Below are 114124 nucleotides of genomic sequence, written 5' to 3' on the forward strand. Positions count from 1 at the left end.
ACCCACGGGTCGACGGTCCACGTGGTGGGCGGCGTCAGCAGGTTGCCGGTGCGCAACTGGTCGAGGTCCTTGAACGACGTCGACAGCATCACGTAGATCGGAAACAGGAAATACAGCGCGAACAGGATCAGTGCCGCATAGATCACTGCCCGGCTGATCGTCATCTTAGGCTGCATTGCGGGTGCTCCTCGATTCCATATACATCAGCGGCACCAGCACCGCGACCACGGTCGCGAGCATCATCACCGAGGACGCCGCGCCGAGCCCGAGCTGGCCGCGGTTGAACGAAAACGTGTACATGAACATGGCCGGCAGCGACGACGACGTGCCCGGGCCGCCCGCCGTCAGCGCGACGACGAGGTCGAAGGTCTTGATCGTGATGTGGCAGAGGATCAGCAGCACCGAGAAGAACACCGGGCGCATGCTCGGGATCACGATCTTGCGGTAGATGGTCGGCAGCGTCGCGCCGTCGACCTGCGCGGCCTTGAAGATCTCGCCGTCGACGCCGCGCAGCCCCGCGAGGAACAGCGCCATCACGAAGCCGGTCGACTGCCACACGGCCGCGATCACCACGCAGAAGATCGCCTTGTCCGGATCGTCGAGCCAGCCGAACGAGAAGCTCGTCCAGCCCCAGTCGTGCATCACCTTCTCGAGGCCGAGGCCGGGGTTCAGGATCCACTGCCACGCGGTGCCCGTGACGATGAACGACAGCGCCATCGGGTACAGGAAGATCGCGCGCAGCGCGCCTTCGTTGCGGATCCGCTGGTCGAGCAGGATCGCGAGGAACAGCCCGAGCGCGACGCAGATCGCGATGAACGGGATCCCGAACCAGCCGAGGTTCGCGGCGGAGGTCCACCACACGTCGTTCTGGAACAGGTCCGTGTAACGGCCGAAACCGTCGAATTCGTAGTTGGGCAACAGCCGCGAGTTGGTCAGCGACAGATAGCCGGTAATCAGGATGAAGCCGTAGATGAACACGACGGCGATCGCGACGCTCGGCGCGAGCACGAGCTTCGGGATCCAGCGATCGGCGAAGGCCGACATCGGCGACGTACGCCGTGCGGCGGCAGCGCCGGATCCGTTTCCGCTAAGAGGGGCAGCCACTTGATTCGACTCCTGGAACGAGGGCGACGCAGGCCTGGCCGGCGCCGGGTACGGCACGGGCTCGCGGGCGAGCCCGTTTGCTGCACATGCAAAAACGCCCGGCCGATGAAGCGTGTCCGGCCGGGCGCCTGGCGCGCGTTACTTGACCTTCGCGGCCTTCGCGAGCGCGGCGACCGCGCTCTTCGAATCCTGCTGCGAGTTCATGAACTTCGTCACGACGTCCGTGATCGCGCCGGCGGTCGCGTCGCCTTGCGCCATGCCGTGCGCGAGCGACGGCACGAAACCGCCCGACTTGATCGCGGTCTGCTCGTCGGCATACGACTTCTTCGCGCAGTCGTCGAACTTGTCCATCTTCACGCCGAGACGCACCGGCACCGAGCCCTTCAGCAGGCTGAACTGCTCCTGGAAGTCCGGCGTCATGATCGTCTTCGCGAGCGCGAGCTGGCCCGGCGTCGCGTTCTTCTCGCCCTTCTGCTGGAAGAACACGAACGAATCGACGTTGAACGTGTACGCGTTCGCCGTGCCCGGCACCGGTGCGCAGATGTAGTCCTTGCCCGACTTCTTGCCCGCGTTCTCGAACTCGCCCTTCGCCCAGTCGCCCATGAACTGCATGCCGGCCTTGCCGTTGATGACCATCGCGGTCGCGAGGTTCCAGTCGCGGCCGTTACGGCCGGTATCGAAGTAGCCCTGGATCTTGCGCACCGTGTCGAATACCGACACCATCTGCGGCGACGTCAGCGTCGCCTGGTCGAGGTCGACCAGCGCCTTCTTGTAGAACGCCGGGCCCTGCGACAGCACGACGTCCTCCCACAGCGTCAGGTCCTGCCACGGCTGGCCGCCCATCGCGATCGGCTGGATGCCCGCGGCCTTCAGCTTGTCGGCCACCGCGAAGAATTCAGGCCAGGTGGTCGGCACCTTCGCGCCGACCTTGTCGAGCGCGGCCTTGTTGATGTACAGCCAGTTGACGCGGTGCACCGAGAACGGCGCGGCGACGGTATGGCCCTTGTACCTGATGATCTTGTCGATTTCCGGCGGCAGGTTCTGCTTCCAGTCGCCGGCGGCCGAATCGATGTTGACGAGCACGCCCTGGTCGGCCCAGTCCTGGATCAGCGGGCCCTTGATCTGCGCGGCCGACGGAGAATCGCCGCTGATCACCTTGGTCTTCAGCGCGGTCATCGCCGCGGCACCGGCGCCGCCCGCGACCGCGAAATCCTTCCACACGTAGCCCTGCTTCTGCAGGTCGTCCTTCAGCACGCCGACGGCCTTCGACTCGCCGCCCGAGGTCCACCAGTGCAGCACGGTTACGTTCTCGGCTGCCTGCGCCGCCACGGCGCCAGCCATCAGGCCTGCGGCGCAGAGCGCGCCCATGATCGAGCGAACTTTCATTACTTATCTCCTCCAGACTGAATCAACTCGTGAGGTTCCCTGACCAGGAACCGGCTTCTTGATAACGACGGGGAAATCGAGCCGCGGGACGCATGCAGCGTACGGGGCCGATGACCGGCCGGGCTCTTACAGAAAGCGTGAATCGAGATTCAACGGCGTGTCTCCTCTTTGTGTTTCTGGCCCGCCGCGATGATGCGACGCGAGCCCGGGGCCGACGGCGCGCCGACGATGCGCACCGCCAATGTCCGATAACATTCGGCACAAGGCGCTCCCGAAGGCGAAGCTCGCGCAGTTCATCGACCGCACTTCTTTTTTTCTTCGCCCAGGTGCTACCCCTTGCGGCGGATTGTAGTTAAACTACAATTCAGTGTCAAAAATATTTTTATCGCACTACGGATCGCTTCCGGGCACCCCAACACGGCGGAGACACATGCATACCGATTCCAGCTTTACCTTCGTACTTTTCGGCGGCACCGGCGATTTGTCGATGCGCAAGATCCTGCCCGCGCTGTTCGAAGCGCACCGCGCGAACATGCTGGCGGCGAGCGGCCGGATCGTCGCCGTGGCGCGACACGAATCGGATCGGGCAGCCTATCTCGAATGGGTCGACACACACGTGAAGCCGCATGCGGCGAAGGCGGCCGGCAACGCGTTCGACGACGCCGCGTGGAAGTCCTTCCTCGATCGCATCGACTACGTGCACCTCGATCTCGGCCGCGCGGAAGACTACGGCGTGCTGCGCGACGCGGTGGCGTCGCTGCCCGGCATCCGCGTGTTCTATCTCGCGACGGGCCCGTCGCTGTTCGTGCCGATCTGCAAGGCGCTCGCGTCGGTCGGCCTGAACGAAGACTCGCGCATCGTGCTCGAGAAGCCGCTCGGCTACGACCTGAAATCGTCGAACGCGATCAACGACGCGGTCGGCGAGATCTTCGCGGAAGGCCAGATCTACCGGATCGACCATTACCTCGGCAAGGAGCCGGTACAGAACCTGCTCGCGCTGCGCTTCGGCAATGCGCTGTTCGAGCCGCTGTGGCGCCGCGAATGGGTCGAGAGCATCCAGATCACGATCGCCGAGGAGCTCGGCGTCGAGGCGCGCGGCGACTTCTACGACAATACCGGCGCGCTGCGCGACATGGTGCAGAACCACTTGCTGCAGTTGCTGTCGATCGTCGCGATGGAGCCGCCGCACTCGATGGATTCCGACTCGGTGCGCGACGAGAAGCTGCGCGTGCTGCGCGCGCTGAAGCCGATCGATCCGCGCGACATCGGCAAGGTTGCCGTGCGCGGCCAGTATCATGCGGGCGTGATCAAGGGCGCGCAGGTGCCGGCCTACGCGACCGAGCCGGGCGTGAAGCCCGACAGCCAGACCGAGACCTTCGTCGCGCTGAAGGTCGAGATCGAGAACTGGCGCTGGGCCGGCGTGCCGTTCTTCCTGCGCACCGGCAAGCGGCTGGCCGACCGCGTCGCGGAGATCGTCGTCAACTTCCGCCCGGTGCCGCATTCGGCGCTCGGGCCGACCGCGCTGCGCCCCGGTTCGAACCGCCTCGTGATCCGGCTGCAGCCGAACGAGACGATCCGCCTGTACTGCCTCGCGAAGCAGCCGGGCGAAGGGATGAACCTCGCGAGCGTGCACCTCGACCTCGCGTTCGACCAGTTCTTCAAGGAAGGGCAGATGGAGGCGTACCAGCGCCTGCTGCTCGACGTGATCAACGGCCGGCTCGCGCTGTTCGTGCGTCGCGACGAACAGGAAGCGGCATGGCAATGGGTCGAGCCGATCCTGAACGAATGGGCGCGCACGCTGAAGCCGCCGAAGCCGTACGCGGCGGGCACGTGGGGGCCGGCCGCGTCGAGCGCGATGCTCGCGCAGCACGATACCTGCTGGCTCGAAGAAGAAAACTGATGCAAACCGTTGCCGCGTACGCCACCGTACGCGGCAACGTGCCCCACGATTCGTACGATTTGAACAGACAAAGCAGTCCGGAGGAGATGTGATCGAGATCCACGCTTTCGACACCCAGGAAGCGCAAAGCGAAGCGCTCGCGCGCGCCGTCGGCGATGCGCTGCGCGCGGCGCTCGCCGGCCCCGCGCGCCCGTTGCTCGCGGTGTCCGGCGGCACCAGCCCGCGCCCGTTCCTGCACACGCTGTCGCACGCGGCGCTCGACTGGGCCGGCGTCGACGTCACGCTGGTCGACGACCGCTGGGTGCCGGACGATGACGCGGCCAGCAACGCGCAACTCGTGCGCGACACGCTGCTGCAGCACGCGGCGGCCCCTGCCCGCTTCCTGCCGCTCGTCGACACGCGCAGCACGCTCGACGCGCACGTCGCCGCGCTGAACGCAAACGCCGACTACCGCGTGCCGAGCGTCGCGGTGCTCGGCATGGGCGAGGACGGCCACACCGCGTCGATCTTCGCCGACGCACCCGAATGGGACCACGCGATCACGACGCCGGAACGCTTCGTCGCCGTGCATCCGGGCGCGGCGCCGCATGCACGCGTGAGCTATTCGCTCGATGCGCTCAAGCGCGTCGACCGGCTGTTCCTGCTGATCGCGGGCGAGCGCAAACGCGACGTGCTCGACGCCGCGGCCGCGTCGCTGCAGAAGAACGCGATTTCCCAACTGGCCAACGACAAGGGGACCCAGCTCGATGTCTACTGGTGTGCAAAGTAAGGCGGTCGTCGCGGGTCAGCATGCCGACGGCCCGCGCCTGCTCGCGGACGTCGGCGGCACCAACGCGCGCTTCGCGCTGGAAACCGGCCCCGGCGAGATCACGCAGATCCGCGTGTATCCCGGCGCCGACTATCCGACGATCACCGATGCGATCCGCAAATACCTGAAGGACGTGAAGATCAGCCGCGTGAACCACGCGGCGATCGCGATCGCGAACCCGGTCGACGGCGACCAGGTCACGATGACGAACCACGACTGGAGCTTCTCGATCGAGGCGACGCGCCGCGCGCTCGGCTTCGACACGCTGCTGGTCGTCAACGATTTCACCGCGCTCGCGATGGCGCTGCCGGGCCTGACCGATGCGCAACGCGTGCAGGTGGGCGGCGGCGCGCGGCGCCAGAACAGCGTGATCGGCCTGCTCGGGCCCGGCACCGGGCTCGGCGTGTCGGGGCTGATCCCCGCGGACGACCGCTGGATCGCGCTCGGCAGCGAGGGCGGCCACGCGTCGTTCGCGCCGCAGGACGAGCGCGAGGATCTGGTGCTGCAGTACGCGCGCAAGAAGTTTCCGCACGTGTCGTTCGAGCGCGTGTGCGCGGGCCCCGGCATGGAGATCATCTATCGCGCGCTCGCCGCGCGCGACAAGAAGCGCGTCGCGGCATCCGTCGACACGGTCGAGATCGTCGAGCGCGCGCATGCGGGCGATGCGCTCGCGCTCGAGACGGTCGAATGCTTCTGCGGGATTCTCGGCGCGTTCGCGGGCAGCGTCGCGCTCACGCTCGGCGCGCTCGGCGGCGTGTACATCGGCGGCGGCGTCGCGCTGAAGCTGGGCGAACTGTTCACGCGCTCGTCGTTCCGCGCGCGCTTCGAGGCGAAGGGCCGCTTCACGCACTACCTCGAGAACATCCCGACGTACCTGATCACCGCCGAATATCCGGCGTTCCTCGGTGTGTCGGCGATTCTCGCGGAACAGTTGTCGAACCGTTCCGGCGGCGCGTCGTCGGCGGTGTTCGAGCGAATCCGCCAGATGCGCGACGCGCTGACGCCGGCCGAGCGCCGCGTGGCCGATCTCGCGCTGAACCATCCGCGCTCGATCATCAACGATCCGATCGTCGACATCGCGCGCAAGGCCGACGTGAGCCAGCCGACCGTGATCCGCTTCTGCCGCTCGCTCGGCTGCCAGGGGCTGTCGGATTTCAAGCTGAAGCTCGCGACCGGCCTCACCGGCACGATCCCGATGAGCCACAGCCAGGTGCACCTCGGCGATACGGCCACCGACTTCGGCGCGAAGGTGCTCGACAACACGGTGTCCGCGATCCTGCAACTGCGCGAGCACCTGAATTTCGAGCACGTCGAGAACGCGATCGAGATCCTGAACGGCGCGCGGCGCATCGAGTTCTACGGGCTCGGCAACTCGAACATCGTCGCGCAGGACGCGCACTACAAGTTCTTCCGCTTCGGGATTCCGACGATCGCGTACGGCGACCTGTACATGCAGGCCGCATCGGCCGCGCTGCTCGGCAAGGGCGACGTGATCGTCGCGGTGTCGAAGTCGGGACGCGCGCCCGAGCTGCTGCGCGTGCTCGACGTCGCGATGCAGGCGGGCGCAAAGGTGATCGCGATCACGTCGAGCAACACGCCGCTCGCGAAGCGCGCGACCGTCGCGCTCGAGACCGACCACATCGAGATGCGCGAGTCGCAGTTGTCGATGATCTCGCGAATCCTGCATCTGCTGATGATCGACATCCTCGCGGTGGGCGTCGCGATCCGTCGCGCATCGACCAACGGCGAGCTGCCGGAGGCGGTCGCGCAGGCGCGGGCACGCGCCACCGACGACGAAACGGCCGACGTGCTCGACTGGTTGAGTCATGGGGCTTCGCCGGCGGCGAAGGACGTCGCGCGGGATTGATGCAGCGGTAAAAAAACGCCTCGGTGAACGACACCCCGAACGCTGGATTCAGGCCCGGCGTTCGGGGTGTTTTGCATTGGGGAGCCGCTTGGCGTTGGTGTGCCGCTGTGGGCGAATCGACGAATTAACACTGTGCAACAAGGCCACGTCTTTGCAATTCGAGCTGCATCGCCAATGGTGACAAGGCTGCCGTGCCCGTAACGTCGGTACGCGAATTACTGAACGAGAGCGCTTTGATCGAAAATCGAAGTATGGTCGGAAGCATCTTTTGCACCGTGCACGATTCTCAACGCAAGTCACGGGTCCGAACGTATCTCGATTAACCATCAACACCGCCATGTCCGACCCCAACGCCCCCGCATCCGGCAGCATCCCTTATTCGATAGGCATGGCGAGCGCCATCCGCATCCCAATACCCGGCACGCAAGGCCTGTGCATAGAATTGCGGCCGCGAGGCGCCATGCCCAAGCGAGGCTCGACCTCCACGCTTTTTTTCCAGGACGTATCGGGGCGCAAGCATCTCCGTCTGGATTACGGATACAACGTCCAGACGAAGACGGTCGATTATCATTGGAATCAACGAGGCACGTACGAAACGTTCGGTATCAGCGACCATACGCCAATCAAGCAATTAGGAGCGGTCGCGTATCGTTCGGCCAAATATTTTCGCCATGCTGGACGTGTGCTTGCGATTTTCGGCGTTGCGCTTGACATCGCATCCGTTGTCGTAGCCAGTCGCCCCATTCGTCGTGCATCCGAGGTCACTGCTGGATGGGCGCTCGCGTGGATCGGCTGCAAGACTGTAGGACCTGTGGGGGCGTCGATCGGCTCCCTGGGAACACCGCTTGGCACGGCAATCGGCGGTTTGGCTGGCTGCGTGATTGGCGGATACGCCGGATATCAGGCGGGCGCCACACTAGGCGGCACCATTTATGACTGGGGTGATGCTGTCTTCACGCCATTACCTCACGCAAAAACGCAATGAGCGCCCCCACGATTCTCGTCTGCGAGACGCCAACCCTTTCGCAGTGGCAACTCGGTCCATTGCCGCCGCCAGCCGCCGACGTCATCCTGATTGGCTGGCACGTCGAACCGCGCGCCGTCGACGCCGGTGTACCGCCCGGCGTCGCTGACGTACTCGCCCGCGCACTCACTTCCGTCGCGACCCTGACCTTTCCTGTCGTACCGCCCGCTAAACAAGCGATCGCACTGTCATCGAGCGACGATACGTCGCAGCCGTTGCATATTGCCGGCCTCGCGGCCCATGCACGCGCCGCGGTACATCGCGGGACTGCACGCACCGTGCTCGTTTCGACACATGCCGTCGACACAGCGAAGCTCCTGTTCGACGCACCCGGCTATGCGTGGGACAGTCAGGCACAAGTCGTGCTGATCTCGGAGCATCACGCGCCCGCCCCGATCGTTTCACGAGACACCCTGCAGGCGCTTGCCGGCGACAACTGGATACGGCACGCCGCAACCGAACAAAAAACACCGCGCGCGCATCACCTGGTCGGTGTCATGCGCCCCGGGGTCGATGGTGATATCGCCGGTATTCTGTCGCTCACTTCCGCGTTCACGCGCTCGCTGACCCGCGCTTTGCAAACCACCGCGCATCGCGCGGGCTTCGCATGGCAATCGCTATCTGAACAAGCATTCACGAATGCGCTGTAGTCGCTCTTCGCTGCTCTCGCGCATTCGGACCAGGACATCGCAAGAATCGCGTTCGCGCGCGACCGTCACGCTCGAAACCGATCACATCGGGATGCGCGAGTCGCAGCTGTCGATGATCTCGCGGGTCCTGCATCTGCTGATGATCGACATCCTCGCGGTCGGCGCCGCGATCCGTCGCGCGTCGACCAACGGCGAGCTGCCGGAGGCGGTCGCGCAGGCGCGGGCACGCGCCACCGACGACGAAACGGCCGACGTGCTCGACTGGTTGAGTCATGGGGCTTCGCCGGCGGCGAAGGACGTCGCGCGGGATTGATGCTTCGGCGAAACGCCGTCGATCCACGGCACCCCGAACGCTGGATTCAAGCCCGGCGTTCGGGGTGTTTCGCATGAGCGGCACCGGCGCGAACAACGGCGGCTCGGCAGGTATCGACGATGCCTTCTGCCTATGCCTACGCGAGACGTCCTACGTTCGTACATGCGCCCATTTTCGAACAAGTCCAATTGTCAGCAGTTGCCCAGGCTCGGTAACTTCCTTCACTGCATGTGATGTCTCCATGTCGATCCGACGCAAAAAATAGCGCGCTTCGCAAAAAGCAACGATACGCGTCTCGGGTATTGGCATCGGCAGCATCGCGTTCACCCAATATGCGGAGAAGAGAATGCCGAGACCACGTTTTTCTGCTGCATGGGCAGCAGCAATGCGAATTTATGCCCCGATAAACTCTGCGGAAAAAGTCGCTCTGATGATTGGCGGCAATGTGGCCACCAATATCAACAGCAGGGACCCGAAGTTACGTTGGGATAATACCTGTGCCGTGCGGCTGAGCTATATTCTCGGCCAAGCCGGCATGCCGATACCTTACATCCCGGGGCAAACTGTATCTGGCGCGGACAAGCGCTGGTACTTCTTCCGCGTCAAGAACCTCATCCACTTTCTCGAGCAGCGATGGGGCAAAGCGGAGGTGATCAGATTTCCGCCGCCCCGAGGAGGCAACGCCCTGACAAACCGGCAGGGGATCATTCTCTTCGAGGTATCGGGTTGGTCGAATGCCACCGGGCATGCAACCCTTTTCAATGGAAGTACCTGTTACGATCAGTGCTATTTCAACGAGCCGGGAGCCAATTACCGCACCGATCGCGCTCACTTCTGGAGCCTGCCATGAGAAGAAATCCGCTGTTATCGAGCGTGATGTTGTGGGCACTGACGCTAGGGGCGCAGTCGAGCCATGCGACGGATACCGCGTCGTCACCGCAAGCAAGCGCCCGTTCCTATGCGCAGAACTACAAAGACATGGTGCTCGCGGAATGTGTCGCAACCGCTTATCGGGATCAACCTTCTGCTGCGATGGATGCGGGAAGCAGCGCCAGCGCCCTGATGGACTGGACATACTTCGATCTGGAGCGGAACCCCGACGCGGGCAAATCGCTGGTCAATCGCTTTCTCGCACGCGACTATCGCAATCCGATCGTCGAATCCGAAGTCAAAGGCGTGAAATTCGATTTTTTGAAATGCCTGGATCTGTACCACAGCAAGGAACTCGACGCCCAAGCCAAGCGGTTCGTGATCAACCCAAAGCGCAGCTACGAACTCGACAATCGTTCGTCTGACCGTTCCAGGTGACGCGGGCTTGAAAAGACAAATGCATGGGCCGCATTGACGACACGCGCATCCGGACACCGCGAAATTGCTGTTCGACGCGACGGGGGTGCCTGCGAGGTGATCAGAAGCAAATCGCGGCCCAGGCTCGTTCACGCACCACGGTTCCCTCGCCCGCCTGTCCCGTCACGCCGCTCAGGCGCCCGCCTTCACCGGCCGTCCGTGCCAGCGCAGCACGAGATAGCGCCCAACGAAGCACAGCACGCCGGTGACGCCGATCGTCGCGCCCGCGTTGTGCGGATAACGGTGCATCAGGTCGGTCGTGCAGTTCGCGGACAGGATCCCGACCACGCTGACGACGAAGAACAGGCACACGACGATCGACCACACCCCGCCCAACCCCGTCAGCGCGACGAACGCGATACAGCCGCAGCAACCGAACAAAAAACATCGCACGCGCATCACCTGGTCGGCGTCATGCGCCCCGGCCGGTATTCTGTCGCTCACTCCCGCGTTCACGCGCTCGCTGACCCGCGCTTTGCAAACCACCGCGCATCACGCGGGCTTCGCATGGCAATCCCTATCTGAACAAGCATTCACGAATGCGCTGTAGTCGCTCTTCGCTGCTCTCGCGCATTCGGACCAGGACATCGCAAGAATCGCGTTCGCGCGCGACCGTCACGCTCGAAACCGATCACATCGGGATGCGTGAGTCGCAGTTGTCGATGATCTCGCGGGTCCTGCATCTGCTGATGATCGACATCCTCGCGGTCGGCGCCGCGATCCGTCGCGCGTCGACCAACGGCGAGTTGCCGGAGGCGGTCGCGCAGGCGCGGGCACGCGCCACCGACGACGAAACGGCCGACGTGCTCGACTGGTTGAGTCATGGGGCTTCGCCGGCGGCGAAGGACGTCGCGTGGGATTGACGCTTCGGCGAAACGCCGTCGATCCACCACACCCCGAACGCTGGATTCAAGCCCGGCGTTCGGGGTGTTTCGCATGAGCGGCACCGGCGCGAACAACAGGGGCTCGGCAGGTATCGACGACGCCTTCTGCCGAGGGCGCGCGTGACGTCATACGTTCGTACACGCTCCCATTTTCGAACAAGTCCAATTGTCAGCAGTCGCCCAGGCTCGGTAACTTCCTTCACTCCGCGTGATGCCGCCATCCCGGTCCGACGCGAGAAATGACGCGTTTCTCACGGAGCCCCGGTTGGCATCGACAGCATCACGTTCATCCAGTTTGCGGAGAGAGGTATGCCTTGAGCCAGTTTACATGGAACGAGTTCGAGGATTTTGTGAGAAGGGAGGCCGATGTTAGTCCCAAAAAAATTCTCACAAAAGGTCATGCCGTCGAGGGTGATTTGGATATCACTGGTGACGATGCGATCGAGTTTATGGAGAGCTTCTTCGATAAATTTCCGGTGCAGGTCGAAGATTTTGAGTTCAATCGCTACTTCTCAGGAGAGGGCTTTAGCTTGGTTGAAGTGGCGCGGATGGTTTTCTCCAGAAAACGCCGAGAAAAATATGACAAAGCACCACTGACTCTAGGCATGCTCTATCAGGCTATTTTGGATGGAGAGTGGAACAATCAGCGCTTGGAAAGCGCTGCCGCGCTGATTGCACCTCGACAAACAGACCAGTTTATTTTTTAGGCGATGTTTCCGCGACGAAAGAAATAAATCGATCAACCGACAGAAATTTCACACCCAATACATCACAACTACCACTCGAATTCAGCAGATTTCCCACCAACACGAGCGGGATTATTGCCCCCCTAAAACAAGCTCGACTATGAATTATTATATTCCTCGACGTCCCTCAACCTGGGAAAATCGACCGGATCCGTCGGAGCAGATCTATGGAAATTCGCAAAAGAGTATTACGGCCTGACCGGGGCAACGATTCTAGTCGGAGCAGGAGGAATCCCAATCAAAAAATCGTTGCTTGGAAATCCAGTGACAGGAAATTCAAGCAAGTACACAAATATCATCAGATCATCAGCGACATTGGAGTTAGGTTTTTCCCGAAGTTATTATTGCGGCTCGGTTCGATTGCAAACTGTGATTGATGCAGCCCTCACAGGAAAGTACGCGTATGATGCAAGACACGGAAACCAAACATCAAGCACCACCCTCGAAAGAAAAAATCATTGAAACCGTAATCGACATTTTTGTAAGGGAAATTGCATTCATCGACCGCGGCGAAGTGTCAAAAAACACGAACATACTTGACGATTTTAAAATATATCATGATGACATCTCCTTATTCTTGTTATCGGTGTTTCGCCACTTCAACATGCCAATAATAAACAACCCAGACTGTCCACCCACAATAGAAGGAATTTCGAATTTTGTGTTCGACTACCTTTCTTCCGACAAAAAGCGCGAAGAGCCCCCCAGTCAAAAGGGATTCTGGCGGAGGCGTTTAAAATCGATGCGAGCACATTGAGAAACCTGCTCTCCTTCGCCAACTTTGGCAACGCAAAGGCGGCGGGACGGGGCAGGAGTGACTATCGACGCATCGAACCCTGCCTGGAAACCCGCGGTTCAAGCCCATGACAGAGAAAAGTGTCGACTGGAAATTAGATGCGGTATTGGGGTTACCGCGAACCGTCATGGATATCTCGTGAACAAGCTACCGTACGCGACACACTGAGAAGCACCTAGCGACGCGGCTGCGTTCACGCATCCGAACACCTGCCCGCCCACCTATCCCGCCAAGCGAATCAAGCTCCCGCCTTCACCGGCCGTCCGTGCCAGCGCAGCACCAGATAACGCCCGACGAAACACAACACGCCGGTAACGCCGATCGTCACGCCCATCGCGAACGGCGTGCCGTCCGCGAGCGCGCCGATCGCGACGCTCGCCAGCGCACCGAGCGCGAGCTGCATCGCGCCGAACACGGCCGCCGACGCGCCCGCGTTGTGCGGATAGCGGTGCATCAGGTCGGTCGTGCAGTTCGCGGACAGGATCCCGACCACGCCGACGACGAAGAACAGGCACACGACGATCGACCACAGCCCGCCCAACCCCGTCAGCGCGACGAACGCGACCGCGAGCGACGCGATGCAGCTTACGAGCGATGCGGCCGAGATGATGCGCAGCGAGCCGATGCGGCCGACGAGCCGCGTGTTCGCGAAGTTGCCGATCATGATCCCGACGACGTTCAGGCCGAACAGCAGCCCGTAGTGCTGCGGCGACACGTGGAAATACTCGATGTACACGAACGGCGTCGCGGTGATGTACGAGAACATCGACGCGAACGCCATCCCGCCGCACAGCATGTGCCCCCATGCGACGGGATCGGACAGGATGCGCCCGTACGACGCGAACGACGCGAGCACGGCCGCGCTCTTGCGCCGCTCCTTCGGCCAGGTTTCGGGCACGCGCAGGTACGCGGTCGTCGCGCAGATCGCGCCGAACACGGCCAGCACGACGAACACGCCGCGCCAGCCGGAGAAACGCAGGATCTGGCCGCCGATCAGCGGCGCGAGCAGCGGCCCGACCGCGGTGACGATCGCGACCATCGACAGCACCTTCGCCGCATCGCTCGGCTCGTGCGCGTCGCGCGCGATCGCACGCGCGAGCACCGACGCGGCGCCGGCGCCGAGCGCCTGCAGGAAACGCACGACGATCAGCATGTCGATCGAACCCGACACGAAGCAGCCGATGCTCGCGAGCGTGAACAGCGCAATGCCGCCGAGCAACACGGGGCGGCGGCCCCACGTATCGGACAGCGGGCCGTACAGCAGCATGCCGATCGAGAAGCCGGCCATGAAGCTCGTCAGCGTGCGCTGCGCGGCGCCGGCGCTGACGGAGAAGCTGTCGGCGATCGACGGCAGGCTCGGCAGGTACATGTCGGTGGCGATCGGCCCGCAGGCCGCGAGCGCGCCGAGCAACAGGATCAGCCGGGCATCGGGCCGGCGCCGGACGACGTGAGACATGGGTATCCGGAATGGGAGCCCGCGCGCTTCGGGGCGCGCGTGGCGGTGAAGACGGGAAGCCGCGCCGCAAGCGACGCGTTCAGGCCCATGATTGTACGCGCAACTTTTTTGCGTGCCTTGGGCAGCGTGCGGCGGCACCCCGCGAAACACCCACGTTCGTCATGCGCCGAACGAACGCGCGGGCGGATTCGATTAAGCTTGCTGCTGCTTGCCTCTCTCGTCTGACCATTCGACGTACGACCCACCCGATGACCGCTTTCCTACTGATCTGGAGCCCCAAGAAATGGCCGTGGCCCGAGCTGCCCGACGTCGCCGCGCGCGTGAAGGCCGGCGAGGCCGTGCATGACGTGTGGGGCTGCGGCTTCGCGCGCGGCATCCTGCCGGGCGACCGCGTGTTCCTGCACCGCGTCGCGAAGGAACCGAAGGGCGTGTTCGGCTCCGGCTACGTGACGCGCGCGCCGTACGAGGTGCCCGATCCGTCGACGAAGCGCGGCTACCGGCTGTGCATTGACTTCGTGTACGACTGGCTGGTCGATGCGCATCAGGACGTCGTAATCGCGCGCGACGCGCTGCGCGTCCATCCGTATTCGGTCCAGACCTGGGATGCGCAGAGCTCCGGCACGTCGATCAAGCCGATGGTCGAAGGCCCGCTCGAAAAGCGCTGGGCCGAACTGACCGGCAAGCGCAAGCCGCCGCGATAAGCGGAAACCGGGGTCGCATCACGCGCGCCTTTCCGGCCGGCCGATGCCGCGCGCCGAAAGGCCGCAGACCGGCCGGCGGGCTTGCCGCGCGCGTCTCCGGTACAATCGGACGATCGTTCCGCCCAGGCGCCGCGGCCCGTGCACCGGCCCCCGCGCCCTTCTCTCGCAGGTTTCGCTCATGTCCAACAATCAGCTTCTCTTCGAACGCGCCCAGAAGACCATTCCGGGCGGCGTCAACTCGCCGGTGCGCGCGTTCCGGTCGGTCGGCGGCACGCCGCGCTTCGTCGCGCGCGCGCAAGGCCCGTATTTCTGGGATGCCGACGGCAAGCAGTACATCGACTACATCGGCTCGTGGGGCCCGATGATCGTCGGCCACGTCCATCCGGAAGTGCTGTCGGCCGTGCAGAACGTGCTCGCCGACGGCTTCTCGTTCGGCGCCCCGACCGAAGCGGAAATCGAGATCGCCGAGGAAATCTGCAAGCTCGTGCCGTCGATCGAGCAGGTACGCATGGTGTCGAGCGGCACCGAGGCCACGATGAGCGCGCTGCGTCTCGCGCGCGGCTTCACGGGCCGCAGCCGCATCGTCAAGTTCGAGGGCTGCTACCACGGCCACGCGGACAGCCTGCTCGTCAAGGCCGGCTCGGGCCTGCTGACGTTCGGCAACCCGACCTCGGCCGGCGTGCCCGCCGACATCGCGAAGCACACGACCGTCCTCGAATACAACAACGTCGCCGCGCTCGAGGAAGCCTTCGGCGCATTCGGCGACGAGATCGCCGCGGTGATCGTCGAGCCGGTCGCCGGAAACATGAATCTCGTGCGCGGCACGCCAGAATTCCTGGGCGCGCTGCGCGCGCTGTGCACGAAGCACGGCGCCGTGCTGATCTTCGACGAGGTGATGTGCGGGTTCCGCGTCGCGCTCGGCGGCGCGCAGGCGTACTACGGCATCGCGGCCGACCTCACCTGCCTCGGCAAGGTGATCGGCGGCGGGATGCCGGCCGCCGCGTTCGGCGGCCGCCGCGACATCATGGCCCACCTCGCGCCGCTCGGCGGCGTCTACCAGGCCGGCACGCTGTCGGGCAACCCGATCGCGGTCGCCGCGGGCCTGAAGACGCTGCAACTGATCCAGGCGCCGGGTTTCTACGACGCGCTCACCGCGCAGACGAAGCGGCTCGCCGACGGCCTCGCGGCGCAAGCGCGCGCGGCCGGCGTACCGTTCGCGGCCGACTCGATCGGCGCGATGTTCGGCCTGTACTTCGCCGAGCGCGTGCCGGGCAGCTTCGCGGAAGTCACGCAGAGCGACATCGCGCGCTTCAACCGCTTCTTCCACCTGATGCTCGACGAGGGCGTGTACTTCGCGCCGTCCGCATACGAAGCCGGCTTCGTGTCGAGCACACACGACGATGCGGTGATCGACGCGACGCTCGCGGCCGCGCGCCGCGCGTTCGCGGCACTCGCCGCCTGACCCGGGGCCGCGCGCATGTTCTCGGATACCGATTTCGCCCACATGCAGCGCGCGCTCGCGCTCGCCGCGCACGGCATGTACACGACCGCGCCGAATCCGCGCGTCGGCTGCGTGATCGTCAAGGACGGCGACGTGATCGGCGAAGGCTTCACGCAGCCGGCCGGCCAGGATCACGCGGAAGTGCAGGCGCTGAAGGACGCGCGCTCACGCGGCTACGACGTCGCGGGCTCGACCGTCTACGTGACGCTCGAACCGTGCAGCCATTTCGGCCGCACGCCGCCGTGCGCGAACGCGCTGATCGACGCGCGCGTCGCGAAAGTCGTCGCCGCGATGGAAGACCCGAACCCGCAGGTGTCGGGGCGCGGCCTCGGGATGCTGCGCGACGCGGGTATCGACGTGCGCTGCGGGCTGCTCGCGCACGAGGCCGGCGAGCTGAACATCGGCTTCGTGTCGCGGATGACGCGCGGCCGCCCGTGGGTGCGGATGAAGACGGCCGCGTCGCTCGACGGCCGCACCGCGCTGCCGTCCGGCGAAAGCCAGTGGATCACCGGCGAGGCAGCGCGCCTCGACGGGCACGCGTGGCGCGCACGCGCGTGCGCGATCCTCACCGGCATCGGCACGGTGCGCGAGGACAATCCGTTGCTGACCGTGCGCGGCATCGACACGCCGCGTCAGCCGCAACGCATCCTGGTGGACAGCCGCCTCGACCTGCCGCTCGACGCGCGGCTGCTCGAAGGCGCGCCGCTGCTGATTTTCTGCGGCCGGCTCGACGCCGCCGGCGAAGTCCGCGCGAACGTGCTGAGGTCGCGCGGCGCGGAAATCGTGCCGCTCGCGAATGCGCACGGCAAGGTCGACCTGCCCGCGATGCTGGCCGCGCTCGGCGCGCGCGGCGTGAACGAACTGCACGTGGAGGCCGGCCACAAGCTGAACGGTTCGCTGCTGCGCGAGCGGTGCGTCGACGAATTGCTGGTCTATCTGGCGCCGAGCCTGCTGGGCGCCGACGCGGCCGGCATGTTCGATCTCGCCGCGCCGGCCAGCCTCGATGCGCGCACCCGGCTGTCGTTCCACGGGTTCGAGCGGATCGGCGACGACCTGCGGATCCTCGCGCGGCTCACGCCGCCCGACGCCTCTCACTGAACGGGATCGTCACGATGTTTACCGGAATTGTCGCGGCCGTCGGCCGCATCGAATCGATCGCCGCGCTCGGCACGTCGGCCGAAGCCGGCGTGCGCCTGACCGTGCAGGCCGGCGGGCTCGACCTGGCGGATGTCGCGCTCGGCGACAGCATCGCGATCCAGGGTGCGTGCATGACGGTGATCGAGAAGACCGACACCACGTTCGACGTCGACGTGTCGCGCGAAAGCCTGAACCGGACGGTCGGTCTCGCGCAACCCGGCGAAGTGAACCTGGAGAAGGCGCTGCGCGCGCACGACCGCCTCGGCGGGCATATCGTGTCGGGCCATGTAGACGGCCTCGGCGCCGTCACGCGCTTCGCGCCGGTCGGCGAGTCGCACGAACTGCGAATCGTCGCGCCGCGCGAGCTCGGCCGCTATCTCGCGTACAAGGGCTCGATCACGGTGAACGGCGTGAGCCTGACCGTCAATACGGTCGACGATCGCGCGGACGGCTGCGAATTCTCGATCAACCTGATTCCGCATACGGTCGAAGTCACGACGCTGCGTCACGTGAAGGCCGGCGACAAGGTCAACCTCGAAGTCGACATGATCGCGCGGTATGTGGAGCGGATGCTGTCGGCGTCGCAGGGCGTCCAGCAGGACTGATCGGGCAGTTCGGTCCCATATATGATGTAACGACGGCTGACGGTTCGGCCCGGCATTGTCGGGGCGTCGCCGCAGCCCCGTCGCTCCACCGAGCGTTGCTCCGGCCCTACTTCATGCTGGGCCGCCCCGTCGGCCATCCCAAGCGACAGCATCGCGATCGCGTTCGCTCGTTGGCCGTCCGGCCAGCCGACACCTGGCCGAACGGCCAACGACGCGCACGGGTCATGCCGCCGCGCTAAGATGCGTCGACAGCGGTTCCCATGCCGCCACGTACGACGCGCCGCGTAGCGGCCGCCATTCTTCCCATTGGAGTCGTCCCCATGTCCATCTCGATGTACCAGGCTTCGCTGCCCGTCCTGATCCGCGGTCTCACCAACCTGCAGCACATCCTCGGCAAGGCGCAGGCGCATGCGGCCGAGAAGCAGATCGATCCGTCTGTGTTCATCGGTGCACGCCTTTATCCAGACATGCTGCCGCTCGTCCGCCAGGTCTACATCGCGACCGACACGGCCAAGGGCTGCGCCGCGCGGCTCGCCGGCGCCGAGATCCCGAGCTACCCGGATGTCGAGCAAACCTTCGACGAACTGCATGCGCGCATCCAGAAGACGATCGACTACCTGAAAAGCTTCGACGCCGCGCAGATCGACGGCAGCGAGGCGCGCCAGATCGTACTGAAGATGCGCGTCGGCCCGATCGAGTTCACCGGCCAGTCGTACCTGCTGAATTTCGTGCTGCCCAATTTCTTCTTCCACGTGACGACGGCGTACGACATCCTGCGCCACAGCGGCGTCGAACTCGGCAAGCTGGACTACCTCGGCGGCCGCAACGACCACGCGTGACGCGCGGCCGGGCCCGGAGCGCCCCATGGCCGCCCGCCAGCGCGGCAGGGGCAGTCCGGGCAGGCCTGCTTCACGGGCCGGCCGCACCGCTTTCCGGCAGGCTCGCCGGCCCCGCGCGGCCCGCGCCAGCCGAAACGCCGTCCGGCTGGCGTAAAATACGCACTTTCCTCTTTCTCGCCCCCTTATGACGCTCGCCTCCACGCTCGACATCATCGCCGAGCTGAAAGCCGGCCGGATGGTGATCCTGGTCGACGAAGAAGACCGCGAAAACGAGGGCGACCTCGTGATCGCCGCCGAATTCGTCACGCCGGAAGCGATCAACTTCATGGCCAAGTACGGCCGCGGCCTGATTTGTCTGACGTTGACGCAGGAACGCTGCAAGCAGTTGCACCTGCCGCTGATGACCTACCGCAACGGCACGCAGTACGGCACCGCGTTCACGGTCAGCATCGAAGCGGCCGAAGGCGTGACGACCGGCATCTCGGCCGCCGACCGCGCGCACACGATCGCCACGGCGGTCGCGCACGACGTGCGCCCCGAGCACATCGTGCAGCCGGGCCACGTGTTCCCGATCATGGCGCAACCGGGCGGCGTGCTCGTGCGCGCGGGCCACACCGAAGCCGGCTGCGACTTCACGGCGCTCGCGGGCCTCACACCGGCCGCGGTGATCTGCGAGGTGATCAAGGACGACGGCACGATGGCGCGCCTGCCCGACCTGATCGAATTCGCGAAGGAACACAACCTGAAGATCGGCACGATCGCCGATCTGATCCAGTACCGCAGCCGCACCGAGTCGATCATCGAGCGGATCGCCGAGCGCACGATGCAGACCGCGCACGGCACGTTCCGCGCGGTGCTGTACCGCGACCAGCCGAGCGGCTCGCCGCACATCGCGCTGGTGCGCGGCACGCCGTCGCCCGACGTCGACACGCCGGCGCGCGTGCACGAGCCGCTGTCGGTGCTCGATCTGCTCGAGACGGGCGTGTCGACCCACTCGTGGACGCTCGACGCGGCGATGCGCGAGATCGCCGCACGCGACCTCGGCGTGATCGTGCTGCTCAACTGCGGCGACACGAAGGAACACCTGATCGACGTCTTCAAGGCGTTCGACGAGGAAGAAAAGGCCGCTGCGCTCAAGCGCCGGCCGGTCGATTTCAAGACGTTCGGCATCGGCGCGCAGATCCTGCGCGATGTCGGCGTCGGCAAGATGCAGGTGCTGTCGAATCCGCGCAAGCTGGGCAGCATGTCCGGCTACGGCCTCGAAGTCACGGGCTTCATTCCGATGCCCGGCGGCGAAGCCACGTCCTGCCCGGCGTCCCACGCGTAACCCGCCACGGCGCTTTCGCCCTATAACCGTTCATCCACACCACGGACCAGATCATGGAAATCGGACAATACCAACCGAATCTCGAAGGCGACGGCCTGCGTATCGGCATCGTGCAATCGCGCTTCAACGAACCCGTGTGCAACGGCCTCGCCGACGCGTGCGTCGAAGAACTGGAGCGCCTCGGCGTCACCGGTGAAGACGTGCTTCTCGTGTCGGTGCCCGGCGCGCTGGAAATCCCGCTCGCGCTGCAGAAGCTCGCCGAAAGCGGCCAGTTCGACGCGCTGATCGCGCTCGGCGCGGTGATCCGCGGCGAGACCTACCACTTCGAACTCGTGTCGAACGAGAGCGGCGCGGGCATCACCCGCATCGGTCTCGATTTCAACCTGCCGATCGCGAACGCGGTCCTGACGACCGAAACCGACGAGCAGGCCGTCGCGCGCATGACCGAAAAGGGTCGTGACGCCGCACGCGTCGCCGTCGAGATGGCCAACCTGACGATGGCCCTCGACCAGCTCGGCGACGACGAGGACGAAGAGGAAGACGAAGACGACGAAGAGGAGCGCGCATGAAGAAGAGCGCCCGCCGACAATCGCGCGAGCTGGCGACGCAGGGGCTGTACCAGTGGCTGCTGTCGAACGCGCCCTCCGGCGAGATCGACGCGCAACTGCGCGGCGCGCTCGGTTACGACAAGGCTGACAAGGAACTGCTGGAAGCGATCCTGCACGGCGTGATCCGCGAGCATGCGACGCTCGTCGACGCGCTGGCGCCGTCGCTGGACCGTCCGATCGATCAGCTGTCGCCGGTCGAACGCGCGGTGCTGCTGATCGCGACGTTCGAGCTCACGCACCACGTCGAAACGCCGTACCGCGTGATCATCAACGAAGCCGTCGAACTCGCGAAGACGTTCGGCGGTTCCGACGGCTACAAGTACGTGAACGGCGTGCTCGACAAGCTGGCCGCGAAGCTGCGCCCCGCCGAAACGCAGGCGCGTCGCAACGGCTGATACCGTTGGTTGGTCCACGGGCGCGCAAGCGCCCGTTTTTCATTCTTTTCTCCCCGCCCTGCCCGCCGATGAATACCACCGCCGATTCGCTCGTCACGCTCGCCGCACGCGTCGACGCGATCCAGCCCTTCTACGTGATGGAACTGATGAAGGAGGCACAGCGGCTCGAGTCCTTGGGGCGCGATGTTATCCACATGGGCATCGGCGAGCCGGATTTCACCGCGCCGGAGCCGGTTGTCGAGGCCGCCGCGGCTGCGCTGCGCCGCGGCGTCACGCAGTACACGAGCGCGCTCGGCATTACGCCGCTGCGCGAGGCGATCGCCGCGCACTATGCACGTGCATACGGCCTCACGATCGGCCCGGAGCGGATCGTCGTGACGGCCGGCGCATCGGCCGCGCTGCTGCTCGCGTGCCTCGCGCTGGTCGGTCGCGACGACGAAGTGCTGATGCCCGACCCGTCATACCCGTGCAACCGGCACTTCGTCGCGGCGGCCGAAGGTCGCCCGGTGCTCGTGCCGAGCGGCCCGGACGCGCGCTTCCAGCTCACCGAAAACGACGTCCGCACGCACTGGAACGCGCGCACGCGCGGCGTGCTGCTCGCGTCGCCGTCGAACCCGACCGGCACGTCGCTCGAACCTGACGAACTCAAGCGAATCGTCGAAGCGGTACGCGCACGCGGCGGCTTCACGATCGTCGACGAGATCTACCAGGGGCTCAGCTACGACGCCGCGCCCGTGTCGGCGCTGTCGTTCGGCGACGACGTGATCACCGTGAACAGCTTCTCGAAGTATTTCAGCATGACGGGCTGGCGGCTCGGCTGGCTCGTCGTGCCGCCCGCGCTCGTCGGCACGTTCGAGAAGCTGTCGCAGAACCTGTTCATCTGCCCGTCCGCACTCGCGCAGCATGCGGCGCTCGCCTGCTTCGAACCCGCGACGCTCGACATCTACGAAACACGCCGGCTCGAATTCAAGCGCCGCCGCGATTTCATCGCACCGGCGCTCGAGCGGCTCGGCTTCACGGTGCCGGTGATGCCGGACGGCGCGTTCTACGTGTATGCGCATTGCGGCGGCGTCGCGCACCCGGCGGCCGGCGACAGCGCCGCGCTCACGCAGGCGATGCTGCACGACGCGGGCGTGGTGCTGGTGCCGGGCATGGACTTCGGTGTCCATGCGCCGCGCGACTATATCCGCCTGTCCTATGCGACTGCCTACTCGCGGCTCGAAGAGGCCGTCGACCGGCTCGCGACGCTGTTCGGTCGACACTGACGCCGCGGCCACTTCACCGTACCGCAAAACGAAAAGGCACCCGAATCGGGTGCCTTTTTCATGTCCTGCCGGCCGCAGCCGCACGGCGGACGTGACGCGTTACGCGCCGAGCTCCGAATGATCGCCGCGCGACTGCTTCGCGGTATCGACGCTCGCGTCGTCCTGCGAAGCCGCTTCCTTCGGCGCCGCCTTGACCGACGTCGTGCCGTCGAGCGTCGCATGTACGCGCTTCGCGCCGCCTGCCGCGGCCGTCACGGCAGCGGCGGTGACGATCGGCTTCGCGGGCTGCGCAGGCGCCTGCGGTGCATTGATCGGCACGTTGCGGCCACGCGCGACGTCGCGCAGCCGGGCGCGCTCGGCCATCACCTTCGAGCCGTAGCCATTGTCGTCGGGGTTCGTCGAGCCGTTGTACAGACGCAGGCCGTTCGCGAGCGAGCCGCCACGCGCGATGCAGTCCTTCAGCACCAGCGCGCCGACCTGCAGGTTCGCGAGCGGCTGCAGCGCGGTGTCGGTACCGCCGAAGTACTCGAATTTGTCGGAGTGGACCTTCGACATGACCTGCATCAGGCCCTTCGCGCCGACGCCGCTTTCGGCGTACGGGTTGAAGCCGGATTCGATCGCCATCACGGACAGCAGCAGCAGCGGATCGAGGCCGACGTCGCGGCCGGTCTGGAACGCCGCCTTGACGAGCTGACCGAGCGGCTCCTGCGCGACGCGGTAACGGCGCGACAGGTAGGTGGCGACGAGCGCCTGTTCGCGGTTCGACGCGAGCGCGCGATCGTCGCGCGCATCGGCCGCCACCCGCTGAATCGGAATCAGCTTGGCCAGCGCGACCGGCGACGGGCCGGTGCGGGCCGGATCGGACGCATCGCCCTGGGCGCCCTGCGCGGCAGCTTCCGGTGTGACATCGAGGCCGACCGCAAGCGTATCCGTTTCGGGATTGTCTTCCTGCTGCGGCTGCACACCGGCTGGCGCGAAGTTCGGCAGCGGATGGCCGGACAGCAGACGGGCCGGGCCGGCCTGCACGGCCGCGGATACGACCGGCATCAGCTTCGCGGCGAGCGTGCCGCGGACGGTTGGCAGCAGCCACAGTGCAAGCGCAACCGCGACGGCGAAACAGCCGACAACGCTGAATAGATGGTGACTGACACGCGTCCCGCGACGCAGCAAGTTGCGCACGATTTGCGCATGCTGCTCAGTGGGACGCCACGATAACCAAGCGTTCATTCAGATCATCTCCCATGAACATGACTCGTGCGGCTCGCTCAGCTCGAAGGCGAGACAGAAAACGCGCCGCGGAATCACGACGCCGCACGCCTTGGTTGGGACGCGCAAGCATCGGGGAAACGGTATAAGTACCGTTCGAGGCCACGGTGTAAGAAGGCCGGCGCCTTCGCACACACTGGGCGAGACGGGCATACGCGGTGGCACCCACGCAAAAAACCAGCGTCTGGTGGCGCTGGCTGGGACTACGACAAAGGCCGTCGAAGACGCCGTGCAGGATTCGGCGGACGGTGACGCGCTGCGTCAAAGATCGGTGATTGGCGGCTCGAAGCCTTTTACCCTGCAACCAATGTGAGCGGATTCTAGCAGGGTTTTATAGATCGTCAACACTATAAAAACTCAAATCTATAACAAAAAGTAATTTAAAACCCCTCTTCAGAACGCAAGTCCCGTGCCGTAAGGGGTTTGCGCGCGATCGACTTTTTCTCCGCCGGGGCGGCCGCACGGCTGCACGGGGTAAAATCGTCGCTCAATTCGGGGTCGCAGCCGGCCGCTGCCCCGCCCATCGCTGCCCACTCATGCGGGTGGCCCGGACCTTCTTCATGAAATACAAAGACTTACGCGATTTCATTCAGCGCCTCGAGGCGCTCGGCGAACTGCGGCGCGTCACGCAGCCCGTGTCGCCCGTGCTCGAAATGACCGAGCTGTGCGACCGCGTGCTGCGCGCCGGCGGCCCGGCGCTGCTGTTCAACGCGCCGCCCGGCAATGCATTCCCGGTGCTCGGCAACCTGTTCGGCACGCCGCGCCGCGTCGCGCTCGGGATGGGCGTCGATGCGGGCGACGATGCCGCGCTCGGTTCGTTGCGCGATCTCGGGCGCCTGCTGTCCGCGCTGAAGGAACCCGATCCGCCGAAGAGCCTGAAGGACGCCGGCAAGCTGCTGTCGCTCGCGAAGGCGGTGTGGGACATGGCGCCGAAGTCGGTGTCGTCGCCGCCGTGCCAGGAGATCGTCTGGGAAGGCGCCGACGTCGACCTGAACAAGCTGCCGATCCAGACCTGCTGGCCCGGCGATGCGGGGCCGCTCGTCACGTGGGGCCTGACGGTGACGCGCGGGCCGAACAAGGCGCGCCAGAACCTCGGCATCTACCGGCAGCAGCTGATCGGCCGCAACAAGCTGATCATGCGCTGGCTCGCGCATCGCGGCGGCGCGCTCGACTTCCGCGAGTTCGCGCTGCGCAATCCCGGCAAGCCGTATCCGGTCGCGGTCGTGCTCGGCGCCGATCCGGCCACGACGCTCGGCGCGGTGACGCCCGTGCCCGATTCGCTGTCCGAGTATCAGTTCGCCGGCCTGCTGCGCGGCAGCCGCACGGAGCTCGCGAAGTGCCTGACGCCGGGCGTCGACACGCTGCAGGTGCCGGCGCGCGCGGAGATCGTGCTCGAAGGCTTCATTCATCCGCAGGAAGGCGCCCCTGCCCCCGCTCCGGCCGGCGCACCGCCGCGGCCGGCCGGCAATGCGGCGACCGCGTACGAGCACGCGCTCGAAGGGCCGTACGGCGACCATACCGGCTATTACAACGAGCAGGAGTGGTTTCCGGTGTTCACCGTCGAGCGCATCACGATGCGTCGCGACGCGATCTACCACTCGACCTACACGGGCAAGCCGCCCGACGAGCCCGCGGTGCTCGGCGTCGCGCTCAACGAGGTGTTCGTGCCGCTGCTGCAGAAGCAGTTCACGGAAATCACCGACTTCTACCTGCCCCCCGAAGGCTGCAGCTACCGGATGGCCATCGTCCAGATGAAGAAGAGCTACGCGGGCCACGCGAAACGCGTGATGTTCGGCGTGTGGAGCTTCCTGCGGCAGTTCATGTATACGAAGTTCATCGTGGTCGTCGACGAGGACGTGAACATCCGCGACTGGAAGGAAGTGATCTGGGCGATCACGACGCGCGTCGACCCCGTACGCGACACGGTGATGGTGGACAGCACGCCGATCGACTATCTGGACTTCGCGTCGCCGGTGGCCGGACTCGGCTCGAAGATGGGGCTCGACGCGACCAACAAGTGGCCGGGCGAAACCAGCCGCGAATGGGGCCGCCCGATCGAGATGGATGCGGCCGTGAAGGCCCGCGTCGACCGGCTGTGGCAGGAGATCGGCCTCTGACGCCACGCGGCCGGCGCCCGCCGGCCCGCGCATCGCAATCGTCGCACGCACCCAGAAGATGAGCTTTCCACCCGCCTCCATGCTGTCCGACGGATTCTTTCTGTCGCTGTCGCTGTGTCTCGATATCGGCCTCGTCAATGTCGCGATGCTGTCGCTGACGCTGTCGCACGGCTTCCGGCCGGGCTTCTGGCTCGGCGTCGGATCGTGCGTCGGCGATCTCGTGTACGCGGCGCTCGCGCTCGCGGGAATGGCCGTGCTGCTGCAGTTCGAACCCGTGCGCTGGATCGTATGGATCGGCGGCGGCGCGGTGCTGCTGTTCCTCACGTGGAAGATGGCGCGCGAAGCGCTCGCGCCCGCCAAAGCGGCCGACGACGATGCGGACGCCCCGCTTCCGCCGCGGGCAAGCGCGCGGCGCAGTTTCATGCGCGGGATGCTGCTCGCGATGTCGTCGCCGAGCGCGATCCTGTGGTTCGCGGCGGTCGGCGGCGCGCTGATCGCGAAAGCCGGTGCGACCACTCCCGCCACCGCGTCGGTGTTCCTGACGGGCTTTTTCCTCGGCGGCCTCGCGTGGACGCTCTTCATGTGCACGCTCGCGAGCCAGGGCCGCAAGCGCGCGGGCGCCGGGCTGATGCGGGCCTGCCATGTCGCGTCGGCGCTACTGTTCGCGTACTTCTCGTACAGCGTGATCGTCGGCGGCTACCGCGACCTGATCGTGCACGCGGCGTAATCGCGGCCGCGCTGCGCGCAGCCACGCACGTAACGGCGGCCCCAATGAAAAACGGCGCAGCGCCCCTCGCGGGACGTTGCGCCGTTTTGCCATGCGCGGTCAGGCCGCGCGGGGCGAATCAGCGACGCCAGTAGCCGTGATGGCCCCAGCCGCCATAACCGTGGCGCCAGTACGGGCGACCGTAGTAGCCGCCGACGACCACGGCGGGCGGCGGCGCATAGTAGGCCGGCGCCGGCGCGTAGTAGACGGGCGGAGGCGGCGGCGCGTAATACACGGGCGGCGGCGGTGCATAGACGGGATAAGCGGGCGCGACCGGGACACCGATGCCGACCCCGATCGACACGTGAGCCTGCGCGGCGCTTGCGGCACCCAGGCCCAGCGCGGCGGCGGCGATGAACGGAATGAGCTTTTTCACTTCGATTCTCCTGCTGGAGCGGTATTTTAGGCGCTCCCTGTCGGCAACGGCGGGCATGCACGTCGCATGGAAGCAATGTAGCGAAAACCCGCCCCGCGCGTATCGGGCATTTGTTGCAAATTGCAATCGCACGCGGCCGGAGCCGCCGTGCGGCGCGATACCCGGCGCGGGCGGCGCCCCTTGCGGGTCGCGCGATTCCGTCCGAGGAGACGGGTCGCCACACAACGACCGGTCAGTCTTACCGGATCCGTCGCGGGCGCGGGGCGCGCGTACGTAATGAACGATTACAAATTAAAGACGAGATGCCGACATTTCAAGCGGGATACGGGCGCGCGGTGTTTCGGGGTCGGATTCCGCGATCCTGATGCGGTCGTCATCCCGAGCGTCGGCCGGCCCGAATCGCGCCGCCGTCGGTCATTCATACGTGCGGCGGCTCCGCAACCGACCTTTCACGGCACCGGCATCATTCCTGCGATACTGGCGGCTGCCTCGTTTTTGCTTACCGCCGCTGCCATGCCGCTTCCCGACACACCCCGCCTCGGCTTCATCGGCGCCGGCCGCCTCGCGCGCTGTATCGCGCAGCGCTTCGCGCAGGCCGGCTTCCCGGTCGTCGCGATCGCGAGCCGCACACCTGCGTCGGCCGCCGGCCTCGCCGCACGCATCGACGGCTGCCGCGCGGTCGACACGCCGCAGCAGGTGGCCGACGCCGCCGACCTGATCTTCGTGACGACACCCGACGATCATCTCGCGTCGAGCGCCGCGGCGCTGCGCTTCGACCCATCGCGCGCCGCCGGCCAGGCGGTCGTCCATTGCAGCGGCGCGTCGGCGGTCACGCTGCTCGATCCGGCGAAGCAGCAAGGCGCGGCCACCGGCGGCTTCCATCCGCTCTATCTGTTCGGCGGCACCGACGCCGACCTCGCGCGCATCGACGGCTGCTCGGTCACGATCGAAGCGGAAGGTGCGCTGCACGCGACGCTGCTGCGACTTGCCGCCGCACTCGGCTGCCATCCGCTGTCGATTCCGGCCGGCGGCCGGATGCTGTATCACGCGGCCGCCCACTACGCGGCGAGCTTCGCGCTGTGCGGGCTGTCGGAAGCGGTCGAGCTGTGGCGCGGCCTCGGTTTCGACGAGGACGCCGCGCTGCGCGCGCTGTTGCCGATGCTCGCCGGCACGATCGAGACCGCGCGCGACAAGGGGCTCGCGAATGCGCTGGCCGGCCCGGTATCGCGCGGCGACACGGGCATCGTCGAGCGCCAGCTCGCGCTGCTCGAGGCGCGCGGCGGCGATCACGCGGCGCTGTATGCGCTGCTCACGCGCCGCGCGATCGCGCTCGCCGCGAAGCGCGCGACGCCGCCGGCGTCGCTGCCGGCGCTGGCCGAAGCCGTCGAAACGTCGCTCGCGCGCGTGGCCGCGCACCCCTCCCCGCCGCGAGACGAGGCGTGATAAGGTGTCGGCCGATGCGCCGCCAACCGGCGTTGGCGGCCGCACGCTACTGACTGTAATAAAAAGGATGCCAACGATGTTCGGCGAGATCGCCCGTTTTCTGCTCAATACCGTCTTCACGCTATTCGGCGCCGCGCTGATTCTGCGCGTCTGGATGCAGGCCGTCCGCGTGCCGCCGTACAACCCCGTCACGCAAGCCGTGCTGCAGGCGACCAACTGGCTCGTGCTGCCGCTGCGCCGCGTGATCGCGGGCGTACGCGGCATCGACTGGGCCAGCGTCGTCGCCGCGCTGCTCACCGCGCTCGTCTACGTCGTGTTGATGGTCGTGATGGCCGGCTTCGATCCGGCCGCCGTGATCGCGACGCTCGTCGTGGTCGCGCTGCTCACCGTCGTGAAGTGGGCGCTCAACCTCGTGATCTGGATGACGATCCTGATGGCGCTGCTGTCGTGGCTCAACCCGCGCTCGCCGGCGATGCCGATCCTCTACCAGCTCACGGCGCCGTTCCTGAACCCGCTGCGCCGTGTGATCCCGAACCTCGGCGGCATCGACCTGTCGCCGATCCTGCTGTTCGTGATCGTGCAGGTGCTGCTGATGATCGTCACGCGCGCCGCCGTGTCGCTGACGATGTTCGGCATCTGATCAGGCGCGACACCTACGCCGCCGGCCCCCGCGCCGGCGGTACGCCGAGCGTGTCGATCACGCCGAACCGCGCGGGCATCATCGCGTAGCACACGCGCACTTTCTCGCGCGACAGCCGCTCGAGCAGCCGCTGCGCCTCGTCCTCGGTGACGACGAATTCGACCTCGATCGCAAGCGAACCCTGCAGTTCGAAGAAGCGATCCTCGTGCAGCACGCGATGCTGGCCGAAACCGGCCATCGCGCGAAACGCGGACCCGCCCGCGACACCCATCCGGTTCGCCTCTTCCAATAGCCACTCCCACAGCGGCTTCCAGTGCAGCCGATGCTGCTCGTGCACGTAGAAGCGCAACAAGACCCTGTCCATCGCTCCCTCCGATGGCGGCCCGCTCAGGCCGCCGCGAGCCACGCGCGCGCGGTCCACATGCCGAGCGCCGTCAGCGCGAACGATCCAGTCAAGTGTAGGGCAGCCACCGCCAACGCCCATCCGAATTCGCCCTCGAGCGCGTGCGTCATCACTTCGACCGAATAGGTCGAGAACGTCGTGAGGCCGCCGAGAAAACCGGTGATCACGAACAGCCGCCACTCGGGCGGCAACCCGACGCGGACCGTGAACACGACGGCGGCCACGCCGATCACGTAGCCGCCGATCAGGTTCGACGCGAGCGTGCCGAGCGGCACCGCGGGAAAACAGGCGTTGAGCGCGAGGCTCAGGAACCAGCGCAGCAACGCGCCGAGGCCGGCGCCGACGAAGATCGCGACGATCGAATAGAACAAGGGCACCCCTCAGTGACGGCGCCGCGCGGCGCACGCGGCCTACGCTGAACTGTATGCGTAATCGCGCCACACCGGCAATGCCGACGAACCGGGCCGACAGGCATCGGATCGCGTCGCGAGCGCATGATGCCTTTCACGATTTCCACCCGCGCGCCGCGGCGAACATTTACCAGGCAATTTCATCCGACATGACAAATCGATTCTGAATCGGCCGATTATTTATCAGATTTTTAAAAACCGATAAAACCGTTCGATCCGGCTCGGACCAACCCCGTGGAATTCCCGTCCTACGTGGGCTCCACGTACTTTCCCTTATCAGACATTCCCGTATCCGGCCGATATTCGATGCAATTACCGCCGTCGATTTCGTAAAATCGTTTCGCCACCCCACTCCATCGACATGGAGACTCGAAAAATGAACGATATCCGCCTGTCGTCCATGTTGATTCCGGCGCTGTGCGCGTCGCTGCTCGCGTCCGGCGGTGCGCTCGCCGACGGCAACGGGCCGCCATCCTACGTCGAAGGCCACCGCGCACCGAACGGATTTGCCCGCCCGCCGTTCCACACGAAGTCGCGCGCGAGCGCGGCCGCGATCGCCGGCCTCACGCCGGCACTCACGCGGCATGCATACGGATTCGACACGATCGCGAACCAGGGCGACGGGATGGTCGTCGCGATCGTCGACGCGTACGACCACCCGAAGATCGAATCCGATCTCGGCGTGTTCAGCAATGCGTTCTCGCTGCCGGCCTGCACGTCGTCGAACGGCTGTTTCACCAAGGTGTACGCACGCGGTGGGCGGCCCAGGACCGATTCAGGCTGGGCGCTCGAAATCTCGCTCGACGTCGAATGGGTCCACGCGATCGCGCCGAAGGCGAAGATCCTGCTCGTCGAAGCCGCGTCGGCCAGCTTCAACGACCTGCTGGCCGCGGTCGACGTCGCGGTCAAGCGCGGCGCGTCGGTCGTGTCGATGAGCTTCGGCGGCAATGAATTCAGCAGCGAGACCGGCTTCGACAGCCATTTCAACGCACCCGGCGTCACGTTCGTCGCGTCGTCCGGCGACAGCGGCACCGGCACCGAATACCCGGCCGCGTCGCCTTATGTGATGTCCGTCGGCGGCACGACGCTGTCGTCCGATACGGCCGGCAACTACATCGGCGAGGCGGCATGGAGCGGCAGCGGCGGCGGCGTGAGCGGCATCGAAGCCGAGCCGGCCGGCCAGACCGCATGGCCGGTTCCGGTGGCCGGCAAGCGCGGCGTGCCCGACGTCAGCTACGACGCGAATCCGTCCAGCGGTTTCGCGGTGTACGACTCGGTCGCCTATCAGGGGCAGGCCGGCTGGTTCCAGGTCGGCGGCACGAGCGCCGGTGCGCCGCAATGGGCGGCGCTCGTCGCGATCGCGAATTCGCTGCGCGCGGCGGCCGGCAAGAAAGCGTTGAGCGGCACCTACGACACGCTCTATACCGTCGGCAAAACCGCGTACGGCAGCGACTTTCACGACGTGACGACCGGGTCCAACGGCAATTGCGGCAGCATCTGCAACGCGGCGGGCGGCTACGACTACGTGACGGGCCTCGGTTCACCGATCGCGCCGGCGCTCGTGCAGGCGCTCGTCGCGCGGCCGTAGTCGCGCGGCCGCCATCACGCGGCTTCGGCGCCGGTCGGCGCGAAGCGCGGGGCTCAGCCGCCGCGCCATGCGCGGTCGAGCACGTTCAGCGTCGCCAGCGCACCGCCCTTCAGCCCGATCACGTCCGCCCGGCGCGCATGCGCCTCGCGCGCGTTGATGCGGATCACGTCGGCGCCGAGCCGTTCGCTCAGCAGACGCACGGTCGGAATCGCGGTGCCCGCGCCGATCTCGACCACGGCCACGCGCCCGGCCTGCGCGATCCAGTCTTCCAGTGCGCGCTCCTGCGCGTCGTAGCGCGCGCCGAGCCAGCCGGTGTCGCCGAACATCAGGATGTTCGGCCGCGCGAGACCGCCGCAGTGCGGGCAGCGCGGCATGTCGCCAACCAGGCGGCACGTCGCTTCGTCGACTTCCGGCACGAACGGCGCCGCGTCCCACGTCGCGTCCGTGCACGGGCGCAGGCATTGCATCGCGTGAATCGAGCCGTGGATCTCGACGATGCGTGCCGGCTCGAAGCCGGCTTTCTGGAACTGGCCGTCGACGTTGCTCGTCAGCACGAAGGCGCCGTTCGGCATCGCGTCGATCCAGCGGCGCAGGATCGCGAAGCCCGCGTGCGGCGTCGTCGCGCGATAGAGCGCGAGACGATGCCCGTAGAATCCCCATGCGAGCGGCGCACGCGCACGAAATGCGTGCGGCGACGCGATCTCGTGGAATTCGAAACGCTCGTGGCGCAGCGCCGGATACGCGCGCCAGAAGCCGTCCGTGCCGCGAAAATCGGGCAGCCCGGAATCGACGCCGATGCCGGCGCCGGCCGTGACGAGCAAGGCGTCGGCACGCGCGAGCGCGTCGACGGCGGACGCGACGAGATCGGCGGGAAGCGGCGCGATGGAATCGGCGGGATCAGCGGGATCGGAAGGCGGCATGATGGAGAAGCGGTGGCGTCGAACGTTGCGCGAGTGGCGTCGCGATCATACGCCGGTTCGGGCGTCGCGCCGCATCGGCAACGCAACTGCGTGGCGTATTGCGCGGCGCGTTCGTACGCGTCAAATCGGGCGCGGGTTGCACCGCCCTGCGCCGAACCCCGTGTCAGCGTGCTGACAGGCAGCGCTTGATAACATGGGCGATCGCCTGATCGCCCCGCGCCACCCGCCCGATGCCCTCGCCCTCCGCCATGACTCCCACTGCACCGCCCGCGGGCGACACACCGCCGCCGGGCGCCCTCGCGCTGTTCATCGCATTCGCGCAGATCGGCCTGACCAGCTTCGGCGGCGGGCTCAGCGGGCGGATGCTGCGCGACTTCGTGCACGAGCGGCGCTGGCTCGACGAAGACGCGTTCCTCAACGGTCTCGCGCTGTCGCAGGCGTTGCCGGGCGTCAACGTGAAGAACCTCGCGATCTGGATCGGCTACCGGCTCGCCGGATGGCGCGGCGCGGTGGCCGGCTTCACCGGCATCATCGCGCCGTCGGCCGTGCTGATCGTGCTGTTCGGCATCGCGTTCTCGACCCTCACGCGCTTCCCGCTCGCGCACGTCGCGCTCGCCGGCGCGGCGGCCGCGGCGATCGGGCTGTCGATCTCGATGGCGATCACCGCGGTGCGCCGGCTGCCGCGCCGCGTGCTGCCGTTCGCGGTGACGACGCTCACGTTCGTGTCGGTCGCCGTGCTGCACTGGCCGCTCGTATGGACCGTGCTGATCGGCGGCACGCTGAGCGTCGCGCTCGAATACCGCCGTGCGGCCGCCGCGCCGGTCGGGAGCGACGCACGATGAACGCATCGGCGCGCTACGCGGCCCTGTTCGGCGTATTCGCGCCGCTGTCGATCGCGACGATCGGCGGCGGGCAGGCGGTCATCGCGGACATCCAGCGGCAAGTCGTCGATGTCCATCACTGGATGAGCGCCACGCAATTCGTGAACGACTTCGCGATCGCGCGGATGGCGCCGGGCCCCGGCTCGTTGCTGGCGACGCTGATCGGCTGGCAGGTGGCCGGCTTCTGGGGCGCGGTGATCGCGACGCTCGCGCTGTTCGGCCCGACCGCGTTCCTGATCTACGGCGTCGCGCATCTATGGCGGCGACACCGGGGCGCGCGCTGGCAGATCGCGCTCGAAACCGGCCTGCGCCCCGTCGCGGCCGGCATGATCGTCGCGTCGGTATGGGTGCTGCTGCGGACGCTCGACGGCGGCTGGGCCGCCCGCGCGATCGCGGCGGCGTCGACGTTGTGCGTGATCTACACGCGTGTTCATGCGCTGCTGCTGATCGCGATCGGCGCGCTGCTGCTCGTCGGCGTGCATGCGCTCGGCGGCGTGTGACGCGGCGCTATCGCCTTTACATAGCGACATCACCCCGGGCGCCCACCCGTCCTGACGCCTGAACGGCGCGAAACACCGGCGCGCTCGGACAGCAGCCTGAGCGAGCAGGGAATGCCCGCGGTACGCGATCGACGCGCTGTAGGCGTCAGCGGCCCGCTATCGGCGCCGATTCCGATACCGCGCGAAGTACGTCGTGCGCGTGGGTATGCAACTCGAATCCGATACCCGGCGCCTGCGGCACGCGCGCGTATCCCGCATCGACGATTTCGCCATCGGCGAGCCCGCTGAACGGATGGAATGCGAACGGGCTGACTTCCGCACCGCCGAGCCCGAGCGCCGCGACGACGTGCAGCGAGAACAGATGGCCGCCGTGCGGCCAGAACGCATCGCGCCGCCAGCCGCGCGACACGAAGTGATCGACGATCTGCAGATAGCCCAGCAGCCCGTAGCTGTGCACGGGATCGAACACCAGCACGTCGCGGTCGTTGCGCAAGCCGCCGTAGCGGTCGAGCAGCTTCGCTTCCGCGAGCGAGAACAGCGCTTCGCCGGCCGCAATCGGCGATGCGTATCGCGTGGCGACGTCTGCTTGAAGCGGCAGATCGAGCGGGTCGCAGATATCCTCGAACCACCAAAGGTCGAACGGCGCGAGCATCTCGGCCGCGTCGTGGGCGGTCGTCGCGTCGTACGTGTTCATCGCGTCGACCGCGAGATGCGAAGGGCCTGCCAACTGCGCGGCAGCGGCGTCGATGCGGCGCCGGTCCTGATCGAAATCCACCCCGCCGATCTTGATCTTCGCGTGCGTGTAGCCGAGATCGGCGATCCGGCGCATCTCGTCCGACAGGCGCGCGAGGTCGTCGTGCGGATAGCGGTAGCCGCCGCCCGCGTACACGCGCACGCGTGGTGCTGCCGTGCGTTGTAGACGATCGGCGAGAAAGCGATGCAGCGGCAGCTCGGCGATCTTCGCGGCGGCGTCCCAGATCGCCATGTCGAGCGTGCCAACCGCGACGCAGCGTTCACCGTGCCCGCCCGGCTTCTCGCCGGCCATCATCGCGCGCCATGCGCGGAACGGGTCGAGGTTCGCACCAGCTTCGTCGGCGAGCGTATCGGCAGCAGCCAGCAGACGCGGCGCGAACCGTTCTCGGATCAGGCCGCTCTGCGCAAAACGGCCGATCGACGCGTAGCCGTAGCCCGTCACCGGTCGGCCGTCGCGCACGACGTCGGTGACGACCGCGACGATGCTCGTGGTCAGGCCGCCCGAAGGAATCGCCGGATCGGCATAGCGGGATACGGGAATCGCGCGTTCGTGGACCGCGGTGATGCGCATGGTCGGGGCTCCGGAGGGACGTCCGGCGCGGGCGCAAGCTTCGCGCGCAGCAGCGGAAATGATGGACGGATCGCTGCATCTTAGGGGTTTGCGTGACAGCGTGCAGGACGGGCGGCGAGCGTCATCGCGCCGTCATCAGACAACCGCGCGTCGCCTTCATCACGTGTTGCAGCCGGAAAGCAGAACGCCGAGCGTATAACCACGCTCGGCGCACTGTTTCCGAACCTGGGCGACGTTGATCGAGGCGGAATTCTCGTTCGCCACTCCTGGCTTCGGGGACCGGGACAAGATAAGGCGATGAGAATAGCCCGCGCCGGGAGAATCGACCGGCCCGCTCAGACAAACTCAGGCGAATACGAAGTACTTGCGCACCGTCTCGACCACTTCCCACGTCCCCTTCATGCCGGGTTCGATCACGAACACGTCGCCGGCTTTCAGGTGCACCGGCTCCTCGCCTTCCGGCGTGATGATGCAGTAGCCATCGAGGAAGTGGCAGTACTCCCATTTTTCGTAATTCACCTCGAACTTGCCCGGCGTGCAGATCCAGGTACCCATGATCTTGCTCCCGTCCTTCGAGACGTACGCGTTGAGGTTCACGGTGTGCGGATCGCCGCCGATGCGCTTCCACTTGGTCGCGTCAACGACAGGCGTCGGGCAGGTTTTGCGCAGAACGGTGATGAAATCGGACATGTCGGCTCCAGACTGACGATCGTATGAAAGACCTGTCACGTTAGTTCGAAAGCTTTACCCGGGCTTGTATGCTTCCGACGCCGACTCGTCTATTTTCGACATTGGCTGGCGGGCCGCCTCACGTTGCAGTCGACGTGCTCGCATAGCGCCATTCGTTCGCTGTCGAGATGCTGGGCTCGTACCCTCTACGCGTATGAACAGAAGCACGGCACATCGAAAACCACACAAACCATCTGCCCTGCTGCGTGGCTTGACGCCCGAGTTAGAGTTGCTGCGGCCAACGACGCAACACCCCTTCGTCGGGGCCGATCGACGTGCTCTTGTTCCAATCGCGATTCAATTGTTCGGCTGAGGGTCCGAGTAATGCCAAATGACCATTCCCCATGCCGTGCGTTGAGGTCCTGGCATAGGCGTTCCGGCCTCGACATAAACCGAATCTTTCACGGCAGGACTTTGCCAATAGCCGGCGCGCGGACAAGGCTCCCCGGGCAGGACACGTAGCCTTGGTTGCGCAGCAGGCTTGGGGAGGTAGGTCTCCTCCTCTGCCGGGATGCTGCCGTCCCGATAACGCTTGTCTTCCCACAATAGCCGCCAGCGCACCACATGTTCGTCGTTGGTACCTTCCAACAGGTACTTGTGGGCGATACTGCCCTTGAGGAAGTAACTCGGACATCCAACCTTGCCAGCCGGAAACCATGGTTCCCAGATACCCTCGACAGGAATCTCCTGATCGCTGCAAACCTCGCCGCTTGCGGATTCGTTCTTGGGCGGACAGGGAGGAAGCGATGCGGGATAGGTACGACCGGGTGGCCAATATCGCCAAGCAGGAAATAACGGATCCTGGAACAACGATTCATACGTCCAATGCTTGAACACACGAGTACCGCCGTCGGCACGCTTGCCATAGGTAAGGTATTCGGAAAAATCGAGCCCGACAGTACACTTGAGCGCCTGACAGCTCAACTCTTCAATCCACGCCCCTTCCGCATACCCCGTTGCATATTCGAAATCCGAAAACCTCGTATCCCTCACGCCAAGCGCGTGGAAAAACGGATCATATGTTCGACCGACCTCGTGCGCACTCCGCCCGAACAAAAGGTCCCCGCCCTTCTCGCTACCCGTTATGAGCGCATCGTAAGCCGAGCGCTTGTCGGCACCTTGCCGCAATGTCTCAATGCCTTGATCCATCCTCACCAACGCATTCAGGAAATCGCTGACATACGCTGCCTCCGATTCCTCCTGATTTGGGCTCGGCGTGTCCAATTGCTTGGCATACGCGTGAAGAAAGTCCCTGTACAGACTAACTGCATGGTCCAGGAACGTAACGCTTGTCCATTTCTTGAGCAGGTAAAATGCTTTGGCACGCGCATCCAGCTCCTGCTCAGGCGTCATGGTCAAAGTATTCAGCATCATTGGTTCTGTTCTTCCGTCGATTGTTTTCCGCCATTGGCGATGGCTCGCCGCGCATAGCCTTCCTGTCTGATCTTGTCCGATCGCTCACGCTCGGCCAGCATGAGCGCTCGCGCGGTTGCTTGATCGGGTAGCTTAACGTCGATCCAATGCGTCCGAAGTGCCTTGAGCTGCCCGTTCGCGAGCTACGCTTCTATCCATTTTTTCACGGGCGCATTAAACGAGTGCTCAAAGTCCACGAAGAATTGAAGATCGCCTCCGACCAGCAAACGCATGGTGGCAACTTCTTTTTCGTTGTCCCATTGCTCGGCAATCCGCCCCTTCCACCCGACACTGCCAGCGACGCCACCGCTCCAGCGTCGAGTGATGCCAGCCGCCAAATCCTTCCGCTTGCCATCCGCCAGCAAACCCCTGTAGAACTATCCGTTCTGCGGGCGTCGTATAATGGCCAACACCTCAGCTTCCCAAGCCCCGGCGCGTTAATCAGAGTCACTGTCTACGCGCATTCTCACGTCATAATTTCTCCCAGCTCCACGAAGAACCACTGTTCATGCGCGCTTCGCTGCGATGCCAGTTTTCACCCGGCGCCAACTGCAAGAAGCTGACGATATAGCCGCCGCTCCCTGATGACACTCCTCAGTTGAAGCATCGACAAAACTCGCATCGGTGGAGTCTGCGCACGCAAGGAATGCGGTACAGTTAGGTTCCAATCAGGGACCGAGCGATGAGAGAGATTCAGGCGAAAACGCGCAGCGTGCGCGAACTGCTGAGCGATACCAAATACGGCATCGACTATTACCAGCGTGAGTACAAGTGGCAGCCCAAGCAGATCGTCGAACTGGTCTCCGACCTCACCTCAGCATTCCTCGAAGAGTACCAACCACAGCACGAGCGCAAGGACGTAGCCTCTTACGGCCACTACTTCCTGGGCTCCATCGTCATCAGCCAGCCGGACGATAAAAAGCAGATCGTCGATGGTCAGCAGCGGCTGACCAGCCTCACGCTGCTGCTGATCTACCTACACAGCATCCAGAAAGACCGGACGGATGCAGTTTCGGTCGAGAAGATGATCTTCTCCGACGAGTACGGCGAGAAGTCTTTCAATCTCGATATTCCCGAACGCAACGAGTGCATGAACGCGCTGTTCGACGGCGAGCCATATGATTCCATCGATCAGGTCGAATCGATACGGAACCTGATCGGACGCTACAACGACATCGTTGACGCATTTCCCGACGAGATTGCTACCGGTAAGGCACTACCTTACTTCGTCGATTGGCTCCGTAACAAAACGCAATTGGTCGAGATCACGGCATACGCCGATGCTGACGCCTACACGATCTTCGAGACCATGAATGACCGAGGGCTGTCGCTATCGAATACGGACATGCTCAAGGGCTACCTGCTCGCAAGCATCACCGACACAGCAAAGCGCGCTGAGGCCAATAAGGAAATTAAGAACTGGTTGCTCGCCTTTGCCAAGCATGACAGCGACGGGGAAACTAAAGAAAGCGAAGCAGACTTCTTCAAGGCCTGGCTGCGAGCGAAGTATGCGCAGGGCATCCGTGAACGAAAGAAAGGCGCAAAACCGGAAGACTTCGACCTGATCGGCACGGAATATCATCGCTGGGTTCGCGACCGGGACGATCTAATCGGCCTCAATACCAGTGACGATTTCAGCCGCTGGGTGCGTCAGGACCTCCGATTCTTCGCTCGCATCTACCTGAATGTGTTGGAAGCATCCACGACTTTGACGCCGGGACTGGAATCCATCCGTTTCAACGCTGACCACGGCTTTACTCAGCAATTTCAAGTCCTGCTTGCCCCACTGCTACCGACCGATGACGAAGTCACGGTGAAGGCAAAGCTCAAACTGACGGCAGACTACCTTGATTGCTGGCTCAATCGCCGGCTTTGGAATTTTAAATCGATTGACTACTCGACCCTGCAATACGCCACCTTCTTGCTGACCAAGGATCTGCGCAATTTGCCGTTAGACGTGCTGCGCGACAAATTGATCACGAGATTGACCTTGGAAGAACTCGAACTGCCATTGGACGATCAACCTTACCTCAACAATTGGAATGCCAAGAGTCTGCATCGCCAGTTGGCTCGATTCACGCACTGGATAGAAGAGCAAAGCGGGCAGCCGGGGAGATACCATGAATACATCGTTCGCTCGGGCAAGAATGCCCACGAGATCGAACACCTGTGGGCCAACCATTTCGAGCGTCACACCGATGAATTCACTCATGCCCAAGACTTTTCCGCACATCGCAACAAGGTCGGAGGACTCGTGCTGCTGCCGAAGAAGATCAACGCGAGCCTGAACGACAAGCCGTATAGCGACAAGCTAGAGCATTACCGGAGCGAGAACCTACTCGCCAGATCGCTACACCCCTTGTGCTACGTTCACAACCCAGGATTCGTAAGGCTGAAGGCGGAGACCGGTTTGCCGTTCAATCCGTTCAACGAATTCAAGAAGGCAGACTTCGACAAGCGCTTCAGCCTCTACAAGGGGATTGCAGAACGGCTGTGGTCAACCAACCGATTGAAGGAGGGAGCCTGATAACGATCGAGACACCGCTCGATCATCAAGCCATGCCAGTTTCGATGCCAGCGGCCAAAACGCCCCGCTTGCCATCCCCACCCAACTCCCTGTAGAATTACGCGTTCTGCGGGCGTCGTATAATGGCCATTACCTCAGCTTCCCAAGCTGATGACGTGGGTTCGATTCCCATCGCCCGCTCCACTTTCCGGCTGCCCTGCAGCCTGCGCATGAGCCGCCTCTTCCCTCGTCGAAGGCGGCTTTTTTGTACCATGCGCTGAATCGCCCGGCAGCACTGCTGCGCAACGGGCTCTCGCCCGAACCGAGCCTTTCTCTGTACCGATGATGCACAACGATCCGAACGAAGCCGGCCTGCCGCCGCACGACGACGCCATTCCCGACGAGGCCGACCAAGCCGCCGAAGGCGCCGACGAAGCTAACCCGCTGCATCGCCGCCGCATCCGCAGCTTCGTGACGCGCGCCGGCCGCGTATCGACCGGCCAGCGCCGCGCGATCGAGGAGTTCGGCCCGCGCTTCGTCGTCCCGTATGCGCCGGCGCTGCCCGACTGGAACGCGATCTTCGGCCGCACTGCACCGCGCATCCTCGAGATCGGTTTCGGGATGGGCGCATCGACCGCGGAAATCGCCGCGCACCGCCCGGGCGACGATTTCCTCGGCGTCGAGGTGCACGAGCCGGGTGTCGGTGCGCTGCTGAAGCTGATCGGCGAGCAGGATCTGACGAACATCCGCATCATCCAGCACGACGCGGTCGAGGTGCTCGAGCACATGATCGCGCCGGAAAGCCTCGACGGCGTGCACATCTTCTTCCCCGATCCGTGGCACAAGGCGCGTCACCACAAGCGCCGGCTGATCCAGCCGCCGCTCGTCGCGCATCTCGCGTCGCGCCTGAAGCCCGGCGCGTACCTGCACTGCGCGACCGACTGGCAGAACTACGCGGAGCAGATGCTGGAAGTGCTCGGCGCGGAACCGACGCTCGAGAACACGGCCGCCGACTACGCGCCGCGCCCTGACTACCGCCCGGTGACGAAGTTCGAACGGCGCGGGCTGCGGCTCGGCCACGGCGTGTGGGACCTGGTGTTCCGCAAGCGCGCAGGCTGAGCGCCCCGCCCCGCGCAAAATAGAAAAAGCCCGACCGGCGTCTCGCGCCGGTCGGGCTTTTTTATCGAAGGCGCACCGGCCTTCGCATTCGCCTCACGACCAGTTCAGCCAGCCGCTGTAACCGACCAGCAGCACGAACAGCCCGAACGCGATCCGGTACCACGCGAACACCGTGAAATCGTGCGTCGCGACGTAGCGCAGCAGCCAGCGCACGCACACGAACGCGCTGACGAATGCCGACACGAGCCCGAGCGCGAACAGCCCGAGCGAATCGACGGTGAACGCCTGCCAGTCCTTCACGGTTTCATAGAGCGTCGCGCCGAAGATGATCGGAATCGCGAGGAAAAACGAGAATTCGGTGGCCACGCGGCGGTCGAGGCCGAACAGCATCCCGCCGATGATCGTCGAGCCCGAGCGCGACATGCCGGGCACCAGCGCGAAGCACTGCGCGAGTCCGACCTTGAATGCGTCGAGCGGCGTCAGCGCATCGACCGACATCACGCGCGGCGGCTGGCCGCGTTCGCGCTGCCGCGCCTCGGCCCACAGGATGATCGCACCGCCGACGACGAGCGCGAACGCGACGGGCACCGGCGAGAACAGCACGGCCTTGATCTTCTTCTCGAGCAGGAGGCCGAGCGCGATCGCGGGAATCGTCGCGATCACGACGTTCAGCGTGAAGCGCCGCGCGTCGGGCCGGCTCGGCAGCCCGGACACGACGGACACGATCCGCTGCCGGTATTCCCAGCAGACCGCGAGGATCGCGCCGAACTGGATCACGACGTCGAACGTCTTCGCGTGCGAATCGTTGAAATTCAGGAAGCTGCCCGCGACGATCAGGTGACCGGTACTCGACACCGGCAGGAATTCCGTCAGCCCCTCGACGACGCCGAGGATCAATGCCTTGCAGATCAGGATCCAGTCCATCCGTGGCCCAACTCCGAAATGGTCGAAAGAAAAGGCCACTCTTGCGCGCGCGGCCCGCCCGGCCGTGCGCGCCCCGTCGTCACTTTTCGACGATCGCCACGCGTATGCCGTTTGTAAGGATCGTAATTGTACCGGGTTCGTAGTTCACCCCGGCAAATTGCAATTGTTCCGGCTTGAACGTGTAGATCGGGTAGTTGGTCAGCAACTGCGTCGCAAGCAGCCCGGCGGCCGCGCCCACCTGCTGCGCGTACATCTGCGCGTCGCCGTCGAGCACGAGGCTGTCGACGGCCGGCGCCCTCAGCACCACCGAGCGGCTCGGCGCGTCGTACGCGAGCTGGCCCGACACGGTGAACTTGCCGCTGACGGGCGCGCGCAGGAACGGGCTCGCGAAATGGGCGTCGAGCTGCACGGCGATGCGGTTCTGGTCGGGCAGCAGGCTGACGGCCGGGTTCGCGAGCGACACGTCGACGACCTGCGCGACCGTCTTCTGGTAAGGAAACTTGCGCGCGACGGCCTTCTGCACGTCGCCGCGCGAAAACGTGTAGTGATCGGGGATGAACGGGAACGTCGACGCGCACGCGGCAAGCGATACGCACACGCCGACGGCGCCGATGGCGGCAGCGAGAAAACGGCGCCGGCCGGGCGCGCGAGGGACGGTCATGCTGAACTCTCTCCTGGATGCGCCGGCCGCGTCGCGGCCTCGAGGCGCGTAAGCCACGCGAGCGCGTCGTCGCGCGACGCGCCGCACATGTCGGCGGACGGCTGCAGCCCGGAGCAGCACGCGGGGCGCTCGGGCCGGCCGAAGATCATGCAGCGCAGGTCGTCGCCGAGCTGCACGCAGCGCACGCCGGCCGGCTTGCCGTCGGGCATGCCCGGAATCGGGCTGGAAATCGACGGCGCGATGCAGCACGCGCCGCAGCCCTCGCGGCACGCGTGCGGCGGCGGGACTTCGGCGGGCGCCGGGCGGACAGGCATTTCGACGGACACTCGGCTCTCTCGACGAACAACGAAAAACGGTGCGGCAACCGGACGCGGTATCCGGCAGCCCTACCCCGCATTGTGCCATCGCCGGCTGCGACGTTATTACACAATGCAGGCCGCGCGCGCGTTCATATACTCGAAAGCATCTAAAAAGCGCGAGACCGTCATGCATTCTGGTTCTGACGACACGATGTTCCGTCCCGATTTGCTCACGAAATACGGCGCGAACGGGCCGCGCTATACGTCGTACCCCACCGCGCTGCAATTCCGCGACGACTTCGATCCGGCCGACTACGTGCGCGCGGCCGGCGACCCCGGCGCGTCGTCGAGCGACCTGTCGCTGTACTTCCACATCCCGTTCTGCAACACCGCGTGCTTCTACTGCGGCTGCAACAAGATCGCGACCAACAACCGCCGCCGCGCGCGCCCGTATCTCGACCAGCTCAAGCGCGAAATGGCGCTGCAGGCCGCGCTGTTCGATCCGTCCCGCCCCGTCACGCAGCTGCACTGGGGCGGCGGTACGCCGACCTTCCTGTCCGACGACGAAACGGCCGAGCTGATGGCCGCCACGCGCGAGCATTTCGCGCTCGCGGCGGACGCCGACGCCGAGTTCTCGATCGAGATCGATCCGCGCACGGTCACGCCGGCCACGCTCGTCCACCTGCGCACGATCGGCTTCAACCGGCTGAGCCTCGGCGTGCAGGATTTCGACCCGGCCGTGCAGCAAGCGATCAACCGCGTCCAGCCGCGCGCGATGACGGCCGACCTGCTCGCCGCCGCGCGGGCGACGGGCTTCCATTCGGTGAGCGTCGACCTGATCTACGGGCTGCCGCACCAGACGGTCGCGGTGTTCGCACGCACGCTGGAGACGATCATCGAGCTCGCGCCCGATCGCCTGTCGGTGTTCGGCTACGCGCACATGCCGCACCTGTTCAAGATGCAGCGGCAGATCGACGATGCAACGCTGCCGCCGCCGGAGACGCGCATCGCGCTGCTCGGCCTCGCGATCGACATGCTGACGTCGGCCGGCTACGTGTACATCGGGATGGACCACTTCGCGCGGCCGTCCGACGAACTGGTGCGCGCGCAGCGCAACGGCACGCTGCAACGCAATTTCCAGGGCTACAGCACGCGCGCGGATACCGACCTGATCGGCTTCGGCGTGTCGTCGATCGGCAAGGTCGGCGACGTCTACGCGCAGAACGCGAAGGATCTGCCCGCGTACGGCGCCGCGCTCGACGCGGGCCGGCTGCCGATCGCGCGCGGCGTACGGCTCACGCCCGACGACCGGCTGCGCCGCGACGTGATCACGCAGCTGATGTGCAATCTGGAACTGCCGTTCTCGCATGTCGAGGCCGCGCACGGCATCCGCTTCGCCGATCATTTCGCGCGCGAGCTCGACGCGCTGCGCCCGTTCGAGCGCGACGGGCTGCTGACGATCGCGCGCGACCGGCTGACGATCCACCCGGCCGGCCGGATGGTCGTGCGCAACATCGCGATGGCGTTCGACGCGTATCTCGGCCAGACGCCGCGGCAGCGCTACTCGCGCACGGTTTAGGGCCGTTCGCGCGGGCCATGGGGCGGGCGCCGGCCGCACGCGAGCGGCCGGTTTGATAGAGTGTGAGGCTTACATCCGCTTCGCCAGCCCCCAAGATGCGCACCACCAAAGCGACCCACGCGGTCGAACGCCTGAAAACCCGCTCCGGCAACCCGCAATTCGCGGCCGTCGCGATGGCGGGCGGCCTGTTCTATCTCGTCGACCGCGCGGGCGGCACCGCCGAAAAGCGCTGCGAGCCGCTGCCGCTCGACGAATTCGTCAACTTCGTCGACGCATTTGGCCCCCAAAAGCCGCGCAAGGCGAGCAAGCTCGACCTCGCATTCGAGGCGCAGATCAAGAAGAGCAAGGGGTAAAGGTCTGTTGCAGGCCGCCTGAAGGCTTCGCGGCCGCGCCGTTTGGTACAATCACGAAGTTTCTCTATCCCCGCTGATAGCCGACCAGGCTGCGTGACCACACCATGAATATCGAAAACGCGCGTTTCAACATGATCGAACAGCAGATCCGTCCGTGGGACGTGCTGGATCTGGATGTCCTGGGCCTGCTGTCGATCGTCAAGCGTGAGAACTACGTTCCGGCCCAATACCGCGATCTCGCGTTCGCCGATCTCGAACTGCCGCTGCCGGGCGGCACCAGCAAGATGCTGTTCCCGCGCGTCGAAGCACGCGTGCTGCAGGAGCTGGCGGTCAAGAAGCACGAGAACGTGCTCGTGATCGGCGCGGGCTCGGGTTACCTGGCCGCGCTGTTCGCGCATCGCGCGCAGCACGTGACGGCCGTCGAGATCGATCCGGCGATCGCGAAGTTCGCGGCGGACAACCTGCGCAACGACGGCGTGACCAACGCCGAAGTGGTGCTTGGCGACGGTTCGCGCGGCTGGGCCGCGAAGGCGCCGTACGACGTGATCTGCGTCGCGGGCGGCCTGCCGGTCGTGCCGCAGGACATGCTCGAACAGCTGAAGATCGGCGGCCGCCTGTCGGCGTTCGTCGGCGGCCGTCCGGTGATGAAGGCGCAGATCATCACGCGCATCGACGACAAGCAGTACCGCGTCGCCGACGTGTTCGAAACCTACATCGACCACCTCGTCAACGCGATCGAGCCGTCGCGCTTCAAGTTCTGAGCGGCGGAGCCTCCATGCAGATCCTGACGCCCGCGATGCTCGCGGAATGGCTCGGCGACACGGCGCGCCCCGCGCCGGTCGTGCTCGACGTGCGCGAGCCGTGGGAAATCGCGACCGCGCAGATCGCCGGCAGCGTGTCGATTCCGATGCAGCAGATTCCCGCGCGCAGCGAGGAGCTCGACGACGAAGCGGAAATCGTCTGCGTGTGCCATCACGGGATGCGCAGCGCGCAGGTCGCGATGTTCCTCGAATCGCGCGGCTTCACGAAGCTGTACAACCTGCAAGGCGGAATCGACGCGTGGTCGCGCGACGTCGACCCGTCCGTGCCGCGCTACTGACCGATCCTTCCGGCCGCGCATCGCGCGCCGCCGCGCCGCCCGGCACCCTGCCGCCGGCCGCACCGATCCGCCGAACGGGCGCGCACCGCGCGCCCGTTTCTCATTCCCCTTCCGTTCCGACATTTCCCCGCGCCGCGACGCCGCGACACCTTCGTGCACCATTTGCGCCCGCGCGCCTGCACCGCAACGGACCGCGCATGCTGCACGACGCGTCATCCGCACCGCGTCGATGCCCGCCGATGGCCCGCACAGGCACGCCGGGCGTGCATCGGCGCGACTGGCACATGCCTTGCGTTACACGATGGCCGGCGCCGCCACGGCGCACGCGCATCCAACACGACAAAGGGGATCTCGATGAAACGTCGCAGTCTGTTGAAGTTCGGTTCGATGGCCGGCGCGCTCGCGCTGGCGGGCAAGAGCCCGTTCGCGCACGCAGCCGACGCGGGCACCGGCCCGATCAAGGTCGGCATCCTGCATTCGCTGTCGGGCACGATGGCGATCTCGGAGACGTCGCTGAAGGACACCGCGCTGATGACGATCGCCGACATCAACAAGAGCGGCGGCGTGCTGGGCCGCAAGCTCGAACCGGTGGTGGTCGATCCCGCGTCGAACTGGCCGCTGTTCGCCGAGAAGGCGCGCCAGTTGCTGACGCAGGACAAGGTCGCGTGCGTGTTCGGCTGCTGGACGTCGGTGTCCCGCAAATCCGTGCTGCCGGTATTCGAAGAGCTGAACGGGCTGCTCTACTACCCGGTGCAGTATGAAGGCGAGGAAATGTCGCGCAACGTGTTCTACACGGGCGCCGCGCCGAACCAGCAGGCCATTCCGGCCGTCGAGTACCTGATGAGCGCGGAAGGCGGCGGCGCGAAGCGCTTCTTCCTGCTCGGCACCGACTACGTGTATCCGCGCACGACCAACAAGATCCTGCGCGCGTTCCTGAAATCGAAAGGCGTGAAGGACGCCGACATTCAGGAGGTCTACACGCCGTTCGGCCACAGCGATTACCAGACCATCGTCGCGAACATCAAGACCTTCTCGCAAGGCGGCAAGACGACCGTGGTCTCGACGATCAACGGCGATTCCAACGTGCCGTTCTACAAGGAACTGGGCAACCAGGGGATCAAGGCGACCGACGTGCCGGTCGTCGCATTCTCGGTCGGCGAGGAGGAGCTGCGCGGGATCGACACGAAGCCGCTCGTCGGCCACCTCGCCGCGTGGAACTACTTCATGTCGGTGAAGAACCCGACCAACACCAAGTTCAAGGACCAGTTCGCCGCGTGGGTGAAGGCGAACAACCTGCCGGGCGGTGCGAAGCGCGTGACCAACGATCCGATGGAAGCGACCTACGTCGGCATCCACATGTGGAAGCAGGCCGTCGAGAAGGCGAAGAGCACCGACGTCGACAAGGTGCGCGTCGCGATGATCGGCCAGACGGTGGCCGCGCCGTCGGGCTTCACGCTCGCGATGGACGGCAACCACCACCTGCACAAGCCGGTGATGATCGGCGAGATCCGCGGCGACGGGCAGTTCAACGTCGTGTGGAAGACGAAGACGGCCGTGCGCGCGCAGCCGTGGAGCCCGTTCATCGCGGGTAACCAGAACAAGCCGGACGTCGTCAGCTCGATTCCGGCGTTCCTGCGCCGGCAGCGCGCGGCGCTGGCGTGACGCCGGGCGGCGCGTCGGGCCTTGCGCGCGACGTGCCGCTCGCCCGCCCGCCGTCGATGCGCCGGCCGCGCTTGCCGTGACGAACCGCGCGCGCCGGCGCAGCGCCGCTCCGATTCCCCTCGCCCGACAGGACTTCCCGATGCCTACACGCTTTCGCCGAGCCGCCCGCGCGATCGCGGCATGCGCCGCCCTCGCGAGCCTGCTGCCGCACGCCGCGTTCGCGCTGACGGCGGCCGACACCGCCGCGCTCGCCGGCGACGACTTCGACGCGAAGACGGCCGCGATCGAGCGGCTCGCCACCGATACCGATCCGCGCGCGGTGGCGATCCTCAACGCGCTGTCGAGCGGCGATGCGCTCGCGACCGGCGACGGCCGGCTGCTGATCCAGTCCGGCGACACCGCGCACGACGCGCTCACGCAGGCCGCGACGCCGGCCGGCGACGCGCAGCCGGTGATGCTGAACAACCTGCTGCGCACGAAGATCGCCGGCGCGCTGTCGGGCCTCGCGCTCGCGTCGCCCGACGTCGCCGCGCGGCGTGATGCGATCGACGCGCTGCTGAAGTCGCCCGACCCCGCGCTCAAGCCGATGATCGACCGCGCCCGCGCGAAGGAAACCGATCCGGCATTGAAACGGCGCCTCGACGCATTGTGGGCGATCGCCGCGCTGCACGACGCCGATCCGGCGAAGCGCCTCGAAGCCGTGCAGGTGGTGGCCGCGCGCCAGGATCTCGACATGATCGAACAACTGCGCCCGCTCGTCGCGAAGAACGCGGACGGCAGCTACGCGGAACCCGACGCGCGCGTGCGCGAGGCCGCGCAGCAAGGGCTCGATACGTTGCACGCGCTGCAGCGCCGCGGCGAAATTGTCGGCACGCTGTTCGCCGGCCTGTCGCTCGGCAGCGTGCTGCTGCTCGCCGCGCTCGGCCTCGCGATCACGTACGGGCTGATCGGCGTGATCAACATGGCGCACGGCGAATTCCTGATGATCGGTGCGTACGCAACCTATGTCGTGCAGACGCTGATCCAGCGCTACGCGCCCGGCGCATTCGACTGGTATCCGCTCGTCGCCGTGCCGGTATCGTTCGCGGCGGCCGCGCTCGTCGGCATCGTGCTCGAACGGCTGGTGCTGCGGCACCTGTACGGCCGCCCGCTCGAGACGCTGCTCGCGACGTTCGGCGTGAGCCTGATCCTGATCCAGGCGACGCGCATGCTGTTCGGCGCGCAGAACGTCCAGGTCGTGAACCCGTCGTGGATGAGCGGCGGCGTGACCGTGATGCAGAACCTGATCCTGCCGTTCAACCGGCTCGCCATCCTCGCGTTCGCGCTCGCGGTGGTGTTCGTCGCGTGGGCCGTGCTGACGAAGACGCGGCTCGGCCTGTTCGTGCGCGCGGTCACGCAGAACCGGCGAATGGCCGCCTGCGTCGGCGTGAAGACCGCACGCGTCGACGCGTATGCGTTCGCGTTCGGCGCGGGCATCGCGGGCCTCGGCGGCTGCGCGCTGTCGCAGATCGGCAACGTGGGCCCCGATCTCGGCCAGAACTACATCATCGATTCGTTCATGGCGGTCGTGCTCGGCGGCGTCGGCCAGATCGCCGGCACCGTGCTCGGCGGCTTCGGGCTCGGCCTCGTCAGCAAGGCCATCGAGCCGTTCTGGGGCGCCGTGCTCGCGAAGATCGCGGTGCTCGTGATGATCGTGCTGTTCATCCAGAAACGCCCGCAGGGCATGTTCGCCCCGAAGGGCCGCAGCGCGGAGGCTTGACGTGACTTCATTCACCGATTCGATATCGAACCCGGTCGCCGATACGCCGAAGCCCGCCGCCGGCACGCGCGCGGACGGCTTCGCGCTCGGCCTGCCGCCCCGCCCCGCGCTGCTGTCGCGCCGCGCATGGCTCGCGCTCGTCGCGCTGTGCGTGGCGATCGGCATCGGCGTGCCGCTCGCCGCGCTCGTCGCGCCGGAAGCCAGCGCGTTCCATCTGTCCGCGTACGCGATGACGCTCGCCGGCAAGCTGATGTGCTACGCGATCGCCGCGCTCGCGCTCGATCTCGTATGGGGCTACTGCGGGATCCTGAGCCTCGGCCATGGATTGTTCTTCGCGCTGGGCGGCTATGCGATCGGCATGTACCTGATGCGCGAGATCGGCCGCGACGGCAAGTACGGCAGCGACCTGCCCGACTTCATGGTGTTTCTCGACTGGCATCAGTTGCCGTGGTACTGGAGCGGCACGCAGCATCTGGCGTGGGCGCTCGCGCTGGTCGTGCTCGTGCCGGCCGTGCTCGCATGGGTGTTCGGCTTCTTCACGTTCCGCTCGCGCGTGAAAGGCGTGTACCTGTCGATCATCACGCAGGCGCTGACGTTCGCCGCGATGCTGCTGTTCTTTCGCAACGAGACGGGCTTCGGCGGCAACAACGGCTTCACCGACTTCAAGCGCATCGCCGGCTTCGCGATCACGTCGCCGGGCACGCGCACCGTGCTGTTGCTGCTGACCTTCGCGACGCTCGTGCTCGCGTTCATCGTCGCGCGTGCGGTCGTCACGAGCAAGCTCGGGCGCGTGGTGACCGCGGTGCGCGACGGCGAGACGCGGCTGATGTTCCTCGGCTACAGCCCACTCGCGTACAAACTGTTCGTGTGGACGCTATCGGCCGTGCTGTGCGGCATCGCAGGCGCCTTGTACGTGCCGCAGGTCGGCATCATCAATCCCGGCGAGATGTCGCCCGGCAACTCGATCGAAATGGCGATCTGGGTCGCGGTCGGTGGGCGCGGCACGCTGATCGGGCCGATCGTCGGCGCGTTCGCGGTGAACGGCGCGAAGAGTTTCTTCACCGCGTACTTCGCCGAATACTGGCTGTTCTTTCTCGGCCTGATCTTCGTGCTCGTGCCGCTCTTGCTGCCGCGCGGGATCATGGGCCTCGTCGACACGCTGCTCGCGAAGGGGAAACGCGCATGAACGGCACGGCTCTCTATCAGTTCACGCCGCCGCCCGAAGACGAGCTGCTCGCCGTCAGCGGCAGCGCGTCGATGGGGCGCGTCGTGCCGCCCGGCATCGACACGTCGCACGGCACGATCCTCTATCTCGAGGATATCGAGGTGAGCTTCGACGGTTTTCGCGCGCTGAAGAAGCTGTCGCTCGCGATCGACGCGGGCGAGCTGCGCTGCGTGATCGGCCCGAATGGCGCGGGCAAGACGACGATGATGGACGTGATCACCGGCAAGACGCGGCCCGACGCAGGCAAGGTGTTTCTCGGCCAGACGATCGACCTCGCGCGGTTGAACGAACCCGAGATCGCGCGCGCGGGGATCGGCCGCAAGTTCCAGAAGCCGACCGTGTTCGAACAGCACCCGGTGTGGGAAAACCTCGAACTCGCGATGCAGACCGACAAGGGCTGGCTCGCGTCGCTGCGCGCGCGGCTCGACCGCACCGCGCAGGCGAAGATCGAGGAGACGCTCGCGCTGATCGGCCTCGAAAGCGATGCGTATCGCGCGGCCGGCGAACTGTCGCACGGGCAGAAGCAGCGGCTCGAAATTGGCATGCTGCTGATGCAGCGTCCCGCGCTGCTGCTGCTCGACGAGCCGGCGGCCGGGATGACCGACCACGAGACGATGGAGCTCGCCGAGCTGCTGAACACGCTGCGCGGCACCTGCTCGATGATGGTCGTCGAGCACGACATGGAATTCGTCGCGGCGCTCGCGGGCGACACGGGGCGCGTGACGGTGATGGCCGAAGGCGCGGTGCTCGCGCACGGCACGCTCGACCAGGTCAAGCGCGACGAAGCGGTGATCGAGTCTTACCTCGGACGATGATGCGATGCTGAAAATCGAAGCGCTGAACCAGTACTACGGCGGCAGCCATATCCTGCGCAACGTGAACCTCGTCGCCGACGACGGCAAGCTCACCGTGCTGCTTGGCCGCAACGGCGTCGGCAAGAGCACGCTGCTGCGCTGCCTGATGGGCGTCGTCGCCGCGAAAAGCGGCAGCGTGTCGTGGCGCGGCGCCGCGCTCGGCGCGTTGCCGCCGTATGCGCGTGTGGCGGCCGGGCTCGCTTACGTGCCGCAGGGCCGCGACATCTTTCCGCGGCTCACCGTCGAGGAAAACCTGCTCGTCGGCGCGGCGAGCCGCAAGGCGCCGTCGAAAGTGCCCGATCGTATCTACGAACTGTTTCCGGTGCTGAAGGACATGCGCGCACGGCGCGGCGGCGACCTGTCGGGCGGCCAGCAGCAGCAGCTCGCGATCGGCCGCGCGCTGATGAGCGAGCCGCAATTGCTGATCCTCGACGAGCCGACCGAAGGCATCCAGCCGTCGATCATCCAGGACATCGGGCGCACGCTGCGCCAGCTCGTCGACGAATCGAGGATGACCGTGCTGCTCGTCGAACAGTATTACGATTTCGCGCGCTCGATCGCGGACCATTACTGGGTGATGAGCCGCGGCGAGATCGTCGCGGGTGGTGACGCGCGGGATATGGAGACGAATGGGGTGCGGGAATTGATCGCGGTGTAGTGACGGCTTGGACGAATGCCGAGAGGCGACAAGAATTTCATTAAAATGGTCTTCTTCAACGCTCGCTGAAACCGAGCATTTCAGTGAAAGTCTTAGCCTCTCCACGTCCAATAGATGTCCGCCCCCGACTCCCACGCCCCGCTGTCCCGCCCCGCCGTCGCCAAGTCGTGGCGCGGCCGTCTCGAACTCGGCTTCGAGCGGCACGGTGCGCGCACGACGCTCGCGCACCGGCTGCACGACGGCCCGCTGCGCGTGCAGCGGCCGCTGTACCCGGAAGGCGACGCGATCTGCCATGCGGTGATCGTGCACCCACCAGGCGGCGTCGCGGGCGGCGACCGGCTCGACATCGACATCGCGCTCGGCGACGGCACGCACGCGGTGCTGACGACGCCCGGCGCGACCAAGTGGTACAAGTCCAACGGCCTCGATGCGACGCAGCGCATCGGCATCGCGGTCGGCGCCCACGCGAAGCTCGACTGGCTGCCGCAGAACAACCTGTTCTTTGACGCGGCGCACGCCGCGCTCGACTTCACGGTGACGCTCGGCGCAGGCGCGAGCGCGATCGGCTGGGACGCGACGCAGCTCGGCCGGCAGGCGGCCGGCGAAACCTGGTCGGCAGGACGCATCGCGTCGACCTCGGCGCTCGTCGATGCCGACGGCCGGCCGCTGTGGACCGAGCGCGCGCTGCTCGATGCACGCGACCCGCTGCGCGGCGCGCCGCAGGGCCTCGCCGGCTTTCCCGCCTACGGCACGCTGTGGGCGGCCGGCGCCGCGTGCGACGCCGCGCTCGCCGAAACGCTCGCCGCCAGGATGCCGTTCGACGATACGCTGCGCGCGGGCGCCACTTGCGTAACGCCCGGCGTCGTGCTGGTGCGCGCGCTGGCGACGTCGATGGAAGCGCTGCAGCGCCACTTCACCGACTGCTGGCTGCAGTTGCGGCCGATCGTGCACGGCATCGACGCGCGGCCGCTGCGTCTCTGGCAAACCTGAACGCGCGCGCATCGCGCACCGTTTCGGCGCAATGCCGCGACACACGGCGCACACTCTTCACGCATCGCGCACCACGAAAGAGCATGACGGCGCGCCGGATGCACATGGCACGCCCCTTGCTGCTTACATAAGCGATACACGACGCACGCCAAACAGCGCGGTGCTACGATGATCCGCTCGCCTGCCCGATCGCGTGCGCACCGATAAAAATTACGTTTTCCTGAACGCCTGCCTTCATGAAACTGACTCCCCGCGAAAAGGACAAGCTGCTGATCTTCACGGCGGCGCTGCTCGCCGAACGCCGCCGTGCGCGCGGCCTGAAGCTCAACTATCCGGAGGCGGTGGCCTTCATCACCGCGGCGTTGATGGAAGCCGCACGCGACGGCAAGACGGTCGCCGAAGTCATGCACTACGGCACGACGCTGCTCACGCGCGACGACGTGATGGACGGCGTGCCGGAAATGATTCCCGACATCCAGGTCGAAGCGACCTTCCCCGACGGCACGAAGCTGGTGACCGTCCATCATCCGATTCCGTGACCAAGGTGGTACCGCGCATGATCCCCGGCGAAATCCTCACCGACGACGGCGAACACGAACTGAACGCGGGCCGTGCGACGCTGACGCTCGCTGTCGCGAACACCGGCGATCGGCCGGTGCAGGTCGGCTCGCACTACCACTTCTTCGAAGTCAACGATGCACTGTCGTTCGACCGCGCGGCCGCGCGCGGCTTCCGGCTCAACATCGCGGCCGGCACGGCCGTGCGCTTCGAGCCGGGCCAGACGCGCACCGTCGAGCTCGTCGCCCTCGCGGGCGAGCGCGCCGTCTACGGTTTTCAGGGCAAGGTGATGGGGCCGCTGTAAGCCGCGCCCCGCTCTTCAGGAACAACAACATGACACTACGCTTGAGCCGCCGCGCGTACGCGGAAATGTTCGGGCCGACGACGGGCGACCGCGTGCGGCTCGCCGATACCGAACTGCTGATCGAGATCGAACGCGACTTCACGACCTACGGCGAGGAAGTGAAATTCGGCGGCGGGAAGGTGATCCGCGACGGGATGGGCCAGTCGCAGCGCGTGGCCGCCGACGTGCCCGATACCGTCATCACGAACGCGGTGATCCTCGATCACTGGGGCATCGTGAAGGCCGACATCGCGATCAAGCACGGCCGCATCGCGGCGATCGGCAAGGCCGGCAACCCCGACATCCAGCCGGGCGTGACGATCGCGATCGGCGCGGCCACCGAAGTGATCGCCGGCGAAGGGCTGATCGTGACGGCGGGCGGCATCGACACGCACATTCACTTCATCAGCCCGCAGCAGATCGACGAAGCGCTCGCGTCGGGCGTCACGACGATGCTCGGCGGCGGCACCGGGCCGGCCACCGGCACCAACGCGACGACCTGCACGCCGGGCCCGTGGCACATGGAGCGGATGCTGCAGGCGGCCGACGGCTGGCCGATCAACCTCGGCTTTCTCGGCAAGGGCAACGCAAGCCTGCCGCAGCCGCTCGTCGAGCAGATCGCGGCCGGCGCGATCGGCCTGAAGCTGCACGAGGACTGGGGCACGACGCCCGCCGCGATCGACAACTGCCTGTCGGTGGCCGACGACACCGACACGCAGGTCGCGATCCACACCGACACGCTGAACGAAGCCGGCTTCGTCGAATCGACGGTCGCCGCGTTCAAGGGCCGCACGATCCACACGTACCACACCGAAGGCGCGGGCGGCGGCCATGCGCCCGACATCCTGAAGGTGTGCGGCGAGATGAACGTGCTGCCGTCGTCGACCAATCCGACGCGCCCGTACACGATCAACACGCTCGACGAGCACCTCGACATGCTGATGGTGTGCCATCACCTCGATCCGTCGATCGCCGAGGATCTCGCGTTCGCCGAATCGCGCATTCGCCGCGAGACGATCGCTGCCGAGGACATCCTGCACGATCTCGGCGCGCTGTCGATGCTGTCGTCCGATTCGCAGGCGATGGGCCGCGTCGGCGAAGTGATCATCCGCACGTGGCAGACCGCGCACAAGATGAAGGTGCAGCGCGGCGCGCTGCCGGAGGACACCGCGCGCAACGACAACTTCCGCGCGAAGCGCTATGTCGCGAAGTACACGATCAACCCCGCGCTCACGCACGGGATCGCGCATGAAGTCGGCTCGATCGAGCCCGGCAAGTGGGCCGACCTCGTGCTGTGGGAACCGGCGTTCTTCGGGATCAAGCCGTCGATGATCCTGAAGGGCGGGATGATCGCGCTCGCGCAGATGGGCGACCCGAACGCGTCGATCCCGACGCCGCAGCCGGTCCACTATCGCGAGATGTTCGCGACGCGCGGCGGCGCGCTCGCGCGCACGTCGCTGACCTTCGTGTCGCAGATGGCCGCCGACGCGGGCATCGCGGAGCGCTACGGCCTCGCGAAGCGGATCGTGCCGGTGCGCAACTGCCGCAACGTGACGAAGGCCGACATGATCCACAACGCATGGCGCCCGTCGATCAGCGTCGATCCGGAAACCTACGACGTGATCGCCGACGGCCAGTTGCTCACCTGCGAACCGGCGACGGTGCTGCCGATGGCGCAGCGCTATTTCCTGTTCTGATTCGGAATCCCCAGTTTCATGCGCACCCTCGACAAACGCATTGCCCCGAACGTGAAACTCGCCGCGTCGCTCGTCGCGCGCGCGCCGACGCTCACGCTCGCCTATGACGCCCGCTGCAAGAGCCGCCTCGCGGCGACGCTCGACACCGGCGAGGACGTCGCGGTCCTGCTGCCGCGCGGCACCGTGCTGCGCGACGGCGACGTGCTCGTCGCCGACGACGGCGCGCTCGTGCGCATCGCCGCTGCCGCCGAAACCGTGCTGCTCGTACGCGCGGCCGACCCGCTCACGCTGATGCGCGCCGCCTACCATCTCGGCAACCGTCACACACCGGTCGAGATCGGCGACGGCTACCTGAAGCTCGAGGCCGATCCCGTGCTCGCGGACATGCTGCGCCGGCTCGGCACGCAGGTCGAGGAAACGCACGCACCGTTCCAGCCGGAAGCCGGCGCGTACGGCGGCGGCCACAAGCACGGACACGACGCGACGTTCGCCGAGGATTACGCGCTCGCGCAGCAGGTGTTCGGCGAACACCACGGGCATTCGCATTCGCACGATCACGGTCACGATCACGATCACGGCCATCAGCATGGTCCCGGCTGCACGCACGGCCACCACGGTCATGACCACCACTGAACTCGTCGCGCTGCTGCACCTCGCGTCGCCCGCACTACCGATCGGCGCGTACAGCTATTCGCAGGGCCTTGAAGCCGCGCTCGACGCGAACCTGATCCGCGACGCCGATTCCGCGCGCGACTGGATCGCGAGCGGCCTGACCGACGTGCTCGCGCACGGCGAATTGCCGTTCCTCGCCCACCAGCTCGCCCGCTGGCAGGCGCACGACACGCACGCGCTCGCCGCCGAAAACGCGTGGTTCGTCGCGAGCCGGGAATCGGCCGAACTGCGCCGCGAAACCGAACAGATGGGCTGGTCGCTCGCGCAGCTGTGCGCGTCGCTCGAATGGGGCGACGCCGCACGCCGCGCGACGCTCGCGTCGATCGCGCCGATCGCGCTGCCGACCGCGTTCGCATACGCGGCCGCCACACACGACGCGAGCGCCGACGCGACGCTCGCCGCGTACGCATTCGGCTGGGTCGAGAACCAGACGTCCGCCGCGCTGAAGGCCGTGCCGCTCGGCCAGCTCGCCGGGCAACGCATCATCGTCGCACTGCGCGGCGCGATCGACGCGGCCGTGCGCCGCGCGCTCGCGACGCCGCCCGACGCCGTCAACACGTTCGCGCCGCAGCTCGGCATCCTGTCCGCGCGGCACGAAACCCAGTACTCGCGGTTGTTCCGCTCCTGAACCTCTTCGCCCGACCATGAACGCACCTGCTCCCTCCTCCGCCCGCCGCACGAAGAAACTGCCGCCGCTGCGCGTCGGCATAGGCGGCCCCGTCGGCTCCGGCAAGACCACGCTGCTCGAAATGCTGTGCAAGGCGATGCGCGACAAGTACGACCTCGTCGCGATCACGAACGACATCTATACGAAGGAAGACCAGCGGCTGCTGACGGTCGCCGGCGCGCTGCCCGAGGAACGCATCATGGGTGTCGAGACGGGCGGCTGCCCGCACACGGCGATCCGCGAGGATGCGTCGATCAACCTCGAAGCGGTCGACCGGATGCTCGCGCGCTTTCCCGATGCCGACATCGTGTTCATCGAGTCCGGCGGCGACAATCTCGCGGCGACCTTCAGCCCCGAGCTGTCGGACCTGACGATCTACGTGATCGACGTGGCCGGCGGCGAGAAGATTCCGCGCAAGGGCGGCCCCGGCATCACGAAGTCCGACCTGCTCGTGATCAACAAGACCGACCTCGCGCCGCTGGTCGGCGCGAACCTCGATGTGATGGCGTCCGACACGAAGAAAATGCGCGGCGAGCGGCCTTACGTGATGACGAACCTGAAGGCGCTCGATGGCGTCGCGGACGTGATCGCGTTCATCGAGAAGAAGGGCTTGCTGACGGTGTGAGCGGCATGGCGGCGGCTCGCGTCGCCGCCATGCGTGCGCGGGCGGCCTTGCGCCGCCCTTCGTCTATTCGTCTTCGGAAGCGGCGCCCGGCAGCGCACGCGTCTCGGCTTCGACAGCCGGCAGCAGCGCGGCGAGCACGTCGACCGTGCGCGCGGTCGCACCGCGGTGACGCGCCGCGAACGCCGCGCCGGCCGCGCCCATCGCGATGCGCCGCGCCTTGTCGGCGAACAGCGCGTCGAGCACGTGCGCGAGGTCGAGCGGATCCGCGACCTGCATCGCCGCACCGGCCGCGACCGCATCGGCGGTCGCCTGCGTGAAGTTGAACACGTGCGGCCCGATCAGCACCGGCACGCCGACCGCGCACGCCTCGATCAGGTTCTGCCCGCCGAGCGGCAGCAAGCTGCCGCCGATGAACGCGATGTCGGCCGCCGCGTAGTACGCGCCGAGCTCGCCCATCGAATCGCCAAGCAGCACCGTCACATCGTCCGGCAGCGGTTCGGCGGCCGGCCGGCCGGCCGCGAGCGCGGCCGCATCGGCCGCCCAGACGGAGCGCCGCACGCACTTGAGCCCGCTGCGCACGACGAGCGCCTCGACTTCGGCGAAGCGCTGCGGATGACGCGGCACGAGCACCAGCAACGCGCCGGGCGTGCGCATTTCCGCGAACGCCTGCAGCACCAGCGCTTCCTCGTTCTCGCGCGTGCTGGCCGCGACCCACACCGGCCGCGCGCCGATCGCGTCGCGCCACGCATGGCCGCGTGCCGCGAGCTCCGGCGGCGTCGTCATGTCGAACTTCAGGTTGCCGAGCACGGTCACGTTGCGGGCGCCGAGCGACGTCAGCCGCTCCGCATCGGCCGGGCTCTGCGCGAGCACGCGCGAGAAGCCGCCGAACACGTCGCGCGTGGCCGCGCCGAACTTCGCCGCGCGCCGGAACGAACGCGCGGACATCCGCGCATTGGTCAGCACGAGCGGCACGTCCGCGCGGCGGCACTCGTCGATCAGCGTCGGCCACACCTCGGTCTCCATCACGAGGCCGAGCGTCGGCCGCCAAGCGCGCAGGAAGCGCCGCACCGCGCCCGGCATGTCGTACGGCAGGTAGCAGCGCAGCACGCGATCGCCGAAGATCTGTTCGCCCGTCGCGCGGCCGCTCGGCGTCATGTGCGTGAGCAGGATGCGCGCATCGGGGCGCGCGCGCATCAGCGCATCGATCAGCGGCTGCGCGGCGCGCGTCTCGCCGACCGACACCGCATGCACCCAGATCAGCGGCGCGCGGTCGTCCGGCGAGCGGCCCGCGACCTGGCCGAAGCGCTCGCCGATATGCTCGCGATAACCGCGCTCCTTGCGCGAACGCACATAGAGCCGGATGACCGCGGCCGGCGCGACGAGCCACCACAGCGCACGATAGATCGCCCTCAGCATGCGGCCGCCCGGGCGTTACGTCGAAACAGGGGCGCGCTCAAACCAGCGCCCTGCCCGTCAGGCGTTCGAGAATGCCGAGCGGCGCGCACTCGCGGCGCACCATCGCATCGACCGGCAGGAAGAAGGTCTGCTCGAGCATGAACTGGCCGGACATCACAGCGTGCGAAGTCTGATCGGAGAAACATATCCACACGCTGCCCGGCGGAAACGGCATCGTCTGCTGTGGACAAGTCTTCTGGTAGTCGAGATCGGCCTTCATCCCGTCGTGCAGATTCAGCATCAGGTGGTCGTATGCGCTGCGCGGCGATTTCGTCACGTGCAGCAGGTTGAGCAGCCACGCCGAGCCCGGCAACTGCGGCCGGATCTTCGGCAGGAAACGCTTCGCGACGTCCTCGAACGGCTCGCCGACGCGCCACACGCGCGGCGCGCCGGCCGGGTTCACGTTCGTGAACACGCGCAGGATGCGCTCGCCGTAGTTCGGCCGCGACGGAAACGCGTCGACGTGCAGCCGGCTGTCGTCCTTGCGCCACGACGTCTGGCGCGTTTCGACCTGCATCAGCCGCAGGCTCGTCGGCGCGACGCGCAGCTTGCCGCGATATTCGGGGAAAAGGCCGTCGACGAGCGTGCCGGCCTGCTGCTGGAAGCGCGCGACGAGCGCGCGCACGGCCGACTGCGTGACGCTGTCGCCCAGCACGCCGGCAAGCGCGCCGCCGTTCGGCGCGAGGCTGATGTTCTTGCGTTTCGGATCGGCGAGCGCCGGATCGAGCAACGCTTCCTCGCCGCCTTCGATCGCGAAGCGCAGGTGCGGGAAATACAGCACCTTGCCTTCCTCGACCGCCGCCAGCAACTGCTCGCGCGGCGTCGACAGGTTGTGTCCGCTCCAGTCGGCGGACGGGACTTCGATGATCTGGGATTCGCTCATGATCGGTTCGCATGTGGACAGCATTACAGGAGACCGAAGCCCGCGAGCGCCGACTTCACCTGCGCGATCGACGGGGGCTGCCCCGCCGTGCCGAGATTGACGACGTTCGGCGACCAGTAGCCGCCGGTCCGCCAGGCCGTCGCGAAATTGTACAGTTCGACCGTCGGACGCTTCAGCGCGGCCGCGATGTGAACCAGACCTGTATCAACCCCGACCGTCGCGGCCGCGCCGTCGATCAGCCCGACCACGGCCGGCAGCGACAGCTTCGGCGGCACGATCGCCGCCGCGCCGAATTCCTTCGCGAGCCGCTCGCTGGTCGCGCGTTCCGCGTCGTTGCCCCACGGCAGCACGAGCGACGCGCCGCGCCGCACGAGCGCCTGGCCGAGCTCGATCCACGCGGCGTCCGGCCACTGCTTGTCGGCGCGCGACGTCGCGTGAACGAACACGACGTACGGCACCGGCAGGTTCAGGCCGAGCGCGGCCACCGCGAGCGCCGCCGCGCGCGTGTCGAGGCCGAATTCGACCGGATCGGCCGGCGTCGGCGCCGGGTCGTCCAGCGCGGCCGCGACGAGCTGCCGCGAGCGCTCGACCACGTGCGTGCGCGGCGCGATCGGCACGCGCTTGCGGTAGAAAAAGCGCACCGGCCATTCGTAGCCGGCGCCGTCGGTGCGGTTGCCGAGCCCGACGAGCGGGCCGCGCGCCCAGCTCGCGACCCATGCCGTCTTGATGAGGCCCTGGCAGTCGATCACGAGGTCGTACTGCTCGGCCGCGAGGCGCCGGCGGAACGCACGGATCTCGCGCCACGTCGCGCCCGAGAACGGCCTCTTGCGCCAGCGGCGCAGCGAGAACGGCAGCACGTTGCGCACGCCGTCGACGAGCCGCACGAGGTCGACGAAGCTTTCCTCGACGAGCCAGTCGATCTGCGCATCGGGGTGGCGGCGCCGGATATCGGCGATCACCGGCATGTTGTGCACGACGTCGCCCAGCGACGACACGCGCACGATCAGGATCTTTTGCACGCTGAAAAAACGCCGGCTGGCAGCCGGCGACGGACATAAAGGGGGGATTTTATCGCGGCCGGACGACCGGACAGACAAAAAGCGGCCGCGCGCCCGGGGCGCGCGCCGCTTTTCGGGATGAACACGGCCGATGAACGGCCGTCGTACGGGCGGCCCGCCGGCCGCCGGCGCTCAGAACGGCAGCTTGACGTCCGGCTTCGCGGCCGTCAGCACGCGGCGGAAGTCTTCCTGGATACGCTTGAGCCCTTCCTGCGTCTCGGCTTCGAAACGCATCACGACGACCGGCGTCGTATTCGACGAACGCGCGAGGCCGAAGCCGTCCGGGTATTCGACACGCAGGCCGTCGATCGTCACGACTTCCTCGGCGCCCTCGAACTTCGCCTCTTTCTGCAGCTTGTCGATCAGGCGGAAATTCTCGCCTTCGTCGAGCCAGAGCTGCAGTTCGGGCGTGCTCATCGCGTCCGGCAGGCTGTTGAGCAGCGCGCTCGGATCGGCCGTCTTCGCGAGGATCTCGAGCAGGCGCGCGCCGGTGTACAGGCCGTCGTCGAAGCCGTACCAGCGATCCTTGAAGAACACGTGGCCGCTCATTTCGCCGGCGAGCGGCGCGCCCGTCTCGCGCAGCTTCGCCTTGACCAGCGAATGGCCCGTCTTCCACATCAGCGGCTCGCCGCCCTTCGACTTCACCCACTGCGCGAGATGGCGCGTGCACTTCACGTCGTAGATGATCTGGGCGCCCGGGTTGCGCGACAGCACTTCTTCCGCGAACAGCATCAACTGGCGGTCCGGATAGATGATCTGGCCGTCCTTCGTGACGACGCCCAGGCGGTCGCCGTCGCCGTCGAACGCGAAGCCGAGCTCGGCGTCGGTGTCCTTCAGCGCCTGGATCACGTCCTGCAGGTTTTCCGGATGGGCGGGATCGGGATGGTGGTTCGGGAACGTGCCGTCGATGTCGGTGAAGCGCTCGACGAGTTCGCAGCCGAGCGCCTTGAACAGGCGCGTCGCGAGCGGGCCCGCGACGCCGTTGCCGGCGTCGACGACCAGCTTCAGCGGCCGCGCGAGCTTCACGTCGCCGACGATACGCGCGATGTATTGATCGGCGACGTCGATTTCCTCATACGTGCCGCTGCCCGTCTCGAACCGCTCGTCGACGATGCGGCGGTACAGCGCCTGGATCTGCTCGCCGTAGATCGCGGCGCCGCGCAGCACCATCTTGAAACCGTTGTAGTCGGGCGGGTTGTGGCTGCCCGTGACGACGATGCACGAATCGACGCGGCGCTCGCCGCCCTTCAGCGCGAGCGGCACGTTCGCCGCGAAATAGCCGACCGGCGTCGGCACCATGCCGACGTCGACGACGTCGACACCCGCAGCACGCAGGCCGTCGGCCAGCGCGCCGACGAGTTCCGGCCCGGACAGGCGGCCGTCGCGCGCGACGACGACCGCATCGCCGCCCTGCGCACGCACTTCGCTGCCGAATGCGCGGCCGATCCCGCGCGCCGTGTCGACGTCGAGCGTCTTGCCGACCACGCCACGGATGTCATATGCCTTGAAGATGGATTGGGAGATCATCGATTCTCTTCTCTCTCAGTTGCGTGCATGGAAAATTGTCTGGCTTGGCTGGCCGCCTCTCGCCGGTGCCGCGCATGATACATGCGGCCCCGCAAAACAAGGAATGGAACGGCTGGCGCGGTCGCGATCCCACTTATAATCGCGGGTTTCGATGACGCGCATATCGCCCATTTTAATGCCTGGCCGTCCCGCCGCCGCCCACCCGCCGCTTCCGGCCGCCCTGCCCGCGCGCCGCCGCTGCCGCGCATGCTGAAGCGCTTCGGCAACCCGGACGTCGCGAAAGCCGTCGCGAACCTCGTCTGGCTGGGGCTCGAACGGCTTACACAGATCGGCGTCGCGATCGCGATCAGCGGCCTGCTGGCCCGTTATTTCGGGCCAGATGTGTTCGGCAAATGGCAGTATGCGAATACGCTGCTCCTGGTACTGGCGCCGCTCACCTGGGTGTGCGGCGCGGAAATCCTCGTCCCGACCATCGTCCAGCGCCCGCCGGCCCAGCTCGGCGCGGTGCTCGGCAGCGCGTTCGTGCTGCGCATCGCCGTGTCGGTCGCCGCGCTCGCCGCGACCTGGATCGCGATCGCCGCGGGCGCCTTCGACCCGCTGGTCGGCGCGATGCTCGCGGGCCTCGCGGTCACGATGGTGTTCCGCGAGCCGTTCGTCGGCGTGATCAACGCGTGGCTGCAGAGCATGACCTACAGCAAGCCGCAGCTCGTCGCCAGCATGGTCACCGCGCTCGCCAAGGCGCTGCTCGTGTGGCTGCTGGTGCGCGCGGCCGCCGGCCCTGCCCGCTTCGCGTGGCTGTGGGCGCTGGAAGCCGCCGCGATCGGCTTCGCGCTGCTGCTGTACTACCGGCATCGTAACGGCGGCGCGCTCGGCTGGACGTTCGACAGGCCGCTGTTCCGGCACTTTGCGACGGCCGGCACCGTGTTCTGGCTCGGCCTCATCTGCATGTATCTGTTCCTGAAGCTCGACCGCCTGATGCTCGAGCGCCATGTGTCGTTCGCCGATCTCGGCCGCTACTCGGCCGCGCAGCAGCTCAACGAGAACTGGATCACGCTCGCGCTGATGCTCGCGCAGACCATCGCGCCCGCCTTCGTCTACCGCGTGCAGGACGTCGCGCGGCTGCGCCGCAACATCGTCCGGCTGATCGCGATGACGGCCGGCCTGATGACGGCCGGCGCGCTCGTGCTCGACGCCGCCGCCCCGCTGATCGTCGGCAAGGTGTTCGGCCGCGGCTACGAGGCGTCGGTCGACATCTTCCGCTGGGCCGTGTGGCTGTCCGTGCCGGCCGGCATCGAGGCGATAGGCAATCTTATCGTTCTCAAATATCAAGCAAAATTCGTGTTGCTCACGAAATGGCTGCTCGCGCTGGCGATCGCCGCGCTCGTGAACCTGTTCGCGATCCCGCGGCTCGGCCTGTACGGCGCGCTCGTCGGGCTGGCGGCCGGCTACCTGGCTGCTGCCGCCGTCAACTTTTATTACATCCGTTTCAAGCTGCGAACATGACGCCCTCCGATAGCCCGCCCCCGCTCGACGACGTGGCCGTGCTGATGCCGGCCTACAACGGGCACGACGACGTCGTCCGGACCCTCGCGTCGTTTCGCGAGGATGCGCGCGTGCACGTGCTGATCGTCGACGACGGCAGCACGCCGCCGATCGTCGCGCCCGACCTGCCGGGCCTCGCGATCGACGTGCTGCGCATGCCGCAAAACGGCGGCATCGAACGCGCGCTGGCGGCCGGCATCGACGCGCTCGCCGCGCGCGGCTTCCGCTACGCGGCCCGCATCGACGCGGGCGATCTCGCCGCGCCGCGGCGCCTCGCGAAAGAGCGCGCGTATCTCGGCGCCCACCCGCGCGTCGCCTGCGTCGGCATGTGGACGCAGGTCGTGTCGCGCGCCGGCGAGCCGCGCTTCATGCTCACGCCGCCCACCGATCCGCGCACGCTGCGCCGCACGCGCTTCCTGCGCTCCCCGCTCGTGCATCCGTCGGTCATGTTGCGCATCGACGCCGTGCGCGAAGTGGGCAACTATCGGGCCAAGTACCGCGCGGCCGAGGATCTCGATCTTTTTTTACGGTTAATGCAACGCTACGATTGCGCGAACCTGCCGGAACTCGGCCTGTACTACGAGCTTAACGAGGGCGGGATCAGCGCGACCAAGCGCCGGCGCCAACTGGTGTCGACGCTCACGCTGCTGCTGCGCCACTTCAACGCGCTGAACCCGTACGACTGGGCCGGCCTCGCCAAGAACCTGCTGCACTTCGTGACGCCGTACCGTACGCTGCAGCGCATCAAGCAGACGCTGTTCGCCGCGCGGCCGTCCGCCTGACGCGCATCCGGCCCGTTCGGCAATTTCGACGCTTTATTTTTTCTTTTTTTCATGTCCGCCACCTCTCCGCTGCGCATCGCGCTCGTCTGCAACACGGCCTGGGCGATCCATACGTATCGCCACGGGCTGATCCGTGCGCTCGTCGCGCGCGGCGCCGAGGTCATCGTGATCGCGCCGCACGACCGCACGGTGCCGTTGCTCGAACAGATGGGCTGCCGCTACGTCGCGCTCGCGGTCGCGTCGAAAGGCACGAGCCCGCGCGAGGATCTCGGCACGCTCGCCGCGCTCGCGCGCCACTACCGCGCGCTGCGGCCCGACCTCGTGTTCCATTACACGATCAAGCCGAACATCTACGGCTCGGTGGCCGCTTGGCTCGCACGCGTGCCGTCGATCGCGGTGACGACGGGCCTCGGCTACGTGTTCATCCAGAAGAGCCGCGCGGCGAGCATCGCGAAGCGCCTGTACCGGTTCGCGTTCCGCTTTCCGCGCGAGGTGTGGTTCCTGAACCGCGACGATCTCGCGACTTTCACCGACGAGCGCTTGCTCGCGCATCCCGAGCGCGCGCGGCTGCTGCACGGCGAAGGCGTCGATCTCGACCAGTTCTCGCCCGTGCCGCTGCCGGGCGGCGACGCGCCCGTCTTCATCCTGATCGGCCGGCTGCTGTGGGACAAGGGCGTGCGTGAATACGTGGAAGCCGCGCGTGTCGTGCGCGAGCGCTTTCCGAACGCGCGCTTCCAGTTGCTCGGGCCGCTCGGCGTCGACAATCCAAGCGCGATCGGTCGCGCGGACGTCGACGCGTGGGTCGGCGAAGGCATCGTCGAGTATCTCGGCGAAGCGCACGACGTGCGCCCGCACATCGCGGCGGCCGACTGTGTCGTGCTGCCGTCGTACCGCGAAGGCGTGCCGCGCACCTTGATGGAAGCATCGGCGATGGGCCGGCCGATCGTCGCGACCGACGTGCCGGGCTGCCGCGACGTCGTCGCCGACGGCGAAACGGGGTTCCTGTGCCGCGTGCGCGACAGCGGAAGCCTCGCGGAACAATTGATTCGCATGATCGCGCTCGGGCCGCAAGGCCGCGCGGCGATGGGCGCACGCGGCCGACACAAGGTCGCGGCGGAATTCGACGAACAACAGGTCGTCGAACGCTACAGGGAGACCATCCATTCGTTGACCGGATTCACCCTCTGAAGGAGCGCATCAGCAATGACCGCTAAAGGCACCATCCTCGTTACCGGCGGCGCGGGCTATATCGGCTCGCATACGGCCGTCGAGCTGCTCGACAACGGCTACGACGTCGTGATCGTCGACAACCTCGTGAACAGCAAGGCTGAATCGGTGCGGCGCATCGAGCGGATCACGGGCAAGACGCCCGCGTTCCACCAGGTCGACGTGTGCGACGAAGCCGCGCTCGCGAAGGTATTTGACGCGCACCCGATCACCGGCACGATTCACTTCGCGGCGCTCAAGGCCGTCGGCGAATCGGTCGCGAAGCCGCTCGAGTACTACCAGAACAACATCGGCGGCCTGCTCGCCGTGCTCAAGGTCATGCGCGAGCGCAACGTCCGGCAGTTCGTGTTCAGCTCGTCGGCGACCGTGTACGGCGTGCCCGAGCGCTCGCCGATCGACGAATCGTTCCCGCTGTCCGCGACGAACCCGTACGGCCAGTCGAAGCTGATCGCCGAGCAGATCCTGCGTGATCTCGAGGTGTCCGATCCGTCGTGGCGCATCGCGACGCTGCGCTACTTCAACCCGGTCGGCGCGCACGCGAGCGGGCTGATCGGCGAGGATCCGGCCGGCATCCCGAACAACCTGATGCCGTACGTCGCGCAGGTCGCGGTCGGCAAGCTGGAAAAGCTGCGCGTGTTCGGCTCCGACTACCCGACGCCGGACGGCACCGGTGTGCGCGACTACATCCACGTCGTCGATCTCGCGAAGGGGCACATCGCCGCGCTCGACGCGCTGGCCACGCGCGACGCGAGCTTCGTCGTGAACCTCGGCACCGGCCAGGGCTACAGCGTGCTGGAAGTCGTACGTGCGTTCGAGAAGGCGTCGGGCCGCCCGGTGCCGTACGAACTCGTCGCGCGCCGCCCGGGCGACATCGCCGAGTGCTATGCGAACCCGCAGGCCGCGGCCGACATCATCGGCTGGCGTGCGACGCTCGGCATCGAGGAAATGTGCGCCGACCACTGGCGATGGCAGGAGGGGAACCCGCGCGGTTTTGTATAATCCGCTGTCCATTTTTCGAGCGATCCCATGCTCAGCTTCGCGTCCGGCTTTATCGTCTCCTTGCTCGTCACGCTGTTCATCGTGCGCTACGCGCACCTTCACGAGAAATTCTCGATCGACAGCGACCTGGCCGGCGTGCAGAAATTCCACGTGCGGCCCGTGCCGCGAGTGGGGGGCATCGGGATCCTCGCCGGGGTCGTGATTGCCGCACTTGTCGTGTCGCGACGCTACCCGACGATCGCCGGCAGCATTCTCGGGATCGTCGCCTGCGGGCTGCCGGCGTTCCTGTCCGGCCTCGTCGAGGACCTGACCAAGCGCGTGTCGCCCCGCGCGCGGCTGCTGTGCACGATGGGCGCGGCCGCGCTGGCGTTCTGGCTGCTCGGTATCGCGGTCAAGCGCATCAGCGTGCCGCCGCTCGATTTCCTGCTCGGCTACGTGGCCATCTCGGCGTTCATCACCGTGCTCGCGGTCGCGGCGCTCGCGAACGCGATCAACATCATCGACGGCTTCAACGGGCTCGCGTCGATGGTCAGCTTCATGATGTTCGCGTCGCTCGCGTATGTCGCGTTCCACGTCAACGACCCGGTCGTGATGTCCGCGTCGATCATCATGATGGGCGCCGTGCTCGGCTTCTTCCTGTGGAATTTCCCGGCCGGGCTGATCTTTCTCGGCGACGGCGGCGCGTATTTCATCGGCTTCATGCTCGCGGAGCTCGCGATCATGCTCGTGATGCGCAACCGCGAGGTGTCCGCGTGGTATCCGGTGCTGCTGTTCATGTATCCGATCTTCGAGACCTGCTTCTCGATCTACCGGAAGAAGTTCATCCGCGGGATGTCGCCGGGAATTCCGGACGGCGTGCATCTGCATATGCTCGTGTACAAGCGGCTGATGCGGTGGGCCGTGGGGACGAAGCATGCGCACGATCTGACGCGGCGGAATTCGCTTACGTCACCTTATCTGTGGCTGCTGTGCCTCGTCGCGGTGATTCCGGCGACGCTGTTCTGGCGGCATACCGTGCATCTGTTCGTTTTTGTTGTGGTGTTCGCGCTGACTTATGTGTGGCTTTATCTCAGCATCGTCAGGTTCAGGGCGCCGCGGTGGATGGTGGTGAGGAAGGCAAGGCGGGGCATTGAGGGGCGTCGGTAGCCGGCTCGCACGGCCCGTCGATGCCGACGGACCATCACTACGCAACCGCGAAAACTAGGCGCCCGCAGTGTTCGTGCTCCAGTTCGGCCGTCGCGTATAGATCACGACGTTGCCGTCGTCTTGAACGTAAGTGACCGCGCCTGGATTGCCGCCGGTGCGGGAATTCCAGAGCGGCGCACCCGCCGCACTGTAGACGACCAGGTTGCCATCCCCCTGCATCACCGCAAAGGCGCCCGAATAACCGAATGTACCCGAATTCCATACCGGCGCGCCGTGGCGGAGCAGCACCAGATTCCCGTCTCCTTGCATCACGAGTACGTTCGCCCCGTTGCCGGACGTAAGACTCTGGCCGCTACTGAGGACGACACCGCCATTCCAGACAGCGGGGCCGGCCGACGAGACCACATAACTCGGCGTATCGGTCGCGGTAGCAAATACCGGCACGAACAACCGGTAGATCACCATGTTGCCGTCATCCTGTACGGCAAGATATTGCTCGCCGGACTGGCCGTAGGTCGCCGAATACCATAGCGGCGTGCCATTCGCACTGTAGACCACGAAGTTGCCATCGGTCTGGAAGACAGCATACGCCCCGGGGTTTCCATACGTCCGGGTGTTCCATACCGCAGCACCATTCGTCGTGTTGTAAAGCACAAGGTTCCCGTCATCCTGCATCAGGAGCTCATGGTTCCCGGACGCGGAATACACGGCCTGCCGTGGCTTCAGCATCGTCCCTTCGTTGATTCCGCCGCTGTAGACGGCGGGTGCCGTATTGCATACCGACGAATACAGCATGCTGACGTTCGGCGTGCCCCAGCCGGTCACGAAGTCCCATCCCGCACCTGCACTGTATGCACCGTTCGACCCGTAGGTGATATCGCGAAATGCCGATGGCATCGTGACCGGAGCGTTGTACAGCGCGGGTGCAGCAAAACCGAGATTCGTCGCGCAGGCACCCGACAGCATGCGCGCCCAGGTCGCAGCAAACAGCGGCGCGGACAGGCTCGTCCCGCCCACTATCTCGAGTTGCCCGCCCACGACGACTGCTTCGCCGCTGTTCGGATCGGCGTCGAACGCGATGTCCGGCATGCCCCGAAAAGCGCGCCCCTTGAGCGCCGGAACATTCGACTGCCACGACGGGATCGGCTCGATGCCACTGATGCCGCCCCCACTGGAATCCCAGGCCGTCTCGCCTGCGTAGCTGCCGTTCCCGTTCGTATAGAGCGTCGTGCCGCCGACAGCCACCACGTACGGTGACGTCGCGGGGTATTGCACCGATGTGCCAGAGCAGCCGTACGCCACGCTTCCTGAATCGCCGGAACTGACCGAAAAAGTCTGCCCCTGCGCGACGGCGAGCTGGAACAGCGTGTCGATGACCGCCGTCGGCGCCCAGTTCTCGCAACCGCCGATCGACATGTTGATGACCCGGGCGGTGTTGTCGGTCACGGCGCGATTGATTGCAAGCGCCATATCGCTCCACGCAAACGACCGCGCAACGTAGAAATTGAGTTGCTTGAGGCCGCCGGACATCCCGACGATGGTCTGGCTATCGAGCGACCATTCCATGGTTGCGCTCGTGTCCCCGCTCGACAGTCCGGCATGAATCACGGAAACGGGTACGGCGGGCAGATGGTTATTGCTTTCGAACGTCGCCAGGTCGATGACAGACTGCGTCACGTCTCCTTCGGCGATGATGCCGACCGTGATGTTTGCCGCCGTCGGAGCGCTGCCAGCGGAATAGATGCGGGGAAAATCCGTCGGATTGTGACCCACCGTGACCGCGGAGGTCGTCGGCGATGCGTTGGAAGTCAGCGCAGCGGCGGTATTGGAAGCCCGTACGAAATTCGGGCGCAGGCGAGTCGCGGTATCGAGCCCGAGAACCCCGCGAACGACCCCGCCGATCGCGGCGGGCACGGTCTCCGGGGCCGTGTTGATATGCGTCGTGGTGCCGTCAGCCATCGCGACGGGGACAAGCGTCGTCTGGAACACATTGGATATCACGCCGGCCGGGGCATCGGCTTCGACGATCATGTTGTTGCCGGCGACCTTGATGTTCGCGAAGCCCTTACTTGCCAAGTAAGTCTTCACGGTGGCAACCTGGTCCACAGTAGGGGCGTATTGTGCAGCAATCTGCGCAGAAGTCAGTACGGCCGCGAAACTCGCGCTTCCGGGGAGGCGCGCTTGCTGCAGAAAGCGGTTCAACCCGGCTTCGTCATTCAGCTTGAGCACCAGCACAACATGAACGGGCGCCGCCACGCTCATCGGCGTCGCGCTCACCACGTTGCCCGCGGCTCGCAGCGCCGATAGTTTGCCGGTCTGCGCCGTAGCCACGGCGGAACCCGCGTCGTCGCCGCCGCAGCCTGCAAGCGCGAGCGCCATGAGCGCCGCGCCTATTCCCCTGACAAATTGAGCCGTTTTCATCGGATTGGTATGGACCGTAGGCCTCGTATTTGGCTTTTCGCCTTTTTTCTTTACGGCAATCGCACGGGTACCTTGAGGAAAACATAGGAACGAATCGGTTGGTAGTCAAACGAATACCGCCGCGGGCCGCCCGTGGCTCACCCAAACTGCGGTATTGCCGGTCGTCGTATGGTTTCGCTCAAGGGCGCAGCGAGCGGGAATTCGCTCTCGATCCCGCTCTCAAGAGAACGGGAAGACGAATCTGGTCGCATGCGAGATCGACGATCTCGACCGCCTCACCCATGTCGAGAATGGGATCGGGCCGCTGTGGCAGCCTTCGACGCCGGTGTTGTGGCAGCCACCTCCTTTTGCCGATAAACTGGCACCCCGACATAGCCGTCCGTATGGATCGATAGCACCCGCCGGCCTTCTACTTGTCGCAAGTCATCGTGAAGAAATCGTCTGCCCAAGGCGATTATTGATAGATCATCTCCAATTAGATCGTGTTCGACTATTTCATTACTCCCAGATTTAAAAACGAACCGCGTAACCACGAAAAGCCGCTTGCGATCATGCACGTCCCGAAAACGGCGGGCACATCAGTCATCACCGGCATATCGCAATCCTTGAAAATCAACGACGAAGTTCGAGGAATCGATCGACTACTGCTCGGCACATTTGATCGACTCTCCGAGTTCGATGATGAGGTTGCGCAGACAATCCATCTTGATGAAAGCAAGATGCCCGAATCGAAGCTGATCATGGGTCATTTCTCTTACAGCACTTTGACGAATCGATACCCGCGCGCCCAACTACTGACTTTCCTTCGCGAGCCGTTATCCCGCCTCTTGTCTCATTGGGTGTACTGGCGATGTATGTCGGACGAATATCTTGTGCGTTGGGGAAGTTGGCAAGATTGCATCAAACTCTCGCGCGGCACCCTGAAAGAATTCCTGACGGATCCACGCATTGCGTGTCAAACGGATAATCTGGCCACTCGCATGCTATTGTGGCCGGACGAACGTATCGGGAATGATTCGTTCATCTCCCCGGATCAGGACTCCAGATTACTGAGAAACGCACTGAGTCGACTCGACTCAATTGCTTACAGCGATATTATCGAGAACCCATATTTTCATCAAAATTTGAGTCATTGGTTCAAGACCGAGCTGCCAATGATGCATCTTAATTCGACTGCACGTGTGCCGGAAAATCTGCGCATCCGGCTCGACAAGGAACTCGATAAGGAGACGTTGTCATTGCTGGATGACCGATGCAGGCTCGATGTGAAGCTCTGGTCCCTGCTGGCGATACGGCGATTTCCCAAGGGCGCGAAGATACCGTCGCTCCAGCGACAAATCACCATGAGGGCAATTGCCCGTTACGGGGCACTACTCGCACCGTAACGGCGGATTGCATCGCGTGCTCGATGCATTGCGCCCTTTTATCCAAGAATGGTTTCAAAAATGGCTACGGTCGGCGGGCACGCTTGGTAGTACCCGCGTCCGCTACCCTCGCGCCGCGGACTTCGGCGGGAACAACGCCGATACGGCTTGAAGGGCAGGACTTGCGGCGGTCTGATATTCCGGCACCCAGCGCCGCAGATCGCGCCGCACCTCGTCGTCGCTCAGCACGCGGTTCTGCATCAGCCACGGCAGCAATTCATCGAGCAGATGATCCGGCACTTCCCGTGCGCGCGCTATCCGCAGCTTCGGATGCGGCGTGCGCGTCGTCGTTTCGTCATCCGCGAGCAGCTCCTCGTAAAGCTTCTCGCCCGGCCGCAGACCCGTGAATTCGATCCGGATCTGGCCTTCCGAAAACCCGTACAGGCGGATCAGATCACGTGCGAGATCGACGATCTTGACCGGCTCGCCCATGTCGAGAATGAAGATTTCGCCGCCGTGTCCCATACTCGATGCCTGCAGCACGAGTTGCGATGCTTCCGGGATCGTCATGAAAAATCGCGTGATCTCGGGATGCGTGACCGTCACCGGCCCCCCCTTCGCGATCTGTTGCTGGAACTTCGGAATCACGCTGCCTGCGCTGCCGAGCACGTTGCCGAAGCGCACGGTCTCGAACTGCGTGCCGCCGCTCGTTTGCTGCAGCGCTTGACAGGCCATCTCGGCAAGACGTTTGCTCGCGCCCATCACATTGGTCGGATTGACTGCCTTGTCGGTCGAGATCAGCACGAAATGACGCACCCCGTGACGAATCGCCGCGCGCCCGACGCGATACGTACCGAGCACGTTATTGCGCAGCGCCTGCCACGCGTTGTGCTCCTCCATCAGCGGCACATGCTTGTACGCTGCCGCATGGAACACGATGTGCGGAGCATGGCGCGACATCACTTGGTCGAGCAACAGCGAATCCTTCGCGTCGCCGATGATCGGCACCACCGGCTGGTCGGGGAAACGCTCGCGCAACTCTTCAGCAAGCCTGTACATCGCGTATTCGGACAGGTCGAACGCGACGAGTTGCGCCGGCGCAAAACGAAGAATCTGCCGGCATAGTTCCGATCCGATCGAGCCGCCCGCGCCCGTCACCATCACGACGCGACCGCGCAGCAGCGCCTCGACGTGCGGCGTATCGATTGTCACCGCGTCACGACCGAGCAGATCCTCGAGGTCGATATTGCGGACCTGCGACAGGAACCCCTGCCCCGGCATCAATGCGGTCAGCGACGGCAGCACCATCGCTTTCACACCGGCGCGCACGCACAGCGTCGCCACCCTGCGCTGCGTTTCGACCGATGCCGACGGAATCGCGATGATCGCGTATTCGACCTTCAGCGCGTCTGTCCAGTGCTTCAGGTCGTTGAACGAGCCGAGCACCTTGTAGCCGTAGATCTCGCGCCCCTGCTTGGTGACGTCGTCGTCGAGCAAGCCGACCAGACGCCATTCGCCCGAACGCGACAGCTCGCGCGCGAGGCTCGCGCCGGCCGTGCCGGCGCCGAGCACCAACACGGGCTTGCCCTGCCCGACCAGCCCGCCGTACAGGTAGAACTCCTTCGTCGCGCGATACAGCGCGCGCGCCCCGCCCATCGCAAGAAACAGCATCAGCGGCGACACGAGCAGCACCGAGCGCGGGATGATCGGCGATGGCTGGAACATCACGGCGCCGATCATCACGATCACGCCACCGCCGACGACTGCCTTCGAAATGCGCATCAGGTCGGGCAGGCTCGCAAATACCCACAGCCCGCGGTACAGGCCGAACAGGTGGAACATCAGCGCGTAGACCGGCAGCACCCAGACGAGGGCCATCAGCGCGCCGCTCAGGAAATCAGACGGAACGCTGCCGTTGAAACGGATGAGATAAGCGAACAACCACGACGCGACAACGGCCGTCAGGTCGAACAGGAAAGCACTCAGTGACAGCCACGATGCTTTGGATCGCAACATCGGCGGGAAACCTCACGAATTGTTTTCGGCGGCCGCCTGAAACCGGCGCCAGCGCATGTCGATCGACCATCCCATGCATGCCAGGATGGCGTACCACGCGAAGAATGACAGCCATTGCTGCCATTCCGGGCGGCCCTTTGCCCACACGGCGACGATTATGCCTGCGAGCATGATGAGGTACCAATAAAGAGCGGTCCGTCCGTGACCTACGCCCGATCGGACCATCCTTTGATAATAGTGCTCCCGGTGCGCTTGCCAGAACTTTTCGCCGCGTAACAGACGTCTCAAAAGTGTTACAGACGCGTCCGCAATAAAGGGCGCGAACACCAGGGCCGGAAACCAGATCGGCCAGACGTCCGTACGCCAGCCCCAATAGCCGAGCGCCCCGGCCAGGAAACCGAGCGGAATTGAACCTGCATCGCCGAGAAACAGCCTGGCCGGATGGAAGTTGAGTAGCAGGAAGCCGAACGCCGCGCCGGCCACCGCCGCCCCGGTCAAGGCGAGATCGGGGGACGGATGCGCGCCCGTCAACGCCGCGACCGCGTACGCGCCAAAGCCGAACAGCGCCATACCTCCCGCGAGGCCATCTGCGCCGTCCATGAAGTTGTACAGGTTCGTGAGCCAAACCATCACGAAGCCGACGCCGACGAGCAGCCACCACGGCGCATCGGCCGGGTAGACAGCGATCAGCGCGACGACGGACGCCAGGTGCACCGAGAACCGCACGCGGGCCGGTAGCCCGCGCCGATCGTCGATCTGCGACATCGCGGCAAGCGCGGCGGCGGCGACCGCGATCAGCCACAGGTGCGGCGCCAGCGCCAGCAGCGCGACGATGCAAACCGGCACGATGCCCCACCCGCCGACACGCGGAGTCGGCAGCGTATGGAGTGAACGATCGTTCGGGATGTCGGTGGCAAGACGCCACGCGAGGCCGGTCGCGAGCAGCACGCGCAAGATGGCCGTCGATGCGATGGCGGCGGCCAGCGCCACCGCAACGGGCCACGTGAATATCGGGAAAGGCATGTCGACTATCGTTGTGTATCGCGCGAACGATACCATGCGGCGGTCGCTTCGAGGCCCTGCCGGGTCGTGTAAGGCGGTTGCCAACCGAGCACGCGCTTGATCCGGCCCGTATCGAGTTGCAGGCTGCCGGTCAAGCGGTCGATCGCCGCGCTACGGCCGGTCACCTTGCCGAGCGCACGGAGCAACGCGGCCGGAACCGGCAGAAGCCGCGCCGGCTTGCCAAGGGCGTCGCCGACCAGACGCAGCAGGCCCGTGACGGACGGTGCGTCGTCATCGGCAACGTGGAAGCATTCACCGGCCGCGTGCGGGTTCGTCGCGCATTGCAGCATTGCATCGGCGAGATTGTCGACGTAGACGATGCTGCGGCGCGAGGAGACGGAACCGAGCGGCAGCGGCATCCCGCGCGCCACCGCATCCATCATTCGCAGAAAATTGGCACGGACGGACGGGCCGTAGACGAGCGGCGGCCGCACGACGACGACATCGAGCCCGGCCGATGCGCCGAACCGCGCGAGTTGCTGTTCCGCACGCAGCTTCGAGCGGCCGTATGCGTCCTGTGGGTTGGGGCGCACGCTTTCAGACAGCGGTGCGCCGCCGTCGCTTTCGCCCACCGCCTTGATGCTGCTCGCGTACACGATCCGACGCACGCCATGCTTGCGCGCGGCCTCGGCGAGACGCAGCGTGCCCGTGACGTTGGTCGCGTCGAATGCGGCGTCGGGATCGGGCGACTCGTCGCGCATGACGTGGACACGTGCGGCGAGGTGGATCACGCAATCGGCGGTCAGGTCGGCCGGCCATTCTTCGGCGAGGCCATCGAAATCGGCGCCGCCATGCACCCACTCGCGTACGCCGTCGACGCATCCGCCCGGCCGCCGCACGAGTGCCGTGACAGCGTGCCCGGCGTCCAGCGCGAGACGGCAAACTGCGCGGCCCACGAAGCCGTTCGCGCCGGTGACAACGAGATGCGTCATGATCGCCTCCGACTCAGCCGGCGGACATCGCTACATAACCGCCTGATGCCACTGCCGATGACCACGCACGAAATCGGAGCGTCAAGCGCGCGCGTCACGACGCCACGCGCTACATCGCAGGTGGGACCGCTTGTGCCCAGCGGGCGCACGCATACGGGAAGGGGGCCAACGAAGAACACGGATGGCTCTCGAAAACGAGGAGGATATCGATCGTGGACACCGTCATCGATTCGCACCACCGCGCACCCGCCCGCGGCAGGGCCGATACGAATCGATGCGCGGCCTCTGAATCGGACATAAATGCTGCACCGCTGATGTGACCGGGGTCGCCCCGCCCCGGACACGGCCTCATGAAAGAAGACCGCCGTCGCCGGCATCGGGGGTTCAATCGGACGCGTGCCAAATTGTAACCGTGCCGGCTCGCGGCCTCCAAGCCGGGCGCCTCGAATAGCCGGGCCGACGGCGCTCGAACCGCTACTTGCAACCGAGCCGTACGCGTATGGGCCGCGACGGGCACGACAGCGATCAAGCCAGCAACGCATTCACCTTTTCGACGAGCGGCGCAATCATTCGCTCCCACCCATGCTCACGTTCGACGAAGGTGCGCGCTCGCGCCGCCATCTCTACCGACGCGGCCTCGTCGGCGACGAGTTGTTCGATGCAATCGACAAATTCCTCCGGCGTATCGGCGATCAACAGTTCCCGCCCCCCTTCAGCACCCAAGCCCTCATGGCCCAGCGACGTGGTAACGACGGGTAGCCCGAGCGCCATGTACTCGAGAATCTTGTTCTGCACTCCCGCGCCGATGCGCATCGGACATACGCCGATTGCGCCGTCTGACGCAGCTTGCGCAACCGACTCGACCCGGCCGGTCACTTCGACGCCGTCGTACGCGCGAAATCGTTCGGCGAGTGCAGGTACGATCGACCCCACGATCCGAAAACGATAGTCGGCACGCTGGCGCAGCAACGGCAACACGGCCCCGGCGAAAAAGTGACACATATCCTGGTTCTGGACCGTGCGCATGTCGCCGATGAAAATCACGACGCGGCTCGCCATGCTGCGCGGCGTGTACGGCAGGCCCGACAGGTCAACACCGTTCGAGCACACCATCACGTTCTTGCCCGACGCGCCGGGAAACAGGTAGTCGCGATCGGTTCTGGAAACCAGCACCGAGAGATCGAAGTCGTCGACGATCGTTCGCTCGTAGTCGAGCAGGCGCTTTGCCTCGATACCGAACACGCGCGACTTCAGCCCTCGTGCGTTCTTCAACTGCTTCACACGACTGTAGTTGAGCGAGATCGCGTCGGTCATTTCGAGGATGCGCGGCTTGTCCGACTTGCGTACATATTCGGCACAGCGCACGAGATGCACGAATACGCCATCATGCGACGGCAGCAATCTCGCCACCGCCGCCGCAAATGCACGGCTGCGGTAGTACGCGACCTGCAACGGCGTGCGGGTCGGCAACGCGAGCAGCGTATTGAGGTACGACAGCCGGCGAGGCAGGAAGACCCGTTCGACGCGGTCGAACACGCCGTCGTCCGGCAACACGGCATGCATTTCTTCGTCGGTCTCGCACATGCTCAGCAGCGTCAGCGAGTAATGGCGGGACAGCACGCGACAGAGATGGTAGATCCGCAGCTTGTCGCCGCCGATCACCGGATACGGAAACCGCGGCGTCAGCACCAGCAGTTTCTTCTTGTTCTGACTCATGACAGGCGGGCCCAGAAATCCTGAATCGATGGACGAACGGCAGACGCCGAATAGGTGCGCGCGCGGTCCATGCCGGCACCGACCGCCACGTCGAATCGCGTACTGTCGCCCCATACGTGGCGGATCTGTTCGGCCATGTCCTCGACCGAATAAGGATCGAACTGCAGGCCGCACTCGCCGACGATCTCGGGCATCGACGTCGTGTTGCTGCATGCGACCGGTGTACCGGACGCCATCGCTTCCAGCAATGGAATCCCGAACCCTTCGAACAACGACGCAAAGACGAACGCGCGGGCGTGGCGGTACTGCTGCCGCAGATCCTCTCGCGACACGTAGCCCAGCAGTTCGACGACGCCCCCCAGCCCAAGCGCATTCGCTCGCCCGAGAAAGTGCGCGTGATGGTCGGATTTGATCCCCGCGATCCTGAGCCGTGCGTCATCGCCCAGTGCGGGCCTCGCCATCGCGAAAGCCTGCAGCAAACGGTCAACGTTCTTGCTGGGCACTTCTCCCGCTACCGTGAACAGATACGGCTGGCGGGCAGGCCGACTGACCGGCGGCGCGAACCAGTCGTCCGAAATCGTGCACGGAATGACAGGGACGTCCGCCTCGCGCAACCCGAACCGCTCCATCAACTCTCGCTGTGTGAAGCGTGAGATGGTGAGCACGGCGTCGGCCCGGCGAACGAGCCGAGGCACCACTTGACGACGGTAAACCCGCCCAACGGTCTGATACAACGATCGCGCCGGCGGCAGCACATGCCACGGCTTCATGTAGATCAGGTCATGGACGACCGCGATCACCCGCGTGCTGCCCGTGGACCGCAGCGGCCCCGTGTTATACGGGCATAGCAGATAGTCGAGCTTCTGCTCACGGCACAAGCGCGGCAACTCGACCTGCTCCCACCACGGGAAGAAACCGTGACCGTCACTGACGAACGGCCACTCGTCGGCACTCACGCCGCTCGGCGCCAGACCCAGCACCGACGCGCTGACCGGTTCCACCAGTTGCCGGGCGAATCGCCCCATGCCGCGGTAGTTGCCTACCATCCAGGTGATATCCACCCCCAACTTCACGTGCTGCTCCTCATCCGGGCCGACTCGCAAGCGACGCGAACGCGGCCACCGAACGCGGGGAATCGTACAATCCGGCCGACCGACATCGATACCTCGTTGCACCCCGCCCGTTCGACAAACTGCCGACGTGCACCTGCCGAGACGGCGTACGCACCACGCGAAACCGACGCGACCATACCGAAACCGACGCTCACCCACGCCCCGCTTCGAACATCCAGCGCAACGTACTCTCCAGCGGAATGTCGTCGAGCTGCCCGATAGCGGCCTGCAACCGCGCACCGTTGCCCTGCAATCGGCGCACTTCGTTCGCACGTACGAACGCGGGGTTGACCTGGACGTCGATCGTGTAGCCGGCGATCTGCTCCATCATCGCGATCACCGCCTTCAGCGACACCGCCCGGCCCGAACAAACGTTGAACACGCCGCCAGCCGGCGCTTGTTCCAGAAGACGCCGATAGGCATCCACCACGCGCCGCACGTCGGAAAAATCTCGCTCGACATCGATATTGCCGAGTTCGATCACACGCTCGCCGCGCTGGAAATGGCCGACTATCTTCGGCAGCAGAAACTGCGGCGACTGCCCGACGCCCGTGTAGTTGAACGGACGCGCAACGACGATCGGCAGCTTGTCCTGCCACAGGCGCGCCAGGTATTCCATCGCCAGTTTGCTGACCGCGTAATCGTTCGCGGGATTCGGCTCGACGGATTCGTCAATGACCTCGACCGCCGCGTTGCCATAGATATTGGCGCTGCTCGCCAGCAGAATTGCTCGCGGACGATTTGCCAGACTCGCGAGCGCCTCCAGCAAATTCCGCGAGCCGACCACATTGGTGCGATAGATCGCGTCCGCATCACCGTGCGCGACGAATGACACCGCAGCGAGATGCGCGACCACGTCCGGCTGCACGTCCGCGACGACCTTTGCCAGCGCCGCCCGGTCGCACAGATCGACCCGGTACATGCCGGCTCCGGTCACCTCGGAGCCGTGCGTCGTGCCGAACACGCGATAGCCGGCCGCCTGCAACGACTTCGCGAGATAGTCGCCGGTGAAGCCGCCGAGCCCCGTCACCAGGGCGCGCGGCGTATCAGAACGAGAAGCCGCGTTCATTTCGGCGCAAATCTGCTTGAACCATCATCGCACACAGCTCCTCGAGCGTCGTCTTCGGCTCCCAGCCCAAGTTCTGCTTCGCCTTCTCGGGATTCCCGATCAACAGATCGACTTCGGCCGGCCGATGGAACTTCGGATTCACGCGAACCAGCGTCTTGCCGGTGGCGACATCAATACCGACTTCCTGATCGTCACTGCCCTTGAATTCGAGGTCGACACCCGTCGCCTTGAACGCCATGCTCACGAAATCGCGCACGGTCTCGGTACGGTTCGTGGCCAGCACGTACGTGTCCGGTTCGTCGGCCTGCAGCATGCGCCACATACCCTCGACATACTCCTTCGCGAAGCCCCAGTCGCGCTTCGCATCCATGTTGCCCAGTTCGAGTACGTCGAGCTGGCCGAGCTTGATCTTCGCGACGGAGTCGGTGATCTTGCGCGTGACGAATTCGCGGCCGCGCAGCGGCGATTCGTGGTTGAACAGGATCCCGCTGCAACCGAAGATGTCGTAGCTCTCGCGATAGTTCACCGTGATCCAGTGCGCGTACAGCTTCGCCACGCCATACGGGCTGCGCGGATAGAACGGCGTCGATTCGATCTGCGGAATCGCCTGCACCTTGCCGAACATCTCGGACGTGCTCGCTTGGTAGAAGCGGATCTTCGGATTGACGATGCGAATCGCCTCGAGCAGGTTCAGCGGCCCGATGCCGGTAATCTCGGCAGTCGTGACCGGCTGGTCGAAGGACACGCCGACGAAGCTCTGCGCGGCGAGGTTGTACACCTCCGTTGCCCCGGTCGTCTGAAGCAGGCGAATGCTCGCCGACAGATCGGTCAGGTCGTATTCGACCAGATGCAGGTTCGGATGCTTGGCAATGCCGAGCTCCTCGATGCGCCAGAAGTTCACCGAGCTGGTGCGGCGGTAGGTGCCGTAGACCGTGTAGCCCTTATCAAGCAGCAACTCGGCCAGATAAGCACCGTCTTGTCCCGTGATGCCAGTGATGATGGAAGTTTTCTTAGACATAATGATCCTACTTTAAGAATACGCTTCATCGCGCATGAGAATTTTTGCCAATTGGCGAGCACTCTGCGCCCAGGTCAGGAACGGCATACCGCGAGATGAAGGCTCCTGCTGCTGCGCTCGGAGCACCAGCCATGCCTCGATCTCGGTCGCCAGCTCACGCCCGTCTTGCGCGGAAAAATAGAATGCATGCTCGCCAGCCACTTCGCGAAACACCGGCAGATCGCGCGCGATGATCGCCAATCCATGTTGCGCGGCTTCGATCAGCGGCAAACCAAAGCCTTCACCATAGGACGCCGCAATCAGACACGAACTTGCCCCATAGATTTTCTCCAAATAGACGTCCGAGGCATTTTCCAGCCAGAACAAGTGGCGCCCCTGCTCCGTGTGCGCCCGCAGGCGGGCGACCAGGTCCTCCACCATCCAGCCCTGTCGCCCCACGACGACCAGATTGACGTTCTGATTGTCGCGCCACAGCTGCTCGAACGCATCAAGTACCTGAGCATGCCCCTTGCGGGGTTCCAGCGTCCCCACCATCAGGAACGTCGGGGCATTACGCAGGTGTTGAAGCATCTTGCTTCCGTCCCGCGGGATTTCCGAAGACGTCGCGAAATTTTCGATATCCGCCCCGAGATGGAACCAGTCGATCTCGAACGAGCGTGCGCGGTCCGGAGCGTGCGTTGCGAGCCATGACGACAAATCCGCCGCCACAGCCTGCGAAATGCACAACGCGCCATCGTTCTCCGCCACGACATCGAGCCATCCCGTAAACCCATCGGCCGCGCCAGGAACGAAGTACTGAGGGAGCAGCACGCAGAGCAGATCGTAGACGACAAACTTGACCTGCACACCCTGCAATCGCATGGTTTGATAAAACGCCCGCTGCGCTGGCACGACCCGCGGTTGCAGATCCAGACCGACGAATACGTCTCCTGCCGCATAGTCGATCGGCTCGTCCTGCAGCCAGCCGTCGTCGAACCCCATCAACCTCATCGTGAACTCACGCGCATAGCGATAGGAGTCCTTGGTCGTGGCGTACACCGGTTCCACCCGGAAGCCGTCGGGCGGAGAATCCAGCCATTCCTTCAGCAGATTGCGCACCACACGCTGGATCCCGCTTCTGGCGTCCACCTGCACGAGCTCGGAGATGTCGACCAACAATTGCCGCTTGTTGTTGCGCGGAACAAAGCTCCTCGCCGCGCTCAGCGCCCACGTGCGCAACTGGTCATCGCTGGCTTGACCGGCGCGAAGCGCGATTGCGCGAGACAATACGACCGGATTCGCATTCGCTTGGAGATAGAACCGCTCGACAGCGTCGCGATACTGTTGTGCACAAACGTCGGGCGCATGGGCGTTGACGATGATGTCCCGCGCGCGCGCGCCTATCCGTTGCCGGCGTGCCGGATCCGAGCGCAGCGTTTCCAGCGCCTCGACCAGTTGCTCGTCGGAAAACTCGTCGGGCAACATCCATACCGCCTCGCGATCCAGGTCTGCCATGCTTCCGTTGGCATTGACGATCGTCGCCTTGCCGTAATTCATGCAGTCCAGCACCGTCCCGGACGTCTCGCCGCGAGACAGCGTACGCAACTGCACGCCGACATCGACTGCCGCCAGATACCGCCGGAACATCTGCGCATCGGCCCAACCGGTGACGCGGACCCGATCTCCCATTTGCCGAATGGTGCGCGCGAGTTTCTCGCCATACTCGGTCGGCTGATTTTCCCCGACGAATATCAGATGACAGGCCCTATCGCGCGCGAGGGTCGATCGGCCCCACGCATCAAGCAGCCGGTGATTCAACTTGGACGGCCCGAGGCCGCCGAACGCGCACACCACGAAATCGTCCTTGCCGATCCCCAGCGCGTCGCGGGCATCCTCGCCATGCGACGCGATACGCGCATCGCGCATGTGAGGAATGACGGTCCAGTCTGCCACGTCCCCGCCGTACCAGCGACGGGCGAGCCGCAGTGAATTGGGAGAATGGACGATCACGCCGAGGCTCTTCTGGACCACGCCCAAGCTGCACGGGTACTCCCAGACAGCGTCCGCAATATCCGCGCTCAGATGTCGTGCCCGCAGGCCGACGTACCCGTGCGCGTCATACAGTGCCTTGGACCAAGCGTCGGAACGGTTCCCGTGAATGGCCATGTGCGCAAGCACGCCCGAGAGAAAGAAATCGTGCAGAACAACGACTCCCGGCACGGCTTCCAGCAGCGAAAACATGTACTCGTGGAATGACGAGTTGCCGAAATGATAGAGCACCCGATCGTACGAAGCCGCATGTTTGCGCAGCCACGCCGGCGTTTTGACCGAGACGGGCGCGAACTGGTCGAGCCGTATTTCCCGCGCTGCCTGCGCATCGACGATGACGTCGATATCGTAAAAGCGCGCCAGTTCCGGCAGCAATTCGGCGCTGTAGTCGGCGATCCCGGTGCGGGCCGGCGGCATCGGCGACACGTAGGCCAGTTTGGGCCGTTTCGACTGGACTTCCGGCTCGCGCGTTTCGGCGAGCCAAGCCCGACGCCGCCGCTCGATTGCATCGAGCGCACACCGCCCGCTGCGATCCCACGAGAACTTGCCCGCCTGACGCATCCCGTGTTCGATCAGTGCCTGACGATAACCCTCGTCCGTCAGGCCACGCTGCATGTGCTGCGCAATCGCGTCGTCGGATTTGGGATCGAACAGCGCCTCCTCCCAGCCAATCACCTCGGGAACGCTCGACGTATTCGCGCCGATGACGGGCGCGCCGCAACGCATCGCCTCCAGCACCGGCAAACCGAAACCTTCATGCCACGAAGGAAAGACGAACAAGCGGCACAGATTGTAGAGCGACAGCAAATCCTCGTCCGGCACAAAGCCCGTGCATACGACATCAGCCGCGTCCAGGCCGACTTGCCGGGCCAGGCGCGTCAATGCATCACGGCTAGCCGGTTGAATCGAACAAACGATCGCCAACTGGTGCGACTTCCTCAACTCGGACGGCAGCAATGCGAACGCGCGGATCATGCCTTCGACGTTCTTGCGGTGATCGATACCCCCCGTATAGAGCACGAACGGTTTCGTCAGCCCGTATTTGCTTCGCAACGCAGTTTCGCGCTCGGCAGAAATCTGCTCGGGACGGAACCATGCGTCGACATCGGCGGACATGTTGACCGACCACTCGGGCGAGAAATTCAGATGTTCGATCCCTTCCGAGCGAGACGATTCGGAAATGGCCAACCACAAATCCGCGCGTCGAAGATGTTCGATTTTCTCGAGGTACCAATCCTTGAAAAGAGGATTCTCCAGATAAGGCTTGGCATAGAGGTATGGAATCAGGTCGTACAGCGTGACGGCGACCGGGACGTTGGTCTGAAGCGCGTGAATGCTGGTGATCGAATCATCGCCGAAGCCTTCGAAAAAGCTGGCGATATAAATGAAGTCAGGCTTCAGGCTCGTCAGAAAGGCTTCATAGGTCAATTCGCTGGCGTGGCGACGCCAGCCATTGGCTTTATCCGCATGCGCGACGGGCGCTGCTGCATACCAGACGTGAATGTTCTCCGCCGGGAGCAATGCCTCGAACTGCTCGCGCAGGACCCGCGCGGACTCCTCGAACGCGCCATTCAGTGCAAGTACGATTTCGTGGTCGCCGCGATTCCGGATCATCGCCTTGACGATGGACTCGGTGTAACGACCCACGCCGCGATTGCGCGAATTGAGGCTTTGCGCCCCTTGCATGTCAACAACGATACGCATTATTCAGTATCCCCATGGTCCGGCGCGAACGCTGACTTGAGCGCCATGTACGCTTCGCGCGCGCGGGGTGTCAAACCGTCATCATCGATCGGCTTTCTCTGCATCGATTGCGCAGGCGCCCCCACGATGATCCGAACGAGCCTCTGCTTCACACCAGGCATCGCGCCCAGCGCTCGCACCGCCAATCGTCGCAGACGAGGGTTGCGATTGACGTACGCGACGCTTCGGAACAGCACACGCCTCACGCCGGATTTGCACGTCGCTTTCGCTCCGCGAGCGAACGTGACGGCGCTTCGCATGGGCGCTGTGACACGCCAAGACGTGCTGCCATAGACCGCCTGCAATCGCTCCGCGGCGTGCTGCGCGTCGTCCTGGACCCGCCTCAGTTCGCCGGTCACTTGCGCCAGATCGCCCCGGACACGGCCCAGGTCGCTGCGGATCTGCGCAAGCTCATCAACGGCCCGCATCAGTTCACGGCGGGTGCCGTCCACTTCTTCGCGAGTCAAGCCAAGTTCGCCATGAAGGCGTTCGATTTCGCTCTGGGTCTGTTGATGAAGGCGCCCGATTTCGCTCTGGGTCTGTTGATGAAGGCGCCCGATTTCGCTCTGGGTCTGTTGATGAAGGCGCCCGATTTCGCTCCGCGTCTGCTCGATCTGTTCAGCGGCATGCTCGTGCGCCCGGGCGGCCCCTGCCTCGAAACGCGCAGCAAGCTCGGCCAGCGACAGCCCGTAATCGGCATCGAATGCTGCGTCGAAAAATGCCGCGTCGGCTTCACCGCAGGATTTCTGGGCAACAATGGCGTAATCCGGACTGACACCGCCGAGCACATCCATAAGATGGGCCCGCGCCCCCTCTTCCTGCAACGCAGGGGACTCCTGCAGTCGAATTCGCTTGACCCTGGCAAATCCGGCATACTCGCCCACGAAACTCAGGAGTTCCGAAGGAATCGGACGAACGTGACTCGGATCCAGATAGAAATTGCAGCCCGCGACGACGATATTTTCGGGGTTCGGCGTCTCGAGGATCAAGAGACCGCCCGGCTTCAGTACGCGCAACGCTTCGCTGACGATTCGTCGAACTTGCTCAAACGACACATGCTCGACAACGTGAAACGCTGAAACGAGCGCGTGACTATTGGCGTCGAGCGCAGCAAGATACTCGATGGCATCGCCCTGAAATACCGACAGACCGCGCTCCCGACATGCTTCCAGCATGTCGCCATCGAGGTCCACGCCGATCGCGGCGAACCCCGACTCGCCCATCAACTCCAGCCATTCACCGCGACCGCAACCCAGATCGAACGCTTTTCCGCCCGGATAGAGCGTCGCAAGGGGTGCAATAAACGGCCGGTATTTCGCCAGCCGACTTTTGATCAGTTCCCTTGAGCCTCGATGCTGATCTTCAAACGCGCGATAAAAGCTATCCACTAAGACAAACTCCTCACCATCGTCCAGCAGCCAGGCCACATCGACGAAATTATCCACCACCGGCAAGTAGCACCGCGAGAAGCGCGGCTCCTGGATCAGGTTGACGTCACGGGTGAACGCGTTCCGGGCGCAGCCCAGCGCTTTCACGCATGTGCTCCACGGCAACTTGCCCGCACAACAGTGCGGCGATATGTCGACATCAGACCCGCGGCACGCCTGCGCCGCGAGCAGGCCATCGCTGGTCAAGAACGGCACAGCCGCGCCAAGCCGGAATTCCGAACCTGGACTGGAATTCCCGCTTGGCGCTTCACGCCATGAGCCCCGCTAGATCCGAAGGACTGGCGTCATTCCCGGCATCAAGCCCGGCCGTATACGTCTTCGAAGCGAACGATGTCGTCTTCGCCGAGATACTCGCCGCTCTGCACTTCGATCATCACGAGGTCCAGCACACCGGGATTCTCGAGGCGGTGCTTGTGACCGGCGGGAATGTAGGTGGATTCGTTGGTCCGAACGAAAATTTCCTGATCGCCGTTGACGACCTTGGCCATCCCGCACACGACGATCCAGTGCTCGCTGCGATGATGATGCATCTGCAAACTGAGGCTCGCGCCCGGCTTGACTTCAATGCGCTTGATCTTGAAGCGCGGGCCTTCCTCCAGCACCGTGTACGTGCCCCACGGGCGACTCACCGTGCGATGCAGTTTGTAGGCATCGTGATTCTGCTTCTTCAGGCGGGCTACCACCTGCTTCACGTCCTGCGCGCGATCCGGACTCGCGACCAGCAATGCGTCCGGCGTATCGATGATCATCAGATCGGTGACGCCAACCGCCGCGACGACACGATCCTGGCTCTGCACATAGGTGTTCCGGCTATCGACGAAGATCGCTTCGCCGACGGCCCGGTTGCTGTCCTGGTCCGGCACGGTCAGGTCGCGCACAGCGCCCCACGAGCCGATATCGCTCCAGCCGAAACTGGACGGCACGACCACAACCTTCGACGAACGCTCCATCACCGCATAATCGATCGAGATGTCGGGCATTTTCTGGAACGATTCGGCGGGAATCTCGAGCATCTGCGCCGAACCCTTGTCCGACTGCAGCGACGCCCAACATTCATCGGCGGCCGTCGCGACGTCCGGGGCATGACGAGCCATCTCGTCGAGAATCACACCGGCCTTGAAACAGAACATGCCCGAGTTCCACAGGTAGTTGCCGGCTGCGACATATTCGGCAGCCTTCACTGCGTCGGGTTTCTCGACGAAGCGCAGCGCCACGCGGCCGTCCCCGACGCGATCCCCCGCCTCGATGTAGCCAAAGCCCGTGTCCGGCCCCGTCGGCACGATGCCGAACGTGACCAGTTTGTCCTGCTTCGCAAGTTCGATCGCGCTCGCGACCGCAGCCGAGAAACCCTGCTGATCCTGCACCAGATGATCGGCTGCGAGCACCAACATCAGCGCGTCGCGCCCGTACTTGTCCGCAACGTGATGCGCCGCCATCGCCACCGCAGGCGCAGTGTTGCGACCGGTCGGCTCGAGCATGAATACACCGGACTGCTGATTGCCGAGCGCGGCATAGCCGAACTCGTCCTTGCTCATGAAGTAGTAGTCGCGGTTCGTGACCGTCAACAGTTCTCCACGCTCGGATTCCCCATCATTGCCGATCGCCGCTGCCGCCCGACGGTAGGTTTTCAGGAGCAAGCTTTCACCATCCGCAAGCTTCATGAACGGTTTGGGATGCCCTTCGCGGGAAACTGGCCACAGTCGGGTGCCAGCACCACCGGACAGGATGACGGGGATTAACATCGCATTCACTCCAGAAATTTAGTATCCGTTGGCAAGGTCGAGGCCTTCGCCATTTGCATCAGTACACCGCCGGCATCGGTGTCAGCCGGGTCGCATCGGACCGGGCCGAAAGGAGAATTATAGCCGGCGAACCACCTTCCCCGGAAACGGCCGGGGGCGCCCCGAACAACCACCGGGGAGGGCCGGGGCATTCCCGGGCGCCCGCAACCCGTCTCGCCCGGCGCGTCATTCGCTCAAGCACAGTTGCAATGCATCGCGCCAATCCGGCATCTGCAAGCCGAATGCCGCCGTCAGCTTCCCCAGTGCCATTCGCGAATTGGCCGGCCGCGTTGCGGCCGTCGGATAGTCATCCGAGGAAATCGGCACCACCCTCGGCGCGCGCGAAGCCATCACGATAGCGAATATCGCTTCGGCAAAGCCGCACCAGGAGGTCGCGCCGGCAGACGTAAAGTGGTAGATACCCGACTGGCGCGCCCACCAGTCGGCGTCAACCGATGCAACGCCCTGGGCGACGATGTGCGACGTCGCGGCAGCGATTGTCCTGGCCCAGGTCGGCGCGCCGACCTGATCCGCAACGACCCGCAACTCGGAGCGCTCGGCGCCCAGCCTCAGCATCGTCAGCAGGAAGTTGCTGCCACGCCGGCCATATACCCAGCTCGTGCGCAAGATCAAATGCGCACATCCGGTCGCCGCGATCGCGTGTTCGCCCTCGAGCTTCGTCGCTCCGTATGCATTCAGGGGATTCGTCGCGTCGGTTTCTACATACGCGCCCGCTTTCGCACCGTCGAACACATAATCGGTCGAGTAGTGAATCAGCGCGCCGCCGCTACGCGCCGCCTCCTCGGCAAATACGCGCGGCACGTCGACATTCAGGCGTCGCGCAAGCTCGATGTCGTTCTCTGCCTTGTCCACCGCCGTATAAGCGGCCGGATTCACGATCAGGGACGGCTTCAGATCCCTGACGAAAGCGCGCACACGATCGAGATCGGAAAGATCGAGCGTCGACCGGTCACACGGCACCACTCGGCCGAGCCCCTGGAGCGATCGCAACAATTCGAAACCAACCTGGCCGTTTACCCCGGTCACGAGAATCGTCGACTGCTGCCTCATATCCGGCCTCAAACGTACACCTCGGCTTCGCTGAGTCGTGCGCCCGCGGCATCCTTGGGCGCCAGCAATGGCGCCACATCGAGTGGCCATTCGATCCCGATCTCAGGATCGTTCCACACGATACAGCGCTCGTGCTCCGGGTACCAGTAATCGGTCGTCTTGTACAGGAACTGCGCAGTGTCGGACAGCACGACGAAGCCGTGCGCAAAACCGGGCGGAATCCATACCTGCCGATGGTTCTCGGCCGACAGCACGACGCCGACCCACTTGCCGAAATTCGGCGAGTGCTTGCGGATATCGACCGCGACGTCGAATACCTCGCCTTCCACGACGCGCACAAGTTTTCCCTGCGCGTGCCGAATCTGGTAGTGAAGGCCGCGCAGCACCCCCTTTGTCGAGCGCGAATGATTGTCCTGAAGGAATTCGACGCCCGCCGCCACGTGTTCCGCGAAGTCGCGCGCGTTGAAGCTCTCATAGAAATGGCCACGCGCATCGCCGAACACCTTCGGTTCGATGATCTTGACTTCCGGCAGCGCCGTTGCCGTTACTTGAATTGCCATGCGACCTGATCCAAAAGAACGTGTTCGAGATAGCGCCCGTAGCCGTTCTTCGCCAGCGGCACGGCAAGCTTGCGCAACTGATCCGCGTCGATCCACTGTCTGCGATAGGCGATCTCTTCGGGACAGGCAACAACGAGCCCCTGACGCTTCTGCAACGTCGCGATGAACGTTGCCGCATCGATCAACGAATCGTGCGTGCCGGTATCGAGCCAGGCATAGCCGCGCCCCATGATCTCGACGTCGAGCTTGCCATCGGCGAGATAGCGTGAATTCACGTCAGTGATCTCGAGTTCGCCACGCGCGGATGGCTTGATATCGGCGGCGATGTCGCACACCTGATTGTCGTAGAAGTACAAGCCTGTCACCGCATAATTCGAGCGCGGCACGGCTGGCTTTTCCTCGATGGACAGCGCGCGAAATTGCGTGTCGAATTCGACGACGCCGTAACGCTCGGGATCCTGCACGTGATATGCGAACACAGTCGCGCCCGACTCCTTCGCGTCCGCCCGCTCCAGTTTTTTCGCCAGATCGTGCCCGTAGAAAATGTTGTCACCGAGAATCAGCGCCGACGGATCGTTGCCGATGAATTCCCTGCCAATGATGAATGCCTGCGCGAGCCCGTCCGGTGACGGCTGCACCGCGTAGCGGATATTCATCCCCCATTGACTGCCATCGCCAAGCATCGCCTCGAAGCGCGGCGTATCCTGCGGCGTCGAAATGATGAGTACGTCGCGGATCCCGGCCACCATCAGCGTGGACAGCGGATAGTAGATCATCGGTTTGTCGTAGACCGGCAGGAGCTGCTTCGATACGACATGCGTGATCGGATACAGTCGCGTGCCGGAACCGCCCGCGAGAATGATGCCTTTACGTGCCATCGGCCATGCCCTCAAGTGCGTTGCGCGTAATTCGTCTCGACCCACTTGCGATATTCGCCCGATACGACATCGTCAACCCAAGCCTGATTGTCGAGATACCAGCGTACCGTCTTCGCCAGCCCCGTCTCGAACGTCTCCACCGGCTTCCACCCCAGTTCGCGTTCGAGCTTGTGCGCGTCGATCGCATAGCGGCGATCGTGGCCTGGACGATCCGTCACGTAGGTGATCTGGTCACGATAGGAACCCGTCGCCTTCGGACGCGCGCTGTCGAGCAGGTCGCACAGCGTATGCACGACGTCGAGATTCTTCTTCTCGTTCCAGCCACCGACGTTGTACGTCTCGCCCGGGACGCCACGCGCAAGTATCTCGCGGATGGCACTGCAATGATCGCCGACGTACAGCCAGTCGCGCACGTTCTGGCCGTCGCCGTAGATCGGCAGCGCCTTGCCCGCAAGCGCGTTCGCAATCATCAGCGGAATCAGCTTCTCGGGAAACTGATATGGGCCATAGTTGTTCGAGCAGTTCGTCGTCAGCGTCGGGAGGCCGTACGTATGGTGATAGGCACGCACCAGATGATCGGAGCCGGCCTTTGTCGCCGAGTACGGGCTGTTCGGCGCGTATGGTGTCGTTTCGGAGAATTGCGGATCGGTCGGGGATAGCGAGCCGAATACCTCGTCGGTCGACACGTGCAGGAAGCGAAATCCGGCCTTGTCGGCATCACTCAGCCCGCTCCAGTGCGCGCGCGCCGCGTCGAGCAGCGTAAACGTGCCGACCACATTGGTCTGCACGAAATCGGCAGGGCCATGGATCGAACGATCGACGTGGCTTTCGGCGGCGAAGTGCACGACCGCACGCGGCTTGTGTTCGGCAAACAGTGCGTCGAGCGCGGCGCGATCGCAAATATCGACACGCGCAAATACGTGCTTCGGATTATCGATCAGCGACTGCAGCGTGCGCAGATTGCCCGCATAGGTCAGCTTGTCGACATTGAGCACGGGTTCGTCGTGGTGGTGTAGCCAGTCGAGAACGAAGTTGGCACCGATAAAACCCGCACCGCCCGTCACCAGAATCATGGGACTCCCTCTAGAAATGTGCGGCACGCCCGGTCGGGGCGCTCGTCGCATGACATATCACGGGTGGCAACGCCCGAGCCTCGTCAGGCCCGGATTTTAACCGGTCACCGTAGGTATCAAAGTCAAGAAATGCGAATTTTGCGACGGACCGGCGATTATAAGAAGTACCCCGGCGCAAGGGCCATGCCATTAACAACTCGAAACAACGCTCCGGCCCCACCGCAACGCCCAAAAAATCCTGCATAATCATGCAGTTAAGGCGAATATATCGTGCTCCAACGGGGTCGATCCAGCCGGACGCACAATCACGAAATGATACGTGCCATGCCTTCGGAGTCGTACTGCCGCAGGCCCCACGCGACCCCGTGCGCACTCCGACGCGTCCCAATGTTCTCGTGTTTTTTCGGGGAAGCGGATCCCTACTGCCGCGCACTATCGAGACAAGCACGGCGATGTGAACCGGCGATGACGCGTGCATGCAGCCGAGCACGTTTGGAGTTCCCCGGAACATAATGAGATAATTATCGTTTCAAGGATGGCCTGCAACGCATCATGCGGATCAGACATCCTCGTCACATTTCTGACGCAGGCATGCCACCGAACTGGTCGTCGGACACGCCAACCCGGAACATCGGATGCATTCCCGCACGACTCACTTTGAAGTTTGAAGTTCCAGACACGCCGGATCGGGATTCCCCAATGAAAAAAAATCTGAGGCTTGGCGCTGATGTCGGCGTTGCCTTTGCATCGACAACGAAACGAGACGCGCGCGCTCATCAGCACGAGGCGACGGCGACAGGAAACGCGCCCCCGGCCTCCGCTCATCCGGGCGAAAGCGACGCCATCGCGTCGACGCATCCAACGCATACCAGCATCCGGCAACAGGTGAAGAAACTGCTGCGCCCGCTGGCGCAAATCACGTACAGGCTTCTCAAACCCGCTATCCGCCCCATCGCGCTCAGGGCGCGCCGGTATCTGATGGCTGAATTGCAGCAGGACTTCCGCCAGGAAATTCAGAACTCCCTGTCGGCAAACCTGACCAAGCTGCAGGAGATTCGCCACCAGCTCTTGCAGGATGCATTCGCCTCCCAGTCGGCGATCCATCACGCTCAATCTGCAATTCATCAGGAATTGCAGAAAGCGACCGCTCATATGGTGCAGGAGCTTCAGAAGGCGCAAGCGTCGATTCAAGGGGATGTACTGACGACCCGGCAGGCGCTCACCCACGAAATTCGACAGGCAACGTCGACGACCGCACAGGAATTCCGGGACACGCAGGTCCCCCTTCGCCAGGAAATCGTTGCTGCGCATCAGAAGGCGCTCGAGTCCCATAGTCTGACCCATCTCGAAACCCAACAAGCGGTGTCCGAAACGACGCAACGGCTTGACGAGTGGTTTGCCAACATCAATCCCAAGCTGGACCGTATCGAGATTTACAGCCACGCAACGGCTCGCCGAGTCGCCGTCAACTGCGGCAATGGTGCCGTGCTTGTCAGAACCGAAGCCGGCTTCGCGCTTTGCGCCGAGAACGATCACGCGCTTCTTGCCTCCCTGCTCGAGACCGGCGAATTGGAACGCGGTACACGACTGCTCATCGAAAAGCTTGTCGAGCCAGGAAACTGTTTCATCGACGTGGGCGCAAATATCGGACTCCATACGCTTGCCGCAGCGCGATCGATGCAAGGTCAAGGAAAGATTATTGCATTCGAGCCGTTCGGGCCGACCAAAGCACTGCTCGAACGGTCCGTGTGGATGAACGGGTTTGCGTCGCTGGTGGAGATTCATCAAGCCGCCGTCTCAAACGAAACCGGACATCACAAACTGTTTCTCGGTGCGACGAGCGGCCACCACTCCCTTTTCCCGCTTGACGAACGCACGAGCACGGATACCGAGCCGGTCGAAGTCTCCGTGGTCAAGATAGACGACATCGTTCCGGCCACACAAAAGGTCGATCTTCTGAAAATCGACGCGGAAGGCGCCGAACTCCAAGTCATCGAATCCGCAGCCGGACTCATCGAGCGCAATACGGAACTCGCGATCATCGTCGAATTCGGCCCGGCGCACCTCAAGCGAACAGGCATCGCGCCCGGCGACTGGTTGAATGCCTTTGCGGCGCACGGCTTGCAATATCGAGCAATCAATAGTGTTTCCGGCGTGCTGGAGCACTGGACCATCGAAAATCTGCTTGCCTGTGATTCGATCAATTTGCTTTTCAGCCGAAAGAATTCGGGCGTTTGGGAAAGGTTGGACGCATGACGCAGGAAATTGTTGTCGTTGGGGCCGGAGGGCATGCGAAAGTCTGCATCGAACTGCTGCAGGCGGCTGGCGAACGCGTGGCTTACTGCATTGGTGGAGCCGACAGTCCGGAACAATGCGTCGGTGTTCCTGTGCTGAAGGGCGACGAGAATCTAGAGACGCTGAGGCACGAAGGTTACGCGCGCGTATTCATCGCCATTGGCGCCAACAGGCTCCGAGACCGCCTGGCGACACTGGCGCTGCGCCACGGTTACACGCTCGTCAATGCGATCAGCCCGTCGGCGACGATTTCGCCGAGCGCGACGATCGGTTCGGGTATAGCAATCATGGCCGGCGCCGTGATCAACGCAGAGGCAAGCATCGGTGACCTGTCGATCGTGAATACGGGTGCCACGATCGATCACGATTGCCGGATCGGACGCGCGGTGCATGTCGCGCCTCAAAGCGCGCTGGCCGGCAACGTCGTAGTCGGCGATTACACATTTCTCGGCATCGGTACCAAGGTCATTCCGGAAATCGTCATTGGCGAGCGAGCTGTCATCGGCGCTGGCGGCGTTGTGGTTAGCAATATTTCCGAGGGTTGCACGGCCGTTGGCGTGCCCGCCAAACAAATAAAGTAACAGGAATATTCATATGCAGCGAATCATGGTAGCTCAGCCGAAGATGGCCGGAAACGAGCGCAAGTACGTTCTCGATTGCCTCGATACGAACTGGATTTCCTCGAACGGAAAATACATTCCGGCGTTCGAAGAGGCATTTGCGAAATTTTGCGGCGTCAAGCACGCGATTGCGGCAAACAACGGTACGACTGCCCTTCACCTCGCGCTGGTCGCTCTCGGCCTGCAGCCCGGTGACGAAGTGATCATCCCGACGGTCACTTATATCGCCACTGCCAACGCCGTTCGCTATTGCGGCGCGACCCCGGTGCTCGTCGACGTTAGCGCCGACACGATGAATATCGATCCAAACGACATCGAACGCAAAATCACCGCTCGGACCAAGGGCATCATTCCCGTCCATTTGTACGGTCACCCGGCCGAAATGGATGCCGTCAACGAGATCGCGAAAAAACATGGCTTGTGGGTCGTCGAGGATGCCGCCGAAGCCCATGGCGCGGAAGTGCGCGGCAAGCGTGTCGGTAGCCTCGGAACCTGCGCGACCTTCAGCTTCTTCGGCAACAAGATCATTACGACCGGCGAAGGCGGCATGGTCACCACCGACGACGACGAGCTTGCAGCGAAATTGCGCCTGTATCGCGGCCAAGGAATGGACCCCACGCGCCGCTACTGGTTCCCCGTCGTGGGCTACAACTATCGGATGACCAACATCCAGGCAGCAATCGGGCTGGCGCAGATGGAAGGCATCGACAATGCGCTCGCCGAGCGCGAACGCCTGGCAGGCTGGTACAACGAAGCCCTGAATGAACTGCGCGACAAGCTCGTCCTGCCGTCCGAAGCTTCTTGGGCCAAGCAGGTGTTCTGGATGTACAACGTGTTCTTGCGCGAAGGCGACGAGCACAAGCGGGATTACGTGATGCGATGCCTCGACGAAATGGCCATCGAAACGCGCCCGGTGTTTTACCCGATGCATGTGCTGCCGCCTTACATGGAGGAGTCGACCTATCCGATCGCTGATCTATGGTCGCAGCGCGGCATCAATCTGCCGACGCATCAGGATTTAACGCGGGCCGACGTGCAACGCATTGCCGACAGCCTGCAGCAGGTTCTTGCCGACTGATGAAGATTGCGCTTGTTTCGTCTTTCGTGCCATTCGTCAATGGCGGCTACAGAAACATCGTCGAGTGGCTTCAGATCATGCTCGAAAGGCAAGGACATCGCGTCGAGCGCGTCTATCTGCCGGAGACAGATGCTCCAGATCTGCTGTTCAAACAGATGATGGCCTATCGGTGGATCGACTTGGACGCAGCTGACCGGATCATCTGTTTCCGGCCGCAAGCGCATCTGATTCCCCATCGGCACAAGATCGTATGGTTTATCCATCACCTGCGCGCATTCTATGATCTGTGGGATTCGCCGTACCGGGGCTTCCCGGATGATCAAAAGCATCTGGGCATGCGCGACGCGCTACGACAGGTCGACGACGCGGGTCTGAGAGAAGCCAAGGCGGTCTTCACGAACAGTCGCGTCGTATCCGAACGCCTGGACAAGTACAACAACGTCCCGAGCGAAATCCTGTACCCGCCGGTATTCGAGCCGGAACGGTTCCACTGCGCGGATTATTCGAACGATATCGTGTGTATCTGCCGAATCGAACATCACAAGCGGCAGCACCTGCTGATCGAAGCGATGCAATACGTCACCACGCCCGTCCGGCTGCGCCTTTATGGCAAAAGTGGATCGCAAGGCTACGCAGACGACCTCCGGCGAACCATTTCCGCTCTGGCTCTTGACGAAAAGGTACTGCTGGAAGATCGCTGGATTTCCGAGGAGGAAAAGATCGAGCAACTGGCCCATTGTCTCGCTGCAGCCTATATCCCGGTTGATGAGGATTCGTACGGCTATCCGAGCGTCGAGGCCAGTCACGCCGAGAAGCCTGTCTTGACGGTGTCCGATTCCGGCGGCGTGCTGGAGTTGGTACAAGACAACATCAATGGTTATGTGGCAGATCCCGATCCCAAAGCACTCGCGGAAGCGATGGATCGGCTTTATCTCGATCGAAACAAAACGATTCAAATGGGGAAAGCGGCACCCAAACGCCTGAAGGCGCTCAACATTTCGTGGGAACACGTGCTCCAAAGGTTGCTCGCATGAAGGTGCTCGTCGTCAACAATATGGCCCCGTTCGTCTGGGGTGGTGCGGAAGAGTTGGCTGCGCATCTGCAGCGAAACCTGGTGATTGCCGGCCACGAAGCCGAAGTGCTCCGCATCCCGTTCCGATGGGAACCTGCAACGCGTATTCCGTCGCAGATGCTGATGGTGCGGGCGTTCGAATTGTCGAATGCGGACCACGTCATCGCACTCAAATTTCCGGCGTACCTGATTCGCCACCACCGGAAGTCGCTTTGGCTGCTGCATCAATACCGGCAGGCGTATGACCTGTTCGATGCAGGCCAGACCAATCTCCCGCCCGGCCCGGAAGGTGACGCATTGCGCGAAATGATCCGCAATGCCGATAACGAAAGCTTTGCGGAAAGCCGCCACATCTTCACGAACTCTGCGGTGACTCAACGTCGGCTCAAGCAGTACAACGGCTTCGACGCTGAAGTCCTGCTTCCACCCGTCAATGATCCTGAGATGTTTCCCGGAGGCGAGCCCGGTGGCTACGTATTCGCAGGTGGCCGCGTAAACGACATGAAGCGTCAGTATCTCCTCCTCGAAGCGCTCGCGAAAACCGACCGTGGAGTACGGCTGATCATCGCCGGTCCGCCGGACACGCCGGCCGACGGCACGCGCCTGCATCAACTCGTCGAGCGGCTTGGCCTGTCGGATCGCGTCAAGCTCGACTTGCGTTTCCTGCCGCGCGACGTGTATGCCACTTACATCAACGAGGCCTCGGCCGTGGCCTATCTTCCATTCGACGAAGATTCGCTGGGTTACGTTGCCATGGAAGCCGCGACGGCCGGCAAGGCGCTGATCACGACCGACGATAGCGGCGGTATTCTAGGGCTCGTCAAGCACAACGAGACGGGGTGGGTTGCGCAACCCGAGGCCGCCTCGCTCGCAAGCGTCATGCACGCTGTCGTTCAGAACGACGCACGAGCACACACTTATGGACAGGCAGCCAAGGCGTTGTGGGAAAGCATGGGCGTGAATTGGCCGCAAACCGTGGAGGCGCTCCTGCAATGAAGCTATTGATCTTCACGCCGACGATCAAGCGCTCGGCAATTGGTCGCATGGCGTCGTTGGTTGTTCGTCAGCTCGTTGCGCAAGGTCACGAAGTCAGCGTCGTGCAAACGGAATCGGTCCGGCTTCTGGATCTTCCGACGCACGAATTCAACGCGCCACTTATTGCGTGGAACGAATTCACGAGCGTACAGCAGGCCACTGCGTCGGCGGATATGTGCGTCTACCAGATCGGCAACAGCTACGATTTTCATGAGGGTTGCCTACACTGGATATCGAAGGCGCCGGGTATCGTATGCCTTCACGATTTTTACCTCGGACATCTGTTTTACGGCTGGGCGCAGTCACACCTACCAGAGGCCAATGCCGTCCTGAAGAACTGGTACGGTGAAGCGATTGCCGCGCGCTTCTTCGCCTACACCAACGGCGACGCGTTCATCGACGCCACGTGCGAAGACTCGCCGATGACCGAATGGATCTGCTCGATGGCGCTCGGCGTCGTCACTCACAGTTCGTGGGGATGCGATCGCGTGCTGAAAGCGTGCTCGGGGCCTGTCAGCGTGTCAGCACTCCCTTATGATGCGCCGGCTGCTCAGACCGAACGGCACCCGCCTCACAAGGACTGTGGGCGCGTGCAAGTCCTGACCATCGGGCACGTCAATTCGAACAAGCGTGTCGAAAGCGTTATCACGGCGATTGGCGCGAGTGCAACGCTCCGAAACAACATCACTTACAAGCTCGTGGGCCATGTTCAGCCAGAGATTGTGCTGTCGCTGTCTCGTATGGCCAGAAGCCACGGTGTGAATCTGGTGATCGTCGGAGAAGTCGATGATGCTGTGCTCGCGCAAACGATCGCCGAGAGCGACGTCGTCAGTTGCTTACGCTGGCCGACGCTCGAAGCAGCATCTGCGTCCGCGATCGAGGCAATGCTCTATGGAAAAGCCGTCATCTGTACCGATGCCGGCTTCTATTCTGAGATTCCCGACGAGTACGTGCTGAAGGTATCGGTCAAGAATGAAATTAACGACATTTCATCCAGCTTGACCGCCTTGATCCGCGATCGGGAAAAAATCAGGACAATTGGCAAAAAAGCGCAGCTTTGGGCCACCGATACCTTCTCGGCAGCCGCCTACGCGCGGTCGCTAGCGGACATGACGCGGCGCGCGCTCGCCGCGAAACCGGTCATCGACGCATGCCATTCGATCTCGGAAATTGCGGGGCGCTGGTCAGCGACGATTGCGAATCCGCTACGCGAAGAAGATCTGGCGACACTGGAGATTTTCAGCGGACGCAGATCGGCGGAGGTCGCACCTGCATGGAGCGTGCCGCAAGCCAACGGTTTGCAACTCACCTGAACTGTCGTTGCGGGCTCGCGCCCGCAACGAACGATACATCTCGGTTTATCCGCCCAGTGGTTGATTTATGCATCCTGGCTCGCCATTAGAGCATGCGAGCCTGCATGGACGTCCTGCCCGCGCGCAGGATGGCCCATGACCCGGCATGCGCTAAGTCACGCCGTCGTCGCCTCATACTCCGACACGACTTCTTCCGTCGGCCCGAAAGCGCGTACGCGACCACGCTCCATCCAAAGCACCTTGTTGCATACCTTGCGGATTTCGGAGTTCGAGTGCATCGCCAGCACGACGATTTCGGCCCGGCTATGAAGATCGGCCAATCGCGCTTCCGCCTTGTGCATGAACGACGCATCACCGACGCCCATCACTTCGTCGAGCAACAGGATTTCGGCATCGACTGCAGTGGACACTGCAAACGCGAGCCGCACCTTCATCCCGCTGGAATACGTACGAATCGGCAGGTCCAGATAATCGCCGAGTTCGCAGAACTCAGCGATTTCGCGCTGCTTCTCCCGAATCTCCGCATCTGACATGCCGAGCAACAGCCCTCTGAGCCGAATGTTCTGCATGCCGGTCGAGTTCTCGTCCATGCCGAGGCCGATATCGAGGAGCGGCACCACGCTTCCTTCACGCAACAACTGGCCAGACGATGGCGGATAGATGCCCGCCATCGCACGAAGCAATGTCGATTTCCCCGCCCCGTTGTGTCCGATCAGCCCAACGCGGTCGCCACGCTCAAAACGGAAACTCACTTCGTCCAGCGCACGCACGACGATCACACCGTCGTTGCCCTCGGCGATCCTGTTGCGGCGCCCCATGTTGAGCACCTGCTTCTTGAGCGAACGCCCTTGCACGTCGAAGATCGGCAAATCGAGCGTTACGCTCTGTAATTCGATAAACGCCATATCGTTTCTCTCAGACCCAGTACGGAATACGCTTCAGATAACGTCCGGTCATCAACAGGGCGACAGGCCATCCAATCGCTGCCATTCCGACCGTGATCGCCCAGGTCAATTCACTGGGCATCTGTCCGATAAGCGGGCCACGCACGAGGTCGATCAGATACGCGAGCGGATTCCACTCGACAATGAAAGAGAAGCGATTAAGCGCATCGGGGCGGAAAATGATCGGCGTCACATAGAACGCGACCTGAAGCAATGCGCTCACGATCTGCGGCAGATCGCGAAAGCGCGCCGACAGCAGCCCCACCACCATCGCGATCCATGTGGCGTTCAGCACGTACACCAGCAACGCTGGAATGAATACTGGCAACGTCTCCCAACTTTTCACGCCGTAGATCGCCAGCAGCGCGATGACGATCACGAAGTTGTGGGTAAGGACGATCAAGTTTCGCCACACGACCTGCAGGATATAGATCAGTTTCGGCGTGGCCATTTGCCGGATATAGGGCGCGCTGTTGATGTACGCGACGCTGCCTTCCACGATCGTCGTCGAGAATAAACCCCACAGCACGATGCTGGCAGCGAGAAACGGCAGGTATTCGTTGATTTTCTGGCCGAACAACGTGCCGTAAACGACACCTAACGACGAAATCATCACACCCATACTGATCGTGAGCCAGAACGGCCCCAGGCGCGAACGCGCATAGCGTTGCCGAATTTCGAGCCAGCCGAGCAAGGTCCACAACCGCCACGCCGTGATGCTTTTCTTTAGGTCCGCAAGTGAAAGGGTCAGCATGCAAGCTTTCAAAAATGAAGGAATAGGGGCGTCAGACAGAATTGTCGACTATGTCAGCGCGCCCTGGCACGTTATCGAGTCGATGCCTGGCCCACTACGACAGCAGTCAAATGGGGCAGGCATGACCACGAATCGGATCATTTGGCGTCCCTGCGAGTACAAAACAAGCACGCCGCGAACGTTGCCATGCCGCAGATCGCAAGGGGGAACAACCATCCGAGCCGCCTCAGGCCCGGCATTTTACCCGGTCGCCATGCCCGCCAGAGTCATCTGATGGTAATTTTCGCGCGGGAACGGCAAATTATATGAAGCCGTCGGATGCAAAAGCCACGTTGCTAACAACTTGAAACAGCGACGCCGACCCGTGCTTGGTGGCCAAAGCGCGGGCATGGTGAAGTTATTAGTGTCGGATGAAATTTTTCGCGTAGCCTCCGGGAACGAACTTTTGCTACCGTATGCTCGACTCCCGAACACCCACGAACCCATGCCCCTCCCCCCCATCGCCATCGGCGACATCCAAGGCTGCCATTCCGCTTTCCAGTCGCTGCTCGCCAAGCTCTCAGCCCCCCCCGACACCCCGCTCTGGATCGCCGGCGACGTCGTCAACCGCGGCCCGGGCTCCCTCGCCGCGCTGCGCGCGGTCGTCGACCTCGGCCCGCGCGCGACCGTGGTACTCGGCAACCACGACCTCCACCTGCTCGCAGTCTCCGCCGGCCTGCGCACCGAACGCCCCGGCGACACGATCGGCGAGATCCTCGACGCCCCCGACGCCGAAGCCCTGCTCGATTGGATCCGCCACCGCCCGTTCGTGCATGTCGAAGACGGAAAGCTGCTCGTCCACGCGGGTGTGCTGCCGCAATGGGACGCCACGCTCGCACTCGAACTCGCCGACGAACTCCAGCGCGCACTCCGCGCCCCCGACTGGCGCGACACGCTGCAAGGCCTGTACGGCAACGAACCCAACCAATGGAACCCGAACCTGAAAAAACGTGACCGCATGCGCGTCGCATTCAACGCGTTCACGCGCCTGCGCTTCTGCACGCCCGACGGCGCGATGGAATTCAAGGCGAATGGCGGCCCCGACAGCGCGCCGCCCGGCTACCTGCCGTGGTTCGACGTGCCTGGGCGCCGCACCGCGGACGTGACGGTCGTGTTCGGGCACTGGGCCGCGCTCGGCCTGATGCTGCGCGACGACGTCGTCGCGCTCGATTCGGGCTGCGTATGGGGAAACCAGTTGTCGGCCGTACGGCTGACGGCCGATCCGGCGCAGCGCACGGTCACGCAGGTGCAGTGCGAAGCGTGCCGCTCGCCGGGCGGCGAGTAACCGCACGCTGATTCGCCCGACCCGGCCGGGCCGGGCAGCGCGTCAGCCCTCGCGCCCCGGCACGGGCGCGTCCGCTGCCGCCTCGCCCGCCGCACCGGCGCCGAGCTCGGTCGCCGGATACGCATGCTTCTGCAACTCGGCGAGCGACTCGGCCGTCGGCTTGCCGACCTTCTCCTGCATCGCCGCCAGCGCGGCCGCGATCGCATCGCGCGCCGCCGCGGACGTCGCGCGGCGATCGCCGCCCGGCGCGATCGGTTCGCACACGTACAAATGCGCGACGAGCGGGCCGCCGCGCAGCACCATGTCGAGCGACTTGCCGAGCGACAAATCGCCCGTGTAGGCCGGCGCGACCGACTGCCGCCCGTGCGCATCCTCGTACATCAGGCAGATCGGCTGCACCGCGCAGCCGGCCGATACCGCGGCCTGGAACAGGTTCGCATGGAACGGCAGCAGATCCTGTCCGTCGGACGTCGTCCCCTCCGGAAACACGCACATCACGCCGCCGTTGCGCAGGCGTTCGGCCATCTCGTGCATGATCCGCATCGCCTCGGTGCGCTTCTCGCGCTGCAGGAACACGGTGTCGAGCTTCTCGGCGAGCCAGCCGACGACCGGCCACTGCCGCACCTCGGCCTTCGACACGAACGGCGTCGGCCGCCACGCGTTGACCGCGTAGATGTCGAGCCACGACACGTGGTTGCCCACGACGAGCGCGCTCGCGTCGAGCCGCGCGCCGTCGTTGTGGACGACGAGGCGCATCCCGCAGATGCGCAGCATCTTGACCGACCAGCGGCGCGTCAACTCGGCGCGGTGCGCGGGCGTGACGTGCGAAAAACGCAGCGCGACGATCACCATGCCGCGCAACAGGTGAAAGACGAGACGCAGCTTGCGAAAGGCGATCATGGCGAAGGTCCGGCGTGGTTCAGTGGCGCTCGAACGCGACCTGCCCGCCCACGAGCGTCGCGCGCACGGTGGCCGGCAGTTCGTAGCCGAGGAACGGCGAGTTGTGGCCCTGGCTCTTCAGCGCACGCGGCTCGACGCGCCAGTGCGCGCGCGGGTCGAACACGCACAGGTCCGCCGCGCCGCCTTCGGCGAGGCGCCCCGCCGGCAGTTGCAGCACGTCGGCCGGCGCGGCCGTGATGCGGCGCAGCGCCTGCGCGAGCGGCGTGCGCGTCTCGTCCGCCCATTTCAGCGTGAGCGACAGCAGCAGCTCGAGCCCCGTCGCGCCCGGCGTCGCTTCGGCGAACGGCAGCAGCTTCTCGTCGTCGTCGACCGGTGTGTGATCGGAGCAGATCGCGTCGATCGTGCCGTCGGCAAGCGCCGCGCGGATCGCTTCGCGGTCGCGCTCGCCGCGCAGCGGCGGATCGAGCCGGAACTGCGAATCGAAGTAGCCGATGTCGACGTCGATCAGGTGGACGTGGTTCACGCTGACGTCGCAGGTCACGGGCAGCCCTTCCGCCTTCGCCGCGCGCACGAGCGCGAGGCCGGCCGCCGACGACAGCCGCGCGAGGTGCACGCGCGCACCCGTCACGCGCATCAGTTCGAAAATGGTGTGCAGCGCGATCGTCTCGGCCGCGACCGGCACGCCGGACAGCCCGAGCCGCGACGCGAGCGCGCCGCTCGCGGCCACGCCGCCGCGGCCGATGAACGCGTCGAGCGGACGCAGCCACGTCGTGTAGCCATAGGTGCTCGCGTATTGCAGCGCGCGCAGCAGCACCTGCGTGTCGCGCACCGGCACGTTCGCATGCGTGAAGCCGACGCAGCCGGATTCGGTCAGCGCGACCATCTCGGTGATCACTTCACCCTTGAGGCCGACGGTCAGCGCGCCGAGCGGATGCACGTTCGCCTGCCGCAGGTTGCGCGCGCGGAACTTGAGCATCTCGACGAGGCCCGGCTCGTCGAGCACCGGGTCGGTGTCCGGCGGGCACACGAGCGTCGTGACGCCGCCCGCGACGGCCGCGGCCATCTCGGACGCGAGCGTCGCCTTGTGTTCGTAGCCGGGCTCGCGCAGTCGCGCGCACAGGTCGACGAGGCCGGGCGCGACGATCAGGCCCGATGCGTCGATCGTCTTGTCCGCGTTGAAACCGGCCGGCGCGCCGCCAAGCGCGGCGATCTTGCCGTCCGCGACGAATACGTCGGCCTGCCGTTCGGTGCCGGCGACCGGGTCGATCAGCGTGCCGCCTTTGATATGAATCTTCATGCGCTGTCTGTGAATGCGTTGATTGCGTTGAATGCCTGAACGAGGATGCGCGAAAGCGGGCTCAGTCGCTGTTGCCGGCGACGATGCCCATCACCGCCATCCGCACGGCGATGCCGAACGTGACCTGGTTGAGGATCACCGACTGCGGGCCGTCGGCGACCTGCGAATCGATCTCGACGCCGCGGTTCATCGGCCCCGGGTGCATCACGATCGCGTCGGGCGCGGCGAGCGCGAGGCGCTCGGGCGTCAGGCCCCACGTCTTGAAGTACTCCTGCGCGGACGGCAGCAGCGCGCCGCTCATCCGTTCGTTCTGCAGGCGCAGCATGATGATCACGTCGACGCCCTTCAGCCCTTCGTCGAGGTTGTGGAACACCTTCACGCCCATCTGTTCGAGGCCGCCCGGCAGCAGCGTGCGCGGGCCGATCGCGCGCACTTCGGGCACGCCGAGCGTGGTGAGTGCGTGGATGTCGGAGCGCGCGACGCGCGAATGCAGGATGTCGCCGACGATCGCCACGCGCAGCTTCGTGAAGTCGCGCTTGTAGTGGCGGATCGTGTACATGTCGAGCAGGCCTTGCGTCGGGTGCGCGTGGCGGCCGTCGCCGGCGTTGATCACGTGCACGTGCGGCGCGCAGTGCTCGGCGATCAGGTACGGCGCGCCGCTCGACGCGTGGCGTACGACGAACAGGTCGGCATGCATCGCCGACAGGTTGTTGATCGTGTCGAGCAGCGATTCTCCCTTGCTCGTGGACGACGCGTTGATGTTCAGGTTCAGCACGTCGGCCGACAGGCGCGTCGCGGCGATCTCGAAGGTCGTGCGGGTGCGCGTCGAGTTCTCGAAGAACAGGTTGAACACGGACTTGCCGCGCAAGAGCGGCACCTTCTTCACTTCACGATCCGTCACGCTGACGAACTGCTCTGCCGTATCGAGGATGTGATTGACGATCGAGCGCGGCAGGCCTTCGATCGACAGCAGATGCTTCAGCTCGCCGTTTTTCGTGAGCTGCGGGTTGCCCTTCAGGAAACCGTAGCGAAACCGGTCGGGGCTCGCGGCCGCCGCGGGATTGCCGGTGCGGCCAGTGGTGTCGGTGGTCATGGTGTGCGTGATTCCAACTATGCAAACGGGCCGCGGTGCAAACCAGCGGCCCGGGATACGGTTCGCGTGTGGTTCAGGCGCCGTGCGACTCGACGCGCAGCGTGAACCGCGCATCGTCGCGCGCGAGCACGAGCGTCGCGCCGGCCGCCACGTCGAGCGTACCGCCCGCGAAGCGTGCGGCAACCGGCAGCTCGCGGCCGCCGCGATCGGCGAGCACCGCGAGCTCGACCGCGGCCGGACGGCCGTAGTCGAACAGCTCGTTGAGCGCCGCGCGCACGGTGCGCCCGGTGTACAGCACGTCGTCGACGAGCACGATGCGCGCGCCGTCGATCTCGAACGGCAGCGACGTCGGGCTGGCCTGGCTGTGCAGCCCCTTCTTCGCGTAGTCGTCGCGGTGCAGCGCGACGTTGACGACGCCGAACGCCGGTGCGCCGAGATCGCGCGCGAGGCGCTCGGCGAGCCACGCGCCGCCGCTGTGAATTCCGGCGAGCCGCGGGCCGCCCGGTTCGGCGAACGCCGTGCCGTACGCGGCGCGGATCTGGTCGAGCAGGACGCGGTAAAGCGCCTCGGCGTCAATGATGCTCATGGTCGGACAATTGATCGAGATACTGTTGAAGAATGACGCGCGCGGCCTCGGCATCGAGCATGTCGGTGCGGGCGCGGCCGCGCACGTTGCGCTCGCGCAGCCCGGCCTCGGCCTCGACCGACGAATAGCGCTCGTCGACCCACGTGACGGGCAGCCCGAAGCGGCCGTTCAACTGGTTACCGAAGCGCTTCGCCTGCTGCGTCATGTCGTGCGGCGTGCCGTCCGGATGCATCGGCAGGCCCACGACGAGCGCGTCCGGCCGCCATTCGGCCAGCAGGTCGCCGACCGCCTTGAAGCGGTGTTCGCGGTTCAGGTTCTGGATCACGACGAGCGCACGCGCCGAGCGCGTCAGCGCGTTGCCGATCGCGACGCCGATCCGTTTTTCGCCGTAGTCGAACGCCAGGAGCGTCGCATCGCGCGCGCCCGCGCCAGTCATGCGTGCCCTGCTTCGCCGGACAGCATCGACGAGCTCACGCCGAGCAGGCCGAGCGCGGCTTCGAAGCGCTCCTCGGCCGGCGTGTCGAACACGATGCGCGGATCGGCGGCGACGGTCAGCCAGCCGTTGCGGGAAATTTCTTCCTCGAGCTGGCCGGCGCCCCAGCCTGCATGGCCGAGCGTCAGCAGGAAGCGTTTCGGGCCGGTGCCCGTTGCGACCGCCTCGAGCACGTCCTTCGACGTCGTCATCTCGAGCCCGCCGTCGACGGACATCGACGAGTTGTAGCTCGCGCCCTCGACCGGCTCGTGCAGCACGAAGCCGCGCTCGGTCTGGACCGGGCCGCCGAAGTACACGGGAATGTGCAGCAACGGCTCGATGTCGAGCTTCAGGTCGATGCGGTTGAACAGCGACTCGAGGTCGATGTCGGTGGGGCGATTGATGACGAGGCCGAGCGCACCGCGCTCGCTGTGATCGCAAAGATAGACCACCGTCCCCGAGAACGTCGGATCGGCCATGTTCGGCATGGCGATCAGGAACTGGTTGGTGAGATTGATGCGATCGGAAGGCTTTGACATGGTTTGAATTTTAGCAAAGACGCCGCGACCTGACCGGGCCGCGATCAACAAGCAACGCCGCGCCGCGCTGGCAACGGCGCGCGCGGATCACACGGCACTCTAACACGCGCGCGGGCGCTGTCGGCAGCGTGTTGCAGGCCCGCCCGGCGAGGCCCGCCGTCGCGTGTCCGTCCCCTTGTTCGTCAGCTCCGGCCGAGCGCCGCGCCGAGCGCTTCGGACGCCGCCGTGAGGTCCGGCGGCGCGACGCCGGCCGCGATCTTCAGGAGCGCCGCGCGCAGCATGTCGGACGCATGGCGGTGCGCATCGAGGCCGCCGTCGCCGAGCGGCACGCCGTGCGCCGCACGGCGCCACGCCAGGCCGAGCGTATCGGCCAGCAGCGCCGCGTGGCCGAGCCCGAGCGCGCACGCGGCCGTGCCGACCCGGTAGGCGGCGCCGGACGCGTGCCATGCGGCGCCGGCGTCGGCCGTGGCCGGATTGGCCGCCAGATCGGCCATCGACGCATCGGCGGTCTGCAGGAAATCCTCGTAGGCATGCGCGTTGACGGTCACGACGCCGAGCGCACGAGTGGGGGCGGCGGCGACCGCATCGTGCTCGGCCCGCGCGGCATCGGCCTCCCACAGCGCCTCCGATGCGGGCGTGCCGGCGACGTGCCAGTCGACCGTCAACCCGTAGTCGTGCAGCACGTCGACGAGCGCGACGTCCTCGGCCGCGGCGCCGAACAGCGCGAAATCGCGCCATAGCAGCGCCACCGTCTCGCGCACCAGGTCGGGCGGCGCGCTGCGCCGGCCCTGCGCGTGTTCGCCGAGCAGCAGGTTGGTCCGCGCGAGAAAGCGCTTGAGCTCGGGCGCGCCGCTTGCCCGCAGCGCACGCATGCACGCGGCCGCGAGCCGCCAGAAATCGTACGGTGCGTCGTCGGTGAGCGCGGCGAGCAGCGCGTCGAGTTCATCGAGCGCCGCGCCCGGCGCGCCGTGTTCGGCACGCAGCACGCCGAGCAGCGCCTGCTCGTAGCGGGCGCGAATCCGGGGTGCGACGGTATCGGGCAGCGCGCGCAGCGTGGCGGGCGGCACCGCGCGGCCGACCAGCGCCAGCGCATCGAGCGGCACGCTCGCGCGCAGGTCGGCAGCACTTTGCGCGCGCATCGCACGGAAATGCTCGAAGAGAACGGGCGAGCACGCAAGCTCGCGCAGATTGTGGCGCCCGACGGCCGCACGAAAATCGCGCAGCGCCGCACGCCAGCCGGCCGACGTCGGCTCGGTGGCAACGAGCGGCACCGCGGCCGACAGTTGCCCGGCGAAGCGCGCGGCCGGCAGCCAGCCGGCTTCCGCCAGCACGGCCGCGGCAGCGGCAAGCGGCGCCGCGGCGTCGTCGCGCCGCTCGAACGCGTCGGCGGCCGCCGCCAGCCACGCATCGGCCGCGCGCACGGCGCCGCCGCGCGGGTTGGGCAATGCGTCAGGGTGGGGAACGTTCGCCGGATCGGACGTCATGGGCACGCGCGCCTGTCATCGTCAAGTCGCTCGCGCGTGCCGCGGCGCGAACGCCGGGCCGGTGCGAGGCCTGAGCGGAGTGCTCGTGGGCCAGCGGTCCGGTCAGATCTGGACCATCTCGAAGTCTTCCTTGCGGGCGCCGCATTCCGGGCACGTCCAGTTGATCGGGACGTCTTCCCAGCGCGTGCCCGGGGCAATGCCCTCTTCCGGCAGCCCGGCTTCTTCGTCGTAAATCCAGCCACAAATCAGGCACATCCAGCTCTTGTATTCCATCTTAAGCCGCGTCGGGGAAAAGTCGGTAAATTCGGGAGCCATGATGGTACCGTGTCGGGGCCGGACTGCCTAGCAATCGCGCTGGAGGACGGCAACTACGTTGCGCCGCGCTAAAAAATCCGTCGTACCGGCCGGATTCCACCGCATAATGGTTGAAAAGTGCGGCCTGCCGGGCAACACGGGGCCGAACAAAGCCCATTCGCCTCGCCGTCCGCATGTCCGTCGCTTGTCCGTTTTTCTCTTGCCCCATTTTTACATGTCCAGCAACGCCCCTCCGATCGTCCTCACCTTCGGCCTGTCCGATCCCACCGGCGGCTCCGGCCTCCAAGCCGATCTGATGACCCTGGCGAGCATGGGCTGTCACGGCGTGTCCGTCCTGACCGGCTATACCGTGCGCGACTCGGCCGCCTGCGACGAGGTGACCGGCCTCGACCCCGACGTCGTCGCGGCGCAGGCGCGCATGCTGCTCGAAGACATGCCGGTTGCCGCGTTCAAGATCGGCGCGGCCACGCGCGCGGAAGTCGTCAGTGCGATCGCCGAAGTCGTCGCCGACTACGACGGCGTGCCGCTCGTGCTCGCGCCCGATTTCACGCTCGACGACGAACACGTGCTCGCGGCCGACGACCTGCGCGAATCGATCGCCGATCTGCTGGCGCCGCAAACCACGCTGCTGGTCGCCGACCACGCGACGCTGATCGCGCTCGCGCAGCCGGACGGCGATGCCGAGGCGCCGAATCTCGACGCGGCCGTGTCGCATCTGCTGTCGCAGGGCTGCGAATACATCCTGTCGTCGGAAACGGGTTCGCATCGGCTCGTCAATACGCTGTACGGCGAGGAAGGCCAGCTTCGTGAAGACATGTGGGATCGCTCGCCGCACCGGCTGATGGGCATCACCGATACGCTGGGCGCGGCCATCGCGGCGCTGCTCGCGAACGGCCAGGAGCCGCCCGAAGCCGTGCGCGAGGCGCAGGAATACCTGTACCAGGCCGTGCGCGACGCGTTCCGGCCCGGCATGGGCGCGTACCTGCCCGACCGGTTCTTCTGGGCGCGCAGCAACGACGAGTCGGACACGCCGCCGGCCGTGAAGGCCGATTCGGCGCCGAGGACGTCGCATCGGCATTGAGCGGCGACGCGGCCGGTAGATCCCGCCGCCGCGAACGGCGCGCTATTCCAAGTGCAAATAAAAAAGACCCGCATCGCTGCGGGTCTTTTCTTTTGGCTGGAACACGCATCGCTGCGCGCTCCGGACACCGTCGACCGAAGTCGATTACATGTCCATGCCCATGCCGCCCATGCCGCCCGGCATGCCGCCCGGCATCGGTGCGTCTTCCTTCGGCAGTTCCGCGACAGCAGCGTCCGTCGTCAGCAGCAGGCCTGCAACCGAAGCTGCGTTCTGCAGCGCGGTGCGCGTGACCTTGGTCGGGTCGACGACGCCGGCTTCAACCATGTCGACGTACTCGCCCGTTGCTGCGTTGTAGCCGTAGTTGCCCTTGCCTGCAGCAACTGCCGCCACCACGACGCTGGCTTCTTCGCCACCGTTCGTGACGATCTGGCGCAGCGGCTCTTCCATCGCGCGCAGCACGATCTTGATGCCGGCGTTCTGGTCGGCGTTCGCGCCGGTCAGGCCTGCGATCGCGGTGCGTGCGCGGATCAGCGCAACGCCGCCGCCTGCCACGATGCCTTCTTCCACAGCTGCGCGGGTAGCGTGCAGTGCGTCTTCGACACGTGCCTTCTTTTCCTTCATTTCGACTTCGGTCGCAGCACCGACCTTGATCACTGCCACGCCGCCTGCCAGCTTGGCCACGCGCTCTTGCAGCTTTTCACGGTCGTAGTCCGACGTCGCTTCTTCGATCTGCGCGCGCACTTGCTTCACGCGTGCTTCGATGCTTGCAGCTTCGCCTGCGCCGTCGATGATCGTCGTGTTTTCCTTGCCCACTTCGATGCGCTTCGCCTGGCCCAGTTCTGCCAGCGTTGCCTTCTCGAGCGTCAGGCCGGTTTCTTCCGCGATGACTTGACCGCCGGTCAGGATCGCGATGTCTTCCAGCATTGCCTTGCGACGATCGCCGAAGCCCGGCGCCTTGACCGCAACGGTCTTCAGGATGCCGCGGATGTTGTTGACGACCAGCGTGGCCAGTGCCTCGCCTTCGACGTCTTCTGCGATGATCAGCAGCGGACGGCCAGCCTTCGCGACTTGCTCGAGCACCGGCAGCAGATCACGGATGTTCGACACCTTCTTGTCGTGCAGCAGCACGAACGGGTTGTCGAGGACGGCGACTTGCTTGTCCGGGTTGTTGATGAAGTACGGCGACAGGTAGCCGCGGTCGAACTGCATGCCTTCGACGACGTCCAGCTCGTCGGCGAGCGACTTGCCGTCTTCGACGGTGATGACGCCTTCCTTGCCGACCTTGTCCATCGCTTCAGCGATGCGATCGCCGATCGACGAATCGCTGTTCGCCGAGATCGAGCCGACCTGGGCGATTTCCTTGTTGGTCGTGCACGGCTTGCTGATCTTCTTCAGCTCTTCGACAGCCGCCGCGACTGCCTTGTCGATGCCGCGCTTCAGGTCCATCGGGTTCATGCCCGATGCGACGTACTTCATGCCTTCGCGGACGATCGATTGCGCGAGGACGGTTGCCGTCGTCGTGCCGTCGCCTGCGTTGTCGCTGGTCTTGGAAGCGACTTCCTTGACCATCTGCGCGCCCATGTTCTGGAGCTTGTCCTTCAGCTCGATTTCCTTCGCGACCGACACACCGTCCTTGGTGACCGTCGGGCCGCCGAAGCTGCGCTCGAGCACGACGTTGCGGCCCTTCGGACCCAGCGTGACCTTGACTGCGTTGGCGAGAATGTTCACGCCTTCGACCATCTTCGAACGGGCGGAATCGCCGAATACGACGTCTTTAGCTGCCATCTTCTAACTCCTTGAATTCTTGGGAATATGTACCGTCGGAGGACGCTTACTTGGCGTTGACCACGGCCATGATGTCTTCTTCGCGCATGACCAGCAGTTCGTTGCCGTCGACCTTCACGGTCTGGCCTGCGTACTTGCCGAACAGAACACGATCGCCGACCTTCACGTCGAGCGCGATCGGGGCGCCCTTGTCGTCGCGCTTGCCCGGGCCGACGGCCAGGACTTCGCCCTGATCCGGCTTTTCAGCAGCGGCGTCGGGGATCACGATGCCCGAGGCGGTCTTGGTTTCCTGATCCAGGCGCTTGACGATCACGCGATCGTGCAAAGGACGAAGGTTCATATTCACTCCTCTCTTGACTGAGATTGAAGAACGCTTAGGGAACTGCCCGGCTCATCGCCCGGCAGAGAATTGTTAGCACTCTCGTGCAGCGAGTGCTAATTATATGGACGGGTTTTGACAAATTCAAGAAGGGAAACCGGAGGAATTTTCGAGGCGGCGACGCGGCGGGAAAACGGCTGAGAACAACGAAAAACCCTTTCAAAACAAAGCCATGACGATCGAAACCGACCCGACGGGCGGGCTCGCGAGGCCCGCGAATCCCATCCAGCCCCGTTTGGACACCGGGTAAGCCCGGAGTTCCCGAGGCCGCCGACATCGCATCGAAAAAAACGTGCGGGCGCCCATTTCATCCGCCGCGGCGCGGTCGTTCGCCGGCGTCGCCGGGCCGATCCTCACGCGTCGGCGCAATCCGCGCCCGACAGCGGCCGGAAGGTCCGGCCGTCCGTCTCGACGGTCGCGCCCAGCCGCCGCGCGAGCCCCTTCGCGCCTTCGCGCATCACGACGTCGTGATTCCATCGGAACAGCGGCCGCGCGAGCGGCTCGAGCCAGTTCATCCAGCGCAGGTGCGTACGGATGTGCCAGTCGTAGCGCACGACGGTGCGCGCGCCGTCGGCGGCGAACGACCAGCGGCCGTCGCCCTCGATCGCGCCGCTCGCATGGCCTTCCAGCGCATGCGGCCGCTCGACGCGACGCACCCGCATGTCGAAGGTCAGCCGGTACGGCAGCGCGCCCTTCCACGTATACCGGTGCAGCGCGCCGACGCCGCGCGCGTCGCCCGGTTCGAGCTCGACGGTGCGCACGGCGCCCTTCCACCAGTCGGGCCAGCGGTCGACCTGGTAGATCGCGTCCCAGACCGCCGCGAGCGGCGCATCCACCCGCCAGGTCGTCGAGAACCGGTACTCCGCCATGCAGCCTCCGGCATTGCGCGTCAGGAACGCGGATCGGCGCGCCGTCAGGGCGCGAAGAAACGCTCGGGAAACGCGACGTCGATCTCCACGTCGTCGAGCGTCACGGTTTCGAGCGGCACATCGTCGTCGCCGGCGTAGCTGACTACCTTCAGCGGAAAACCGTCGTCGGTGTCGAGCCATAACCGGTAGCGATGCACGCCATCGATCGCATGCGAGGGCGCGCCCGTGACCAGCACGCGCAGCGCGCGCCGGCCGCCGATGGCTTCCTCGCCTTCGGTCACCGTCGCGCCGCCCTGCTGCAGCACATGCACGCTGCGCAGCAGTTCGCCGACGTCCGAACGGTCGACCCGGTGGCCGCTGCGGTCGCGCACGAGCGGATTGGACGGCGACAGCGTCAGCGCGGGCGGCGCATGCGTGCCGAACGGGCGCAGCCGCACCTTGCCGTCGCCGGGATCGTACGCGAGCACCGCGCCGCGATGCGGCGACACGAAATCCATCCGGACGAAGCCCGGCTTCAGGTACGCGTAACGGATTTCGGTGTGCTCGCCGTCGCGCGCCGACGAGCGGATCGTCGCGCGGTACGAACGGACGTGGTCGAAATGCGCCTGCGCGACGGTCACGGGATCGGCGGTCATGCTCGCTCCTATCAGGCTCGCGGCCAGCAACGCGGCGATCACGGCGCCGCCTCGACGTCGAGCACGCCTTCCATCCCGCGCTCGCGATGGCTGCTGAAAAACAGCAGCCGGTGCGTGCAATAGTAGGCGAATCGACCCGGCTGCTGCGGCGTGAAACGGAACGTCCTCGGCGTCGTGCCGAGTTCGGTATGCACTGCGATGCCCGCCTGCGGCGGCGCGTCCATCTCGAAGCTGTGCGGCACCACGCCGGGCTCGGCCGACACGGTCAGCTCCACCGGCAGGTTCGCGCGGACGATCACGTGATTCGGCCGGAAAAAATAGCTGCCGCCGACGATCGTCACACGCTGTACGCCGTCGGCATCGACCGGCACGCGCACGGGCGCATTTCCCTGTGCTCGCGCAAGCATTGTGCCCGCGAGGCACGCCGCCAGCACGAGTCCCTTCATCATTGCCGTCTTCATCGCCTGCTCCCCGCGGGCGCCGCGCGTCATCCCTTCCACGCATCGGCCGGCCCGCCCAGCGCTGCGCATGCGTCGATCGCCAGCTCGCGCAGACGCCGTTCGTCGCCACGGCCGGACAGCGCATAACCCATGCCGCGATCCGACCAGAAATACGTGTAGCGGCCGTCCGCCGACAGCGCCTGCGGCGCGAGGCGCCG

General features: G+C 65.0%; 108 protein-coding genes, 1 tRNA gene and 3 pseudogenes (2 of these 112 running past the window's edge). 60 read left to right on the forward strand and 52 right to left on the reverse strand.

From position 1 onward, the window contains the following. The 3 genes from KPB06_RS20045 to KPB06_RS20055 form a co-directional block, all read right to left on the reverse strand. Positions 1–176, reverse strand: the start of a protein-coding gene (locus KPB06_RS20045) for a carbohydrate ABC transporter permease (protein WP_011544828.1). The gene continues 682 nt to the left of window position 1, outside the view; only the first 176 of its 858 coding nucleotides appear in the window; the start codon lies at positions 174–176; the stop codon falls past the left edge of the window. Beyond that, the gene (locus tag KPB06_RS20050; RefSeq protein WP_059499909.1) at positions 166–1104 is read right to left on the reverse strand and encodes a carbohydrate ABC transporter permease; all 939 of its coding nucleotides are present in this window, start codon (positions 1102–1104) and stop codon (positions 166–168) included. The genes KPB06_RS20045 and KPB06_RS20050 overlap by 11 nt, the downstream gene beginning before the upstream one ends. Before the next feature lie 138 nt (positions 1105–1242). Then, on the reverse strand, positions 1243–2490 hold the full coding sequence (locus KPB06_RS20055; RefSeq protein WP_275906245.1) for an ABC transporter substrate-binding protein: 1248 nt from the start codon (positions 2488–2490) through the stop codon (positions 1243–1245). 430 nt (positions 2491–2920) lie between these two features. Between KPB06_RS20055 and zwf the strand changes: the two genes are divergently transcribed. The 8 genes and pseudogenes from zwf to KPB06_RS20095 all read left to right on the forward strand — a co-directional run bounded on the left by zwf (position 2921) and on the right by KPB06_RS20095 (position 10360). Next, positions 2921–4390 carry a glucose-6-phosphate dehydrogenase gene (gene zwf / locus KPB06_RS20060; RefSeq protein WP_059638885.1) on the forward strand — a complete coding sequence of 490 codons (1470 nt, stop codon included), beginning with the start codon at positions 2921–2923 and terminating at the stop codon, positions 4388–4390. An 88-nt stretch (positions 4391–4478) separates the two neighbouring features. Next, complete coding sequence (pgl, locus tag KPB06_RS20065; RefSeq protein WP_059638884.1) at positions 4479–5159, forward strand: 6-phosphogluconolactonase; 681 nt, start codon at positions 4479–4481, stop codon at positions 5157–5159. Then, complete coding sequence (locus tag KPB06_RS20070; protein WP_059574132.1) at positions 5137–7065, forward strand: bifunctional transcriptional regulator/glucokinase; 1929 nt, start codon at positions 5137–5139, stop codon at positions 7063–7065. Before pgl ends, KPB06_RS20070 begins: the two co-directional genes overlap by 23 nt. Positions 7066–7402: 337 nt before the next feature. Continuing rightward, on the forward strand, positions 7403–8050 hold the full coding sequence (locus tag KPB06_RS20075; RefSeq protein ID WP_275906246.1) for a hypothetical protein: 648 nt from the start codon (positions 7403–7405) through the stop codon (positions 8048–8050). After that, positions 8047–8739 (forward strand): hypothetical protein, encoded by a 693-nt coding sequence (locus KPB06_RS20080; RefSeq protein ID WP_124657646.1) that lies wholly within the window; start codon positions 8047–8049, stop codon positions 8737–8739. Before KPB06_RS20075 ends, KPB06_RS20080 begins: the two co-directional genes overlap by 4 nt. Before the next feature lie 52 nt (positions 8740–8791). Beyond that, positions 8792–9052: pseudogene (locus KPB06_RS20085) on the forward strand (bifunctional transcriptional regulator/glucokinase); the annotation flags it as partial. Positions 9053–9398: 346 nt separating this feature from the next. After that, positions 9399–9902, forward strand: a complete 504-nt coding sequence (locus tag KPB06_RS20090; protein ID WP_275906247.1) for a type VI secretion system amidase effector protein Tae4 — start codon at positions 9399–9401, stop codon at positions 9900–9902. Continuing rightward, complete coding sequence (locus KPB06_RS20095) at positions 9899–10360, forward strand: type VI secretion system amidase immunity protein Tai4 (protein ID WP_275906248.1); 462 nt, start codon at positions 9899–9901, stop codon at positions 10358–10360. The genes KPB06_RS20090 and KPB06_RS20095 overlap by 4 nt, the downstream gene beginning before the upstream one ends. Before the next feature lie 171 nt (positions 10361–10531). Here the strand turns inward: KPB06_RS20095 and KPB06_RS20100 are convergent. Next, positions 10532–10759 (reverse strand): annotated as a pseudogene (locus KPB06_RS20100) (Bcr/CflA family multidrug efflux MFS transporter); the annotation flags it as partial. Between the two features lie 242 nt (positions 10760–11001). Between KPB06_RS20100 and KPB06_RS20105 the strand changes: the two are divergent. From KPB06_RS20105 to KPB06_RS20115, 3 genes and pseudogenes are all read left to right on the forward strand, one after another. Continuing rightward, a pseudogene (locus KPB06_RS20105) lies at positions 11002–11262 on the forward strand (bifunctional transcriptional regulator/glucokinase); the annotation flags it as partial. A 335-nt stretch (positions 11263–11597) separates the two neighbouring features. Next, a complete protein-coding gene (locus KPB06_RS20110; protein ID WP_275906249.1) occupies positions 11598–11990 on the forward strand; it encodes a DUF1493 family protein in 393 nt (130 codons plus the stop codon). A gap of 442 nt (positions 11991–12432) precedes the next feature. Beyond that, positions 12433–12786 carry a hypothetical protein gene (locus tag KPB06_RS20115; protein WP_275906250.1) on the forward strand — a complete coding sequence of 118 codons (354 nt, stop codon included), beginning with the start codon at positions 12433–12435 and terminating at the stop codon, positions 12784–12786. 277 nt (positions 12787–13063) lie between these two features. Here the strand turns inward: KPB06_RS20115 and KPB06_RS20120 are convergent, their stop codons facing one another. Next, positions 13064–14281 carry a Bcr/CflA family multidrug efflux MFS transporter gene (locus KPB06_RS20120; RefSeq protein WP_059574136.1) on the reverse strand — a complete coding sequence of 406 codons (1218 nt, stop codon included), beginning with the start codon at positions 14279–14281 and terminating at the stop codon, positions 13064–13066. A gap of 248 nt (positions 14282–14529) precedes the next feature. Between KPB06_RS20120 and KPB06_RS20125 the strand changes: the two genes are divergently transcribed. From KPB06_RS20125 to KPB06_RS20165, 9 genes are all read left to right on the forward strand, one after another. Then, on the forward strand, positions 14530–14982 hold the full coding sequence (locus tag KPB06_RS20125) for a hypothetical protein (protein WP_034182952.1): 453 nt from the start codon (positions 14530–14532) through the stop codon (positions 14980–14982). Between the two features lie 178 nt (positions 14983–15160). Beyond that, positions 15161–16444, forward strand: coding sequence for a glutamate-1-semialdehyde 2,1-aminomutase (gene hemL / locus KPB06_RS20130; protein ID WP_060313002.1), 1284 nt, complete (start codon positions 15161–15163; stop codon positions 16442–16444). A 15-nt stretch (positions 16445–16459) separates the two neighbouring features. Next, positions 16460–17581 (forward strand): bifunctional diaminohydroxyphosphoribosylaminopyrimidine deaminase/5-amino-6-(5-phosphoribosylamino)uracil reductase RibD, encoded by a 1122-nt coding sequence (gene ribD, locus KPB06_RS20135; RefSeq protein WP_124859584.1) that lies wholly within the window; start codon positions 16460–16462, stop codon positions 17579–17581. A 14-nt stretch (positions 17582–17595) separates the two neighbouring features. Beyond that, a complete protein-coding gene (locus KPB06_RS20140) occupies positions 17596–18225 on the forward strand; it encodes a riboflavin synthase (protein WP_059574139.1) in 630 nt (209 codons plus the stop codon). 320 nt (positions 18226–18545) lie between these two features. Then, entirely contained in the window at positions 18546–19064 is a 519-nt protein-coding gene (locus KPB06_RS20145; protein WP_059574140.1) for a DUF1993 domain-containing protein, read from the forward strand. A 184-nt stretch (positions 19065–19248) separates the two neighbouring features. Beyond that, positions 19249–20391, forward strand: a complete 1143-nt coding sequence (ribBA, locus tag KPB06_RS20150) for a bifunctional 3,4-dihydroxy-2-butanone-4-phosphate synthase/GTP cyclohydrolase II (RefSeq protein ID WP_059574141.1) — start codon at positions 19249–19251, stop codon at positions 20389–20391. 53 nt (positions 20392–20444) lie between these two features. Next, positions 20445–20960, forward strand: a complete 516-nt coding sequence (gene ribH, locus KPB06_RS20155) for a 6,7-dimethyl-8-ribityllumazine synthase (protein WP_034206641.1) — start codon at positions 20445–20447, stop codon at positions 20958–20960. Next, complete coding sequence (gene nusB, locus KPB06_RS20160; RefSeq protein ID WP_059638876.1) at positions 20957–21394, forward strand: transcription antitermination factor NusB; 438 nt, start codon at positions 20957–20959, stop codon at positions 21392–21394. The genes ribH and nusB overlap by 4 nt, the downstream gene beginning before the upstream one ends. A 68-nt stretch (positions 21395–21462) precedes the next feature. Further along, a complete protein-coding gene (locus KPB06_RS20165; RefSeq protein WP_060312980.1) occupies positions 21463–22659 on the forward strand; it encodes a pyridoxal phosphate-dependent aminotransferase in 1197 nt (398 codons plus the stop codon). A gap of 99 nt (positions 22660–22758) precedes the next feature. On the opposite strand, the gene KPB06_RS20170 is transcribed toward KPB06_RS20165, so the two are convergent. Then, a complete protein-coding gene (locus tag KPB06_RS20170) occupies positions 22759–23886 on the reverse strand; it encodes a transglycosylase SLT domain-containing protein (RefSeq protein WP_275906251.1) in 1128 nt (375 codons plus the stop codon). A gap of 599 nt (positions 23887–24485) precedes the next feature. On the opposite strand from KPB06_RS20170, the gene KPB06_RS20175 reads away from it, so the two are divergent. Both KPB06_RS20175 and KPB06_RS20180 read left to right on the forward strand, forming a co-directional pair. Next, complete coding sequence (locus KPB06_RS20175) at positions 24486–26042, forward strand: UbiD family decarboxylase (RefSeq protein ID WP_099316153.1); 1557 nt, start codon at positions 24486–24488, stop codon at positions 26040–26042. A 58-nt stretch (positions 26043–26100) separates the two neighbouring features. Continuing rightward, positions 26101–26769 carry a LysE family translocator gene (locus KPB06_RS20180; RefSeq protein ID WP_059641723.1) on the forward strand — a complete coding sequence of 223 codons (669 nt, stop codon included), beginning with the start codon at positions 26101–26103 and terminating at the stop codon, positions 26767–26769. A 118-nt stretch (positions 26770–26887) separates the two neighbouring features. Here KPB06_RS20180 and KPB06_RS20185 read toward each other — a convergent pair whose 3' ends face one another. Then, on the reverse strand, positions 26888–27184 hold the full coding sequence (locus tag KPB06_RS20185) for a hypothetical protein (protein ID WP_059574146.1): 297 nt from the start codon (positions 27182–27184) through the stop codon (positions 26888–26890). A 513-nt stretch (positions 27185–27697) separates the two neighbouring features. Here KPB06_RS20185 and KPB06_RS20190 point away from each other — a divergent pair. Both KPB06_RS20190 and KPB06_RS20195 read left to right on the forward strand, forming a co-directional pair. After that, entirely contained in the window at positions 27698–28627 is a 930-nt protein-coding gene (locus KPB06_RS20190; protein ID WP_226224103.1) for a Rossmann-like and DUF2520 domain-containing protein, read from the forward strand. 76 nt (positions 28628–28703) lie between these two features. Beyond that, positions 28704–29267, forward strand: coding sequence for a YggT family protein (locus KPB06_RS20195; RefSeq protein ID WP_006488584.1), 564 nt, complete (start codon positions 28704–28706; stop codon positions 29265–29267). Between the two features lie 13 nt (positions 29268–29280). Here the strand turns inward: KPB06_RS20195 and KPB06_RS20200 are convergent, their stop codons facing one another. Next, positions 29281–29631 carry a DUF190 domain-containing protein gene (locus tag KPB06_RS20200; protein WP_226224105.1) on the reverse strand — a complete coding sequence of 117 codons (351 nt, stop codon included), beginning with the start codon at positions 29629–29631 and terminating at the stop codon, positions 29281–29283. Between the two features lie 23 nt (positions 29632–29654). After that, the gene (gene crcB / locus KPB06_RS20205; RefSeq protein WP_059574149.1) at positions 29655–30041 is read right to left on the reverse strand and encodes a fluoride efflux transporter CrcB; all 387 of its coding nucleotides are present in this window, start codon (positions 30039–30041) and stop codon (positions 29655–29657) included. Positions 30042–30456: 415 nt separating this feature from the next. Here crcB and KPB06_RS20210 point away from each other — a divergent pair, with 415 nt between their 5' ends. Further along, entirely contained in the window at positions 30457–31668 is a 1212-nt protein-coding gene (locus tag KPB06_RS20210; protein ID WP_275906252.1) for a S53 family peptidase, read from the forward strand. Positions 31669–31721: 53 nt separating this feature from the next. On the opposite strand, the gene KPB06_RS20215 is transcribed toward KPB06_RS20210, so the two are convergent. Continuing rightward, a complete protein-coding gene (locus tag KPB06_RS20215) occupies positions 31722–32588 on the reverse strand; it encodes an SIR2 family NAD-dependent protein deacylase (protein ID WP_226224106.1) in 867 nt (288 codons plus the stop codon). Positions 32589–32818: 230 nt separating this feature from the next. On the opposite strand from KPB06_RS20215, the gene KPB06_RS20220 reads away from it, so the two are divergent. Both KPB06_RS20220 and KPB06_RS20225 read left to right on the forward strand, forming a co-directional pair. Continuing rightward, a complete protein-coding gene (locus tag KPB06_RS20220; RefSeq protein WP_124658303.1) occupies positions 32819–33430 on the forward strand; it encodes a chromate transporter in 612 nt (203 codons plus the stop codon). Further along, positions 33427–33969, forward strand: coding sequence for a chromate transporter (locus tag KPB06_RS20225; RefSeq protein WP_124658302.1), 543 nt, complete (start codon positions 33427–33429; stop codon positions 33967–33969). The genes KPB06_RS20220 and KPB06_RS20225 overlap by 4 nt, the downstream gene beginning before the upstream one ends. Before the next feature lie 145 nt (positions 33970–34114). On the opposite strand, the gene KPB06_RS20230 is transcribed toward KPB06_RS20225, so the two are convergent. The 4 genes from KPB06_RS20230 to KPB06_RS20245 all read right to left on the reverse strand — a co-directional run bounded on the left by KPB06_RS20230 (position 34115) and on the right by KPB06_RS20245 (position 37800). Continuing rightward, on the reverse strand, positions 34115–35293 hold the full coding sequence (locus KPB06_RS20230; protein ID WP_275906253.1) for a mandelate racemase/muconate lactonizing enzyme family protein: 1179 nt from the start codon (positions 35291–35293) through the stop codon (positions 34115–34117). A gap of 345 nt (positions 35294–35638) precedes the next feature. Further along, on the reverse strand, positions 35639–35983 hold the full coding sequence (locus KPB06_RS20235) for a cupin domain-containing protein (RefSeq protein WP_059448122.1): 345 nt from the start codon (positions 35981–35983) through the stop codon (positions 35639–35641). A gap of 336 nt (positions 35984–36319) precedes the next feature. Then, positions 36320–37396, reverse strand: coding sequence for an Imm71 family immunity protein (locus KPB06_RS20240; RefSeq protein ID WP_275906254.1), 1077 nt, complete (start codon positions 37394–37396; stop codon positions 36320–36322). 182 nt (positions 37397–37578) lie between these two features. Continuing rightward, positions 37579–37800, reverse strand: coding sequence for a hypothetical protein (locus tag KPB06_RS20245; protein ID WP_257219975.1), 222 nt, complete (start codon positions 37798–37800; stop codon positions 37579–37581). Between the two features lie 317 nt (positions 37801–38117). On the opposite strand from KPB06_RS20245, the gene KPB06_RS20250 reads away from it, so the two are divergent. The 3 genes from KPB06_RS20250 to trmB all read left to right on the forward strand — a co-directional run bounded on the left by KPB06_RS20250 (position 38118) and on the right by trmB (position 41060). After that, a complete protein-coding gene (locus KPB06_RS20250) occupies positions 38118–39962 on the forward strand; it encodes a DUF262 domain-containing protein (protein WP_099316146.1) in 1845 nt (614 codons plus the stop codon). 108 nt (positions 39963–40070) lie between these two features. Continuing rightward, positions 40071–40145: transfer RNA gene (locus KPB06_RS20255), tRNA-Gly, on the forward strand. Between the two features lie 138 nt (positions 40146–40283). Then, positions 40284–41060, forward strand: a complete 777-nt coding sequence (trmB, locus tag KPB06_RS20260; protein WP_275906255.1) for a tRNA (guanosine(46)-N7)-methyltransferase TrmB — start codon at positions 40284–40286, stop codon at positions 41058–41060. 93 nt (positions 41061–41153) lie between these two features. Here the strand turns inward: trmB and KPB06_RS20265 are convergent, their stop codons facing one another. From KPB06_RS20265 to KPB06_RS20275, 3 genes are all read right to left on the reverse strand, one after another. Further along, positions 41154–41984: an undecaprenyl-diphosphate phosphatase gene (locus tag KPB06_RS20265; RefSeq protein WP_059574167.1), complete on the reverse strand. Its 831-nt coding sequence runs from the start codon at positions 41982–41984 to the stop codon at positions 41154–41156. A gap of 79 nt (positions 41985–42063) precedes the next feature. Continuing rightward, a complete protein-coding gene (locus KPB06_RS20270) occupies positions 42064–42645 on the reverse strand; it encodes a DUF1439 domain-containing protein (protein ID WP_275906256.1) in 582 nt (193 codons plus the stop codon). After that, entirely contained in the window at positions 42642–42959 is a 318-nt protein-coding gene (locus tag KPB06_RS20275) for a YkgJ family cysteine cluster protein (RefSeq protein WP_027783753.1), read from the reverse strand. Before KPB06_RS20275 ends, KPB06_RS20270 begins: the two co-directional genes overlap by 4 nt. A gap of 172 nt (positions 42960–43131) precedes the next feature. Between KPB06_RS20275 and hemN the strand changes: the two genes are divergently transcribed. From hemN to ureG, 16 genes are all read left to right on the forward strand, one after another. Continuing rightward, complete coding sequence (gene hemN / locus KPB06_RS20280; protein WP_275906257.1) at positions 43132–44523, forward strand: oxygen-independent coproporphyrinogen III oxidase; 1392 nt, start codon at positions 43132–43134, stop codon at positions 44521–44523. Positions 44524–44618: 95 nt separating this feature from the next. Further along, positions 44619–44876, forward strand: a complete 258-nt coding sequence (locus KPB06_RS20285; RefSeq protein ID WP_275906258.1) for a hypothetical protein — start codon at positions 44619–44621, stop codon at positions 44874–44876. Positions 44877–44980: 104 nt separating this feature from the next. Then, positions 44981–45637, forward strand: a complete 657-nt coding sequence (locus KPB06_RS20290) for a protein-L-isoaspartate O-methyltransferase family protein (protein ID WP_275906259.1) — start codon at positions 44981–44983, stop codon at positions 45635–45637. Positions 45638–45651: 14 nt separating this feature from the next. Continuing rightward, positions 45652–45975: a rhodanese-like domain-containing protein gene (locus KPB06_RS20295; RefSeq protein WP_006488544.1), complete on the forward strand. Its 324-nt coding sequence runs from the start codon at positions 45652–45654 to the stop codon at positions 45973–45975. A gap of 354 nt (positions 45976–46329) precedes the next feature. Then, positions 46330–47637: an urea ABC transporter substrate-binding protein gene (gene urtA / locus KPB06_RS20300; protein ID WP_059574171.1), complete on the forward strand. Its 1308-nt coding sequence runs from the start codon at positions 46330–46332 to the stop codon at positions 47635–47637. Positions 47638–47776: 139 nt separating this feature from the next. Continuing rightward, positions 47777–49396 carry an urea ABC transporter permease subunit UrtB gene (gene urtB / locus KPB06_RS20305; protein WP_124859606.1) on the forward strand — a complete coding sequence of 540 codons (1620 nt, stop codon included), beginning with the start codon at positions 47777–47779 and terminating at the stop codon, positions 49394–49396. Position 49397: 1 nt separating this feature from the next. Then, positions 49398–50582 (forward strand): urea ABC transporter permease subunit UrtC, encoded by a 1185-nt coding sequence (urtC, locus tag KPB06_RS20310; protein ID WP_059574173.1) that lies wholly within the window; start codon positions 49398–49400, stop codon positions 50580–50582. After that, entirely contained in the window at positions 50579–51436 is an 858-nt protein-coding gene (gene urtD / locus KPB06_RS20315; RefSeq protein WP_059574174.1) for an urea ABC transporter ATP-binding protein UrtD, read from the forward strand. Before urtC ends, urtD begins: the two co-directional genes overlap by 4 nt. Positions 51437–51440: 4 nt before the next feature. Continuing rightward, the gene (gene urtE, locus KPB06_RS20320; RefSeq protein ID WP_059574175.1) at positions 51441–52133 is read left to right on the forward strand and encodes an urea ABC transporter ATP-binding subunit UrtE; all 693 of its coding nucleotides are present in this window, start codon (positions 51441–51443) and stop codon (positions 52131–52133) included. A 114-nt stretch (positions 52134–52247) separates the two neighbouring features. Next, the gene (locus KPB06_RS20325; protein WP_275906260.1) at positions 52248–53123 is read left to right on the forward strand and encodes an urease accessory protein UreD; all 876 of its coding nucleotides are present in this window, start codon (positions 52248–52250) and stop codon (positions 53121–53123) included. A 236-nt stretch (positions 53124–53359) separates the two neighbouring features. Next, the gene (gene ureA, locus KPB06_RS20330) at positions 53360–53662 is read left to right on the forward strand and encodes an urease subunit gamma (RefSeq protein ID WP_006406310.1); all 303 of its coding nucleotides are present in this window, start codon (positions 53360–53362) and stop codon (positions 53660–53662) included. 17 nt (positions 53663–53679) lie between these two features. Continuing rightward, entirely contained in the window at positions 53680–53985 is a 306-nt protein-coding gene (locus tag KPB06_RS20335) for an urease subunit beta (protein WP_059641908.1), read from the forward strand. 29 nt (positions 53986–54014) lie between these two features. Continuing rightward, positions 54015–55721 carry an urease subunit alpha gene (ureC, locus tag KPB06_RS20340; protein WP_006491061.1) on the forward strand — a complete coding sequence of 569 codons (1707 nt, stop codon included), beginning with the start codon at positions 54015–54017 and terminating at the stop codon, positions 55719–55721. Positions 55722–55739: 18 nt separating this feature from the next. Beyond that, positions 55740–56354: an urease accessory protein UreE gene (ureE, locus tag KPB06_RS20345; RefSeq protein WP_275906261.1), complete on the forward strand. Its 615-nt coding sequence runs from the start codon at positions 55740–55742 to the stop codon at positions 56352–56354. Next, on the forward strand, positions 56341–57021 hold the full coding sequence (locus KPB06_RS20350; protein WP_275906262.1) for an urease accessory protein UreF: 681 nt from the start codon (positions 56341–56343) through the stop codon (positions 57019–57021). Before ureE ends, KPB06_RS20350 begins: the two co-directional genes overlap by 14 nt. A gap of 16 nt (positions 57022–57037) precedes the next feature. Beyond that, complete coding sequence (ureG, locus tag KPB06_RS20355) at positions 57038–57685, forward strand: urease accessory protein UreG (RefSeq protein WP_059574181.1); 648 nt, start codon at positions 57038–57040, stop codon at positions 57683–57685. 63 nt (positions 57686–57748) lie between these two features. On the opposite strand, the gene waaA is transcribed toward ureG, so the two are convergent. From waaA to KPB06_RS20375, 4 genes are all read right to left on the reverse strand, one after another. After that, positions 57749–59101 (reverse strand): lipid IV(A) 3-deoxy-D-manno-octulosonic acid transferase, encoded by a 1353-nt coding sequence (gene waaA, locus KPB06_RS20360; protein ID WP_099316137.1) that lies wholly within the window; start codon positions 59099–59101, stop codon positions 57749–57751. A gap of 37 nt (positions 59102–59138) precedes the next feature. Continuing rightward, positions 59139–60023 (reverse strand): Kdo hydroxylase KdoO, encoded by an 885-nt coding sequence (locus KPB06_RS20365; protein WP_059642178.1) that lies wholly within the window; start codon positions 60021–60023, stop codon positions 59139–59141. 23 nt (positions 60024–60046) lie between these two features. Further along, positions 60047–61042: a lipopolysaccharide heptosyltransferase I gene (gene waaC / locus KPB06_RS20370; RefSeq protein ID WP_059574183.1), complete on the reverse strand. Its 996-nt coding sequence runs from the start codon at positions 61040–61042 to the stop codon at positions 60047–60049. A gap of 171 nt (positions 61043–61213) precedes the next feature. Continuing rightward, positions 61214–62608 carry a phosphomannomutase/phosphoglucomutase gene (locus KPB06_RS20375; protein WP_059574184.1) on the reverse strand — a complete coding sequence of 465 codons (1395 nt, stop codon included), beginning with the start codon at positions 62606–62608 and terminating at the stop codon, positions 61214–61216. Between the two features lie 246 nt (positions 62609–62854). Here KPB06_RS20375 and KPB06_RS20380 point away from each other — a divergent pair, with 246 nt between their 5' ends. Genes KPB06_RS20380 through KPB06_RS20400 form a run of 5 tightly spaced genes read left to right on the forward strand, consistent with a single transcriptional unit; the run spans position 62855 to position 68304 of the window. Beyond that, a complete protein-coding gene (locus KPB06_RS20380; RefSeq protein WP_059641920.1) occupies positions 62855–64111 on the forward strand; it encodes a lipopolysaccharide biosynthesis protein in 1257 nt (418 codons plus the stop codon). Then, positions 64108–64932: a glycosyltransferase gene (locus tag KPB06_RS20385; RefSeq protein WP_099316136.1), complete on the forward strand. Its 825-nt coding sequence runs from the start codon at positions 64108–64110 to the stop codon at positions 64930–64932. Before KPB06_RS20380 ends, KPB06_RS20385 begins: the two co-directional genes overlap by 4 nt. A 51-nt stretch (positions 64933–64983) precedes the next feature. Continuing rightward, entirely contained in the window at positions 64984–66120 is a 1137-nt protein-coding gene (locus KPB06_RS20390) for a glycosyltransferase family 4 protein (protein WP_059641926.1), read from the forward strand. Between the two features lie 15 nt (positions 66121–66135). Then, positions 66136–67158 (forward strand): UDP-glucose 4-epimerase GalE, encoded by a 1023-nt coding sequence (gene galE / locus KPB06_RS20395; protein WP_099316135.1) that lies wholly within the window; start codon positions 66136–66138, stop codon positions 67156–67158. 27 nt (positions 67159–67185) lie between these two features. Further along, positions 67186–68304, forward strand: a complete 1119-nt coding sequence (locus KPB06_RS20400; protein ID WP_099316134.1) for an MraY family glycosyltransferase — start codon at positions 67186–67188, stop codon at positions 68302–68304. Between the two features lie 54 nt (positions 68305–68358). Here KPB06_RS20400 and KPB06_RS20405 read toward each other — a convergent pair whose 3' ends face one another. Further along, positions 68359–70683 (reverse strand): protease pro-enzyme activation domain-containing protein, encoded by a 2325-nt coding sequence (locus tag KPB06_RS20405; RefSeq protein ID WP_275906263.1) that lies wholly within the window; start codon positions 70681–70683, stop codon positions 68359–68361. Positions 70684–71207: 524 nt separating this feature from the next. Here KPB06_RS20405 and KPB06_RS20410 point away from each other — a divergent pair. Beyond that, positions 71208–72110, forward strand: a complete 903-nt coding sequence (locus KPB06_RS20410; RefSeq protein ID WP_144029717.1) for a hypothetical protein — start codon at positions 71208–71210, stop codon at positions 72108–72110. Positions 72111–72212: 102 nt separating this feature from the next. Here the strand turns inward: KPB06_RS20410 and KPB06_RS20415 are convergent, their stop codons facing one another. From KPB06_RS20415 to rfbB, 14 genes are all read right to left on the reverse strand, one after another. Then, positions 72213–74105: a polysaccharide biosynthesis protein gene (locus KPB06_RS20415; protein WP_099316131.1), complete on the reverse strand. Its 1893-nt coding sequence runs from the start codon at positions 74103–74105 to the stop codon at positions 72213–72215. 12 nt (positions 74106–74117) lie between these two features. Further along, complete coding sequence (locus KPB06_RS20420; RefSeq protein WP_059574192.1) at positions 74118–75128, reverse strand: MraY family glycosyltransferase; 1011 nt, start codon at positions 75126–75128, stop codon at positions 74118–74120. Positions 75129–75133: 5 nt separating this feature from the next. Continuing rightward, positions 75134–76099 carry a UDP-glucose 4-epimerase family protein gene (locus tag KPB06_RS20425; RefSeq protein WP_059574193.1) on the reverse strand — a complete coding sequence of 322 codons (966 nt, stop codon included), beginning with the start codon at positions 76097–76099 and terminating at the stop codon, positions 75134–75136. Positions 76100–76624: 525 nt separating this feature from the next. Beyond that, on the reverse strand, positions 76625–77761 hold the full coding sequence (locus tag KPB06_RS20430; RefSeq protein WP_226093715.1) for a glycosyltransferase family 4 protein: 1137 nt from the start codon (positions 77759–77761) through the stop codon (positions 76625–76627). A gap of 50 nt (positions 77762–77811) precedes the next feature. Then, positions 77812–78876: a glycosyltransferase family 4 protein gene (locus tag KPB06_RS20435; RefSeq protein ID WP_226093714.1), complete on the reverse strand. Its 1065-nt coding sequence runs from the start codon at positions 78874–78876 to the stop codon at positions 77812–77814. 202 nt (positions 78877–79078) lie between these two features. Further along, the gene (locus KPB06_RS20440; protein WP_099316130.1) at positions 79079–79996 is read right to left on the reverse strand and encodes an NAD-dependent epimerase/dehydratase family protein; all 918 of its coding nucleotides are present in this window, start codon (positions 79994–79996) and stop codon (positions 79079–79081) included. Beyond that, complete coding sequence (gene gmd / locus KPB06_RS20445; RefSeq protein ID WP_099316129.1) at positions 79974–81014, reverse strand: GDP-mannose 4,6-dehydratase; 1041 nt, start codon at positions 81012–81014, stop codon at positions 79974–79976. Before gmd ends, KPB06_RS20440 begins: the two co-directional genes overlap by 23 nt. Positions 81015–81026: 12 nt before the next feature. Beyond that, positions 81027–84746 (reverse strand): glycosyltransferase, encoded by a 3720-nt coding sequence (locus tag KPB06_RS20450; RefSeq protein ID WP_099316128.1) that lies wholly within the window; start codon positions 84744–84746, stop codon positions 81027–81029. Then, the gene (locus KPB06_RS20455) at positions 84746–86320 is read right to left on the reverse strand and encodes a methyltransferase domain-containing protein (protein ID WP_257219956.1); all 1575 of its coding nucleotides are present in this window, start codon (positions 86318–86320) and stop codon (positions 84746–84748) included. The genes KPB06_RS20450 and KPB06_RS20455 overlap by 1 nt, the downstream gene beginning before the upstream one ends. A 209-nt stretch (positions 86321–86529) precedes the next feature. Continuing rightward, positions 86530–87975 carry a mannose-1-phosphate guanylyltransferase/mannose-6-phosphate isomerase gene (locus KPB06_RS20460; protein WP_059574198.1) on the reverse strand — a complete coding sequence of 482 codons (1446 nt, stop codon included), beginning with the start codon at positions 87973–87975 and terminating at the stop codon, positions 86530–86532. Positions 87976–88200: 225 nt separating this feature from the next. Continuing rightward, positions 88201–89085, reverse strand: a complete 885-nt coding sequence (gene rfbD, locus KPB06_RS20465) for a dTDP-4-dehydrorhamnose reductase (protein ID WP_099316127.1) — start codon at positions 89083–89085, stop codon at positions 88201–88203. 8 nt (positions 89086–89093) lie between these two features. Beyond that, on the reverse strand, positions 89094–89645 hold the full coding sequence (rfbC, locus tag KPB06_RS20470; RefSeq protein ID WP_099316126.1) for a dTDP-4-dehydrorhamnose 3,5-epimerase: 552 nt from the start codon (positions 89643–89645) through the stop codon (positions 89094–89096). After that, positions 89630–90523: a glucose-1-phosphate thymidylyltransferase RfbA gene (gene rfbA / locus KPB06_RS20475; RefSeq protein WP_059574201.1), complete on the reverse strand. Its 894-nt coding sequence runs from the start codon at positions 90521–90523 to the stop codon at positions 89630–89632. Before rfbA ends, rfbC begins: the two co-directional genes overlap by 16 nt. An 11-nt stretch (positions 90524–90534) precedes the next feature. Further along, on the reverse strand, positions 90535–91596 hold the full coding sequence (gene rfbB, locus KPB06_RS20480) for a dTDP-glucose 4,6-dehydratase (protein WP_059574202.1): 1062 nt from the start codon (positions 91594–91596) through the stop codon (positions 90535–90537). Positions 91597–92295: 699 nt separating this feature from the next. On the opposite strand from rfbB, the gene KPB06_RS20485 reads away from it, so the two are divergent. From KPB06_RS20485 to KPB06_RS20510, 6 genes are read left to right on the forward strand one after another with little or no spacing between them, the layout of a single operon-like run. After that, a complete protein-coding gene (locus KPB06_RS20485; RefSeq protein WP_180278190.1) occupies positions 92296–93852 on the forward strand; it encodes an FkbM family methyltransferase in 1557 nt (518 codons plus the stop codon). After that, positions 93849–94472 (forward strand): acetyltransferase, encoded by a 624-nt coding sequence (locus tag KPB06_RS20490; protein WP_089464591.1) that lies wholly within the window; start codon positions 93849–93851, stop codon positions 94470–94472. Before KPB06_RS20485 ends, KPB06_RS20490 begins: the two co-directional genes overlap by 4 nt. A gap of 13 nt (positions 94473–94485) precedes the next feature. Then, complete coding sequence (locus KPB06_RS20495) at positions 94486–95589, forward strand: DegT/DnrJ/EryC1/StrS family aminotransferase (RefSeq protein ID WP_099316124.1); 1104 nt, start codon at positions 94486–94488, stop codon at positions 95587–95589. After that, positions 95589–96623 carry a glycosyltransferase family 4 protein gene (locus KPB06_RS20500; RefSeq protein ID WP_099316123.1) on the forward strand — a complete coding sequence of 345 codons (1035 nt, stop codon included), beginning with the start codon at positions 95589–95591 and terminating at the stop codon, positions 96621–96623. The genes KPB06_RS20495 and KPB06_RS20500 overlap by 1 nt, the downstream gene beginning before the upstream one ends. Then, positions 96620–97657 carry a glycosyltransferase family 4 protein gene (locus KPB06_RS20505; RefSeq protein ID WP_275906265.1) on the forward strand — a complete coding sequence of 346 codons (1038 nt, stop codon included), beginning with the start codon at positions 96620–96622 and terminating at the stop codon, positions 97655–97657. Before KPB06_RS20500 ends, KPB06_RS20505 begins: the two co-directional genes overlap by 4 nt. Further along, positions 97654–99009 (forward strand): glycosyltransferase, encoded by a 1356-nt coding sequence (locus tag KPB06_RS20510; RefSeq protein ID WP_275906266.1) that lies wholly within the window; start codon positions 97654–97656, stop codon positions 99007–99009. Before KPB06_RS20505 ends, KPB06_RS20510 begins: the two co-directional genes overlap by 4 nt. A 155-nt stretch (positions 99010–99164) precedes the next feature. Here KPB06_RS20510 and KPB06_RS20515 read toward each other — a convergent pair whose 3' ends face one another. Then, positions 99165–99914, reverse strand: a complete 750-nt coding sequence (locus KPB06_RS20515; RefSeq protein ID WP_059641972.1) for an ABC transporter ATP-binding protein — start codon at positions 99912–99914, stop codon at positions 99165–99167. Positions 99915–99924: 10 nt separating this feature from the next. After that, on the reverse strand, positions 99925–100707 hold the full coding sequence (locus KPB06_RS20520) for an ABC transporter permease (protein WP_059574206.1): 783 nt from the start codon (positions 100705–100707) through the stop codon (positions 99925–99927). A gap of 484 nt (positions 100708–101191) precedes the next feature. Here KPB06_RS20520 and KPB06_RS20525 point away from each other — a divergent pair, with 484 nt between their 5' ends. Next, positions 101192–102031 carry a symmetrical bis(5'-nucleosyl)-tetraphosphatase gene (locus KPB06_RS20525; protein WP_275906267.1) on the forward strand — a complete coding sequence of 280 codons (840 nt, stop codon included), beginning with the start codon at positions 101192–101194 and terminating at the stop codon, positions 102029–102031. A gap of 42 nt (positions 102032–102073) precedes the next feature. Here the strand turns inward: KPB06_RS20525 and KPB06_RS20530 are convergent, their stop codons facing one another. The 8 genes from KPB06_RS20530 to KPB06_RS20565 form a co-directional block, all read right to left on the reverse strand. Then, the gene (locus KPB06_RS20530) at positions 102074–102931 is read right to left on the reverse strand and encodes a lysophospholipid acyltransferase family protein (RefSeq protein WP_059641977.1); all 858 of its coding nucleotides are present in this window, start codon (positions 102929–102931) and stop codon (positions 102074–102076) included. Positions 102932–102950: 19 nt separating this feature from the next. Further along, positions 102951–104228, reverse strand: coding sequence for a dihydroorotase (locus KPB06_RS20535; RefSeq protein WP_226290042.1), 1278 nt, complete (start codon positions 104226–104228; stop codon positions 102951–102953). Positions 104229–104289: 61 nt separating this feature from the next. Next, entirely contained in the window at positions 104290–105321 is a 1032-nt protein-coding gene (locus KPB06_RS20540; RefSeq protein ID WP_006476735.1) for an aspartate carbamoyltransferase catalytic subunit, read from the reverse strand. Between the two features lie 73 nt (positions 105322–105394). Then, positions 105395–105907 (reverse strand): bifunctional pyr operon transcriptional regulator/uracil phosphoribosyltransferase PyrR, encoded by a 513-nt coding sequence (gene pyrR / locus KPB06_RS20545; RefSeq protein WP_060965647.1) that lies wholly within the window; start codon positions 105905–105907, stop codon positions 105395–105397. Continuing rightward, positions 105894–106343 (reverse strand): Holliday junction resolvase RuvX, encoded by a 450-nt coding sequence (gene ruvX / locus KPB06_RS20550; protein WP_275906268.1) that lies wholly within the window; start codon positions 106341–106343, stop codon positions 105894–105896. Before ruvX ends, pyrR begins: the two co-directional genes overlap by 14 nt. Next, positions 106340–106918, reverse strand: a complete 579-nt coding sequence (locus KPB06_RS20555) for a YqgE/AlgH family protein (protein WP_006491354.1) — start codon at positions 106916–106918, stop codon at positions 106340–106342. Before KPB06_RS20555 ends, ruvX begins: the two co-directional genes overlap by 4 nt. 182 nt (positions 106919–107100) lie before the next feature. Continuing rightward, positions 107101–108402, reverse strand: a complete 1302-nt coding sequence (locus KPB06_RS20560) for a FimL-related protein (protein WP_275906269.1) — start codon at positions 108400–108402, stop codon at positions 107101–107103. Positions 108403–108504: 102 nt separating this feature from the next. Further along, positions 108505–108675 (reverse strand): rubredoxin, encoded by a 171-nt coding sequence (locus KPB06_RS20565; RefSeq protein WP_004186709.1) that lies wholly within the window; start codon positions 108673–108675, stop codon positions 108505–108507. Between the two features lie 256 nt (positions 108676–108931). On the opposite strand from KPB06_RS20565, the gene KPB06_RS20570 reads away from it, so the two are divergent. Next, positions 108932–109798 carry a hydroxymethylpyrimidine/phosphomethylpyrimidine kinase gene (locus tag KPB06_RS20570; protein WP_059574212.1) on the forward strand — a complete coding sequence of 289 codons (867 nt, stop codon included), beginning with the start codon at positions 108932–108934 and terminating at the stop codon, positions 109796–109798. Between the two features lie 144 nt (positions 109799–109942). Here the strand turns inward: KPB06_RS20570 and groL are convergent, their stop codons facing one another. The 6 genes from groL to KPB06_RS20600 all read right to left on the reverse strand — a co-directional run. After that, positions 109943–111583, reverse strand: coding sequence for a chaperonin GroEL (gene groL, locus KPB06_RS20575; RefSeq protein WP_006485462.1), 1641 nt, complete (start codon positions 111581–111583; stop codon positions 109943–109945). 46 nt (positions 111584–111629) lie between these two features. Then, positions 111630–111923 (reverse strand): co-chaperone GroES, encoded by a 294-nt coding sequence (groES, locus tag KPB06_RS20580; RefSeq protein WP_011351136.1) that lies wholly within the window; start codon positions 111921–111923, stop codon positions 111630–111632. Positions 111924–112315: 392 nt separating this feature from the next. Beyond that, entirely contained in the window at positions 112316–112831 is a 516-nt protein-coding gene (locus KPB06_RS20585; protein ID WP_059574213.1) for an SRPBCC family protein, read from the reverse strand. A gap of 44 nt (positions 112832–112875) precedes the next feature. Next, a complete protein-coding gene (locus KPB06_RS20590) occupies positions 112876–113508 on the reverse strand; it encodes a LolA family protein (protein ID WP_275906270.1) in 633 nt (210 codons plus the stop codon). Continuing rightward, positions 113505–113927, reverse strand: coding sequence for a cupredoxin domain-containing protein (locus tag KPB06_RS20595; RefSeq protein ID WP_275906271.1), 423 nt, complete (start codon positions 113925–113927; stop codon positions 113505–113507). The genes KPB06_RS20590 and KPB06_RS20595 overlap by 4 nt, the downstream gene beginning before the upstream one ends. A gap of 26 nt (positions 113928–113953) precedes the next feature. Beyond that, a protein-coding gene (locus tag KPB06_RS20600) for an anti-sigma factor family protein (protein ID WP_275906272.1) crosses the window boundary here: on the reverse strand, positions 113954–114124 show its 3' end. 612 nt of this gene lie beyond the right edge of the window; only the last 171 of its 783 coding nucleotides appear in the window; the start codon falls outside the window, past its right edge; its stop codon occupies positions 113954–113956.

It is taken from the genome of Burkholderia semiarida, from assembly GCF_029268935.1.
Classification (GTDB): domain Bacteria; phylum Pseudomonadota; class Gammaproteobacteria; order Burkholderiales; family Burkholderiaceae; genus Burkholderia; species Burkholderia semiarida.

Bases quoted from the DNA above. Each gene is read 5' to 3' on its own strand.
- KPB06_RS20270 (WP_275906256.1), bottom strand. From the start codon at position 42,645: ATGACCGTCCCTCGCGCGCCCGGCCGGCGCCGTTTTCTCGCTGCCGCC.
- KPB06_RS20555 (WP_006491354.1), bottom strand. From the start codon at position 106,918: ATGTCAAAGCCTTCCGATCGCATCAATCTCACCAACCAGTTCCTGATC.
- hemN (WP_275906257.1), top strand. From the start codon at position 43,132: ATGCATTCTGGTTCTGACGACACGATGTTCCGTCCCGATTTGCTCACG.
- pyrR (WP_060965647.1), bottom strand. From the start codon at position 105,907: ATGAGCATCATTGACGCCGAGGCGCTTTACCGCGTCCTGCTCGACCAG.
- KPB06_RS20295 (WP_006488544.1), top strand. From the start codon at position 45,652: ATGCAGATCCTGACGCCCGCGATGCTCGCGGAATGGCTCGGCGACACG.
- KPB06_RS20540 (WP_006476735.1), bottom strand. From the start codon at position 105,321: ATGACCACCGACACCACTGGCCGCACCGGCAATCCCGCGGCGGCCGCG.
- groL (WP_006485462.1), bottom strand. From the start codon at position 111,583: ATGGCAGCTAAAGACGTCGTATTCGGCGATTCCGCCCGTTCGAAGATG.
- urtB (WP_124859606.1), top strand. From the start codon at position 47,777: ATGCCTACACGCTTTCGCCGAGCCGCCCGCGCGATCGCGGCATGCGCC.
- KPB06_RS20090 (WP_275906247.1), top strand. From the start codon at position 9,399: ATGCCGAGACCACGTTTTTCTGCTGCATGGGCAGCAGCAATGCGAATT.
- KPB06_RS20190 (WP_226224103.1), top strand. From the start codon at position 27,698: ATGCCGCTTCCCGACACACCCCGCCTCGGCTTCATCGGCGCCGGCCGC.
- KPB06_RS20595 (WP_275906271.1), bottom strand. From the start codon at position 113,927: ATGAAGACGGCAATGATGAAGGGACTCGTGCTGGCGGCGTGCCTCGCG.
- KPB06_RS20505 (WP_275906265.1), top strand. From the start codon at position 96,620: ATGAAGGTGCTCGTCGTCAACAATATGGCCCCGTTCGTCTGGGGTGGT.
- KPB06_RS20325 (WP_275906260.1), top strand. From the start codon at position 52,248: ATGTCCGCCCCCGACTCCCACGCCCCGCTGTCCCGCCCCGCCGTCGCC.
- KPB06_RS20570 (WP_059574212.1), top strand. From the start codon at position 108,932: ATGTCCAGCAACGCCCCTCCGATCGTCCTCACCTTCGGCCTGTCCGAT.
- KPB06_RS20415 (WP_099316131.1), bottom strand. From the start codon at position 74,105: ATGTTGCGATCCAAAGCATCGTGGCTGTCACTGAGTGCTTTCCTGTTC.
- KPB06_RS20440 (WP_099316130.1), bottom strand. From the start codon at position 79,996: ATGAACGCGGCTTCTCGTTCTGATACGCCGCGCGCCCTGGTGACGGGG.
- KPB06_RS20500 (WP_099316123.1), top strand. From the start codon at position 95,589: ATGAAGATTGCGCTTGTTTCGTCTTTCGTGCCATTCGTCAATGGCGGC.
- KPB06_RS20120 (WP_059574136.1), bottom strand. From the start codon at position 14,281: ATGTCTCACGTCGTCCGGCGCCGGCCCGATGCCCGGCTGATCCTGTTG.
- ribD (WP_124859584.1), top strand. From the start codon at position 16,460: ATGTTCTCGGATACCGATTTCGCCCACATGCAGCGCGCGCTCGCGCTC.
- KPB06_RS20520 (WP_059574206.1), bottom strand. From the start codon at position 100,707: ATGCTGACCCTTTCACTTGCGGACCTAAAGAAAAGCATCACGGCGTGG.
- KPB06_RS20535 (WP_226290042.1), bottom strand. From the start codon at position 104,228: ATGAAGATTCATATCAAAGGCGGCACGCTGATCGACCCGGTCGCCGGC.
- KPB06_RS20175 (WP_099316153.1), top strand. From the start codon at position 24,486: ATGAAATACAAAGACTTACGCGATTTCATTCAGCGCCTCGAGGCGCTC.
- ribBA (WP_059574141.1), top strand. From the start codon at position 19,249: ATGACGCTCGCCTCCACGCTCGACATCATCGCCGAGCTGAAAGCCGGC.
- KPB06_RS20375 (WP_059574184.1), bottom strand. From the start codon at position 62,608: ATGATCTCCCAATCCATCTTCAAGGCATATGACATCCGTGGCGTGGTC.
- KPB06_RS20390 (WP_059641926.1), top strand. From the start codon at position 64,984: ATGTCCGCCACCTCTCCGCTGCGCATCGCGCTCGTCTGCAACACGGCC.
- urtE (WP_059574175.1), top strand. From the start codon at position 51,441: ATGCTGAAAATCGAAGCGCTGAACCAGTACTACGGCGGCAGCCATATC.
- ureG (WP_059574181.1), top strand. From the start codon at position 57,038: ATGAACGCACCTGCTCCCTCCTCCGCCCGCCGCACGAAGAAACTGCCG.
- KPB06_RS20460 (WP_059574198.1), bottom strand. From the start codon at position 87,975: ATGTTAATCCCCGTCATCCTGTCCGGTGGTGCTGGCACCCGACTGTGG.
- KPB06_RS20055 (WP_275906245.1), bottom strand. From the start codon at position 2,490: ATGAAAGTTCGCTCGATCATGGGCGCGCTCTGCGCCGCAGGCCTGATG.
- urtD (WP_059574174.1), top strand. From the start codon at position 50,579: ATGAACGGCACGGCTCTCTATCAGTTCACGCCGCCGCCCGAAGACGAG.
- KPB06_RS20530 (WP_059641977.1), bottom strand. From the start codon at position 102,931: ATGATCGCCTTTCGCAAGCTGCGTCTCGTCTTTCACCTGTTGCGCGGC.
- rfbA (WP_059574201.1), bottom strand. From the start codon at position 90,523: ATGGCACGTAAAGGCATCATTCTCGCGGGCGGTTCCGGCACGCGACTG.
- KPB06_RS20405 (WP_275906263.1), bottom strand. From the start codon at position 70,683: ATGGCGCTCGCGCTTGCAGGCTGCGGCGGCGACGACGCGGGTTCCGCC.
- KPB06_RS20195 (WP_006488584.1), top strand. From the start codon at position 28,704: ATGTTCGGCGAGATCGCCCGTTTTCTGCTCAATACCGTCTTCACGCTA.
- KPB06_RS20365 (WP_059642178.1), bottom strand. From the start codon at position 60,023: ATGAGCGAATCCCAGATCATCGAAGTCCCGTCCGCCGACTGGAGCGGA.
- KPB06_RS20275 (WP_027783753.1), bottom strand. From the start codon at position 42,959: ATGCCTGTCCGCCCGGCGCCCGCCGAAGTCCCGCCGCCGCACGCGTGC.
- KPB06_RS20350 (WP_275906262.1), top strand. From the start codon at position 56,341: ATGACCACCACTGAACTCGTCGCGCTGCTGCACCTCGCGTCGCCCGCA.
- gmd (WP_099316129.1), bottom strand. From the start codon at position 81,014: ATGTCTAAGAAAACTTCCATCATCACTGGCATCACGGGACAAGACGGT.
- KPB06_RS20385 (WP_099316136.1), top strand. From the start codon at position 64,108: ATGACGCCCTCCGATAGCCCGCCCCCGCTCGACGACGTGGCCGTGCTG.
- KPB06_RS20490 (WP_089464591.1), top strand. From the start codon at position 93,849: ATGACGCAGGAAATTGTTGTCGTTGGGGCCGGAGGGCATGCGAAAGTC.
- KPB06_RS20200 (WP_226224105.1), bottom strand. From the start codon at position 29,631: ATGGACAGGGTCTTGTTGCGCTTCTACGTGCACGAGCAGCATCGGCTG.
- rfbD (WP_099316127.1), bottom strand. From the start codon at position 89,085: ATGAGGCAGCAGTCGACGATTCTCGTGACCGGGGTAAACGGCCAGGTT.
- KPB06_RS20250 (WP_099316146.1), top strand. From the start codon at position 38,118: ATGAGAGAGATTCAGGCGAAAACGCGCAGCGTGCGCGAACTGCTGAGC.
- rfbB (WP_059574202.1), bottom strand. From the start codon at position 91,596: ATGATTCTGGTGACGGGCGGTGCGGGTTTTATCGGTGCCAACTTCGTT.
- hemL (WP_060313002.1), top strand. From the start codon at position 15,161: ATGTCCAACAATCAGCTTCTCTTCGAACGCGCCCAGAAGACCATTCCG.
- KPB06_RS20425 (WP_059574193.1), bottom strand. From the start codon at position 76,099: ATGACGCATCTCGTTGTCACCGGCGCGAACGGCTTCGTGGGCCGCGCA.
- KPB06_RS20140 (WP_059574139.1), top strand. From the start codon at position 17,596: ATGTTTACCGGAATTGTCGCGGCCGTCGGCCGCATCGAATCGATCGCC.
- KPB06_RS20125 (WP_034182952.1), top strand. From the start codon at position 14,530: ATGACCGCTTTCCTACTGATCTGGAGCCCCAAGAAATGGCCGTGGCCC.
- KPB06_RS20240 (WP_275906254.1), bottom strand. From the start codon at position 37,396: ATGATGCTGAATACTTTGACCATGACGCCTGAGCAGGAGCTGGATGCG.
- KPB06_RS20095 (WP_275906248.1), top strand. From the start codon at position 9,899: ATGAGAAGAAATCCGCTGTTATCGAGCGTGATGTTGTGGGCACTGACG.
- KPB06_RS20215 (WP_226224106.1), bottom strand. From the start codon at position 32,588: ATGCCGCCTTCCGATCCCGCTGATCCCGCCGATTCCATCGCGCCGCTT.
- groES (WP_011351136.1), bottom strand. From the start codon at position 111,923: ATGAACCTTCGTCCTTTGCACGATCGCGTGATCGTCAAGCGCCTGGAT.
- KPB06_RS20565 (WP_004186709.1), bottom strand. From the start codon at position 108,675: ATGGAATACAAGAGCTGGATGTGCCTGATTTGTGGCTGGATTTACGAC.
- ureA (WP_006406310.1), top strand. From the start codon at position 53,360: ATGAAACTGACTCCCCGCGAAAAGGACAAGCTGCTGATCTTCACGGCG.
- KPB06_RS20335 (WP_059641908.1), top strand. From the start codon at position 53,680: ATGATCCCCGGCGAAATCCTCACCGACGACGGCGAACACGAACTGAAC.
- KPB06_RS20515 (WP_059641972.1), bottom strand. From the start codon at position 99,914: ATGGCGTTTATCGAATTACAGAGCGTAACGCTCGATTTGCCGATCTTC.
- ruvX (WP_275906268.1), bottom strand. From the start codon at position 106,343: ATGACTGGCGCGGGCGCGCGCGATGCGACGCTCCTGGCGTTCGACTAC.
- KPB06_RS20400 (WP_099316134.1), top strand. From the start codon at position 67,186: ATGCTCAGCTTCGCGTCCGGCTTTATCGTCTCCTTGCTCGTCACGCTG.
- KPB06_RS20075 (WP_275906246.1), top strand. From the start codon at position 7,403: ATGTCCGACCCCAACGCCCCCGCATCCGGCAGCATCCCTTATTCGATA.
- KPB06_RS20225 (WP_124658302.1), top strand. From the start codon at position 33,427: ATGAACGCATCGGCGCGCTACGCGGCCCTGTTCGGCGTATTCGCGCCG.
- KPB06_RS20070 (WP_059574132.1), top strand. From the start codon at position 5,137: ATGTCTACTGGTGTGCAAAGTAAGGCGGTCGTCGCGGGTCAGCATGCC.
- KPB06_RS20145 (WP_059574140.1), top strand. From the start codon at position 18,546: ATGTCCATCTCGATGTACCAGGCTTCGCTGCCCGTCCTGATCCGCGGT.
- KPB06_RS20525 (WP_275906267.1), top strand. From the start codon at position 101,192: ATGCCCCTCCCCCCCATCGCCATCGGCGACATCCAAGGCTGCCATTCC.
- KPB06_RS20510 (WP_275906266.1), top strand. From the start codon at position 97,654: ATGAAGCTATTGATCTTCACGCCGACGATCAAGCGCTCGGCAATTGGT.
- zwf (WP_059638885.1), top strand. From the start codon at position 2,921: ATGCATACCGATTCCAGCTTTACCTTCGTACTTTTCGGCGGCACCGGC.
- KPB06_RS20080 (WP_124657646.1), top strand. From the start codon at position 8,047: ATGAGCGCCCCCACGATTCTCGTCTGCGAGACGCCAACCCTTTCGCAG.
- KPB06_RS20170 (WP_275906251.1), bottom strand. From the start codon at position 23,886: ATGAACGCTTGGTTATCGTGGCGTCCCACTGAGCAGCATGCGCAAATC.
- KPB06_RS20210 (WP_275906252.1), top strand. From the start codon at position 30,457: ATGAACGATATCCGCCTGTCGTCCATGTTGATTCCGGCGCTGTGCGCG.
- KPB06_RS20235 (WP_059448122.1), bottom strand. From the start codon at position 35,983: ATGTCCGATTTCATCACCGTTCTGCGCAAAACCTGCCCGACGCCTGTC.
- rfbC (WP_099316126.1), bottom strand. From the start codon at position 89,645: ATGGCAATTCAAGTAACGGCAACGGCGCTGCCGGAAGTCAAGATCATC.
- waaA (WP_099316137.1), bottom strand. From the start codon at position 59,101: ATGCTGAGGGCGATCTATCGTGCGCTGTGGTGGCTCGTCGCGCCGGCC.
- KPB06_RS20220 (WP_124658303.1), top strand. From the start codon at position 32,819: ATGCCCTCGCCCTCCGCCATGACTCCCACTGCACCGCCCGCGGGCGAC.
- ribH (WP_034206641.1), top strand. From the start codon at position 20,445: ATGGAAATCGGACAATACCAACCGAATCTCGAAGGCGACGGCCTGCGT.
- urtA (WP_059574171.1), top strand. From the start codon at position 46,330: ATGAAACGTCGCAGTCTGTTGAAGTTCGGTTCGATGGCCGGCGCGCTC.
- KPB06_RS20290 (WP_275906259.1), top strand. From the start codon at position 44,981: ATGAATATCGAAAACGCGCGTTTCAACATGATCGAACAGCAGATCCGT.
- KPB06_RS20420 (WP_059574192.1), bottom strand. From the start codon at position 75,128: ATGCCTTTCCCGATATTCACGTGGCCCGTTGCGGTGGCGCTGGCCGCC.
- nusB (WP_059638876.1), top strand. From the start codon at position 20,957: ATGAAGAAGAGCGCCCGCCGACAATCGCGCGAGCTGGCGACGCAGGGG.
- KPB06_RS20560 (WP_275906269.1), bottom strand. From the start codon at position 108,402: ATGACGTCCGATCCGGCGAACGTTCCCCACCCTGACGCATTGCCCAAC.
- galE (WP_099316135.1), top strand. From the start codon at position 66,136: ATGACCGCTAAAGGCACCATCCTCGTTACCGGCGGCGCGGGCTATATC.
- trmB (WP_275906255.1), top strand. From the start codon at position 40,284: ATGATGCACAACGATCCGAACGAAGCCGGCCTGCCGCCGCACGACGAC.
- KPB06_RS20265 (WP_059574167.1), bottom strand. From the start codon at position 41,984: ATGGACTGGATCCTGATCTGCAAGGCATTGATCCTCGGCGTCGTCGAG.
- KPB06_RS20165 (WP_060312980.1), top strand. From the start codon at position 21,463: ATGAATACCACCGCCGATTCGCTCGTCACGCTCGCCGCACGCGTCGAC.
- KPB06_RS20180 (WP_059641723.1), top strand. From the start codon at position 26,101: ATGAGCTTTCCACCCGCCTCCATGCTGTCCGACGGATTCTTTCTGTCG.
- KPB06_RS20485 (WP_180278190.1), top strand. From the start codon at position 92,296: ATGAAAAAAAATCTGAGGCTTGGCGCTGATGTCGGCGTTGCCTTTGCA.
- KPB06_RS20585 (WP_059574213.1), bottom strand. From the start codon at position 112,831: ATGGCGGAGTACCGGTTCTCGACGACCTGGCGGGTGGATGCGCCGCTC.
- KPB06_RS20285 (WP_275906258.1), top strand. From the start codon at position 44,619: ATGCGCACCACCAAAGCGACCCACGCGGTCGAACGCCTGAAAACCCGC.
- KPB06_RS20115 (WP_275906250.1), top strand. From the start codon at position 12,433: ATGATGCAAGACACGGAAACCAAACATCAAGCACCACCCTCGAAAGAA.
- KPB06_RS20495 (WP_099316124.1), top strand. From the start codon at position 94,486: ATGCAGCGAATCATGGTAGCTCAGCCGAAGATGGCCGGAAACGAGCGC.
- ureC (WP_006491061.1), top strand. From the start codon at position 54,015: ATGACACTACGCTTGAGCCGCCGCGCGTACGCGGAAATGTTCGGGCCG.
- KPB06_RS20450 (WP_099316128.1), bottom strand. From the start codon at position 84,746: ATGCGTATCGTTGTTGACATGCAAGGGGCGCAAAGCCTCAATTCGCGC.
- KPB06_RS20380 (WP_059641920.1), top strand. From the start codon at position 62,855: ATGCTGAAGCGCTTCGGCAACCCGGACGTCGCGAAAGCCGTCGCGAAC.
- ureE (WP_275906261.1), top strand. From the start codon at position 55,740: ATGCGCACCCTCGACAAACGCATTGCCCCGAACGTGAAACTCGCCGCG.
- KPB06_RS20230 (WP_275906253.1), bottom strand. From the start codon at position 35,293: ATGCGCATCACCGCGGTCCACGAACGCGCGATTCCCGTATCCCGCTAT.